At 71.4% G+C, this 94136-nt stretch carries 85 protein-coding genes and 1 riboswitch; of the genes, 58 read left to right on the plus strand and 27 right to left on the minus strand.

Annotated elements, in window-relative coordinates; translation table 11 throughout:
* The first annotated feature begins 168 nt into the window (after positions 1-168).
* Entirely contained in the window at positions 169-393 is a 225-nt protein-coding gene (locus ABT147_RS32140; RefSeq protein WP_502983196.1) for a (2Fe-2S)-binding protein, read from the plus strand.
* Positions 394-412: 19 nt separating this feature from the next.
* Here ABT147_RS32140 and bfr read toward each other — a convergent pair whose 3' ends face one another.
* Complete coding sequence (gene bfr, locus ABT147_RS32145; protein WP_351412710.1) at positions 413-892, minus strand: bacterioferritin; 480 nt, start codon at positions 890-892, stop codon at positions 413-415.
* Between the two features lie 173 nt (positions 893-1065).
* Between bfr and ABT147_RS32150 the strand changes: the two genes are divergently transcribed.
* Entirely contained in the window at positions 1066-1713 is a 648-nt protein-coding gene (locus ABT147_RS32150) for a sulfite oxidase-like oxidoreductase (RefSeq protein ID WP_351412712.1), read from the plus strand.
* A gap of 19 nt (positions 1714-1732) precedes the next feature.
* Here the strand turns inward: ABT147_RS32150 and ABT147_RS32155 are convergent, their stop codons facing one another.
* The 5 genes from ABT147_RS32155 to thiO form a co-directional block, all read right to left on the minus strand.
* Positions 1733-2644: a deoxyribonuclease IV gene (locus tag ABT147_RS32155; RefSeq protein ID WP_351412714.1), complete on the minus strand. Its 912-nt coding sequence runs from the start codon at positions 2642-2644 to the stop codon at positions 1733-1735.
* A gap of 70 nt (positions 2645-2714) precedes the next feature.
* A complete protein-coding gene (pknB, locus tag ABT147_RS32160) occupies positions 2715-4634 on the minus strand; it encodes a Stk1 family PASTA domain-containing Ser/Thr kinase (protein ID WP_351412716.1) in 1920 nt (639 codons plus the stop codon).
* A gap of 243 nt (positions 4635-4877) precedes the next feature.
* Entirely contained in the window at positions 4878-5672 is a 795-nt protein-coding gene (locus ABT147_RS32165) for a thiazole synthase (protein WP_351412718.1), read from the minus strand.
* A 4-nt stretch (positions 5673-5676) separates the two neighbouring features.
* Positions 5677-5895, minus strand: coding sequence for a sulfur carrier protein ThiS (gene thiS / locus ABT147_RS32170; RefSeq protein ID WP_351412720.1), 219 nt, complete (start codon positions 5893-5895; stop codon positions 5677-5679).
* Complete coding sequence (gene thiO / locus ABT147_RS32175; RefSeq protein WP_351412722.1) at positions 5892-7067, minus strand: glycine oxidase ThiO; 1176 nt, start codon at positions 7065-7067, stop codon at positions 5892-5894. Before thiO ends, thiS begins: the two co-directional genes overlap by 4 nt.
* Positions 7065-7176, minus strand: a riboswitch (TPP riboswitch). It overlaps the preceding gene by 3 nt.
* 52 nt (positions 7177-7228) lie before the next feature.
* Between thiO and ABT147_RS32180 the strand changes: the two genes are divergently transcribed.
* From ABT147_RS32180 to ABT147_RS32205, 6 genes are all read left to right on the plus strand, one after another.
* Complete coding sequence (locus tag ABT147_RS32180) at positions 7229-7600, plus strand: avidin-fold protein (protein WP_351412724.1); 372 nt, start codon at positions 7229-7231, stop codon at positions 7598-7600.
* A gap of 32 nt (positions 7601-7632) precedes the next feature.
* Positions 7633-8859, plus strand: coding sequence for an NAD(P)/FAD-dependent oxidoreductase (locus ABT147_RS32185; RefSeq protein ID WP_351412726.1), 1227 nt, complete (start codon positions 7633-7635; stop codon positions 8857-8859).
* 106 nt (positions 8860-8965) lie between these two features.
* Positions 8966-9331, plus strand: coding sequence for an Rv2175c family DNA-binding protein (locus tag ABT147_RS32190; protein ID WP_200308949.1), 366 nt, complete (start codon positions 8966-8968; stop codon positions 9329-9331).
* 166 nt (positions 9332-9497) lie between these two features.
* Positions 9498-10142 (plus strand): thiamine phosphate synthase, encoded by a 645-nt coding sequence (gene thiE / locus ABT147_RS32195; RefSeq protein WP_351412729.1) that lies wholly within the window; start codon positions 9498-9500, stop codon positions 10140-10142.
* A gap of 114 nt (positions 10143-10256) precedes the next feature.
* Positions 10257-11180 carry a methylenetetrahydrofolate reductase [NAD(P)H] gene (metF, locus tag ABT147_RS32200; RefSeq protein WP_351412731.1) on the plus strand — a complete coding sequence of 308 codons (924 nt, stop codon included), beginning with the start codon at positions 10257-10259 and terminating at the stop codon, positions 11178-11180.
* Between the two features lie 56 nt (positions 11181-11236).
* Positions 11237-12223 (plus strand): SCO2102 family sporulation regulator, encoded by a 987-nt coding sequence (locus ABT147_RS32205; RefSeq protein WP_351412734.1) that lies wholly within the window; start codon positions 11237-11239, stop codon positions 12221-12223.
* Positions 12224-12248: 25 nt separating this feature from the next.
* Here the strand turns inward: ABT147_RS32205 and ABT147_RS32210 are convergent, their stop codons facing one another.
* The 4 genes from ABT147_RS32210 to ABT147_RS32225 all read right to left on the minus strand — a co-directional run bounded on the left by ABT147_RS32210 (position 12249) and on the right by ABT147_RS32225 (position 17917).
* Positions 12249-13763, minus strand: a complete 1515-nt coding sequence (locus tag ABT147_RS32210) for a phytoene desaturase family protein (protein WP_351412736.1) — start codon at positions 13761-13763, stop codon at positions 12249-12251.
* A gap of 509 nt (positions 13764-14272) precedes the next feature.
* Positions 14273-14905: a TetR/AcrR family transcriptional regulator gene (locus tag ABT147_RS32215; RefSeq protein WP_351412738.1), complete on the minus strand. Its 633-nt coding sequence runs from the start codon at positions 14903-14905 to the stop codon at positions 14273-14275.
* Between the two features lie 53 nt (positions 14906-14958).
* A complete protein-coding gene (locus tag ABT147_RS32220; protein ID WP_351412740.1) occupies positions 14959-17043 on the minus strand; it encodes a YhgE/Pip family protein in 2085 nt (694 codons plus the stop codon).
* Positions 17015-17917: an ABC transporter ATP-binding protein gene (locus ABT147_RS32225; protein WP_351412742.1), complete on the minus strand. Its 903-nt coding sequence runs from the start codon at positions 17915-17917 to the stop codon at positions 17015-17017. The genes ABT147_RS32220 and ABT147_RS32225 overlap by 29 nt, the downstream gene beginning before the upstream one ends.
* A gap of 193 nt (positions 17918-18110) precedes the next feature.
* Between ABT147_RS32225 and ABT147_RS32230 the strand changes: the two genes are divergently transcribed.
* The 3 genes from ABT147_RS32230 (at position 18111) to ABT147_RS32240 (ending at position 20242) form a co-directional block, all read left to right on the plus strand.
* Entirely contained in the window at positions 18111-18650 is a 540-nt protein-coding gene (locus tag ABT147_RS32230; RefSeq protein WP_351412744.1) for an SAV_6107 family HEPN domain-containing protein, read from the plus strand.
* Positions 18651-18781: 131 nt separating this feature from the next.
* On the plus strand, positions 18782-19552 hold the full coding sequence (locus ABT147_RS32235) for a methyltransferase (protein WP_351412746.1): 771 nt from the start codon (positions 18782-18784) through the stop codon (positions 19550-19552).
* A 288-nt stretch (positions 19553-19840) separates the two neighbouring features.
* Positions 19841-20242 carry an SCO2097 family morphological protein gene (locus tag ABT147_RS32240; protein ID WP_351412748.1) on the plus strand — a complete coding sequence of 134 codons (402 nt, stop codon included), beginning with the start codon at positions 19841-19843 and terminating at the stop codon, positions 20240-20242.
* Between the two features lie 355 nt (positions 20243-20597).
* Here ABT147_RS32240 and ABT147_RS32245 read toward each other — a convergent pair whose 3' ends face one another.
* The 4 genes from ABT147_RS32245 to ABT147_RS32260 all read right to left on the minus strand — a co-directional run bounded on the left by ABT147_RS32245 (position 20598) and on the right by ABT147_RS32260 (position 26352).
* Positions 20598-23129 (minus strand): transglutaminase TgpA family protein, encoded by a 2532-nt coding sequence (locus ABT147_RS32245; protein WP_351412751.1) that lies wholly within the window; start codon positions 23127-23129, stop codon positions 20598-20600.
* Entirely contained in the window at positions 23126-24484 is a 1359-nt protein-coding gene (locus ABT147_RS32250; RefSeq protein ID WP_351412753.1) for a DUF58 domain-containing protein, read from the minus strand. Before ABT147_RS32250 ends, ABT147_RS32245 begins: the two co-directional genes overlap by 4 nt.
* Positions 24481-25521: an AAA family ATPase gene (locus tag ABT147_RS32255; RefSeq protein ID WP_351412755.1), complete on the minus strand. Its 1041-nt coding sequence runs from the start codon at positions 25519-25521 to the stop codon at positions 24481-24483. The genes ABT147_RS32250 and ABT147_RS32255 overlap by 4 nt, the downstream gene beginning before the upstream one ends.
* 285 nt (positions 25522-25806) lie before the next feature.
* On the minus strand, positions 25807-26352 hold the full coding sequence (locus ABT147_RS32260) for a beta-class carbonic anhydrase (RefSeq protein WP_351412757.1): 546 nt from the start codon (positions 26350-26352) through the stop codon (positions 25807-25809).
* A gap of 328 nt (positions 26353-26680) precedes the next feature.
* Here ABT147_RS32260 and rsmH point away from each other — a divergent pair, with 328 nt between their 5' ends.
* The 16 genes from rsmH (at position 26681) to ABT147_RS32340 (ending at position 44746) form a co-directional block, all read left to right on the plus strand.
* Positions 26681-27637, plus strand: coding sequence for a 16S rRNA (cytosine(1402)-N(4))-methyltransferase RsmH (gene rsmH / locus ABT147_RS32265; protein ID WP_351412760.1), 957 nt, complete (start codon positions 26681-26683; stop codon positions 27635-27637).
* Positions 27638-27748: 111 nt separating this feature from the next.
* A complete protein-coding gene (ftsL, locus tag ABT147_RS32270) occupies positions 27749-28360 on the plus strand; it encodes a cell division protein FtsL (RefSeq protein WP_351412762.1) in 612 nt (203 codons plus the stop codon).
* The gene (locus ABT147_RS32275) at positions 28357-30333 is read left to right on the plus strand and encodes a peptidoglycan D,D-transpeptidase FtsI family protein (protein WP_502983197.1); all 1977 of its coding nucleotides are present in this window, start codon (positions 28357-28359) and stop codon (positions 30331-30333) included. Before ftsL ends, ABT147_RS32275 begins: the two co-directional genes overlap by 4 nt.
* Positions 30334-30412: 79 nt before the next feature.
* Positions 30413-32080 carry a UDP-N-acetylmuramoyl-L-alanyl-D-glutamate--2,6-diaminopimelate ligase gene (locus ABT147_RS32280; protein WP_351412764.1) on the plus strand — a complete coding sequence of 556 codons (1668 nt, stop codon included), beginning with the start codon at positions 30413-30415 and terminating at the stop codon, positions 32078-32080.
* Between the two features lie 4 nt (positions 32081-32084).
* Positions 32085-33500, plus strand: coding sequence for a UDP-N-acetylmuramoyl-tripeptide--D-alanyl-D-alanine ligase (locus tag ABT147_RS32285; protein ID WP_351412767.1), 1416 nt, complete (start codon positions 32085-32087; stop codon positions 33498-33500).
* A complete protein-coding gene (gene mraY, locus ABT147_RS32290; RefSeq protein ID WP_351412770.1) occupies positions 33497-34570 on the plus strand; it encodes a phospho-N-acetylmuramoyl-pentapeptide-transferase in 1074 nt (357 codons plus the stop codon). The genes ABT147_RS32285 and mraY overlap by 4 nt, the downstream gene beginning before the upstream one ends.
* Entirely contained in the window at positions 34552-35979 is a 1428-nt protein-coding gene (gene murD, locus ABT147_RS32295) for a UDP-N-acetylmuramoyl-L-alanine--D-glutamate ligase (RefSeq protein WP_351412772.1), read from the plus strand. The genes mraY and murD overlap by 19 nt, the downstream gene beginning before the upstream one ends.
* 88 nt (positions 35980-36067) lie before the next feature.
* Positions 36068-37417, plus strand: a complete 1350-nt coding sequence (gene ftsW, locus ABT147_RS32300; protein ID WP_351412774.1) for a putative lipid II flippase FtsW — start codon at positions 36068-36070, stop codon at positions 37415-37417.
* 6 nt (positions 37418-37423) lie between these two features.
* The gene (gene murG / locus ABT147_RS32305) at positions 37424-38521 is read left to right on the plus strand and encodes an undecaprenyldiphospho-muramoylpentapeptide beta-N-acetylglucosaminyltransferase (protein WP_351412777.1); all 1098 of its coding nucleotides are present in this window, start codon (positions 37424-37426) and stop codon (positions 38519-38521) included.
* Between the two features lie 60 nt (positions 38522-38581).
* Positions 38582-39379: a cell division protein FtsQ/DivIB gene (locus ABT147_RS32310; RefSeq protein ID WP_351412779.1), complete on the plus strand. Its 798-nt coding sequence runs from the start codon at positions 38582-38584 to the stop codon at positions 39377-39379.
* A gap of 279 nt (positions 39380-39658) precedes the next feature.
* Complete coding sequence (ftsZ, locus tag ABT147_RS32315) at positions 39659-40849, plus strand: cell division protein FtsZ (RefSeq protein ID WP_351412781.1); 1191 nt, start codon at positions 39659-39661, stop codon at positions 40847-40849.
* Positions 40846-41586 (plus strand): peptidoglycan editing factor PgeF, encoded by a 741-nt coding sequence (gene pgeF, locus ABT147_RS32320; RefSeq protein WP_351412783.1) that lies wholly within the window; start codon positions 40846-40848, stop codon positions 41584-41586. The genes ftsZ and pgeF overlap by 4 nt, the downstream gene beginning before the upstream one ends.
* 5 nt (positions 41587-41591) lie before the next feature.
* Entirely contained in the window at positions 41592-42311 is a 720-nt protein-coding gene (locus tag ABT147_RS32325; RefSeq protein ID WP_351412786.1) for a YggS family pyridoxal phosphate-dependent enzyme, read from the plus strand.
* 125 nt (positions 42312-42436) lie between these two features.
* The gene (locus ABT147_RS32330; protein WP_257546418.1) at positions 42437-43078 is read left to right on the plus strand and encodes a cell division protein SepF; all 642 of its coding nucleotides are present in this window, start codon (positions 42437-42439) and stop codon (positions 43076-43078) included.
* Positions 43079-43137: 59 nt separating this feature from the next.
* Positions 43138-43425, plus strand: a complete 288-nt coding sequence (locus ABT147_RS32335) for a YggT family protein (RefSeq protein WP_257563659.1) — start codon at positions 43138-43140, stop codon at positions 43423-43425.
* A 55-nt stretch (positions 43426-43480) separates the two neighbouring features.
* Positions 43481-44746, plus strand: a complete 1266-nt coding sequence (locus ABT147_RS32340) for a DivIVA domain-containing protein (protein ID WP_351412789.1) — start codon at positions 43481-43483, stop codon at positions 44744-44746.
* Between the two features lie 454 nt (positions 44747-45200).
* Here ABT147_RS32340 and ileS read toward each other — a convergent pair whose 3' ends face one another.
* Positions 45201-48344 carry an isoleucine--tRNA ligase gene (ileS, locus tag ABT147_RS32345; RefSeq protein ID WP_351412791.1) on the minus strand — a complete coding sequence of 1048 codons (3144 nt, stop codon included), beginning with the start codon at positions 48342-48344 and terminating at the stop codon, positions 45201-45203.
* Positions 48345-48994: 650 nt separating this feature from the next.
* Between ileS and ABT147_RS32350 the strand changes: the two genes are divergently transcribed.
* The 5 genes from ABT147_RS32350 to ABT147_RS32370 all read left to right on the plus strand — a co-directional run bounded on the left by ABT147_RS32350 (position 48995) and on the right by ABT147_RS32370 (position 53790).
* Positions 48995-49909 carry a TraR/DksA family transcriptional regulator gene (locus ABT147_RS32350; RefSeq protein ID WP_351412793.1) on the plus strand — a complete coding sequence of 305 codons (915 nt, stop codon included), beginning with the start codon at positions 48995-48997 and terminating at the stop codon, positions 49907-49909.
* Positions 49910-49990: 81 nt separating this feature from the next.
* A complete protein-coding gene (gene lspA / locus ABT147_RS32355) occupies positions 49991-50602 on the plus strand; it encodes a signal peptidase II (protein WP_351412795.1) in 612 nt (203 codons plus the stop codon).
* A gap of 98 nt (positions 50603-50700) precedes the next feature.
* Entirely contained in the window at positions 50701-51645 is a 945-nt protein-coding gene (locus ABT147_RS32360) for an RluA family pseudouridine synthase (RefSeq protein ID WP_351412798.1), read from the plus strand.
* Between the two features lie 8 nt (positions 51646-51653).
* On the plus strand, positions 51654-52130 hold the full coding sequence (locus ABT147_RS32365) for a GNAT family N-acetyltransferase (protein ID WP_351412883.1): 477 nt from the start codon (positions 51654-51656) through the stop codon (positions 52128-52130).
* A gap of 73 nt (positions 52131-52203) precedes the next feature.
* Entirely contained in the window at positions 52204-53790 is a 1587-nt protein-coding gene (locus ABT147_RS32370) for a Na+/H+ antiporter (protein ID WP_351412800.1), read from the plus strand.
* Between the two features lie 295 nt (positions 53791-54085).
* On the opposite strand, the gene ABT147_RS32375 is transcribed toward ABT147_RS32370, so the two are convergent.
* A complete protein-coding gene (locus tag ABT147_RS32375; RefSeq protein WP_351412803.1) occupies positions 54086-55210 on the minus strand; it encodes a mechanosensitive ion channel family protein in 1125 nt (374 codons plus the stop codon).
* Positions 55211-55328: 118 nt separating this feature from the next.
* On the opposite strand from ABT147_RS32375, the gene ABT147_RS32380 reads away from it, so the two are divergent.
* Positions 55329-55898: a dienelactone hydrolase family protein gene (locus ABT147_RS32380; protein WP_351412805.1), complete on the plus strand. Its 570-nt coding sequence runs from the start codon at positions 55329-55331 to the stop codon at positions 55896-55898.
* A gap of 61 nt (positions 55899-55959) precedes the next feature.
* On the opposite strand, the gene ABT147_RS32385 is transcribed toward ABT147_RS32380, so the two are convergent.
* A complete protein-coding gene (locus ABT147_RS32385) occupies positions 55960-57615 on the minus strand; it encodes an alkaline phosphatase D family protein (RefSeq protein ID WP_351412807.1) in 1656 nt (551 codons plus the stop codon).
* Positions 57616-57843: 228 nt separating this feature from the next.
* Positions 57844-61038: a helix-turn-helix transcriptional regulator gene (locus ABT147_RS32390; RefSeq protein ID WP_351412809.1), complete on the minus strand. Its 3195-nt coding sequence runs from the start codon at positions 61036-61038 to the stop codon at positions 57844-57846.
* 273 nt (positions 61039-61311) lie between these two features.
* Between ABT147_RS32390 and ABT147_RS32395 the strand changes: the two genes are divergently transcribed.
* Positions 61312-61962, plus strand: a complete 651-nt coding sequence (locus ABT147_RS32395; protein WP_351412811.1) for a hypothetical protein — start codon at positions 61312-61314, stop codon at positions 61960-61962.
* An 87-nt stretch (positions 61963-62049) separates the two neighbouring features.
* Here the strand turns inward: ABT147_RS32395 and ABT147_RS32400 are convergent, their stop codons facing one another.
* The 3 genes from ABT147_RS32400 to ABT147_RS32410 form a co-directional block, all read right to left on the minus strand.
* Entirely contained in the window at positions 62050-62850 is an 801-nt protein-coding gene (locus tag ABT147_RS32400) for a DsbA family protein (protein ID WP_351412813.1), read from the minus strand.
* An 87-nt stretch (positions 62851-62937) separates the two neighbouring features.
* Positions 62938-63624: a hypothetical protein gene (locus tag ABT147_RS32405; protein WP_351412815.1), complete on the minus strand. Its 687-nt coding sequence runs from the start codon at positions 63622-63624 to the stop codon at positions 62938-62940.
* A 104-nt stretch (positions 63625-63728) separates the two neighbouring features.
* Positions 63729-65054 carry a DUF2252 domain-containing protein gene (locus ABT147_RS32410; RefSeq protein ID WP_351412817.1) on the minus strand — a complete coding sequence of 442 codons (1326 nt, stop codon included), beginning with the start codon at positions 65052-65054 and terminating at the stop codon, positions 63729-63731.
* Positions 65055-65268: 214 nt separating this feature from the next.
* On the opposite strand from ABT147_RS32410, the gene dnaE reads away from it, so the two are divergent.
* On the plus strand, positions 65269-68808 hold the full coding sequence (gene dnaE, locus ABT147_RS32415; protein ID WP_351412819.1) for a DNA polymerase III subunit alpha: 3540 nt from the start codon (positions 65269-65271) through the stop codon (positions 68806-68808).
* Between the two features lie 106 nt (positions 68809-68914).
* On the opposite strand, the gene ABT147_RS32420 is transcribed toward dnaE, so the two are convergent.
* Positions 68915-69079: a hypothetical protein gene (locus ABT147_RS32420; protein WP_086755445.1), complete on the minus strand. Its 165-nt coding sequence runs from the start codon at positions 69077-69079 to the stop codon at positions 68915-68917.
* A gap of 265 nt (positions 69080-69344) precedes the next feature.
* On the opposite strand from ABT147_RS32420, the gene ABT147_RS32425 reads away from it, so the two are divergent.
* From ABT147_RS32425 to ABT147_RS32440, 4 genes are all read left to right on the plus strand, one after another.
* Positions 69345-70559, plus strand: coding sequence for an NYN domain-containing protein (locus ABT147_RS32425; RefSeq protein ID WP_351412822.1), 1215 nt, complete (start codon positions 69345-69347; stop codon positions 70557-70559).
* Positions 70560-70704: 145 nt separating this feature from the next.
* Positions 70705-71730, plus strand: coding sequence for an ABC transporter ATP-binding protein (locus ABT147_RS32430; protein WP_351412824.1), 1026 nt, complete (start codon positions 70705-70707; stop codon positions 71728-71730).
* Positions 71731-71800: 70 nt separating this feature from the next.
* Complete coding sequence (locus tag ABT147_RS32435) at positions 71801-72661, plus strand: ABC transporter permease (RefSeq protein WP_351412827.1); 861 nt, start codon at positions 71801-71803, stop codon at positions 72659-72661.
* A gap of 34 nt (positions 72662-72695) precedes the next feature.
* Complete coding sequence (locus ABT147_RS32440; RefSeq protein WP_351412829.1) at positions 72696-73328, plus strand: DUF2567 domain-containing protein; 633 nt, start codon at positions 72696-72698, stop codon at positions 73326-73328.
* 248 nt (positions 73329-73576) lie between these two features.
* Here ABT147_RS32440 and ybaK read toward each other — a convergent pair whose 3' ends face one another.
* From ybaK to ABT147_RS32460, 4 genes are all read right to left on the minus strand, one after another.
* A complete protein-coding gene (ybaK, locus tag ABT147_RS32445) occupies positions 73577-74083 on the minus strand; it encodes a Cys-tRNA(Pro) deacylase (protein ID WP_351412832.1) in 507 nt (168 codons plus the stop codon).
* 53 nt (positions 74084-74136) lie between these two features.
* Positions 74137-74877, minus strand: a complete 741-nt coding sequence (locus tag ABT147_RS32450; protein ID WP_351412834.1) for an LON peptidase substrate-binding domain-containing protein — start codon at positions 74875-74877, stop codon at positions 74137-74139.
* Between the two features lie 70 nt (positions 74878-74947).
* Positions 74948-75988 carry a hypothetical protein gene (locus tag ABT147_RS32455; RefSeq protein ID WP_351412837.1) on the minus strand — a complete coding sequence of 347 codons (1041 nt, stop codon included), beginning with the start codon at positions 75986-75988 and terminating at the stop codon, positions 74948-74950.
* A 168-nt stretch (positions 75989-76156) separates the two neighbouring features.
* Positions 76157-77740, minus strand: a complete 1584-nt coding sequence (locus ABT147_RS32460; RefSeq protein ID WP_351412839.1) for an oxidoreductase — start codon at positions 77738-77740, stop codon at positions 76157-76159.
* 217 nt (positions 77741-77957) lie between these two features.
* Here ABT147_RS32460 and hisD point away from each other — a divergent pair, with 217 nt between their 5' ends.
* From hisD to hisF, 8 genes are read left to right on the plus strand one after another with little or no spacing between them, the layout of a single operon-like run.
* Complete coding sequence (hisD, locus tag ABT147_RS32465; protein ID WP_351412842.1) at positions 77958-79295, plus strand: histidinol dehydrogenase; 1338 nt, start codon at positions 77958-77960, stop codon at positions 79293-79295.
* Positions 79292-80401 (plus strand): histidinol-phosphate transaminase, encoded by a 1110-nt coding sequence (locus tag ABT147_RS32470; protein WP_351412844.1) that lies wholly within the window; start codon positions 79292-79294, stop codon positions 80399-80401. The genes hisD and ABT147_RS32470 overlap by 4 nt, the downstream gene beginning before the upstream one ends.
* Positions 80398-80991, plus strand: a complete 594-nt coding sequence (hisB, locus tag ABT147_RS32475) for an imidazoleglycerol-phosphate dehydratase HisB (RefSeq protein ID WP_009315304.1) — start codon at positions 80398-80400, stop codon at positions 80989-80991. The genes ABT147_RS32470 and hisB overlap by 4 nt, the downstream gene beginning before the upstream one ends.
* Positions 80988-81152 (plus strand): CG2302 family histidine operon protein, encoded by a 165-nt coding sequence (locus tag ABT147_RS32480; protein WP_351412846.1) that lies wholly within the window; start codon positions 80988-80990, stop codon positions 81150-81152. The genes hisB and ABT147_RS32480 overlap by 4 nt, the downstream gene beginning before the upstream one ends.
* Positions 81149-81793 (plus strand): imidazole glycerol phosphate synthase subunit HisH, encoded by a 645-nt coding sequence (gene hisH / locus ABT147_RS32485; RefSeq protein ID WP_351412848.1) that lies wholly within the window; start codon positions 81149-81151, stop codon positions 81791-81793. Before ABT147_RS32480 ends, hisH begins: the two co-directional genes overlap by 4 nt.
* Before the next feature lie 2 nt (positions 81794-81795).
* Complete coding sequence (priA, locus tag ABT147_RS32490; protein WP_351412851.1) at positions 81796-82521, plus strand: bifunctional 1-(5-phosphoribosyl)-5-((5-phosphoribosylamino)methylideneamino)imidazole-4-carboxamide isomerase/phosphoribosylanthranilate isomerase PriA; 726 nt, start codon at positions 81796-81798, stop codon at positions 82519-82521.
* A complete protein-coding gene (locus ABT147_RS32495; RefSeq protein WP_351412853.1) occupies positions 82518-82910 on the plus strand; it encodes a RidA family protein in 393 nt (130 codons plus the stop codon). Before priA ends, ABT147_RS32495 begins: the two co-directional genes overlap by 4 nt.
* A gap of 42 nt (positions 82911-82952) precedes the next feature.
* Positions 82953-83723, plus strand: a complete 771-nt coding sequence (gene hisF, locus ABT147_RS32500; RefSeq protein WP_351412855.1) for an imidazole glycerol phosphate synthase subunit HisF — start codon at positions 82953-82955, stop codon at positions 83721-83723.
* Between the two features lie 92 nt (positions 83724-83815).
* On the opposite strand, the gene ABT147_RS32505 is transcribed toward hisF, so the two are convergent.
* Entirely contained in the window at positions 83816-84451 is a 636-nt protein-coding gene (locus tag ABT147_RS32505; RefSeq protein WP_351412858.1) for a TIGR03085 family metal-binding protein, read from the minus strand.
* A gap of 137 nt (positions 84452-84588) precedes the next feature.
* On the opposite strand from ABT147_RS32505, the gene hisI reads away from it, so the two are divergent.
* The 11 genes from hisI to lgt all read left to right on the plus strand — a co-directional run bounded on the left by hisI (position 84589) and on the right by lgt (position 93921).
* Positions 84589-85035 (plus strand): phosphoribosyl-AMP cyclohydrolase, encoded by a 447-nt coding sequence (gene hisI / locus ABT147_RS32510; RefSeq protein WP_351412860.1) that lies wholly within the window; start codon positions 84589-84591, stop codon positions 85033-85035.
* Positions 85036-85046: 11 nt separating this feature from the next.
* Positions 85047-86525: an anthranilate synthase component I gene (locus ABT147_RS32515; protein ID WP_351412863.1), complete on the plus strand. Its 1479-nt coding sequence runs from the start codon at positions 85047-85049 to the stop codon at positions 86523-86525.
* 52 nt (positions 86526-86577) lie between these two features.
* A complete protein-coding gene (locus tag ABT147_RS32520; protein WP_351412865.1) occupies positions 86578-87222 on the plus strand; it encodes a TIGR02234 family membrane protein in 645 nt (214 codons plus the stop codon).
* A gap of 178 nt (positions 87223-87400) precedes the next feature.
* Complete coding sequence (locus tag ABT147_RS32525; RefSeq protein ID WP_351412867.1) at positions 87401-87673, plus strand: HGxxPAAW family protein; 273 nt, start codon at positions 87401-87403, stop codon at positions 87671-87673.
* Between the two features lie 77 nt (positions 87674-87750).
* On the plus strand, positions 87751-88245 hold the full coding sequence (locus tag ABT147_RS32530; protein WP_351412869.1) for a DUF2752 domain-containing protein: 495 nt from the start codon (positions 87751-87753) through the stop codon (positions 88243-88245).
* A 189-nt stretch (positions 88246-88434) separates the two neighbouring features.
* Positions 88435-89244 carry an indole-3-glycerol phosphate synthase TrpC gene (gene trpC / locus ABT147_RS32535; RefSeq protein WP_326583490.1) on the plus strand — a complete coding sequence of 270 codons (810 nt, stop codon included), beginning with the start codon at positions 88435-88437 and terminating at the stop codon, positions 89242-89244.
* A gap of 172 nt (positions 89245-89416) precedes the next feature.
* Complete coding sequence (gene trpM / locus ABT147_RS32540) at positions 89417-89611, plus strand: tryptophan biosynthesis modulator TrpM (RefSeq protein ID WP_351412886.1); 195 nt, start codon at positions 89417-89419, stop codon at positions 89609-89611.
* Positions 89612-89761: 150 nt separating this feature from the next.
* A complete protein-coding gene (gene trpB / locus ABT147_RS32545) occupies positions 89762-91051 on the plus strand; it encodes a tryptophan synthase subunit beta (RefSeq protein ID WP_351412871.1) in 1290 nt (429 codons plus the stop codon).
* A complete protein-coding gene (gene trpA / locus ABT147_RS32550; protein ID WP_351412874.1) occupies positions 91048-91866 on the plus strand; it encodes a tryptophan synthase subunit alpha in 819 nt (272 codons plus the stop codon). Before trpB ends, trpA begins: the two co-directional genes overlap by 4 nt.
* A gap of 153 nt (positions 91867-92019) precedes the next feature.
* Positions 92020-92796, plus strand: a complete 777-nt coding sequence (locus tag ABT147_RS32555; RefSeq protein ID WP_351412876.1) for a DsbA family protein — start codon at positions 92020-92022, stop codon at positions 92794-92796.
* 126 nt (positions 92797-92922) lie between these two features.
* Positions 92923-93921, plus strand: coding sequence for a prolipoprotein diacylglyceryl transferase (gene lgt, locus ABT147_RS32560; RefSeq protein WP_351412878.1), 999 nt, complete (start codon positions 92923-92925; stop codon positions 93919-93921).
* The last annotated feature ends 215 nt before the right edge of the window (positions 93922-94136 follow it).

Consider the following 94136-nt stretch of genomic DNA (forward strand, 5'->3'; position numbering starts at 1 on the left):
TTCTTCTTTGTTCTTTTCGTCTTCCCGGGGGGGGGGGGGGGCCCCCCCCACCCCCCCCCCCCCCCCCCCACTCCACTTTTGCGGTTCCCGTGGGCCGGGTAAGGTTAGGTTAGCCTCACCGATCATCGGGATGGCGCCACCTATCGATCCCGGCGGGAGGTGAACCGCGTGTACGTCTGCAGTTGCTTCGGTGTCACCGAGCAGCAGGTCAAGAAGCACGCGGCGGACGGCGCCTGCACTCCTCGCCAGATCGCGTCGGCGTGCAAGGCGGGCACGGACTGCGGGTCCTGCGTACGCCGGATCCAGGCGATCCTGGGCAGGGGCGCGTGCCCGCGCCGCGATCTGGCCGACCAGGGCGAGTCGGTCTTCACCGAGCTCGAGGAAGCGGCCTGACGCGGCTTCGTGGTGGGGCTCAGCCCTCCGGCTGCTCGATCAGCTGCGCGATGTAGAGCGCCTCGCCGAGCTTCTCCAGCAGTTCCAGCTGGGTGTCGAGGTAGTCGATGTGGTGCTCCTCGTCCGCGAGGATCGACTCGAAGATGTTCGCCGAGGTGACGTCGCCCTTGGCGCGCATCACCTCGATGCCGCGCTTGAGGCGGTCGATGGCCTCGACCTCGATCATCCGGTCGGCCTCGAACATCTCCTTGACCGTCTGGCCCACCCGGACGTGGAACAGCCGCTGGTAGTTCGGCAGCCCGTCCAGGAACAGGATCCGGTCGGTGAGCACCTCCGCGTGCTTCATCTCGTCGAACGACTCGTGACGCGTGTACTTCGCGAGCTTCGTCCAGCCGAAGTTCTCCTGCATCTTCGCGTGCAGGAAGTACTGGTTGATCGCGGTGAGCTCCGCGGTGAGCTGCTCGTTGAGGAATTCGATGACCTCGGGGTCGCCCTGCATCGCAGAAGCTCCTTACCAAGCGGGGAATGAGGAGGTTGCCGCGATGATTGCACCGCTGTAGAAGATCGTCCAGTAAGTGCAAGCTTAGTAAGTAAGTGCAGCCTTAGTTCTAAATGTCCGGGTCGGGTGGACCCTGGTCATGTGCACCACCCGGGGTCTGTCAGGATGGAGTCATGGGTCAGCCGGTGGAACGCGAGTCAGGAGATCGCGCATCTGAGAACGCGGCATCGTCGCAGCTTCCGCCGGGACAGCGACTGCAGCGCGGCTGGCCGGTGACGCACTACGGGCCGGTCCCCAAGTTCCGTCCCGAGCGCTGGGACTTCCGGGTCTTCGGCGCCACCGCCGACGGCGAGAAGCACTCCTGGACCCACGACGAGTTCACGGCCCTGCCGTACGCCTCGGTCGTGGCCGATCTGCACTGCGTGACGAAGTTCAGCATGCTCGGCGCCGAATGGGGCGGCATCCCGGCCCGTACGATCCTGGAGACGGCACCGCCCGCGCCCGAGGTCACCCATGTGATGGTGTGGGCCGAGTACGGCTTCAGCTCCAACCTCCGCCTCACCGACTTCGCCGACGACCGCACGATCTTCGCCACCCACAAGGACGGCGAACTCCTCACCGCCGAGCACGGCTTCCCGCTCCGCCTGGTCGTCCCCCACCTGTACGCCTGGAAGGGCCCCAAATGGGTCCGCGGCATCGAGTACATGACCGCCGACCGGCGCGGTTTCTGGGAGGAACGCGGCTACCACAACATCGGCGACCCGTGGCAGGAGCAGCGGTACTCCTACCAGGAGGAGCCGGGGGACGGGCCCGAACTCTGAGGATCCGCGACCCGCGCGGTCAGCCGTCCCTGAGCTTCTTCAGCCGCTCCACGTCCGCCGCGTGCCCCTCCTTGCCGCCCGGGGTCTCGATGATCAGCGGGACGCCTTCGGTGGCGGGGTGCGTCATCAGGGCACGGAACGGGTCCTCGCCGATGTGGCCGGAGCCGATGTTCTCGTGGCGGTCCTTGTGGGCGCCGACCACGTCCTTGGAGTCGTTGGCGTGGATCAGCTTCAGCCGGCCCTCGCCGACGGTGTCGACCAGCAGGTCGAGGGTCCGGTGCATACCGTCGGGTCCGGTCAGGTCGTGCCCCGCCGCGAAGATGTGGCAGGTGTCCAGACAGACGCCCAGCTTGGGGTGGGCGTCCAGCGCCTCGAAGTAGGGGCCGAAGTCCCAGGTGCGTGAGCACAGGGACGAGCCCTGGCCCGCCGTCGACTCCAGCAGCAGATACGGATCGTCGTCGTGGGTCAACTCGTCCAGCAGCGGCAGCAGATACTCACGCACCTGCTTCAGCGCCACCGAACGGTCCCGCCCGCCGGTCGCGCTCCCCGTGTGCACGACCACCCCCAGCGCGCCGATCTCCCGCCCCCGCCGCAGCGAGTGCCGCATCGACTCCACGGACCGCTCGGCCGTCGCCTCGGTGTGCGACCCGAAGTTGATCAGATACGGCGCGTGCACATAGGCGGGGATCGACTCCTCGGCACACGCCGCCCGAAACTCCTCGTCCTGCCGGGGATTGCCGACCGGGGTCGCCCAGCCGCGCGGATTGGCGACGAAGACCTGAACCGTCTCGGCCTTGAGATCACGGGCGTACGTCAGCCCGACGGAGTTCAGGCCACCGGCGACGGGGACATGCCCGCCGACGGGGTTGCGGGACGGACCGGAGAGACGGGGGGTGGGACCCGGGAGGCCGGGGGACTGCGGAGTGCTCACCGCACCAGGGTGTCATGCGGCCCGAGGTGCCCGGCCGCCGGTTCGAGGCGACGGCCGGGCCGCACTCGCGTCAGCGGATCTCGATCGTGATCTTCGACCCCTTGGGCGCGGTGTCGCCGCCGTCCACCGACTGGCTCCTGACCTCGTCGCCGAAGAGTCCGAGGATGCCCCGGTCCTCCTCGACCTCGAAGCCGGCGGCCTTCAGCTTCCGGGTCGCGTCGTCGACGCTGTCGCCCACGACGTCCGGGACCTCCACCATCACGGGGCCCTTGGAGATCGTCAGGGTCACGGTGTCGCCCTCGCCGACCTGCTTGCCCGGGCGCGGCGACTGCTCGGCCACGAGGCCCTTGTCGAACTCGGAGTTGACCTGCTTCGAGGCGATCTTCACCTTGAGGCCCGCCTCCTCCAGCTCGGCGGTGGCGTCCTCGACCGAGGCGCCGGACAGCTCGGGCACCTCCACCGGGGCGCCCCGGCTGACCACGAGCCGGACGGCCGCGCCCGAGCGGATCTCGGTGCCCGACCCAGGCTCGGTGCTGATCACCTGCCCCCGGGCGACCTCGTCGCTGAACTCCCGCGTCACCAGGCCCGGTTCGAGCCCGGCGTCCTTCAGCTCGGCCCTCGCCCGCTCCAGCCGGGAGCCCGTCAGGTCCGGCACCTTCACGGTCTCCGGGCCCTTGGAGATGGTCACCGTCACGGGGTCGTTGTCCCGGATCCGCCCGCCGGGCGCCGGGTCGGTGCTGATCACCTTGCCGCGCTCGACGGTGTCGCTGTACGCCTCCTTGACCTTGACGCCCAGCCCGGCCCCCTCAAGACGCTTCGTGGCGTTCGCCTCGGTCTGCTGCAGCACCGCCGGGACCTGGGTGAACTGGCCCGAGTTGATGTACCAGACGCCCCCGCCCACCCCGAGGACCAGCAGCACGGCCACGACGGCCGCCCACAGCCCACGCCGGGGAGCGGGGGAGGAGGTACGCGTGCGCCGGGGCGGCGGCGGAGGTGACTCGAACCGGCTCGTGCGGTTGACCGGGTCCGGGCCCGTTGCCACCGAACGCGACACGGACAGCGAGCGCGGGATCACACTCGTCCGGTCGTCCGCGATGTCATGGCCGTCGGTTATCGCCTGCGGCGGCACCGCGTCCAGTTGCTCGGTGCTGAGCGCCGCCCGTGCCTCCAGCGTCTGCGCGAGCAGCGCCACGGCGTCGTACGGCCGCAGCTCCGGATTGCGGGCGGTCGCCGAGGCGACCAGCTCGTCCAGTTCGTACGGCAGCCCCGGCACGGCGGCCGACGGCGGCGGCACGTCGTCGTGCAGCGCGTGGTACAGCACCTGCGCGGGGGAGTCCCCGGCGTGCGGCTTGCCGCCGGTGAGCATCTCGTAGAGCGTCACCCCGCACGCGTACACGTCGACACGGGTGTCGGTCGTGCCGTGCTCCAGCTGTTCGGGGGCGAGGTAGGCGACGGTGCCGAGGACGCTGCCGGTGGTGCTGGTGACCGTGTCCACGGCACGGACGAGCCCGAAGTCGGCGACCTTGACCCGGCCGTCGTCCCCTATCAGCACGTTCTCCGGCTTCATGTCCCGGTGCACGAACCCGGCGCGGTGCGCGGCGCCCAGCGCGGCGAGCACCGGCTCCAGGATGTCCAGCGCGGCCCGGGGCTGCAGCGCCCCGCGCTCGCGCAGCACGTCACGGAGGGTGCAACCGGCGACGTACTCCATCGCGAGATAGACGTACGAGCCGTCGGTGCCCTGGTCGTAGACGCCCACCACGTTCGGGTGGGCCAGCCGGGCCACCGACTTGGCCTCGCGGATGAACCGCTCGACGAACGTCCGGTCCGCGGCCAGTGTCGGATGCATCACCTTGAGCGCGAGCACGCGGTCCAGGCGGGTGTCCACGGCCCTGTAGACCGTGGCCATCCCGCCGACCGCGATCCGCGCCTCGACTCGATACCGGCCGTCGAGCACCTGGCCGACAAGCGGGTCCTGAAGGGTCGTGTCCACGCAGGTGAGTCTACGAGCCGCCACGGACACCCCCACAATTTCCGCGGCACCGGAGACGCACTGCAGCAGACCTGTGACCGTCGCGGACCGGCCGACCAGGGGCGCGGGGAACTGCGCGAACAACCACAACGCACCCGCACCCGCCGACGCACCAGACCCCCCGAGCTCGAACGCGTGGCGGGGGTCGAAGGGGCGCAGCCCCTGGGGAGGGGACGGGTAGGGGCGGCGGGGGCGAAACCCCCCTCAGAACGCCGGCCGCTCCGGATCCAGCCGAGCCAGCCCCTCACCCGGCGAAGACGCCTCCGCGAAGTGCCGCCGGGGAATCCGCCCCGCCCGATACGCCAGCCGCCCCGCCTCCACCGCGTGCCGCATCCCCTCGGCCATCAGCACCGGCTCCTGCGCCCGCGTCACGGCGGAGGCGAGCATGACCCCGGCGCACCCCAGCTCCATCGCCAGCGCCGCATCCGACGCCGTACCGGCACCCGCGTCCAGAATCACCGGCACGCGCGCGTGCTCCACGATCAGCTGGAAGTTGTGCGGGTTGCGGATACCGAGCCCGGACCCGATGGGTGACCCCAGCGGCATGATCGCGGCACAGCCCACGTCCTCCAGCTTCCGCGCGAGCACAGGGTCGTCGTTCGTGTACGGCAGCACGGTGAAGCCGTCGTCGACGAGCGTCTCGGCGGCGTCGAGCAGCTCGATCGGATCGGGCAGCAGCGTGCGCTCGTCGGCGATGACCTCCAGCTTGACCAGGGCCGTACCGAGCGCCTCGCGCGCGAGGCGGGCCGTCAGCACGGCCTCGCCCGCCGTGAAGCAGCCGGCCGTGTTGGGCAGCACCCGGATGCCGAGCCGGTCGAGCACGGACAGGACCGAGCCGTGCACCGACGCGTTCACCCGGCGCATCGCGACCGTCGTCAGCTCGGTGCCGGAGGCCGTCAGCGCGCGCTCCAGGACGTCGAGGCTCGGCGCCCCGCCCGTGCCCATGATCAGCCGGGACGAGTAGGTCGTACCGCCGAGGACGAAGGGGTCGTCTGCCATGGGATCAGCCTCCTTGGACGGCGGTGAGGACCTCGACGCGGTCCCCCTCGGCGAGGGCGGTGGTCGTCCACCGCGCGCGCGGGACGACGGTTTCGTTGAGGGCGGCGGCGACACCGGACGGGGACGCGGTGAGCGTCCGCACGAGCGCGTCGAGGGCCGTCCCGGGGGCGATCTGCCGCCGCTCCCCGTTGACGAGGACGGTCAGTGTCCCGGTGGTGGTCATACGGGCTGCTCCAGGAGTTCGCGGGCCGCGCCGGCGCGGAACCGCAGGGGGGTGAAGTCGCGGGCCTCCTGAGGCAGTTCACCGGTGGTCAGCACATGGGCCAGGACGTCGCCGGTGACCGGGGTGAGGAGCACGCCGTTGCGGTAGTGGCCGGTCGCCAGGAGCAGGCCGTCGAGTGCGGTGGGGCCGAGGAGCGGCGCGTTGTCGGGGGAGGCGGGGCGCAGGCCCGCGCGGGTCTCGGTGAGCGGGAGCTCGGTGATCCCGGGGACCAGTTCATGGGCGTCCCGCAGCAGCTCGTACACCCCGCCCGCGGTCACCGTGGTGTCCCAGCCCTGCTCCTCGCTGGTCGCGCCGACGACGAGTTCGCCGTTCTCGCGCGGCACCAGATAGACGTGGCTGCCGCGCACCACGGCCCGCACGGTACGGCTCAGGAACGGCGCGTACGGCTGCGGCACGGTCAGCCGCAGCACCTGCCCCTTGACCGGGCGCACCGGTGGCAGCACCTCGGCGGGGACCCCGGCGAGCCGCCCGCTGAGGCTGCCCGCGGCGAGGACGACGTGTCCGGCGGACAGCGGGTCGCCGTCGCCGGTGCGGACCCCGGTGGCCCGCTCCCGGACCACCGACAGCTCCTCGGCCCAGGTTCGGTGGAAGACCACCCCGGCGCGCTCGCAGGCCGCGACGAGGGCCGTGGAGAGCCGCCTCGGGTCGATCTGGTGGTCCCCGTCGACCCGCAGTCCGCCGCGTACGCCCGGCGCGAGCATCGGCTCCAGACGGCGGCACTCGCGGCCGTTCAGCCACTCCGAGTCCAGGCCCGACCGGCGCTGCAGGGCGTGCAGTTCGCGCAAGTGGGCGCGGTCGTCGGCGTCGAGCGCCACGGCGAGCGTGCCGGAGCGGCGGTAGCCGAGGTCGAGGCCGGTGGCCTCCGTCAGCTCGGCCGCGAAGTCCGGGTAGCGGCGCGCGGACTCCAGGTTGAGCCCCAGCAGCGTCTGCTCGCCGTAGTGCAGTTCGGTGACGGCGGCGAGCATCCCGGCCGCCACCCGCGCGGCCCCGCCGCCTGGATCGGGATCGACCACGGCCGTGGCGAACCCGCGCTGCGCGGCCCGCCACGCGGTGACCAGACCGATGATTCCGCCCCCCACGACGAGGACGTCTGACGTGTGCGTACGCGACATGGGCGTCCAGCCCCTCCCTTCGCCGGCATGACCCGGATCAGGTTCGTACGGTCGGAGGCCGCCAGCCTCCCTCTCAGCCCGGTGCGTCCGGGCTCCCGCGAGTGCTCTACGGTGGCCCACCCTAGCCCTCGTCGATCGCCTCAGTAAGGGAGCCTCCGCCCATGTCCCGCTCGCTCGACGGTCTCGTCCTCGCTCCCGTCGCGGATCAAGCGCCAGGCCAGGTGGGCACCCGCACCCGGTTCGCGTACCACGAGAAGGACGGCGAGATCTGGGCCGAGTACGCGGGCGGCGACGTCGTGCGCGGCCGTCTCGTGGGCACGCGCGCGGGGGACCGGCTGGACTTCCGGTACGTGCAGCTGAAGACCGACGGGACCACCGCGTCCGGGCACTGCGTGTCCCTGGTGGTCGAGCTGCCCGACGGGCGTGTCCGGCTGGAGGAGACCTGGGAGTGGGAGTCGCGGCCCGGCAGTGGGACGAGCGTGGTCGAGCAGGTCGCCGGGGGTGTGGAACAGTTCACGGAGCACGACCACTGACTGACCTTCAGTCAGGTGTCTATGGTGATCAGGTGAGCGAGCAGACGCAGGCACCGGGACGGACCGGGCGACGGGTCGTCGTCGTGGGCGCGGGCATGGCCGGGGTCCAGACCGCCGTCGCCCTGCGCGAACAGGGCTTCACCGGCGACGTCACCCTGATCGGCGCCGAGCCGCACCAGCCGTACGACCGGCCGCCGCTGTCCAAGGCCGTCCTGCTCGGCACGGCCGAGGGCTCCGCCTTCGACGTCGACTTCGAGGCGCTCGGCATCGAACTCCGCCTCGGCCGCGAGGTGTCGGGCCTGCGCCCCGCCGCGCACGAACTCGACACCGCCGCCGGGCCCGTCCCGTACGACCTGCTCGTCCTCGCGACCGGTGCGGAACCGATCCGGCTGCCGGGCGCCGAGGGCGTGCCCGGGGTGCATCTGCTGCGGACCCTGGACGACGCCCGGCGGCTGCGGCCCGTGCTGGCCCGGCAGCACGACATCGTCGTGGTGGGCGCGGGCTGGATCGGCGCCGAGTTCGCCACCGCCGCGCGCGAGGCGGGCTGCGCGGTGACGGTTGTCGAGGCGGCCGACCGCCCGCTCGCGGGCGCGCTCCCGCCGGAGGTGGCCGCGCCGATGACCGCCTGGTACGCCGACAGCGGCACCACCCTGCGCACCCACGCGCGCGTGGCGCGCGTCGAGCCCGGCACGGTCGTCCTGGACGACGGCACCCGGGTGCCCGCGGGCGCGGTCGTCGTGGGCATCGGCGCCCGCCCGGCGACGGCCTGGCTGAAGGGCTCGGGCATCGAGCTGGGCGCGCACGGCGAGGTGGTGGCCGACGACCACCTGCGCACCTCCGCGCCGGACGTCTACGCGGTCGGCGACTGCGCCTCCTTCCCCTCCGGCAGGTACGGCCGGCGCCTCCTCGTCCACCACTGGGACAACGCCCTCCAGGGCCCCCGCACGGTCGCCGCGAACATCGTCGGCGAGACCCCCGAGCCGTACGACCCGGTCCCGTACTTCTGGTCCGAGCAGTTCGGCCGCTTCGTCCAGTACGCCGGCGACCACGCCCTGGCCGACACCACCCTCTGGCGCGGTGATCCCACCGGCGCCGCCTGGTCGGTGTGCTGGCTCCGCGAGCGCCGGCTCGTCGCCCTGCTGGCGGTGGGCCGCCCCCGTGACCTGGCCCAGGGCCGCCGGCTGATCGAGGCGGGCACCCCGATGGACCCGGAGCCGCTGACCGACCCGTCGCGGCCCCTGAAGGCGGCGACGGCGTAGAGCGGGCGCTCCTTCCGCCGCCCGGGCGCTCTTCGTACCCCTCCGGCGGTCCCGTCGAAGGCGCCTCGGCTACCCACTGTCAGTCGCAGATGGCAGTCTTGGAGACGTGACCGAGATTGACGCAAAGATCGATGCTCTCGTCCCCGCGTGGCTGACGCTCCCCGACATCGCAGAGATGCTGGACGTCGAGGTGACGCGCGTGCGGCAGCTGGTGAAGGAAGGCCAGCTCATCGCCGTACGCCGTGGTGAGAACCGCGCGCTGCACGTCCCCGCCGCCTTCATCGACGAGGACAAGGTGGTCAAGGGCCTGTCCGGCACCCTGACCCTGCTGCGGGACGACGGCTTCACCGACGAAGAGATGCTGGAGTGGCTCTTCACTCCGGACCCGAGCCTGCCCGGCACCCCGGCCCAGGCCCTGAGCGAGAATCGCGGCACGGAGGTGAAGCGCCGCGCCCAGGCGCTCGCCGTCTGACCCGAAAAGCCCGCAACACCTGAAACGCCTGAAACGCCTGAAACACAGAAGGATCTGTCACGCAGCAGTGTGACGCAGCCGCCCGTACGGCGTACGGGAGCCGGGGCCCGAGAGGGCGCCGCCCCGTACGCCGCACCGACACGCACCACCGACGGGGGACCCACGCATGCCCGACGCCGCCGCGCAGCTCGCCGACGCCCGGCTCTACCTCTGCACGGACGCGCGCAGGCGCCAGGGCGACCTGCCGGAGTTCCTGGACGCGGTCCTGAGCGGCGGCGTGGACATCGTGCAGCTCCGCGACAAGGGCATGGAGGCCGCCGAGGAGCTGGAACACCTCCAGGTCTTCGCCGACGCCTGCCGCCGGCACGGCAGGCTGCTCGCGGTCAACGACCGCGCGGACGTCGCCCACGCCATCGGCGCGGACGTGCTCCACCTCGGCCAGGGCGACCTGCCCGTCCCCGCCGCCCGCGCCATCCTCGGCACGGACGTCCTCATCGGCCGCTCCACCCACGCCGAGGACGAGGCCGCCGCCGCGGCCGTCCAGGAGGGCGTGGACTACTTCTGCACGGGCCCCTGCTGGCCCACCCCCACCAAGCCCGGCCGCCACGCCCCCGGCCTGGACCTCGTGCGGTACACCGCCGCCCTCGGCACCGACCGCCCCTGGTTCGCCATCGGCGGCATCGACCTCGGCAACCTCGACGAGGTCGTCGAGGCGGGCGCCCGCCGGGCCGTCGTCGTCCGGGCGATCACGGAGGCCGACGACCCGAACTCCGCCGCGGCGGAGTTCACCAAGCGCCTGCGCTCTCTCTAGGCGGTTCGGGCGCCCGGCTCACGGCTGTCCAAGGCGTGGACAACAGATCGGCGAAACGGACAAAACCCCCGGCTCTGGTTGGGGGACGGCCCCGACCTGACTAACCTGCCGGGTATGGCCCTAGGAACCGCTTCCACCAGGACTGATCACGCACGCACCGTGCGCGACATGCTCGCCACGGGCAGGACCACGTACTCGTTCGAGTTCTGGGCGCCCAAGACGGAGAAGGGCGAGCGGAACCTGTGGAACGCCCTCCGCAGGATCGAGGCGGTCGCCCCCAGCTTCGTCTCCGTGACGTACGGTGCCGGCGGCTCCACCCGGGCCGGCACGGTGAAGGCGACCGAGCAGATCGCCTCCGACACCACCCTCACCCCGGTCGCCCACCTCACCGCGGTCAGCCACTCCATCGCCGAGCTGCGCAACATCATCGGGCAGTACGCGGACGCCGGGATCCGCAACATCCTCGCGGTCCGCGGCGACCCGCCCGGCGACCCCATGGGCGACTGGGTCGCGCACCCGCAGGGCCTGACGTACGCCGCCGAACTCGTCCGGCTCATCAAGGAGTCGGGCGACTTCTGCGTGGGCGTCGCGGCCTTCCCCGAGATGCACCCGCGTTCCCCGGACTGGGACAGCGACGTGGCGCGCTTCGTCGACAAGTGCCGCGCCGGCGCCGACTACGCGATCACGCAGATGTTCTTCCACCCGGACTCGTACCTGCGTCTGAGGGACGCGGTAGCCAAGGCCGGTTGTGAAACCCCTGTCATTCCCGAGGTCATGCCCGTCACCAGCGTGAAGATGCTGGAACGGTTGCCGCGACTCAGCAACGCCGCCATCCCGGACGCCCTGAAAGAGCGGATCGTCACAGCCAAAGACGATCCGGCCGCTGTACGCTCCATTGGCATTGAGTTCGCCACGGAGTTCTGCGCGAGGCTGCTGGACGAAGGAGTCCCCGGACTTCACTTCATCACCCTGAACAACTCCACCGCGACACTGGAAATCTACGAGAACCTGGGCCCGCACCATGCACCACGGGCCTAGACCGGTCGCACTCGCGTACGACACACTGCGTAGCGGCTAGAGGGAGAGGGGCGTACATGGGCTGGACGGTCCTCTACATCGCGTTCGGTGTCGTCGCGTTGTGGCTGCTGGGTGAGGTACTGCTGCAGTACAAGGCGCGGTTGCGCTGGCGGCTGCTGGCCTTCGCCGGTTTCCTCTGTGTCGTCCTCGGTGTACTGATCCCCAACGTGATCGTCATCGCGCTGGGCGCGATCGGGTTCGCGATCGGGCAGACCTATGTGACGCTGTCGTTCCGCCGGGGCTTCGAGGCCGGCTGGGCCGTCCGCCCGCGTTCCGACGAGGGCGAGGGCGGCGGCAAGCTTCCCAAGCTCCCCAAGGCCGGCAAGAAGCGGCGGCGCGGCGAACCGGACCGCCAGGACCCGACCCTGGAGGTCATGGACCTGGAGGCCACGGCCGGCGGAACGTACCGGCAGGGCGACGACCCGCTCGTCGACGACCACGACGACGACGTGTTCGTCCGCCCGCAGTCCACGCCCGCCACGGCCGGGGCGAGCGCCGTCTACTCCCCGGAGCCCCTGCCGGACGACACCAGCACGTACGGCGTCTACCGCGACGACAACGCCTACGCGGGCACCGCAGGCCAGCCCTACGCGACCGCCGACCAAGCCGCGCAGGACGAGGCCTTCGCCTACTACGGCTACGACCAGCAGGGTTACGGCTACGACCCGAACCAGCAGCAGTACGCCGCCTACTCCGACCCGTACATCGGCACGCAGACGTACGATGCCACGGCCTCGTACGACCAGTCCTACGGCGGCCAGCAGGGATACGGGCAGCAGGGCTACAACCAGGACCAGTACGGCGGCGGCTACGGCGGCGAGACCCCGCCCGGTGGTGTCTGGGTCCCGCAGCAGCGCAACACCGACGACTCGTTCGACGCGTTCGGCACCGACCTCCCGGCGGACCAGCAGTACCCGTACCAGGGCAACGGGAACGGCAATGGCAACGGGAACGGCAACGGCAATGGCCAGAGCGGCTACGACGAGCAGCAGTACCGTTTCTGAAGGGCCGTCCGGCCCTCGGTGAGCCTCACCGCGAGCCTCGGAAGTCCGGTCCCTCCACGATCAGTCCGGCCACCAGCGCGCCCGACATCCCCGCGTGCGGGAGGCCGCCGCCGGGGTGGGACCAGCCGCCGACGGTGAACAGGCCCGGTGTGGCGGTGGAGTTGGACGGGTGCAGCCACCGCCCGTCGGCCGCCGCGAGCGCGGGGGCCGGGACCGCGCCGCCCTCCGCACCGGTCTCCCGCGCGATGTCGGCCGGGGTGCGGACCTCGTGCCACAGGAGGCGGTCCCGCAGGTCGGGTACGGCGCGCTCGGCGGCGGTGATCAGCCGCTCGGCCTGTGGATCGAACACCTCCGACTCGGCCCGACTCCAGTCGGGTTCGGCGGGGACCGTGCAGGTGATCGTGACCGCCTCATGGTCGGAGTCCGGGACCAGTCCCGGATCGTCCGGCCGCAGCACCGTCAGCGTGGGCCGCGCGACCACTCCGTGTGACGGACCGAAGAGGAGGTCCAGCTCGCTGTCGCGGTCGTCCGTGTGCACCACCGTCCGGTGCGCCGTGCTCTCAGGCCGGCCCCCGCGCAGCGCCAGCAGCACGGTCAGCCGACTCGTCGACCCCCGCTGGGCCGGTACGTCGCCCTCACGCCGTACGGCCGTCCCCCGCGCCCAGCGGCCCAGCACCTCGGGCGCGACCCCGGCGACCACGAAGTCGGCCTCGGCCACCGAGCCGTCCGCCAGCTCCACCCCGGCCGCCCTGCCGTCCTTCTCGACGATCCCCGTGACCTCGGCGCCGAAGACGAACTCGACCCTGCGGGCCAGGCACCGTTCGTACAGCGCCCGCGCCAACTCCCGTAGGCCGCCCCGGACGTACCAGGTCCCGAAGGCGTGCTCCAGGTACGGCAGGACAGCCGCGCTCGCCGGGACGGTCCTCGGGTCCAGGCCGTACGCGAGGGCGTGACTCTCCAGCAGGGCCGCGAGCCGGGGGTCGCGCAGCTCCCACGCGCCGACCTCGGCGAGGGTGGAGGCCCGGCGGGTGCGCAGAAGCCGCTTGTGGGGCACCGAGGGGTACGGGTCGCGCTCGGCGAGGACCCGCCAGTCGGACCACAGCGGCTCCTCCAGGAGGGGCCGGCGGGTGCGGTCCCAGGCCTCGCGGGCCCGCACCAGGAAGTCGCCCCAGCGGTCGCCGGTGCCCGGGCCGAGCGCGGTGTCCAGCGCCGCCACCACGCCCGCGCGTGAGGCGTTGGGGAGCGGGAGATCCGTGCCGTCCGCGAAGACGTGCCGGGCCGCCGGGTCCACCTGGACCAGGTCCACGCACTTCTCCAGCGGTTCCTTGCCGGTCTTCAGGAACAGATCGCGGTAGACGGCGGGCAGCGGCAGCAGCCCGGGGCCCGTGTCGAACGCGAAGCCGTCGCGCTCGAAGCGGCCCACCGCTCCGCCGTAGGTCGCCGTGCTCTCGTGCACCACCACGCGGTGGCCCGCGACGGCCAGCCGGGCGGCGGCGGCCATGGCGCCCAGGCCGGCGCCGATCACCACAATCCTTGCCATGTCAGCGACCTTAGCGGGCGCCGCTTTCCTTCTTCGGGCGCGGTCGAGCTCGGGGGGTTCGGTCGGTTGGCGGGTGCGGGTTCTTCGTGGCTTGTCGCGCGATTCCCCGCGCCCCTTGGTGGCGGCTGCGCCGCCGACCAGGGGAGTACGAACGCGGGCGCGATCGTCACCAGTCGGCAACAGACGGGGCTGGGGGTGAGTGCGCAGGGCTGAGTACGCGTACCTATGCGCGGAGATGAGTACCCGTACGGATGGGCTCCCACCTGCGGGAACGGGAGAGTGGAGGCACGGGAAGGGGCGCGGCTCCGGTACCGCCGACACGGGGCGGCGGAACGGGTCTCGCGCTCTTACCGCTCCTTCCGTCGACGTGAGTCGGCGGGAGCGAGGCACGGGGGAACACGGGGGAGTACGGGGGAACGGGGAAGCGCCGGTTCGAGGTGGCCCGCGGGGGACGCGGCCAGTTCGGACCGGCGCTTTCGTGTGTGCCCGGCTCGTGGCGCCCGGCCGGGTCAGCGGTTTCCGCTCACCCGGCCCTGGAGCAGCCGGGACAGTGCCGCGTGGACGTCGTCCAGGGAGCGGTCCGGCTGGAAGGCCTTCCAGTCGAGGGCGGCCACCAGGACCATGCCGACCAGGGCCGACGCCGTCAGGCCGACATCGATCTCGTCGCTGAGCTCGCCCCCCTCGACGCTCTCGCGCAGCACGCCCTCGACGACCGCGACCGCCTCCTGCCGGACGACCATCAGGGTGGACTGCCAGGCGCGGTTGGTGCGCCACAGCTCGGCCACGTAGAGCTGGGTGAAGGACGGGTAGCGGTCGATGAAGACGAGCCCGGCCCGGATCATCGCGTCCAGGGAGTCGACCCTGCTGCCGCCCTCCTTCGCGGTCCGTTCGGCGGCCTCGCGGAGGGAAGCGGTGAGGAGTCCCACGCCGTGCCGCAGCAGCTCCTCGAAGAGGACCGACTTGCTCGCGAAGTTGTAGTAGACCGTGCCCTTGGCGACGCCGGCGCGCTCGGCGATCTCGTCCACCGTGGTGGCGGAGAACCCCTGCTCCGCTATGAGCGTGACGGCCGCCTCGTAGAGTTTCTGCCGGGTCGCCTCGCGGCGGCCCCCGCCTGCGCTGCCGGGGGCGTTGCTGCTTTCCATGGCCCTGATTGTCACAGGAACCGTGCCGTGCGCGGGAACCACGCGGTGCGCGGTCACAGACTCAGCTCCGGGTGCAGCCGGTCCAGGGTCCACACCTGCCTGCGGCGGGCGGACAGGGCGGTCAGCGCGAGGGCGCCGACGGTGAAGGCCACCAGCACCGCGCAGGCCTGCCAGACCGGGCCCAGACCGCCGCCCGTGATGAGCCTGCGCAGCGCGTCGACGACATGGCTCATCGGCAGGAACGGGTGGACCGCGTTGAAGAAGTCCGGGCTGGTCTGCACGGGATACGTGCCGCCCGCGGACGTCAACTGGAGCATCAGGAAGGCGAGGACGAGGATCCGGCCCGCCGCCCCGAAGCGCGCGTTGAGCCACTGCACGATCGCCGCGAAGCACGCCGTCACCAGGAACAGGAAGCCCACCGTCCCGGCCGCCCGCGCCATCTCCAGGCCGACCGCCCAGTGCAGTACGGCCATCAGCGCGACCGTCTGCAGTACGCCCAGCGCGGCCACCGGCAGCCAGCCCGCCAGCGCGATCCGCCACGCCGAGGCGCCCGCCGCGAGGGCCCGCCGGTTGAGCGGCTGGATCAGCATGTACGCCACCATCGCGCCCACCCACAGGGACAGCGGGATGAAGTAAGGGGCGAACCCGGTGCCGTAGTTGGGCGCCTTGTGGAGGTCCCTGCTGGCCAACTGCACCGGGTCGGCCATCACTTCGGTGCGCCGGTCGCGGTCCTTCTCGTCGTAGTCCGGGATCCGCTCGGCCCCGTCGTGCAGTCCTCCCGCGAGCTTCCCGGAGCCGTCGGCGAGCTTGTACATGCCGCCCTTGAGGTCCACCGCGCCCGTCTTCAGGTCGCCGACGCCCGTGTCCAGGTCCTCCGCGCCGGTCTTGGCGGTGCCGAGGCCCGTGTGCAGGGTCTTGGCACCCTTGGCGACCTTCGTGGCGCCCTTGTCGAGCGCGTTCACCTTGGCGACGGCGTCGTCGAGGTCCGTGGAGAGGGTGGGCGCCGCCTTCGCGAGGGCGCGGGCCTGCTTCTCCAGGGTCTCCAGGTCCTTGTCGAAGGCCTTCAGATCACCGCCGTAGTTCTTCACCACCGTGTCGACGTCCTCGGCGAGCACGGCCGCCTCCGCCGCCGCGTCCTTCGCCTTCTTCAGGTCCGCGCAGGCCGCGTCGGGCAGTACCGCCTCCTCGCAGCGCCGCTTGTGGACGTCGTCCAGGGTGTCGGAGGCGGCACGGGTGCCGGTCGCGGCGGCCGGTGCCGTCTCCACGAACGCGTCGAGATGCTCCCGGATCGTGGCCGCCGAGTCGGCGACCAGGGTGGCGGTGTCGGCGATCGTGTCGCCGTTGTCCTCGAGGAAGGGCCGCACCTGGTCCGCCGCCGCGCCGACCTTGTCGGCGAGCTTCCCGGTGCCGTCCGCGACCTGCTGGGCGCCGTCCTCCAGGTCGCCCGCGCCCTCGTCCAGGTCCTTCAGCCCGCCGGACAGCTTCCCGCTGCCCTCCTTGGCCGTCCTCAGACCGTCCGCGAGGTCCTTGGAGCCCTGCTCCGCCTTGTCGATACCGCCCTTGAGGTCGTCGGCGCCGTCCGCCGCCTCCTCGGTCTTCCCGTGGATGTCCGAGAACGAGATGAAGATCCGGTCCAGGAACGACCGCGAGGCCTTCGTCGACGCCGCCGTCCGCACCTCGGAGAACACCGTCCGCGAGATCTGCCCGACGATGTAGTTGTTCGCGTCGTTCGTGCGCACCTGGAGGGCGCCCGTCTCCGGCACGTCCCCCGAGCTGGACGCGATCCGCTCGCTGAAGTCCTCCGGCATCGTCAGCGACAGGTAGTACGTGCCGTCCTCGACGCCCGCCCGGGCCTCGGCGGCGCTCACCCGGTGCCACGCGAAGGTGTCGCTCTCCCGCAGCCCCTTCGCGATGTCGTCACCCGCCGTCAGCCTCTCCTTTCCGACCGACGCCCCCTTGTCGTCGTTCACCAACGCCACGGGGATACGGTCCAGACGGCCGTACGGGTCCCAGAAGGACCACAGGTACAGGGCGCCGTACAGCAGCGGCAGCAGCAGGAGCGAGACCAGCGCGGCGCGCGGCAGCTTCCCCCGGCCGAACCGCCTCAGCTCAAGCGCGGCGAGTCTCGGCGAGCGCATCGGCCGTCTCCTTGTCGTCGTCGGGGTTGTTCTCGCTGTCGGGGTTCGTCTCGCCCACGGCTTCCGTGGACTCGCTCACGGTCTCCGGCGGCGCGCTCACGGCTTCCGGCGGCGCGCTCACGGCTTCCGACGGCTCGCTCACGGTCTCCGGCGGCGCGGTCGACACCACGACCGCCCCTTCGGGGGCCTCGCTGCACACCGCCACCACCGTGATCCCGGACTCGGCCAGGGACCTCAACAGGGCCCAGATCTCGGCCCGTTCGGCGTCGGAGAGCTTCAGATCGGTGTCGTCGACGCCGAGCAGCCGGGGCCCGCCGATGAGGGCGAGGGCGACGGACAGCCGCAGGGCCTCCGTCCGGTCCAGGTCGCGCACGGCGGTCCGGGAGCCCTTGGGCAGGGCCTCGCGGTCGAGCCCGGCGGCGGTCAGGGCGGCCTCGATCCGGTCCTTCGTCTCGGCGGCGCGCTCGGCCCGGGGCCGCAGCAGCCCGCGCAGGGAGCCGTCGAACCGCCGCCGCAGCAGCGCCCGTTCACGCAGGTGCTCGCCGACGGTCAGAGCCGGGTCGAGGTCGGTCACGCCGGGGACATGGGCGAGGGCGCTGATCCGGCGCACGGCCGCCATCCGCTTCGGCAGCTCCAGGGAGCCGACCGTGGCCCGGCCCTCGCTCGGCTTCATCCGCCCGGTGAGCGCGAGCAGCAGAGAGGTCCGGCCCGACCCGGACGGCCCCTCCACCGCGACCAGCGAGCCGGCCTCCACGTCGAACCCGACACCCCGGAACGCCCAGCCGCGCGGCCCCTTGAGCCCGAACCCCTCGGCACCGACGGCGACACCGCGGGCCGTCCCCCGCCCCGCGTCCGCCTCCTCTGGCTCTGCCATCCCCCAAGCCCCTTCTTCGTTCCGCGTTGCTCTTCGACACTTTTGAACTGACTGGTCAGTGCAAAAGCTACTGCGAACCTTTGATCGAAGCAAAAGCGCAGGTCAGAACGGATTGTCAGTGGCATACCTCACGATGGGCACATACGGCACCTCGTGTCAGAGCGTGTCGTCCGAAGACGACAGGAGGATCGTCATGGCCACCCACCACGCAGCAGCCGCCAACCGGCGCCGCGCCCCCGGCCCTGCCCCCTCACTGACCGGCCCGGCGAGCGACGTGCACCCCGTGCTGCGCCGGGCGACGGCCCCGCCCGCCGCCCTCGACCTGCTCGCCCAGGCCCGCTCCGGACTCGACGAGGCGTCCGCACACCTGACACCCAACGAGCGGTACGCCACCGCCCACCTGGCCGCCCTGCGCACCGCCGCCGCGGTGCTCGCCGCCCGGGGCCGCCCCGAACTCACCCCGAAGCGCCGGGCCAAGATCCGCAGCGCCTGGGAGGTGCTCCCCGAGATAGCCCCCGAACTCGCCGAGTGGAGCGCGCTGTTCGCCTCCGGTGCCGCCCGCCGCGCGCGTGCCGAGGCGGGCATACAGGGCGCGGCGAGCGCGCGGGACGCCGACGACCTCATCCGCGACGTGGCGATGTTCCTGCGCCTGGTCGAACGGATGCTGGTGCTCCAGCCGGTGCTGCCGCAACCCCGGCAGGACGGCGGTCCGGGCGTCCCGGACGCGGGCTGATGAACCGCCCCGGCGCCGCGCATTAGGGTTGGGTCGTTCGCACCCTCCGCCACGGCCCCCGGGCCCGGCGGAGACGCAAGCCCATCGCTCCGCCGCACATCGGGCGGTGCCGCGCCGAGGAGTCAACTGCCGTGTCGGAACCGATGCGACCCCGCGCCTCCCTCCGTACCGCCGTGGTCTGGGAGGTCCTCCAGGACGCCCTCGACCGCCGGGTGAAGGCCGCGGGACGTGAGTCGCTCGACGTGCTGGACACCGGGGGCGGCAGCGGCAAGTTCGCGGTCCCCGTGGCCCGCCTCGGCCACCGCGTCACCGTCGTCGACCCCAGCCCGAACGCGCTGTTCGCGCTGGAGCGCCGGGCCGCCGAGGCCGGCGTCGCCGACCGTGTGCGGGGCGTCCAGGGCGACGCCCACGGCCTCTTCGACGTCGTCGAGCGCGGCGGGTACGACGCCGTGCTCTGCCACGGCGTCCTGGAGTACGTGGACGACCCCGCCGAGGGCATCGGCAACGCGGTCGCCGCGCTGCGCCCCGAGGGCGTGCTCAGCCTGCTCGCCTCCGGTCTGGGCGGCGCGGTGCTCGCGCGGGCCCTCGCCGGACACTTCAAGGAGGCCCGGCAGGCGCTCGACGACCCGAACGGACGCTGGGGCGAGGGTGATCCGGTTCCCCACCGCTTCACCGCCGAACAGCTCACCGCGCTCGTCGAGGACGCGGGCCTTCAGGTCGCCGCCGTGCACGGGGTCCGGGTCTTCGCCGACCTGGTCCCCGGCGTCCTCGTCGACACCGAGCCCGGCGCCCTGGACGCCCTGCTCAAGCTGGAGGCGGCGGTCGCCGAACTGCCCGCCTTCCACGCCGTGGCCACGCAACTTCATGTGCTGGGTGAGACGCGAGGGGCCGCCGGCGCCTGAGCCGTCTCCCGCGGCGGAGGAGGGTGACCCGCTGATCAGGGGCTCGGCGGCGGATGGAGTACGCCACAGGCCCCCCGATCGGGCGCTCGGAGCCGTATGATCGAGGGAGACCGTTCCGGCATGACGGGCCGTCCGCTGGGGAATTCACACCTCAGCGGGTCGGGGTGCCATGGCGGGTTCCGGTTGGCGAATTGGCGTAGAGGGGCGGGTTTCAAGGGGGCGATTCCCTGCCTATCCTGAAGAGGACCCCCCGGGTCGCTCCGGCGACCGCACGATGAGGAGGACTCCGTGCCGCTCTCAGAGCACGAGCAGCGCATGCTCGAGCAGATGGAGCGAGCGCTGTACGCCGAAGATCCCAAGTTCGCGTCAGCGCTCGAGGGAAGCGGGCTGCGTACGTACACCCGGCGGCGGGTCTACCAGGCGGTCGCGGGCTTTCTGGTGGGTATCGCGCTCCTCATGGCCGGAATGGTCGCACAGCAGATCTGGGTCAGCGTGGTGGGGTTCCTCGTCATGCTGGGCTGCGCCGTGCTCGCCGTCACCGGTTGGCGCAAGGCCCCCAAGCCGGGTGAGCAGCCCACCGGTGCCACAGGCTCCGCCGGTGCGAGTCGTCAGACACGACAGCGCCGCTCCATGATGGACCGAATCGAACAGCGCTGGCAGCGCCGTCGTGACGAGCAGGGCGGCCACTGAGCCCGCCGGACAGCCGATCCGACAGCCATAGCTGAACACGTACGAAGGGTGACCACCCAAGGGGCGGTCACCCTTCAAGCACGCCCGCAAGCGGACCTGGGCCCCGCACCCGCACAAGCACGTCCGTGCGCACGACCCGCGCGCCCTGTATGGGGCCGCGCGCTTGTACGGGGCCGTTCCTGTACGCGTCTGCCCCCCTGCATCCGTTCGCGCCTGAACGGCGTCCATCCCCTGCACGCGTCCGTCCCCCGCACGCGTCTGCCCCTGAGCGCGTCCGTCTCTTGCGCCCATCCGCCCCCTACACGCGTCCGCCCCCGCCGGGCGGACCCGGCGGGGGCGGACGGATGCGGAGCCCCTAGGTGTTCTGACCCCCCGGCGAGGGGCGTCGCCAGGGCAGCCGTGGCGTCGGGATACGGGCCAGCAGCTCGTCCCTGGTGGCCGCCCAGCGGGCGGAGAGGGCCCAGGCCACCCGGATGGTCGAACGCGGCAGCAACAGCGCCCGGAGCTTCGTCCGGCGGCTGGCGTGCGCCTGGAGGCCCACCCCGACCTGCTGCGCGTCCCGGGCGAGGCCCGCCGGGATCTGCGGACGCGGAGCGAACAGCACCTGCTCCACCGCCGCCGCCACCCGGTGCACCGCGTCCGCGGCCGACGGTTCGAGCTCCCCGAGCCGCACGATCCGCGCGGCTGCCTTGCGGGGCGTCTGCGACTCGTCCGGCGGGATCCCGAAGTCCCACGCCGTGTCGGTCACCTCCTGCCAGGCGGCCAGCGCATGGGCCGCCGCGGCCTCCGTACGGCCGTACGCGGCGGGTCTGCCCGGTGGCGGTGACGGTGGCGCCTGGAAGCCCGCCGGGCCCTCGGACATCTCCCGCGCGACAGCGGGCCCGTGGGCCCCCTTCGGCACCGCCCCGTCATGCGCGCCCAGCCGTTTCGACCGGATCCGCAGCCGCCACAGCATCGGCAGCAACGGGATCGCCACCGCCAGGAGCGCCCCCGGAAGGATCAACAGGGTCCAGGGCGAGAAGAACAGCAGACCCCAGAACGAGCCCTCGTCGTCGTCCGCACCCGCCACGGCCGCCGCGGACTCGCTCCCGCAGGCCCCGAGCTTCGCCTCCTGCGGGGTGCAGCTCTCGCTCGCCGACGGCTCGGCCGACGGCGCCGTGGACGCCGACTGCGAGGGCCGGGGCACCTCGGGCAGACCGCCGGTGCCCGTGTCCTCCGGCACCGTGTACGGAGGAGTCGTGCCCCGGTTGGGGGTCGGCTCGAATCGGGTCCAGCCCACACCCTCGAAGTACAGCTCCGGCCAGGCGTGCGCGTCGCGCAGGCCCACCGACATCGTGCCGTTCGTCTGCGGAGTACCGGGGGTGAAGCCCACCGCCACCCGGGCCGGTATGCCCAGCGTGCGGGCCATCGACGCCATCGCGAAGGAGAAGTGGACGCAGAAGCCCTCCTTCTCCTGGAGGAACCGGGCTATCGCCCGCGCGCCCGTGCCGGACCGCACCTCGGTGTCGTACGTGAACTCGCCGCTGAACGCGAACCAGTCCTGGAGCTTCACCGCCCGCTCGTAGTTGTTCGTCGCGCCCTTGGTGACCTCCAGCGCCGTCTGCGCCACCACCGGCGGCAGCGAGGCGGGCACCTTGGTGTACTCCCGCTGGAGGGAAGGCGGCGGCTCCGGGGCCGAGGCCAGCTGCTCCGCCGTGGGCCGCACGATCAGGCTCTCGATCTTGTACTGCGCGCCCCTGGTGTCCTGGTCGTGGTCGCCGACGAGGGTGCGCCCCACGGGCTCGTACCGCCAGTCGCCGCCGATCTCCACGCTGGTCACCGGATACGGCATCGGCAGCCAGTCCTGCTCGTAGTCGTCCGCCGCGACGACCCGGGTCTCGATCGTGGTCCGCTTGACGTCCGGGGCGAGGCCGATCGGGGTGCCGAAGTCGTCCGGCACCTCGGTGATGGAGCGCTCGGTCGGCTTCCAGGAGGTGCCGTCGAAGTCGTCCAGGGAGACGATCCGCAGATACATCTCCTGAATGTTCTCCGTGTTGGTGCGATAGGACAGGACCTGGCGGTCCTCGTCCACGTTCAGGCTGTCGCGCAGTGACACCAGGGGGTTCACCGCGGAGATCGTGCCGCCGCCACCGGAGCCCCCGCCGATGCCGGCGCCCGTGCCGTCCAGCAGCCCGCCGTCGGGGGAGGGCAGCGGCACCAGCAGGGCGATGCCCAGCGCGACCGCGCCGATCCGCCGCCCGGTGCGCACCGGGGCCACGGCGGAGCCCGCGGACTCCGCGCGCGGGCCGTGGGACGCGCCGCCGAAGACCCGGCCCCACTGCGAGAGCCGGTCACGGCTCTCGGCCAGGAGCAGCAGCAGATAGCCGGCGGAGGCCAGCAGGAACCACAGCCACGCGGAGCCGTCGGAGAGCCCCGCGGCGACCGAGTACAGCGCGAGCAGCGGCAGACCGGCCGGGGCCGCGCTGCGGAACGTCACCGCGAGCGCGTCGACCATCAGGCCGATCACCAGGACACCGCCGATGATCATCAGCTGGATGCCGTCGCTCAGGGGCGCCGGGATCGCGTACCGCCCGACGTCCTCGGCGCCGCTCTGCAGCAGTGTCGCGAAGTGCTGGAACGCCTCCGGGCCGGGGACGATCCCGGCCACCGCCTGCTCCCGGGCGAAGACCAGCGTCAGCATCATCAGGGTGACCAGCGCCTGCGCGGCCACGGTCAGCGGCCGGGCCAGCGGGACCCGCCGCGTGAGCGCTCCCACGCCGGTCTGCACACCCAGCATGAGGGCGGCCTGGAAGATCCAGGTCGCCGGGTCGACCAGCGGCAGCAGCGCGCACGACGCCATGACCGTGGCGGCCCAGGCGCACAGTGCCAGCTTCGCCCGCCCGCTCATGACCGTCCCTCCCTGCCGCTCCCGGACAGCACACCGGTGCGCTGCTGGTCCGCCTGGCGCCACATGTCCGTCAGCGCGGCGCCGCGCGGCACGGTCAGCGCCGTCCAGCCCGCCTCGTGCAGCAGCCGCAGCGACTCCTCGCTCGCGCTGCCCGCACCGGGCACCTCGCCCGGTTCGGTCGTCCACGCCTCGCTGTCCAGCAGGAAGGCGACCGCCCCGCCGCTGCGCTGACGCATCTTGCCGATCACCGTCGCCTGCTCCTCGTCGAGGTCGCCGAGGAAGGCGACCAGCAGCCCCTCGTTGCCGCCGCGCAGCACGTCGTACGCGGGCGACAGACCCACGCCGTCCGAGTGGTCGATCACCGCGAGGGTGTCCATCATCAGCCCGGCCGCGTCCGCGGACTCCTGGCTGGCGCCCGCGAACCCGTCGGCGCCCTCGCCGGGCACCGAGTTGCCGGTGTCCGTCAACAGCCGTACCGAGAAGCCTCGTTCGAGCATGTGGACCAGCATGGAGGCGGCGCCGGAGACGGCCCACTCGAAGGCCGAGTCCGGGCCCGCGCCGAGATACGCCTCGGCCCGGGTGTCCAGCAGCACCGTGCAGCGGGCGCGCTGCGGCTGCTCCTCGCGGCGCACCATCAGCTCGCCGTAGCGCGCGGTCGAGCGCCAGTGCACCCGGCGCAGGTCGTCGCCGTGCCGGTACCCGCGCGGGATGATGTCGTCCTCGCCCGCCAGGGCCAGCGAGCGGTGCCTGCCGTCGCCGTACCCCTTCGCCTCCCCGCTCAGCCGCACCGGCGGCAGCGCGTCCACACGCGGGACGACCGTCAGGGTGTCGTACGTGGAGAAGGACCGGGTCAGCTCGCACATGCCGAACGGGTCGGTCAGACGCAGCTGGAGCGGGCCCAGCGGATAGCGGCCCCGCAGATCGGAGCGGACGCGGTACGACACCTCGCGGCGGCCGCCCGCCTCCACCCGGTCCAGCACGAACCTCGGGCGCGGACCGAGCACGTACGGCACCCGGTCCTGGAGCATCAGCAGGCCGGTGGGCAGCCGGGAGACGTTGTCCATCCGCAGATGGACGCGGGCCTCGCTGCCGGCGGGCACGCGCGCGGGGGAGAGGCGGCGGCTGCCCGCGACCCGGTAGCGGGTGCGGTACAGCACGGTCGTGCAGACCAGCGGCAGCACGGCGAGCAGCAGGCCGACGCGCAGCAGATCGCTCTGCCCGAGGACGTACGCGCAGATGGCGGCCGCTATGCCGGCGGCCAGGAAGGAGCGCCCCCGTGTGGTGAGGCCGGAGAGGGCCGTGCGCAGCCCGCCCTTGTCCTGCTCCGGGGCCGGCACCGGCCCGGCGGTGCTCATCCAAGCCTCCGCGGCGGCTGCTGCGGATACGCGGGCGCGGCGTGGACCGAGCCGAAGCCGCTCTGCGCCTGGGGTGCCTGCGGCACGGGCGTGCGCTGGAGGATCTCCTGCACGACCTGCTCCGGCGTACGGCGGTTGAGCTGGGCCTGGGCGGTGGGCAGCAGCCGGTGGGCGAGGATGGCCACGGCGAGCGACTGGATGTCGTCCGGCAGGGCGTACTCCCGGCCGCTCAGGGCGGCGGTGGCCCTCGCGGCGCGCAGCAGATGCAGCGTGGCGCGCGGCGAGGCGCCGAGTCTGAGGTCCGGGTGGCTGCGGGTGGCGCCGACCAGGTCCACCGCGTACCGCCGGACCGTTTCCGCGACGTGCACCGTGCGGACGGCCTCGATCAGCTTCACGATCTCGTGCGCGTGCGCCACCGGCTGCATGTCCTCCAGCGGCGAGGCCCCGCCGTGGACGTCGAGCATCTGCAGCTCGGCCTCCGGGCTGGGGTAGCCGACGGAGACACGGGCCATGAAGCGGTCCCGCTGGGCCTCCGGCAGGGGGTAGGTGCCCTCCATCTCGACCGGGTTCTGCGTCGCCACCACCATGAAGGGGGTCGGCAGCTCGTACGTCGTGCCGTCGATCGTGACCTGGCGCTCCTCCAGGGACTCCAGGAGCGCGGACTGCGTCTTCGGCGAGGCGCGGTTGATCTCGTCGCCGATCACGATCTGAGAGAAGATCGCGCCCGGCTTGAACTCGAACTCCTTGCGCTGCTGATCCCAGATGGACACACCCGTGATGTCCGAGGGCAGCAGGTCCGGCGTGAACTGAATACGTCGCACGGAGCAGTCGATGGACCGCGCCAGTGCCTTGGCCAGCATGGTCTTGCCGACGCCGGGGACATCTTCGATCAGAAGATGCCCTTCGGCGAGCAGCACGGTCAGCGAAAGCCGTACGACCTCAGGCTTGCCCTCGATCACTCCTTCGACCGAACTGCGGACTCGCTCCACAGTGCTGGTCAGATCAGTGAGGCTCGCTCGATCGTCATAGGTCGTCACCCGGCCCTCCTCGGCCCGTTCTTTCTCCGGGCCGTCGCTCTGCGATGCGGACCGGCCCACCCCGAAACACGGACACCACGCGCGAACTGCTCAGCGTGACGTCACACCAGCATTCTTGCTGCCGTTACCAATCCGTGTCACTCGCCTGTGGATAACAGTCCGCGATATGTCAGCTTTGCGGTCTTTTGAAGGCCGAGATGCCAGCAGATTGACAGGAAACCAGGGCTGCGCGGGACCGTCCTCGGGGGGTAGGAGAGCGGTCCCGGTGGCCCGGTTCGACGGCGCTCAGGCCGGATCGATCTCCCGGAGCAGGCCCGTCTTCACATCGAAGACGAAGCCGCGCACATCGTCGGAGTGCAGCAGGAACGGGTTGGTGCGCACCCGCTGCATGGACTGCCGTACGTCCTGGTCCACGTCCCGGAAGGACTCCACCGCCCAGGCCGGACGCTGGCCGACCTCCGCCTCCAACTCGGTGCGGAAGTCCTCGGTGAGCGCCTCCAGGCCGCAGCCGGTGTGGTGGATGAGGACCACGCTGCGGGTGCCGAGCTTGCGCTGGCTGATGGTGAGGGAGCGGATCACGTCGTCGGTGACCACACCGCCCGCGTTGCGGATGGTGTGGCAGTCGCCCAGCTCCAGGCCGAGCGCGTCGTGCAGGTCGAGGCGGGCGTCCATGCAGGCCACGACCGCGACACGGAGGACGGGACGGGCATCCATCCCGGGGTCGGTGAACGCGGCCGCGTACCGCTCGTTCGCCTCGACGAGACGGTCGGTGACGGTGCCGTCGGATATGGCGCCTTCGGGCCCGGTGGGAACTGCTGCGGAGGTCGTCATAACCATGACGGTACTGGTCACGCCCGCTGGGGGCGCTCTGTGAGAGAGGACAAAGAACGTCATTGAGCCTTGTTGTGAGGTAACCCACAGGAGTGGCCGCATCACGGCCGTACGGGTGATTTCTCCGGATCCGCGGCTTCGCCCGGAGGCGGTGCCGCGCCGCGCAGGCCGGTTGATTGACCGCGAGAAGCCGTGGACTAGAGTGACGCGGAGCGGGAGGCGAGGCCCCCCGCTGGACTGAAATCCCCAGGAGATCCGGTGACAGCCCGGCGATCTCCCCGCGTGCGCGGCGCGTACGTGCGGCTCGCGCCGGACCTGAGAGGGCCCCTTGAGCAACAGCCGCCACGTCCCCGTCATGCTCCAGCGATGCCTGGACATGCTGGCCCCGGCCCTCACGGAGCCCGGCGCGGTGGTGGTCGACTGCACCCTCGGCCTCGGCGGCCACAGCGAGGCCCTCCTCACCCGGTTCCCCGAGGCCCGGCTCGTCGCCCTCGACCGCGACAAGGAGGCCCTGCGCCTCTCCGGCGAACGGCTTGCCCCCTACGGCGAGCGCGCCACCCTCGTGCACGCCGTCTACGACGAACTCCCCGACGTCCTCGACCGCCTGGGCCTCCCGCGCGTCCAGGGCATCCTGTTCGACCTCGGCGTCTCCTCCATGCAACTCGACGAGGCCGACCGGGGCTTCGCGTACGCCCAGGACGCCCCCCTCGACATGCGGATGGACCAGACGACCGGCATCAGCGCGGCCGAGGTCCTCAACACCTACGCGCCGGGCGAACTCGTGCGGATCCTCAGGGCGTACGGCGAGGAGAAGCAGGCCAAGCGGATCGTCTCCGCGATCGTGCGCGAGCGCGACAAGGAGCCCTTCACCGACAGCGCCCGCCTCGTCGAACTGATCCGCGACTCCCTGCCGCAGGCGGCCAAGCGCACCGGCGGCAACCCCGCCAAGCGCACCTTCCAGGCGCTGCGCATCGAGGTCAACGGCGAACTCACCGTCCTGGAACGGGCGATTCCCGCCGCCGTGAAGGCCCTCGCGGTCGGCGGCCGGATCGCCGTGCTGTCGTACCACTCCCTCGAAGACCGTCTGGTGAAGCAGGTGCTCGCGGCCGGCGCCGCCACCACCGCGCCCCCCGGACTGCCCGTCGTCCCCGAGCGCTATCAGCCGAGGCTCAAGCTCCTCACCCGTGGTGCCGAACTTCCCACCGAGGAAGAGGTCGCCGAGAACCGGCGCGCCGCCCCCGCGCGTCTGCGCGGGGCGGAACGCGTACGGGAGAACCTCGAATGAGGCGTACGAGGCGGCCGCACACGGTGTGTGAAGGGGACGGTGAGTGAGTCCGACAAGCGAACTCGCGGGGACGGTGAGTGAGTCCGGAAACCGAACTCACAAGGAGGCCTCGTGAGCAGGAAACCCGAACTGAGAGGCCGGGCCGCCCGTCTCGCGCGGCTCCTGCCCACCCGGCCCAAGGGCGCCGCGCGCACCCCGTTCGTCCTCCTCGTCGTCCTGCTCCTGGGCGGCGGCCTCATCGCCCTCCTCGTGCTGAACTCCGCGCTCAGTGAAGGTTCGTTCAAGCTCGACGACCTCCAGGACGACGTGAAGAGCTACACCGACGAGGAACAGGCGCTCCAGCGGGACGTGGACGCCTACTCCGCGCCCGACGCCCTCCAGCGCCGCGCCCGCGAGCTGGGCATGGTCCCCGGCGGCGACCCGGCCTTCCTGGACCCCGACGGCACGGTCAAGGGCGTACCGAGCGCCGCCCAGCAGTCCGTGGCCCGTATGCCGCTCGTCCTCGCGCCCGAGATCCTCGACCCCGGCCCGCCCACGAGCCCGACCCCCACGCCCTCGGCGACTCCGACTCCGACTCCGACTCCGACGCCGTCGGCGCAGAGGCAGACTCCGGCGCCTGCGGCCACCCCCACCCCCACTCCCACCCCCACGCCGACCGCGACCCCCACCCCCATCGGCGCGTCCGTGCACTCCCCCCAGCTCCCGACGACCCCCGGCAGGTGACGGAAGTGGCCGATTCAGGCAGGCAGCCCCCCCGCCGCCGCGTACCGGGACCCGCCCGGCCCGTGCGTCCGGGCGGCCAACAGCGCCGGCCGGGCCCCGGCGCCCGCCCCACCGCGCAGCGCCGCCCCGCCTCGCCCCGGCAGCCGGCCGCGCGCACCATCCGCCTGGGCAGCCCGCGCCCCCGGCTGCGCATGGTGAGTCTCGCGCTGACCCTGGTGATGATCGCCTTCGTCGTGCGGCTGCTCCAGGTGCAGGCCGTCGACGCGAGCGAGTACGCCGCCAAGGCCGACCGCAACCGTTACGTCGGCCGGGTGCTGGCCGCCGAACGCGGCGGGATCACCGACCGCAACGGCGTCGACCTGGCGATCAGCACCGACGCCAACGACATCACGGCCGACCCGACGATGTTCACGCGCGAGCAGTTGAAGGTCGACGACGGGCCCGAGCAGGCCGCCGCGCTCCTCGCCCCGATCCTCGGCGCGGACCAGGAGACGCTCACCAAGAGGCTGAGCACCAAGAACACGCGCTATGTGCTGCTCGCCCGCCGCCAGACCCCCCAGGTCTGGAACCAGATCAGTGATCTGAAGTCCGCGCTCGTCCAGCGGGCCAGGGAGGAGAAGGGCACGGTCAACGTCCTGGCCGGCGTCTTCCAGGAGCCCAGCAGCAAGCGCGTGTACCCCAACGGCGATCTCGCCGCCGGGATACTGGGCTGGGTCAACTCCGAGGGCAAGGGCGGGGGCGGCATCGAGCAGCAGTTGAACAACCGTCTGGCGGGCAAGGACGGCAAGATCCGCTACGCCCAGTCCGGCGGCCGTCTGGTGCCCACCGCGGGCTCCACCGAGACCCCCGCCGTGGCCGGCTCCGACGTCGAGCTGACCATCGACCGCGACATCCAGTGGGCCGCGCAGAACGCCATCACCGAGCAGGTGAAGAAGTCCAAGGCCGACCGCGGCTACGTGATAGTGCAGGACACCCGCACCGGCGAGATCCTCGCGATGGCCAACTCGCCCGGCTTCGACCCCAACGACCTCACGAAGGCGAACCCGGACGCGCTCGGCAACGCGGCCCTCCAGGACGCCTACGAGCCCGGCTCCACCGCCAAGGTCATGTCGATGGCCGCCGTCCTGGAGGAGAACGTCGCCACGCCCGGCACGCACGTCACCGTGCCCAACCGGCTGCACCGCGGCGACCGGCTCTTCAAGGACGACATCGACCACCCGACCTGGTACCTGACGCTCAACGGCGTCCTCGCCAAGTCCAGCAACATCGGCACCATCCTCGCCACCGGCGAACTCGGCAGGAACCAGCAGGAGTCCAACAAGATCCTCTACAACTACCTGCGCAAGTTCGGCATCGGCGACCCCACCGGCCTCGGTTTCCCCGGCGAGACCAAGGGCATCCTCGCCGCGCCCGGCGACTGGTCGACCTCCCAGCAGTACACGATCCCTTTCGGCCAGGGCGTGTCGATAAACGCCATGCAGGCGGCCTCCGTCTACTCGACGATCGCCAACGGCGGCGTACGCGTGGAGCCGACCCTCGTCCGGGGCACCAAGGGTCCGGACGGCCGCTTCACCCCCTCTCCCAAGCCCGGGAAGACGCGGGTCGTGAGCGAGAAGACGGCGAAGACCCTCGCCCGGATGCTGGAGTCCGTGGTGGACGACGAGGAGGGTACGGGCACGAAGGCACGCATCCCCGGCTACCGGGTCGCGGGCAAGACGGGTACGGCCAACCGTGTGGATCCGGCCACCGGCAGATACCGCGGCTACACCTCGTCGTTCGCCGGGTTCGCGCCCGCCGACAAGCCGAGGATCACCGTCTACTGCGCGATCCAGAACGCCACCAAGGGCAACTACTTCGGCGGCCAGATCTGCGGACCCATCTACAAGGAGGTCATGGAGTTCGCCCTGAAGACCCTCCAGGTCCCGCCCACCGGGGCGAAGCCCGCGAATCTGCCCGTCGCCTTCACCCCCTGAGGCCCGCGACCAGGCCACCCGCCTCCCGACGACCTGCCGATCCGCCCGCCGACCAGCGCAACCAGCCAGGAACCGACTCGTGACCATGATCACTCCCGACCCCGGGAACCAAGCACCACGGCCCCGCTCGCACAAACCCTCGCTTCGCTCCGGCGGGGGTGCGCCCGGTACGCTCACCGCCGTGCCACACGCTGATCAGTCCCAAACCACCCAGAAGGGCGTTCCTGTGACATATCCGGGACCGCCCAGGCCGACCCAGGTCTCCGCCACACCCCTCGCGGAGCTCGCCGGCCAGGTGGGTGCCGAGCAGCCGGGGGGCGTCGCGGAGGTCACGGGCATCACCCATGACTCGCGTGCCGTCCGCCCCGGCGATCTGTACGCCGCCCTGCCCGGTGCCCGTCTGCACGGCGCCGACTTCGTGGACCAGGCGGTCGGCCTCGGCGCCGTCGCCGTGCTCACCGACCCGAGCGGCGCCGAGCGTGCCGCCGCCGCCGGACTCCCCGCGCTCGTCGTGGAGAACCCCCGCGCGCGGATGGGCGAACTGGCGGCCACGATCTACGGCCGGCCGGGCCGCGATCTGCTCCAGATCGGCATCACCGGCACCTCCGGCAAGACCACCACCGCGTACCTGGTCGAGGGCGGCCTGAGGACCGTCCGCTCCACCGGCCTCATCGGCACGGTCGAGATGCGCATCGGCGACGAGCGCATCAAGTCCGAGCGGACCACGCCCGAAGCCACCGACCTCCAGGCCCTGTTCGCGGTCATGAGCGAACGCGGTGTCGACTCGGTCGTCATGGAGGTCTCCAGCCACGCGCTGGTCCTCGGCCGAGTCGACGGTTGCGTCTTCGACGTGGCGGTCTTCAACAACCTCAGCCCGGAACACATGGAGTTCCACTCCGGCATGGAGGACTACTTCCAGGCCAAGGCGGGGCTCTTCACACCGGAACGCAGCAGGCTCGGCGTCGTCAATGTCGACGACGAGTACGGTCGCCGGCTCGTCGACGAGGCCACGGTCCCGGTCGTCACGTTCTCGGCCGAGGGGCACCCCGACGCCGACTGGCGCGCCGAGGACGTCCGGGTCGGGCCGATGGACTCGACGTTCACGGCGGTCGGCCCCAAGGGCGAGCGGATCACCGCCAGGTCGCCGCTGCCGGGCACCTTCAACGTCGCCAACACGCTGGCGGCCGTCGTCGCGCTGGCCGTCGCCGGGATCGACCCGCAGACCGCCGCCGACGGTATCGCCGCCGTCCCCGGCGTGCCGGGCCGGCTGGAGCGCGTGGACGCCGGTCAGCCGTATCTCGCGGTCGTCGACTACGCCCACAAGACGGACGCCGTGGAGTCGGTCCTCAAGGCGCTGCGCAAGGTCACCGAGGGCAACCTGCACGTCGTCCTCGGCTGCGGCGGCGACCGGGACACGACCAAGCGCGGGCCGATGGGCGCCGCCATGGCCCGGCTCTCCGACACCGCCGTACTGACCTCCGACAACCCCCGCTCCGAGGACCCCCTCGCGATCCTCGCGACCATGCTCGAAGGCGCGGCGTCCGTGCCGTCGCACGAGCGCGGCGAGGTCCTCCTCTTCGAGGACCGGGCCGCCGCGATCGCCGCGGCGGTGGCCCGCGCGCGGCCGGGCGACACCGTGCTGGTCGCGGGCAAGGGCCATGAGCAGGGCCAGGACATCGCCGGCGTGGTCCGTCCCTTCGACGACCGCCAGGTGCTTCGCGAAGCTATCCAGCAGACCCAGGGATGAACTTGTGATCGCCCTCTCTCTCGCCGAGATCGCAGAAGTCGTCGGCGGGCAGACGCACGACATACCGGATCCGTCGGCGCGGGTCACCGGACCGGTCGTCCGGGACTCCCGCGAGGTGGAGCCCGGCAGCCTCTTCGTCGCCTTCGCGGGCGAGCGCGTGGACGGACACGACTTCGCGGCCGCGGTCGTCGAGGCGGGTGCGGCAGCGGTGCTGGCGTCCCGTCCCGTCGGCGTGCCCGCGATCGTCGTGACCGACGTCCAGGCAGCGCTCGGCGCCCTCGCCCGGCACGTCGTCGAGAAGCTCGGCACGACCCTCGTGGCCCTCACCGGCTCCGCGGGCAAGACCAGCACCAAGGACCTGATCGCCCAGGTGCTCCGGACCAAGGCCCCGACGGTGTTCACGCCCGGCTCCCTCAACAACGAGATCGGGCTGCCCCTCACCGCGCTCAGCGCCACGGAGGAAACCCGTTTCCTGGTCCTGGAGATGGGCGCCCGGGGCATCGGCCACATCAAGTACCTCACCGACCTGACGCCGCCGAAGGTCGGCCTCGTGCTGAACGTCGGCACCGCCCACATCGGCGAGTTCGGCGGCCGCGAGCAGATCGCGCAGGCCAAGGGCGAGCTGGTGGAGGCACTTCCCCCGGCGAGCGAGGGCGGCGCCGCGATCCTCAACGCCGACGACCCCCTGGTCCGGGCCATGGCGTCCCGTACGAAGGCCCGGGTGCTCCTCTTCGGAGAGTCCGGCGAAGCGGACGTACGCGCCGAGAACGTGACGCTCACGGACGCGGGACAGCCCGCGTTCAGGCTTCACACACCCTCCGGTGCAAGCGATGTGACCATGCGCCTGTACGGTGAGCACCACGTGTCGAACGCGCTCGCCGCGGCCGCCGTCGCCCATGAGCTGGGCATGTCCGTAAGTGAGATCGCCACCGCGCTCTCCGAGGCGGGCTCCCTCTCCCGCTGGCGCATGGAGGTCACCGAGCGCCCGGACGGCGTGACGGTCGTCAACGACGCCTACAACGCGAACCCCGAGTCCATGCGAGCGGCCCTGCGCGCGCTCGCGGCCATGGGCAAGGGGCGGCGGACCTGGGCGGTGCTCGGCAAGATGGCCGAGCTCGGGGACGAATCGCTCGCCGAGCACGACGCGGTCGGACGGCTCGCCGTCCGGCTCAATGTCGGCAAGCTCGTCGCGGTCGGGGGCAGGGAAGCGTCCTGGCTGCAACTGGGCGCATATAACGAGGGTTCGTGGGGTGAGGAGTCGGTGCACGTGTCCGACGCACAGGCGGCGGTCGACCTGTTGCGCAGTCAGTTGCGCCCGGGAGACGTCGTACTCGTGAAGGCGTCCCGGTCGGTCGGGCTCGAGAGCGTGGCGCAGGCGCTGCTCGACAGCGGCAACGAGGGTGAGGTTGCCGCCCGATGATGAAGCAGATCCTGTTCGCGGGAGTCATTGGCCTCTTCCTGACCCTGGTCGGCACCCCGCTGCTGATCAAGCTGCTGGCCCGCAAGGGCTACGGCCAGTACATCCGCGACGACGGCCCGCGCACGCACGGCAGCAAGCGCGGTACGCCGACGATGGGCGGTATCGCCTTCATCCTGGCGACGATCGCCGCGTACTTCCTGTCCAAGCTGATCACGGGCTACACGCCGACCTTCTCCGGTCTGCTGGTGCTCGGCCTGATGGGCGGCATGGGCCTCGTCGGCTTCCTCGACGACTACATCAAGATCGTCAAGCGCCGTTCGCTCGGTCTGCGGGCCAAGGCCAAGATGGCAGGCCAGCTGATCGTCGGTATCGGCTTCGCGGTCCTCGCGCTGCAGTTCCCGGACGCCCGCGACCAGACGCCGGCCTCCACCAAGATCTCCTTCGTCGAGGACTTCGGCTGGACCATCGGCCCGGTGCTGTTCGTCATCTGGGCCCTGTTCATGATCCTCGCCATGTCGAACGGCGTGAACCTGACCGACGGTCTGGACGGCCTCGCCACCGGCGCCTCCGTCCTCGTCTTCGGCGCCTACACCTTCATCGGCGTCTGGCAGTTCCAGGAGTCCTGCGCCAACACGGAGACGCTGACCAACCCGGCGGCCTGCTTCGAGGTACGAGATCCGCTCGACCTGGCGATCGTCGCCTCCGCGCTGATGGGCGCCTGTCTCGGCTTCCTGTGGTGGAACACCTCGCCGGCCAAGATCTTCATGGGTGACACCGGCTCGCTGGCCCTCGGCGGCGCGCTCGCCGGTCTCGCGATCTGCTCCCGCACCGAGCTGCTCCTCGCGCTCCTCGGCGGTCTGTTCGTCCTCATCACCATGTCGGTCGTCATCCAGGTCGGCTCGTTCCGCCTCACCGGCAAGCGCGTCTTCCGTATGGCACCCCTCCAGCACCACTTCGAGCTCAAGGGGTGGTCCGAGGTCCTTGTCGTGGTCCGCTTCTGGATCATCCAGGGCATCTGTGTGATCGTCGGACTGGGCCTCTTCTACGCGGGATGGGCGGCCGAGAAGTGACCGACTGGCAGGGCAAGCGCGTCACCGTCGCCGGGCTCGGCGTCTCCGGTATCCCGGCGGCCAAGGTCCTGCACGGCCTCGGCGCGGCCGTCACGGTCGTCAACGACGGCGACGACGACCGCGCCCGGACGCAGGCCGCCGAACTGGAGGCGCTCGGCATCACCGTCCGCCTCGGCGACGGCGCGACCCTGCCGGAGGGCACCGAACTCGTCGTCACCACCCCCGGCTGGAAGCCGGACAAGCCGCTGTTCTCGGCGGCCCGCGCGGCCGGTCTGGAGATCTGGGGCGACGTCGAACTGGCCTGGCGGCTGCGGGGCCCTGACGCGGCCCCCTGGCTGGCCGTCACCGGCACCAACGGCAAGACCACGACCGTCCAGATGCTCGCCTCGATCCTGACGGCGGCGGGCCTGCGCACGGCCGCCGTCGGCAACATCGGGGTCTCGCTGCTGGACGTCGTCCTCGGCGACGAGCAGTACGACGTCCTGGCGGTGGAGCTGTCCAGCTACCAGCTCCACTGGTCGCCCTCCCTGCGCGCCCACTCCGCCGTGGTCCTCAACCTCGCCCCCGACCACCTCGACTGGCACGGCTCCATGGAGGCGTACGCCGCCGACAAGGGCCGCGTCTACGAGGGCAACCGGGTCGCCTGCGTCTACAACGTGGCCGACAAGGCCACCGAGGACCTGGTGCGCGAGGCGGACGTCGAAGAGGGCTGCCGGGCCGTCGGATTCACGCTCGGCACGCCCGGGCCCTCCCAACTCGGCGTCGTCGACGGCATCCTGGTCGACCGCGCCTTCGTCGAGAACCGGCAGAAGAACGCCCAGGAACTCGCCGAGGTCGCGGACGTCGACCCGCCGGCCCCGCACAACATCGCCAACGCCCTCGCGGCGGCGGCCCTCGCCCGCGCCTTCGGGGTGCCCGCCGCGGCCGTACGGGACGGGCTGCGGGCCTTCACCCCGGACGCGCACCGCATCGCGCACGTGGCCGACGTGGACGGCGTCGCGTACATCGACGACTCCAAAGCCACCAACACGCACGCGGCGCAGGCCTCGTTGGCGGCGTACGAGTCGATCGTGTGGATCGCCGGCGGACTCGCCAAGGGCGCGACCTTCGACGAACTCGTCGCCGGTGCGGCCGGGCGGCTGCGGGGCGTCGTACTGATCGGCGCGGATCGCGCGCTGATCCGGGAAGCGCTCGCGCGACACGCCCCCGAAGTGCCGGTCGTCGACCTCGACCGGACCGACACTGGGGCGATGTCCGCCGCCGTCCGCGAGGCGCGGACGCTGGCACGGACGGGCGACACGGTGCTCCTGGCGCCGGCCTGCGCGTCGATGGACATGTTCGTCAACTACAACAAGCGCGGGGACGCGTTCGCGGAGGCTGTGCGCGAACTCTCCCCTGCGGACGGCTGACCCGGCCCGGCTTCGCCTGGCGGCGCCGGGTGAGACTGGGAGGGACGCGTGACACGGATGTGGTCGGTCGGCGGCGAAGGCGCCCCCGATGCCGAGTAGCCGTACGAGCCGCGCGCCCCTCCAGCGCGTCACCCGGCGGCCGCCCGTCTCCCGGCCGCCGCGCGAGAACCCCGTGCGGCGGTTCCTCACCCGGGCCCGGAAGGCCTGGGACCGGCCGCTGACCGCCTACTACCTGATCCTCGGCGGCAGCCTGCTGATCACCGTGCTGGGGCTGGTGATGGTCTACTCGGCCTCTCAGATCACGGCGTTGCAGAAGTCGCTCCCGGGGACCTTCTTCTTCCGCAAGCAGTTCCTCGCGGCGACGATCGGCACCGCGCTGCTGCTCCTGGCCTCGCGGATGCCGGTCAAACTGCACCGCGCGCTGGCCTATCCGATCCTGGCCGGCTGTGTGTTCCTGATGGCCCTGGTTCAAGTGCCGGGGATAGGGCAGTCGATCAACGGCAACCAGAACTGGATCGCCATCGGCGGCTCCTTCCAGATCCAGCCCAGCGAGTTCGGAAAGCTGGCGCTGGTGCTGTGGGGCGCGGATCTGCTGGCCCGTAAGGAGGACAAGCGGCTGCTCACCCAGTGGAAGCACATGCTCGTGCCGCTCGTTCCGGTGGCGTTCATGCTCCTCGGGCTGATCATGATCGGCGGTGACATGGGCACCGCGATCATTCTCACGGCGATCCTGTTCGGCCTGCTGTGGCTGGCCGGGGCGCCGACTCGGCTGTTCACGGGCGTGCTGTCCATCGCCGGGCTCATCGGCTTCATCCTGATCACGACCAGCGACAACCGTATGGCCCGTCTGGCCTGCATCGGAGCCACCGAACCCCGTACGGACGGCGCCGACTGCTGGCAGGCCGTGCATGGCATCTACGCCCTGGCCTCGGGTGGAATCTTCGGCTCCGGGCTCGGCGCCAGTGTGGAAAAATGGGGCCAACTCCCGGAAGCGCACACCGACTTCATCTTCGCCGTCACCGGTGAGGAACTGGGCCTCGCGGGGACGCTGTCGGTGCTCGCCCTCTTCGCGGCTCTAGGCTATGCGGGTATCCGCGTGGCCGGACGCACGGAGGACCCCTTCGTCAGGTATGCCGCGGGAGGCGTGACCACCTGGATCACCGCTCAGGCAGTGATCAACATCGGTGCGGTGCTCGGTCTGCTGCCGATCGCCGGAGTCCCGCTCCCGCTGTTCTCCTACGGGGGTTCCGCCCTGCTGCCGACCATGTTCGCCATCGGGTTGCTGATCGCGTTCGCGCGCGACGAGCCCGCAGCGCGGGCGGCGCTTGCCATGCGGCAACCCCGCTTTGGTAGAAAGCGTGGCGGCGGCCCTTCGGGGCCCGGGAGATGGAACACGATGCGACGGCGTGCCTCGGCACGTTCGTCCGGAGAGCGGTGAATTTCGGTGCATGTCGTACTCGCCGGTGGCGGAACCGCCGGTCACATCGAGCCCGCGCTCGCCCTCGCGGACGCCCTGCGCAGGCAGGACCCGACCGTGGGCATCACGGCCCTGGGCACGGAGCGCGGCCTCGAGACACGCCTCGTCCCCGAGCGCGGCTACGAACTCGCGCTGATCCCCGCCGTACCCCTGCCACGCAAGCCCACCCCCGAGCTGATCACCGTGCCCGGCCGGCTGCGCGGCACGATCAAGGCGACCGAGCAGATCCTGGAGCGCACCAAGGCGGACGCCGTCGTCGGCTTCGGCGGCTATGTCGCCCTGCCCGGCTATCTCGCCGCCAAGCGCCTCGGGGTGCCGATCGTCGTCCACGAGGCCAACGCCCGCCCCGGCCTCGCCAACAAGATCGGCTCCCGGTACGCCGCCCAGGTCGCCGTCTCCACCCCCGACAGCAAGCTCCGCGACGCCCGCTACATCGGCATCCCGCTGCGCCGCGCCATCGCCACCCTGGACCGGGCCGCGGCCCGCCCCGAGGCCCGCGCCCTGTTCGGCCTCGACCCGAACCTGCCGACCCTGCTGGTCTCCGGCGGCTCCCAGGGCGCCCGCCGCCTCAACGAGGTCGTCCAGCAGGTCGCGCCCTACCTCCAGCAGGCCGGGATCCAGATCCTGCACGCGGTCGGGCCGAAGAACGAACTGCCGCAGGTGCACCAGATGCCGGGAATGCCCCCCTACGTCCCGGTACCGTACGTGGACCGGATGGACCTCGCGTACGCCGCGGCCGACATGATGCTCTGCCGCGCGGGCGCGATGACCGTCGCCGAACTCTCCGCCGTCGGGCTCCCGGCCGCCTACGTCCCGCTGCCCATCGGCAACGGCGAACAGCGGCTCAACGCCCAGCCGGTGGTCAAGGCCGGCGGCGGACTGCTGGTCGACGACGCGGAACTGACGCCCCAGTGGGTGCAGCAGAACGTGCTGCCCGTCCTCGCCGACCCGCACCGGCTGTACGAGATGTCCCGCGCGGCCAGCGAGTTCGGCCGCCGGGACGCCGACGACCTGCTCGTCGGGATGGTGTACGAGGCGATCGCCGCCAAGCGTGGACACCGCTAGGGGACGGAACGGCGAGTGAGCCGCCCCGGGGGGCGGACCGAGCCAGGAGAGGGAGTGCGCGTGGCCGGACCGACGACCGCCGAACGCGGCGCGGACGAGGATCTTGACTCCGGCCCGCCGCCGCGCCGGCGGCTCCCCGGCCCCCGGGCACTGATCGCCGCCGCGGTCGCCCTGCTGCTGGTCGGCGGCGCCTCGGTCTGGACCCTGTACGGCTCCTCGTGGCTGCGGGCCGAGCAGGTGTCCGTGTCGGGCACCCGTGTGCTGACCGAGGATCAGGTGCGCGGGGTCGCCGATGTGCCGCTCGGCGATCCACTGGTCTCCGTCGACCTCGACGGGATCGAGTCACGGCTGCTCAGGGAATTGCCCCGGATCGACTCCGTCGAGGTCGTCCGTTCCTGGCCCCATGGAATCGGGCTGAAAGTGAGCGAGCGTACCGCCGTCCTGATTGTCGAAGCGGCCGGAAATGCGGGCAAGTACGTCGAAGTGGACGCGAAGGGTGTGCGTTTTGCCACGGTTTCGCGCGCCCCGGAAGGCGTTCCCCTGCTCGAATTGTCGATGTCCCGGTCGGGTTCCTCCGCCGCCAGTCTGCGGCGATTCGACGAGGACCGGCTCGTACGGGAGGCCGTGCGGGCCGCCGGTGCCATTCCGGCCGCGATCGCGCACGAGACCCTTGTCGTCAAGGTCCGTTCCTATGACTCCATCTCGCTGGAGTTGACCGGAGACCGTACGGTCGCGTGGGGGAGTGCGGAGAAGGGGCGCGCGAAGGCGCGCGCGCTCACCGCCCTGATGAAAGCAGCCCCGGACGCGGGGCACTTCGACGTGAGCGTCCCCACCGCGCCCGCGTCATCAGGGAGTTGACGCCCATCCGTGCAGGCCAGCACCCTGGTTGGGCAGCGCTATGGCTGATCACATAGGGTGAAAAGAAAAACGGGAGGTTCGGCGTGTTCGTTGAACGTGCGCCACTTGTCGACTTAGTGTCCTGTTCGGAAGAGTCCAAGGAACAGTCACACTGGTAACCCTAAACTTCAGCGTTAGGGTTCGGGTCGGCGTTCGGACCGTCCCACTTCGGCATCAGTCGTCGCGTCGCGGGTACCTCGCGAAGCGGCGACACGTAACTCGAGGCGAGAGGCCTTCGACGTGGCAGCACCGCAGAACTACCTCGCAGTCATCAAAGTCATCGGTGTCGGCGGCGGTGGTGTCAATGCCATCAACCGGATGATCGAGGTCGGTCTCAAGGGCGTCGAGTTCATCGCCATCAACACCGACGCGCAAGCTCTGTTGATGAGCGACGCCGACGTCAAGCTCGACGTCGGCCGGGAACTCACCCGCGGACTCGGCGCCGGCGCCAACCCGGCCGTCGGCCGCAAGGCGGCCGAGGATCATCGCGAGGAGATCGAGGAGGTCCTCAAGGGGGCCGACATGGTCTTCGTGACGGCCGGCGAGGGCGGCGGCACCGGCACCGGCGGCGCGCCCGTCGTGGCCAACATCGCCCGCTCACTGGGCGCCCTCACCATCGGCGTGGTCACCCGCCCCTTCACCTTCGAGGGCCGCCGCCGCGCCAACCAGGCCGAGGACGGCATCGCCGAGCTCCGTGAGGAGGTCGACACCCTCATCGTCATCCCGAACGACCGGCTGCTGTCCATCTCGGACCGCCAGGTCTCCGTTCTGGACGCGTTCAAGTCGGCCGACCAGGTCCTGCTCTCCGGTGTCCAGGGCATCACCGACCTCATCACCACCCCCGGTCTGATCAACCTCGACTTCGCCGACGTCAAGTCCGTGATGTCCGAGGCCGGTTCGGCTCTCATGGGCATCGGCTCGGCCCGCGGCGACGACCGTGCGGTGGCCGCCGCCGAGATGGCGATCTCCTCGCCGCTCCTGGAGGCCTCCATCGACGGCGCCCGGGGCGTGCTGCTCTCCATCTCCGGTGGCTCCGATCTCGGCCTGTTCGAGATCAACGAGGCCGCCCAGCTGGTCAGCGAGGCCGCTCACCCCGAGGCCAACATCATCTTCGGCGCGGTCATCGACGACGCGCTCGGCGACGAGGTCCGGGTCACGGTCATCGCGGCCGGCTTCGACGGGGGGCAGCCCCCGGCCAAGCGGGACAACATCCTCGGCTCGGCCGCGGCCAAGCGCGAGGAGCCGGCACCGGTACGGCCGGCCGAGTCCCGCCCGTCCTTCGGCTCGCTCGGCAGCGTCAAGCCGAAGGAGGAGCCGGCGCCCGCCCCGGAGCCGGTGAACGAGGCCCCGGTCGCCCCGCCGGTCCCGCCGTCCCGGTCCTACACGGACAGCGCGGCGGAGGAGCTGGACGTGCCGGACTTCCTCAAGTGATAGGACAGCGCGAGAACGCGAGCGGCGCGCACTTCGCCTTCACCGACAGGTGGGGCGGGGTGAGCGCCGCTCCGTATGAGGAGCTCAATCTCGGCGGGGCGGTCGGGGACGACGCCGACGCCGTGGCGAAGAACCGGGAGCTGGCGGCCAAGTCCCTGGGCCTGGGGCCGGACCGGGTCGTCTGGATGAACCAGGTGCACGGCGCGGACGTGGCCGTGGTCGACGGACCGTGGGGCTCCGGTCCTGGTTCCGGCGACATCCCCTCCGTCGACGCGCTCGTCACCACCCGGCGCGGTCTCGCGCTCGCCGTCCTCACCGCCGACTGCGTGCCCGTCCTGCTGACCGACCCCGTCGCCGGGGTCGCGGCCGCCGCCCACGCGGGCCGGCCCGGCCTGGTCGCCGGGGTCGTCCCCGCCGCCGTACGTGCCATGACCGACCTCGGCGCCGACCCCGCCCGGATCGTCGCCCGCACCGGACCCGCCGTCTGCGGCCGGTGTTACGAAGTGCCCGAAGCGATGCGCGCCGAGGTGGCCACCGTCGAGCCGGCGGCGTACGCCGAGACCAGTTGGGGCACGCCCTCGGTCGATGTGTGCGCCGGAGTGCACGCACAGCTGGAGCGCCTCGGGGTGCACGACCGGGAGCAGTCGCCGGTGTGCACGCTGGAGTCGCGCGACCACTTCTCGTACCGCCGCGACCGCGCCACGGGGCGACTCGCGGGATATGTCTGGCTGGACTGATGGGCATGACGGACCGTAGGGCACAACTCGCCGGAAACCTGGCGAAGGTGGAGGAGCGCATCGCGGCGGCGTGCGCGGCCGCGGGGCGGAAGCGGGACGAGGTGACCCTGATCGTGGTCACCAAGACCTATCCCGCGAGCGATGTGAGGATCCTGTCGGAACTCGGCGTGCGACATGTCGCCGAGAACAAGGACCAGGACGCGGCGCCCAAGGCTGCCGAATGTTCGGATCTGCCCCTTGTGTGGCACTTCGTGGGGCAGTTGCAGACCAACAAGGTCCGTTCCGTGGTGGGTTATGTGGATCTCGTGCAGTCCGTCGATCGTTCCAGGCTTGTCACGACTCTGTCGAAAGAGGCCGTTCGGGCCGGGCGTGAGGTGGGATGTCTCATCCAGGTCGCGCTCGACGCCGATGAGGGCGGCCGGGGGGAGCGGGGGGGTGTCGGGCCGGACGGAATCGAAGAGTTGGCCGACCTCCTGGCCGGTGCGCCGGGACTGCGGGTCGATGGTCTGATGACCGTCGCGCCGCTCACCGGGGAGTACGCCGGACGCCGACGGGCCGCCTTCGAGCGGCTGGTTGATTTGTCGACGGACCTGCGCCGAGCCCATCCGGCTGCCAACATGGTCTCCGCAGGGATGAGTGCGGACCTCGAGGAGGCCGTGGCGGCCGGAGCGACACATGTACGCGTCGGCACTGCGGTACTCGGAGTCCGTCCCAGGCTCGGGTAACGTCGCCAAGAAGTCGGACCACAGCAGAAAATATGGTCATTCCGTCGAGAGGCGGGCGCAACGACCTCGTGGATCGCGGGCACTTGGGAAGTCGTCGATCCACCACAGAGCGGAGGACTCAGAGCATGGCCGGCGCGATGCGCAAGATGGCGGTCTACCTCGGCCTCGTGGAGGACGATGGGTACGACGGCAGGGGCTTCGACCCCGATGACGACTTCGAGCCCGAGCTCGACCCGGAGCCCGAGCGGGACCACCGCCGGCATGAGCCGGTACATCAGGCGCACCAGCCACATCAGTCCCAAAGGGACGAATCGGTACGAGTGGTGCAGCCGCCGGTGCAACGCGAACCGGTGTCGCACGCCACTTCGCTCCCCGCGGAATCGGTGCGACCCGCCCGGATCGCACCCGTGGCGTCCATCACACAAGAACGTTCGAGTCTGGAGAAGAACGCACCGGTGATCATGCCCAAGGTCGTGTCCGAGCGAGAGCCTTACCGGATCACCACGTTGCACCCACGGACCTACAACGAGGCCCGTACCATCGGGGAACACTTCCGTGAGGGCACCCCGGTGATCATGAATCTGACTGAGATGGACGACACAGATGCGAAGCGACTTGTCGACTTTGCGGCCGGTTTGGTGTTTGGTCTTCACGGCAGCATCGAGCGGGTGACGCAGAAGGTGTTCCTGTTGTCGCCTGCTAACGTCGATGTCACGGCGGAGGACAAGGCCCGTATCGCAGAGGGCGGGTTCTTCAACCAGAGCTGAGACGCACCACCGGAACGAACAGCACGGCACAGGAAACAGGGGAGAGGGAAGCGCAGGTCATGAGCGTGGTTCTGGATGTCATCTACATCGCGCTGATGTGCTTCCTCATCGTGTTGATCTTCCGGTTGGTGATGGACTACGTCTTCCAGTTCGCCCGCTCATGGCAACCCGGCAAGGCGATGGTGGTCGTTCTGGAGGCCACCTACACTGTCACTGATCCACCGCTCAAGCTTCTGCGGCGGTTCATTCCGCCGCTGCGTCTCGGGGGCGTGGCGCTCGACCTGTCCTTCTTCGTATTGATGATCATCGTCTACATCCTGATCACGCTTGTGCGGAGCGCGATGTGAGCGATGTGAGAGATGCGGTCTTGCCGAATGCCGACGACTACGTTGAGGTGAAGAGATGCCGTTGACCCCCGAGGACGTGCGGAACAAGCAGTTCACGACCGTCCGCCTCCGAGAAGGCTATGACGAGGACGAGGTCGATGCCTTCCTCGATGAGGTCGAAGCCGAACTGACGCGCCTGCTCCGCGAGAACGAGGACCTGCGCGCCAAACTGGCCGCGGCCACGCGCGCTGCTGCCCAGAACCAGCAGAACATGCGCAAGCCGCCGGAGCCCCAGGACCAGCAGCAGGGCGGCATGCAGCAAGGTGGCATGCAGCAGCAGGGCGGCATGCAGCAGGGCGGTATGCAGCAACAGGGCGGAATGCCTCAGCAGGGTATGCGCGGTCCCGGTGGACCCGTACCCGCTGGGATATCGGGCCCGCCGCAGCAGATGGGGGGCCCCATGGGTGGCCCGCCCCAGCTGCCGAGCGGCGCTCCGCAGCTGCCCGCGGGCCCTGGTGGCCAAGGGCAGCAGGGTCCCGGCCCGATGGGTCAGGGACCGATGGGCCAGGGCCCCATGGGTCAGGGCCAGATGCAGCAGCAGATGGGCCAGGGCCAGATGGGCCAGGGTCCGATGGGCGGCCAGCCTCCCATGCAGCAGATGGGTGGCCCGATGGGCGGCCCCATGGGTGGTCCGATGGGCGGCCCCGGTCAGGGTCCCGGCGGCGACAGCGCCGCGCGTGTGCTCTCGCTGGCCCAGCAGACCGCCGACCAGGCGATCGCCGAGGCACGTTCCGAGGCCAACAAGATCGTCGGTGAGGCCCGTAGCCGCGCCGAGGGTCTGGAGCGGGACGCCCGTGCCAAGGCCGACGCGCTGGAGCGGGACGCGCAGGAGAAGCACCGTGTCGCGATGGGCTCCCTGGAGTCCGCCCGCGCCACGCTGGAGCGCAAGGTCGAGGATCTGCGCGGCTTCGAGCGCGAGTACCGCACGCGTCTGAAGTCGTACCTGGAGTCGCAGCTGCGTCAGCTGGAGACCCAGGCGGACGACTCGCTGGCTCCGCCGCGCACTCCGGCGACCGCGTCGCTGCCGCCGTCCCCGGCGCCCTCCATGGCTCCGGCCGGCGCGAGCGCCCCGTCGTACGGCGGCAACCCGGGCGGCATGGGTGGAGGCATGGGCGGCGGTATGGGCGCCCCTGCTCCGGCCGCGCCTTCCTACGGCGGTCAGCAGCAGATGTCGCCGGCCATGACCCAGCCGATGGCTCCGGTCCGGCCGCAGGGTCCCTCTCCGATGGGGCAGGCTCCCTCGCCGATGCGTGGGTTCCTCATCGACGAGGACGACAACTGACGATTACTGGTACGCCGTAGGCGTCGGCAGCGTTCAAGGGCGGGGCCCCGGATTTTCGTCCGGGGCCCCGCCCTTTTGCTGTGCGCGGTCGGAGTTCCTGGGTGCTTGTTCGGGGATGGGTGCGGATGTGTGGCGTACGCAACGCCGAAGGCCTGGGGCGCCGAATCTTTTCGGTGCCCCAGGCCTTCTGGGTGCCCGGGGGTGGTGCTGGGCTCGGGCGGGGTTTCGCTCACCGGCGCTTTGCCGGGTGCCGCTGCGCCCACCCGTGCCGCCCCAGCGGCACGATTGCCCGCAGTGTGTGGGGGGGCGCCCCTGGAGGGACGCAGCCTCTCCAGGGGCGCGGGGAACTGCGCGACCAGCCACCTACCGCCCGCGGTCCGGGGACGGCCGTCCGCGGCAGACGCTGTCGGCCATGGCGGGCGCTGTCGGCCATGCGTCGCGCGGGCGCCGTCGGTCAGACCTTGCGCAGGCGGAAGGTCAGCGTGAGCCCCTCGTCCGTGAACGGCGTGCCGTACGTGGCGTCGGCCTCGCCGGAGGCGAAGTCCGTGGCCAGGACCTCGTCGGCGATCAGGGCCGAGTGCTCGGTCAGGGCGGCGGTCACCGCCGGGTCGGCCGCGCTCCAGCGGAGGGCGATACGGTCGGCCACGTCCAGGCCGCTGTTCTTGCGGGCCTCCTGGATCAGGCGGATCGCGTCACGGGCCAGGCCCGCCCGGCGCAGCTCCTCCGTGATCTCCAGGTCGAGGGCGACCGTGGCGCCGGAGTCGGAGGCCACCGACCAGCCCTCGCGCGGGGTCTCCGTGATGATGACCTCGTCGGGGGCGAGGGTGATCGTCTCGCCGTCCACCTCGACCGAGGCGGTGCCCTCGCGCAGGGCGAGGGACAGGGCCGCCGCGTCCGCGTTCGCCACGGCCTTGGCCACGTCCTGGACCCGCTTGCCGAACCGCTTGCCCAGGGCGCGGAAGTTGGCCTTGGCGGTGGTGTCCACCAGGGAGCCGCCGACCTCGGAGAGCGAGGCGAGCGAGCTGACGTTCAGCTCCTCCGTGATCTGCGCGTGCAGTTCGGGGTCTAGGGAGTCGAAGCCCGTCGCGGCCACCAGGGCGCGTGAGAGGGGCTGGCGGGTCTTGACGCCCGACTCCGCGCGCGTGGCGCGGCCCAGCTCCACCAGGCGCCGGACGAGGACCATCTGCTTCGACAGCTCGGGGTCGATCGCGGAGAGGTCGGCCTCCGGCCACGAGGCCAGGTGCACCGACTCGGGGGCGCCCGGCGAGACCGGCACGATCAGGTCCTGCCAGACCCGCTCGGTGATGAACGGGGTCAGCGGCGCCATCAGCTTCGTGACCGTCTCGACGACCTCGTGCAGGGTGCGCAGCGCCGCCTTGTCGCCCTGCCAGAAGCGACGACGCGACCGGCGTACGTACCAGTTGGACAGATCGTCGACGAACGCCGAGAGGAGCTTGCCGGCGCGCTGGGTGTCGTAGGCCTCCAGGGCGCCGGTCACCTGGTCGGTGAGGGCGTGGAGTTCGGACAGCAGCCAGCGGTCCAGGACCGGGCGGTCGGCCGGGGCCGGATCCGCCGCGCTGGGCGCCCAGTTGGACGTGCGGGCGTAAAGGGCCTGGAAGGCGACCGTGTTCCAGTAGGTGAGGAGGGTCTTCCGCACCACTTCCTGGATCGTGCCGTGGCCGACCCGGCGGGCCGCCCAGGGGGAGCCGCCGGCCGCCATGAACCAGCGGACCGCGTCGGCGCCGTGCTGGTCCATGAGCGGGATGGGCTGGAGGATGTTGCCGAGGTGCTTGGACATCTTGCGGCCGTCCTCGGCGAGGATGTGGCCGAGGCACACGACGTTCTCGTACGACGACTTGTCGAACACCAGGGTGCCGACGGCCATCAGTGTGTAGAACCAGCCGCGGGTCTGGTCGATGGCCTCGCTGATGAACTGGGCCGGGTAGCGGGACTCGAAGAGTTCCTTGTTCTTGTACGGGTAGCCCCACTGCGCGAACGGCATCGAACCCGAGTCGTACCAGGCGTCGATGACCTCCGGGACGCGGGTGGCCGTCGTACCGCAGCCGTCCTGAGGGCAGGGGAAGGTGACCGCGTCGATGAACGGGCGGTGCGGGTCCAGCTCGGACTGGTCGGTGCCGGAGAGCTGTGTCAGCTCCTCGCGGGAGCCGACGCAGGTGAGGTGGCCCTCCTCGCAGCGCCAGATCGGCAGCGGGGTGCCCCAGTAGCGGCTGCGGGAGAGCGCCCAGTCGATGTTGTTGTTCAGCCAGTCGCCGAAGCGGCCGTGCTTGACGGAGTCGGGGAACCAGTTGGTCTTCTCGTTCTCCTGGAGGAGACGGTCCTTGACGGCGGTGGTGCGGATGTACCAGGACGGCTGCGCGTAGTAGAGGAGCGCGGTGTGGCAGCGCCAGCAGTGCGGGTAGCTGTGCTCGTACGGGATGTGCCGGAAGAGCAGGCCGCGGCTCTGGAGGTCCTCGGTCAGCTTTTCGTCCGCCTTCTTGAAGAAGACGCCGCCGACCAGCGGGACGTCCTCCTCGAACGTGCCGTCGGGGCGGACGGGGTTCACGACGGGCAGGCCGTACGCGCGGCAGACCTTGAGGTCGTCCTCACCGAAGGCGGGGGACTGGTGGACCAGGCCCGTACCGTCCTCGGTGGTGACGTATTCGGCGTTGACGACGAAATGGGCCGTTTCCGGGAACTCCACGAGCTCGAACGGACGTTGATAGGTCCAGCGCTCCATTTCGGCGCCGGTGAAGGTCTGGCCGGTGGTCTCCCAGCCCTCGCCGAGCGCCTTGGCGACGAGCGGCTCGGCGACGACGACCTTCTCCGTGCCGTCCGTGGCGACCACATAGGTGACCTCGGGGTGGGCGGCGACCGCGGTGTTGGACACCAGCGTCCACGGCGTGGTCGTCCACACCAGGAGCGCTGCCTCACCGGCGAGCGGACCGGAGGTGAGCGGGAAACGGACGTACACCGAGGGGTCGACGACCGTCTCGTAGCCCTGCGCCAGCTCGTGGTCCGACAGACCGGTGCCGCAGCGGGGGCACCAGGGGGCGACGCGGTGGTCCTGGACCAGCAGACCCTTGTTGAAGATCTCCTTGAGCGACCACCAGACGGACTCCACGTACTCGGGGTCCATGGTCCGGTAGGCGTCGTCGAGGTCGACCCAGTAGCCCATGCGGGTCGTCAGCTCGGTGAAGGCGTCGGTGTGCCGGGTCACCGAGTCACGGCACCTGGCGTTGAACTCGGCGATGCCGTACGCCTCGATGTCCTTCTTGCCGTTGAAGCCGAGTTCCTTCTCGACCGCCAGCTCCACGGGCAGGCCGTGGCAGTCCCAGCCGGCCTTGCGGGCCACGTGGTAGCCGCGCATCGTGCGGAAGCGGGGGAAGACGTCCTTGAAGACGCGGGCCTCGATGTGGTGGGCGCCCGGCATGCCGTTGGCGGTGGGAGGCCCCTCGTAGAACACCCACTCGGGGCGGCCCTCGGACTGCTCCAGGCTCTTGGTGAAGATCTTCTGCTCGCGCCAGAAGTCGAGCACCGCGTGCTCAAGGGCGGGCAGATCGACCTGGGCGGGCACCTGACGATACGTCGGCTCTGTCATGAGCGAGCTTCCTCCAACGGACTTGCTGCCTTCCGTCGGAGGGACGAGAGCTTCGATCCTTCGTACGCCGTGTGCGGCGCGCTCCCGCGGTACCACCCTCCTTGGCTCTCCTGTGCGCCGTGCGCGCCGGTGAGCCCCCTCATTGGGGTCGCGATACCGGGTCTACTCGCCGTGCCCCATGGAATGCGACAGGGGCTGTGGCTTTCTTCCGGCGGCTCCGGGGTGATCTTCACATCGCGCTCGCCCCCGGGCTTCCACCGTCCCCGGGTCGCTCTGGGCTGCGTACGACGCTACTCGTCCCCATCCACGCTTCTCGCTGCGCCCAGTGTACGGCGCCGCACGGACAGCGGCCGACCGGATTTCCGGGGGCCCTGGGAGGGGTGGGGCGGGGCCTCGGGCGGGCTTGTCGGCCGGGGGTGCGGTGACCTGCGCGGTGACCCGAATGGAGCGGGTCGGGCGTCCGGATCCTGGGACGTCCCGCATGGCGGAATACCCGGCGGGGAGCTGGGCACAACGCTTGCAGGCTCGTCGCGCGACGGTCGTGGGGCGGGTGGAATGGGTGGTTCGCCCCGTTGCCGAGGGACTCAGGTCGATTTATCGTCCCAGCACGATTCGCGTGCAAGATCACAATATGTGAAGGGGCCGCGGCCATGGTGGCGAAGAAGACCGCCGTACAGCAGTCGGCGTCCGGCAGATCCACGGTGGCCTCCGGCGGCGGAGGCGAGGGCGGGAAGACCGCGGCGGTGAAGGCGGCCGGCAAGAAGAGCGTGGCGAAGAAGGCGGTGGCGAAGCGGGCGGTGGCCAAGAAGACGGTCGCCGAGAAGGCGGTGGTCGAGAGGGCGGTCGTCGAGAAGACGCCTGTGAAGAAGAGCGCGGCCAAGAGGGCGAAGGCGGCCGAGAAGACGACGACGACCGGGAAGACGACGACTGCCGGGAAGGCCGCCGCCGGGAAGCGTGCTTCCGTGAAGGGCGCGGTCGGCGGGAGCACGGCGAAGAGTGCGGCGAAGAGCCCCTCTGTGAAGAAGAGCACGGTCAAGAAGGCGGGCGCGGCCGAGGCCGCCGAGACGACGGGAGCCACGACGGTGGTTGCTAAGAACACTCCTGGCACGGCTACGGCGGCGAAGAGGAAGCCCTCCGCCGTCCCCAAGGCACGGCCCGCCGCGGTGGAGCCCGGCGAGCTCGCGGTACGCCCCGGCGAGGACCCCTGGAGCCCGGACGAGGTCGCCGAGGCCCGGACGGAGCTGCAGTCCGAGGCCGTGCGGCTGCGGGCCGAGCTGGAGGCCTCCGAGCGGTCGCTCACGGGCCTGATGCGGGACTCGGGGGACGGCGCGGGCGACGACCAGGCCGACACCGGGGCGAAGAACATCACGCGCGAGCACGAGCTGTCGCTCGCCCACAACGCGCGCGAGATGCTCGACCAGACCGAGCGCGCCCTGGAGCGGCTCGCCTCGGGCACGTACGGGCTCTGCGAGAACTGCGGCAATGCGATCGGAAAGGCACGGATGCAGGCATTCCCCCGGGCCACACTGTGCGTGGAGTGCAAGCAGAAGCAGGAACGGCGCTAGCGATCGTCGCCTGAGCCCCTGGTCCGCGCGGGTCGTGTCGTACCTTTGTCCTCAGTCGGGAACCTAGGTTGAGGGACACACGTGGCAGAGGCGGAGCGCATCATCGGTACGCCGGACATTCCAGACGCGGCGGGGGCCGACCCGGAGCAGTCCGACGGCGAGAACGGTGCCGTGGCGGAGCGGGGCGACGCGGCCGCGCGGCCGCGCGGGAAGCGCCGTATCGCCGTGCTGTTCGGGGTCGCCGCGCTGGCGTACGCGCTCGACCTGGTCAGCAAGATGATCGTGGTCGCGAAGCTGGAGCACCACGAGCCGATCGAGATCATCGGGGACTGGCTGAAGTTCGAGGCGATCCGCAACGCGGGCGCGGCCTTCGGCTTCGGCGAGGCCTTCACGATCATCTTCACGGTCATCGCGACGATCGTGATCGTGGTGATCGCCCGGCTCGCCCGCAAGCTCTACAGCCTGCCCTGGGCGATCGCCCTCGGCCTGCTGCTCGGCGGCGCGCTGGGCAACCTCACCGACCGGATCTTCCGGTCGCCGGGTGTCTTCGAGGGCGCGGTCGTCGACTTCATCGCGCCCAAGGGGTTCGCGGTGTTCAACCTCGCGGATTCGGCCATCGTGTGCGGCGGCATCCTGATCGTGCTGCTGTCGTTCCGGGGGCTCGACCCGGACGGGACCGTTCACAAGGACTGAAGGACTGAAGGACTGAACGGGCTGAGGGCCGAGCGGGCCACCTGGAGTTATCCACAGGCGCGGTCGGGTGCCTCTCGCCCGTCCGGCATACTCGACGGGTGAGCACGATTCCCGAGATCCGAAACCTGCCCGTGCCCGACGGCCTGGAGGGCGAGCGTGTCGACGCCGCCATCTCCCGCATGTTCGGCTTCTCCCGTACCAAGGCCGCCGAGCTCGCGGCCGCGGGGAAGGTCACGGTCGACGGATCGGTGGTCGGCAAGTCGGAGCGGGTGCACGGCGGGGCCTGGCTGGAGGTCGAGATGCCACAGGCGCCCGCGCCGGTGCGGATCGTCGCCGAGCCGGTCGAGGGCATGGAGATCGTGCACGACGACGACGACGTGCTCGTGATCGTCAAGCCGGTCGGCGTGGCCGCGCACCCCAGCCCCGGCTGGTCCGGACCGACCGTCATCGGCGGCCTCGCCGCCGCCGGGTACCGGATCTCGACGTCCGGCGCCGCCGAGCGCCAGGGCATCGTGCACCGGCTCGACGTGGGCACCTCGGGCCTCATGACGGTCGCCAAGTCGGAGTACGCGTACACCTCCCTGAAGCGCCAGTTCAAGGAGCGGACCGTCGACAAGCGGTACCACGCGCTGGTCCAGGGCCACCCCGACCCCACGAGCGGCACCATCGACGCGCCCATCGGACGGCACCCCAACCACGACTACAAGTGGGCCGTCACCGCCGAGGGCAAGCCGTCGGTCACGCACTACGACCTGGTCGAGGCCTTCCGCGCCGCCTCGCTCCTCGACATCAAGCTGGAGACCGGACGCACCCACCAGATCCGCGTCCACATGTCCGCCCACCGGCACCCGTGCGTCGGCGACCTGACGTACGGCGCCGACCCGACGCTCGCCAAGCGGCTCGGCATCACCCGCCAGTGGCTGCACGCCGTGCGGCTCGGCTTCGAGCACCCCGGGGACGGGAGCTGGGTCGAGTTCGAGAGCGACTACCCCGAGGATCTCCAGAAGGCCCTCGACAAGGTGCGCGAGGAGACGTACGCGTGAATCCCGGCGTGAGCCCCGGGCCGGTGTCCTACGAGGTGCGCGTCGCCGACGGCCCCGGCGACCGCGAGGCGTGCTTCGCGGTGCGCAAGGAGGTCTTCGTCGTCGAGCAGCGGGTGCCGGAGGACCTGGAGTACGACGCGTACGACGCCGGGGCCGTGCACGTCCTCGCCGTACGGGGCGACGGGGTGCCCCTCGGCGCCGGACGGCTGCTGTTCGGGGAGGCCGCCGCCGGCAAGACCGGTGGGGCTCCCGGTGTGGGGTCCCTGGGGCGGCTCGCGGTCGTCCGGGAGGCCAGGGGGCTGGGCGTCGGGGTCGCGCTGGTGCGGGCCGTCGAGGAGGCGGCGCGCGAGCGCGGCCTGACCGCGGTGGACCTCGGGGCGCAGACCCATGCGCTGGGTTTCTACGAGCGACTGGGGTATGCGGCCTACGGGCCGGAGTTCCTGGACGCGGGGATACCTCATCGGGCGATGCGGCGGATGCTTTAGCGTTCGGCGGTGCGGGTGGGGCACCCTGGGCATCCGGTCGGTCTTGATCGTCTAGCACCAGCGGAGCGCCCCCATGGATCAGTTGGCCCTGTTCTTCGTCCTGCTGGTCGGGGCCGTGGTCAGTGTTCCGGTGGGGGAGCGGCTGAAGCTGCCGGCGCCGGTGCTGATGACCCTGCTCGGCATCGCGCTCGCCGTGCCGGGGTTCGTGCCCAACGTCGAGATCCCGCCGGACCTCATCCTGCCGCTGCTGTTGCCGCCACTGCTCTACGCGGCGGTGCGGCGGACGTCCTGGCGGCAGTTCACGGCCAATCTGCGGCCGATCCTCCTGCTGGCCGTGGCCCTGGTGTTCGTGACCACCGCCGCGGTGGCCGGTGTGGCGAACGCGATCGTGCCCGGACTCCCGGTCGCGGCGGCCGTGGCGCTCGGCGCGCTCGTCGCGCCGCCCGACCCGGTGGCGGCGACGGCCGTGGCGGGACAGCTAGGGCTGCCACGCCGACTGGTGTCGATCCTGGAGGGCGAGGGCCTCTTCAACGACGTCACGGCCATCGTGCTCTACCACGTGGCCATCGCGGCCGCCGTCAGCGGCACCTTCTCGTGGCCCCGCGCCGCACTCCAGCTCGTGCTGTCGGCCGTCGTCGCCATCGCCGTGGGGGTCGCGCTCGGCTGGGCCGCCAACAAGCTGATGGACTTCCTGGAGGACGCCACCCTCCAGATCGGGCTGACGCTGCTCGTGCCGTACGCGTCGTACGTGATGGCCGAGGAACTGCACGGGTCCGGGGTGCTCGCGGTGCTCACGACCGCGCTGTTCCTCGCGGAGTACGCGCTCGGGGCGGACGACGTGCTGACGCGGCTCGCCGGGCACACCGTCTGGGACGTCGTGGACACGCTGGTCACCGGGGTCGCCTTCGGGCTGATCGGGCTGGAGCTGCACAACGCGATCCGTACGGCGTCCGGGCGGTGGGGCGAGATGCTCGGCTGGGCGGCGGCCGTCGTGGTCGTCGTGGTGCTCGTACGGCTGCTGTGGCTGCTGCCGGCCGCGTGGCTCGCGCGGCGGTGGCACGCGAAACGGGACTACGACGAGGAGATCCCGATGTCGTGGCGCGAGACCGTGGTGATGTGGTGGTCGGGGATGCGGGGGGTGGCGTCCGTGGCGCTGGCGCTCGCGATTCCGCTGGAGACGGAGAGCGGGGCGCCGTTTCCCGACCGGGACGAGATCGTGTTCATCGCGTTCGGGGTGATCATGGCGACGCTGGTGCTGCAGGGGCTCACCCTGCCGTGGCTGGTGCGGCGGTTGGGGGTGCGGGCGGACGAGGGGGCCGAGAAGGAGTTCGAGAAGGTGCTGGCCGTGCGGGCGGCGAAGGCGGCGAAGCGGCGGCTCAAGGAGATCGAGGAGGTGGAGGAGCTGCCGGAGGAGATGTCCGAGCGGTTGTTGCGGCGGGCCTTCGAGATCGGGGTGCGGATCAGTCCTGAGGTGGGGGAGGACGAGCGGCGAGAAGGGCATGAGCAGCGGGTGCGGCGGCTGCGTAAGTTGCGGCGGATCCAGGGGGAGATGTTGAGCGCGGCTCGGCATGAGGTGTTGGCGGCGCGGAGTGAGCCGGGGGCGAATCCCGAGGTGGTGGATCGGGTGCTTCGGCATTTGGATGTGCGTAGTTTGCGGTGAGTTGGTGGGTGCGGGTTGTGGGGGTGGCCGTTGGGGGGTCTCCCACCCGCGCACCGCCCGTTACTCCCTGGTGGAGGAGTGCGGGTTTCCTGTGGGGGGTGCTCGTCGTTGGCGGCTGCGGATCGTGGGTGGCGGCTGCCTGGCGTGGGTGGTATCTGCCTGGCTTGGGTGGGGGGTTGGCGCCTGGTTCTTCGGGGGGGACCGTCGAGGAGGTGTGGCCGGCCCGGCTCGTCGTGAGGGTCTTGACGAGCCGGGCCGGTGCGCCCGTGGATGTTGCTGACACAGGCCGTTGAGGTCAGCCTCTGCCCGTCGCCCTCGGCGGCTCGTGGACGCGGCTTCGGTTGGTGCGGGGGATCGTGCCGTCCCGGTGGGTGTTGGGGTGGGTCGGGGGGAGGACCGCGTCGGTGGTGTTGACGCGGGGGAGGGCGTACGGGTGGGTCTCGGTGAGCCAGTGGATCAGTTGTTCGCGGACGGTGACGCGGACGGTCCACAGGTCGTCCGGGTCCTTGGCGGTGACGAGGGCGCGGACCTCCATGGTGGAGGGGGTCGAGTCGGTGACGGTCAGGTCGAAGTGGCGGCCGTCCCAGGCGGGGCAGCCCCGCAGGACGTCCCGCAGGAACTCGCGCATCGCGGGCAGCGGCGCGGCGTGGTCGACGTGGAGGAAGACCGTGCCGGTCATCTGGGCGCCGCCGCGGGACCAGTTCTCGAAGGGCTTCGAGGTGAAGTACGACACCGGCATCGTGATGCGGCGCTCGTCCCAGGTGCGGACCGTCAGGAAGGTGAGGGTGATCTCGTCGACCGTGCCCCACTCGCCCTCCACCACGACCACGTCACCGAGGCGCACCATGTCGCCGAAGGCGATCTGCAGCCCGGCGAAGAGATTGCTCAGCGTGGACTGCGCGGCGATACCGGCGACGATGCCCAGGAGCCCGGCCGAGGCCAGCAGCGAGGTGCCGGCCGCGCGCATCGCCGGGAAGGTCAGCAGCATCGAGGCCACGGCCACCACACCGACGATCGCCGCGACGACCCGCATGATCAGCGTCACCTGGGTCCGCACCCGGCGTACCCGGGCGGGATCGCGGTGGGCGCGGGCGTAACGGCTGTACGTGGTCTCCACGACCGCCGCCACGATCCGGATCACCAGCCAGGCCGTCGCACCGATCAGTACGAGCGTCAGGGTGCGGCCGACGGCGGTGCGGTGCTGCTCCAGCACTTGCGCCTCGTCGTACGCGGCTCTGAGGAAGGCCGCGCACAGGACCAGCTGGTAGGGGATGCGGCCGCGGCGCAGCAGGCCCCACAGAGGTGTCTCGTGGTGCCGCTGGTCCGCCTTGCGCAGCAGCAGGTCGGTCGTCCAGCCGATGAGCAGCGTGAGGACGACCGAGCCGCCGATGACGATCAATGGGCGGAGTAGATTCTCCATGCCTTCGAACGTAACCGGCCGCACGGGGTCATGAACATGTGACTTCGGACGCCCTCTGGGTATGGGCGCCGGGCCGGTCGCCGAACTCGCTGTCGGACCCGGCTGGCACCATGGCCCCATGAACATCATGCTCTTCCACTCGACCTACGGTCTGCGGCCCGCGGTGCGCGAGGCCGCGGACCGGCTGCGCGCCGCCGGGCACGAGGTGTGGACCCCCGACCTCTTCGGCGGACGGACGTTCGACACGGTCGAGGAGGGCATGGCCTTCAACCAGGAGCTGGGCAGAGAGGAACTGCTCAAGCGGGCCGTCCTGGCCGCCGCGCCCTACTCGGAGCGAGGGCTCGTCTACGCCGGGTTCTCGCTCGGCGCCGCCACCGCGCAGACCCTCGCCCTGGGCGACAAGAACGCGCGCGGGCTGCTGCTTCTGCACGGCACGTCGGACATCGCCGCCTCGGCGTCCGTGGACGACCTGCCCGTCCAGCTGCACATCGCCGAGCCCGACCCCTTCGAGCCGGACGACTGGCTGAGCGCCTGGTATCTGCAGATGCGCAAGGCGGGCGCGGACGTCGAGGTCTACCGGTACGCCGGCGCCGGCCACCTCTACACCGACCCCGAACTGCCCGACTACGACGAGGAGGCCGCCGAGGCCACCTGGCGGGTGGCGCTCGGCTTCCTCGAAACCCTGTGAGACCTGTGGGACCTTTGGGACCTCCTGCGAGATCTGTGAGGTCCGTGAGGCCTTCTCGGGGCTACACGGGGTCGTACGTCCGTTCCACCTTCTGCGTGCCGCTGCGCGTCCGGTAGGAGCGTGCCCAGGACGACGTGGCGTCGGCCTTCGTGCGGTCGGACAGGACGTAGAAGTCCATCTGCGCTCGCGCGGCGGTGATGTCCAGGACGCCGTAGCCGTGCCGGTCGGTGTCGACCCAGTGGACGTGCCGGTTGGCGGCGCGGATCAGCGGGGAGGCGAGCGCGGAGACGGTGCCCTCGGGGACCTTGACGAGGTCGTCGAGGTTGTCGGAGGTGACCGACGTGACCACGAACTCGGTGGCGGCGGAGGCCGACAGCGGATACGTACCGGCGTTGACCGGCACGTCGTTGGCCCAGGCCATGTGGATGTCGCCGGTGAGGAAGACCGTGTTGCGGATCGCGTTCTCCCGCAGGTGGGCCAGGAGTTCGCGGCGGTCGTCGGTGTAGCCGTCCCACTGGTCGGGGTTGAGGGCGAGGCCCTCCTTCGGCAGGCCCAGCAGCTCGGCGAGGGGCTCGAAGAGGTCGGCGGTGAGGTTGCCGAGGGCGAACGGGGCGATCATCACCGAGTTGCCGACGAGCCGCCAGGTCGTGTCGGAGGACTTCAGGCCGGCCTTCAGCCAGTCGAGCTGGGCCCGGCCGGTCAGCGTACGGTCCGGGTCGTCGACCTCGCCGTCGCCGACGCCCACCTGCTGCGAGCGGAAGGACCGCAGGTCGAGCAGCGACAGGTCGACGAGCTTGCCGAAGCGCAGTCGGCGGTAGGTGGTTCCGGTGATCGCCGGGCGCACCGGCATCCACTCGAAGTACGCCTGCTTGGCCGCCGACTGACGGGCCGCCCAGGTGCCCTCCGTGCCCTCGGTGTGGTTCTCGGCGCCGCCCGACCAGGCGTCGTTGGCGATCTCGTGGTCGTCCCAGATGGCGACGCACGGCGCGGCGGCGTGCAGGGCCTGGAGGTCCGGGTCGGTCTTGTAACGGGCGTGCCGGACGCGGTAGTCGGCGAGGGAGACGATCTCGTGGGCCGGCGCGTGCGGCCGTACGACTTTGTCGCGGGTGCCGTACTCGCCGGTGCCGTACTCGTAGATGTAGTCGCCGAGGTGCAGCCACGCGTCCAGGTCGCCGCGCGCGGCGAGATGGCGGTAGGCGGCGAAGTGGCCGCCCTCCCAGTTGGCGCAGGAGACCACGCCGAAGCGCAGGCCGGTGGTGGCCGCGTCGGCGGCCGGGGCGGTGCGGGTGCGGGCGACGGGCGAGTCGGTGGCGCCGGCGGAGAAACGGAACCAGTAGTTCGTCGCGGGCGCGAGGCCGCGTACGTCCGCCTTGACGGTGTGGTCCGAGGCGGCGGTCGCGGTCGTCGAGCCCTTGGCGACGATGTTCGTGAACGCCTTGTCCAAAGCGACGGTCCAGCCGACCTCGACGTCGGGGCCGAGTCCGGAGCCGGGTATGGCGGCGGCCGTGGGTGTCACCCGGGTCCACAACAGGACCCCGTCGGGCAGCGGGTCACCGGAGGCGACGCCGTGCAGGAAGGCGGGGGAATCGGCCGCGTGGGCCGGGATCGCGGCGGCCAGCGGTGCCGCGAGGACGGCCCCGGCCGTGGCCGCCTTGACGACCGTACGGCGGCTCGGGGCGGGAGAGTTGAGGTGGGAGTGGGATCTGCGACTGGTCACGGCGGATGAGATTACTGATCGGTAGGGCCGGGGGTAAGCCGGTAGCTCGAAATCCGCTCAATGTTCAGGCGGGCGTGCGTTGTTCGTCGGCCGGTGAACAGGACGGAGGGGCCGGGAGCGGAGCGGAGGGGGGAGCGGAATGGAGGGGGCGCAGCGGGACGGAGGGGGCGAGAGTCGAGGGCAGGGAGCCGAGGGCCGGGAGCGGAGGGGCTCGGGACGGCCCGGTGGTCATCGCTCGTCGGCGTAGCGCCTGGCCAGGGCGATCAGGGCGGCGCGGTCGGGGCTGCCGGTGCGTTCGCGGAGGCTGGCGAGGTGCTTCTCGACCGTGCGCGGGGAGAGGAAGAGGTGCTCGGCGATCTCCTGGTTGCCGAGCCGGGCGCCGAGCAGCCGCAGGACCTCGTACTCCCGGGCGGTCACCCCCGCGCGCCGCAGTTCCGGCGGGATCGTGTCGTGGCCTTGTCGGCGGCGCGGCACGGGGGCGCCGGCCTCGCGCAGCAGGGCCCGGCACGCGGCCGACACGCGGGTCGTGCCCCGGTCGTGGAAGAACAGCTCGGCGGAGCGCAGCCATTCGACGGGTCGGCCCCAGCCGTCGGCGAGTGCGGCCTGGGCGCCCAGCCGCAGACAGAGATGGGCGGCCAGCGGAATGGCGGCGGTCCCGGCCAGCGCCTCCTCCGCCGTCTTGGCGGCCTCGGCGGCCCGGCCCTCACGGCCCAGCAGGACGGCCCGGGACCAGCCGGCGAAGGGGCGGTCCCAATGGACCTGGGCGAGCCGTTCGGTGCCGGGGCCGTCGAGCTCGTCCCAGTCGGTCGCGCCGCGCAGGGTGCGCAGCAGCAGGTACGGGCCGAGGAAGCCGGTGACGCCACGGGTGCTGGGCAGCGCCCGCATCACACCGTCCGCCTCGGTGAACTCGGCCAGCGCGCGGTCGGGTTCCTCCCGCAGCAGGGAGCAGATGCCCTGGGCCCAGCCCCACACGGAGGTGTCGGCGTAGCCCCAGAGCGCACCGGCGCTCCGCCCGGCGAGCGCGTGCTCCAGGGTGCGCAGGGTCGCGTCGAGCTTCTCCCGCTCCCCGAGCGAGGCGGCGATGATGCCGTCCACGCCGACGCCGATCAACTCCACCTCGCGCAGCCGCAGTCGGCGCGCCGTCGACTGGAGGCGGCGCGCGGACTCGGTGGCCCGGTCCTGCTCGTCGCGCAGGATGTGGGCGAGCGTCAGATGCATGTCGGCCCAGGCCGTCATGAGCACCGCGCCGGTCTCCTCGGCGGCCCCGCGCGCGGCGAGCAACCGGTCGGTGCCGGTGAACCGGACCCGGTCGAGCACCCCCAGTTCCAGCAGGCCACGGATGCGCCACACCGGCAGCGCGTGGGCCTCGGCGGTGGCGACCAGCCGGGCGAACGCCTCCTCCGCCTCGCCGAGATCCCGGGGCCGCAGGCAGTACCCGAGCATGTTCAGCGCCTTGCACGCCACCTCCGGCATCCCCACCTCCTCGGCGGTCGCGACGGCGCCCTCGGCGAGCGCCCGCGCGCTCTCCAGCCGGTCCGGGCGCCGCGAGTTGAGCACCAGATGGGCCGCGACCGCGTCCAGGGCGGCCCGGGACGCCGGGTCGGGCGTGTCGCCGAGCAGGTCCCGCGCCCGTCGTACGGCGGTCAGGCCCTCCTCCCACCGCTGGGCGGTCGCGGCGGCCCGCGCCCGCGTCAGGAACCCGGCCGCGCGGCGGCCGGCCGGCGCGCCCGAGACGGTCAGGACACGGTCCAGCCGGTCCCCGAGTTCGGGTACGCGCGTCACATCGCCGGTGAGGACCAGCGTGCCGAGCAGTTCCTCCAGCAGCCGGGCCACGGCCTCGGGCGGGGCGTCCGGCGTGTCGGCGGTCAGCTCCAGGCCCCGGTCGAGGAGCTCCACCGCCGTCAGCAAGGCACCCCGCGCCACCGCCTGCCGGCCGGCCCGGGTGAGCAGCACGGCCGCGCGCGCGGGCCGGCCACCGGCCACGCACAGCTCCGCCGCGAGGCGGTACAGGTCGTCGTCGACGTCCCCGCCGGGTGGCTGGTGGGGGTCGTGCGGCGGGGCGGGCGTGTCGGGGTCGGCCGTGTTCGCGGTGCTCGGCGCGCTCGGGCGTGTCGGGCCGTTCAGGTCGACGTGTGCCCCCGCGTGGGGCGGCCCTTGAAGGCCCGTCCTCTCACGGCCCGTTCCCTCGCGGTCCGTCCCGTCACGGCCCGTCCCGTCACGGCCCGTCCCCTTCGCCTCTCTCGCCGACTCGATCGCGTCCGCCGCCGACAGGCAGAGGGCCGCGCGTTCGGGTGGGAGCAGCCGTCCGGTGATGGCGTCGGCGGTCAGGGCGTGGCGGAAGGTGTGCCAGCCGGGGTCCGACGGGGTGGCGGCGCCGGAGACGAGGTGGGCGTGGGCCGCGTGGCGGAGCTGGGCGAGGGCGGTGGCGTGGTCCAGGTTCGCGGCGCGGGCGGCGATGTCCACGGGGAAACGCCGCCCGAGCACCGCCGCCGCCTCCAGGAGGGCGATGCCGGGCGGCGGCAGCTGGTCCACGCGCTGGAGGACGGCGGCGGCGACGGTGGCCGGGACACCGGCTTCGAGGGGGCCGGTCACCGTCCAGCGGGAGTCCTCGCCCCGGACGAGACCGCCGCCGTCGACCATGGCCCGCAGCAGTTCCTCCACCACGAAGGGGACGCCCTCGGAGACGGTGTGCAGCCGGTCCAGCACCGCCGCCGGTACGTCCTCCACGGCGTCGTGGCCCAGACATCGGGCGGCCAGCTCGGCGGTGCCGGCCGGCCCGAGGCGGGCGAGGCGGACCGTACGGGCCGCACGACGGGAGGTGGCGGACTCGGCGAGGTCCAGCGCCGGGCCGGACGCGCCGCGCAGGGTGGCCAGCAGGACGGTTCGCTGACCGGAGAGGTTGTCCGTCAGATAGTCGACGATGGCGAGGGTGTCGGCGTCCGCGTCGTGCAGGTCCTCCAGCACCAGGACACAGCCGCCGTCCCGGCCGAGGACGTGCAGCAGCCGGAGCACCGCCTCGGCGTACCCGACGAGCGGTGCGCCGTCCTGCGGGGCCAGCCCGCACAGCCGGGACAGCAGGGGTTCGTAGAGGCCGAGATCCCCGCCCGAGGGCGCCCCGTCGCCCCGTAACCCCGAGAACACGGCCTCCGCCAGCGGGCGCAGCGGTACCGCGCGCCCGGCGGACGCGGCCCGCCCGCGCAGCACCCGTGCCCCGGCGTGCGCGGCGGCGGACGCGGCCTCCTCGACGAGCCGGGACTTGCCGATCCCGGGCTCGCCCAGCACGAACACCGACGAGCCCCGCCCGTCCCGGGCCGCCCGGACGGCAGCCGCCAGAAGGTCCCGTTCCGCTTGCCTGCCGACCAGAGCCGGGGACGACAGCGACGAGAACGACGAGAACGGCGGCACCAAAGAGAACGACGACAACTCCAGGCCCCCTGCGCCCTGTTGGGATGGTCGTGGCAACCCTCGTACGCCCCCGTACGTCACCCCCGCCGGGCACCTCCTCGAATGCGTCTTCGAGGCGCGTACAGGGTAGCCCCCAGTTTCACAGGAGTCGCACAACTACATGGGGGATCTTCCCCGATACGCCGGGGCCCGGTATCCGGCACGCTGCTGTTTCGGCAGGGCAGGGGGGACAGGGCATGGCCCGGGGGACATGCCCTGCCTGCTTCTTTTCTCACGGCAGGGAGGTCGTCAATGCAGCGTGCCCGGGTATGGGGCGTCGCCGGAGTGCTGGGCGTGGTCCTGTGCGGGTGTTCGTCATCCGCCGGAACCACCGGGACCACCGGGAGCGGGAGTGGTGGCGGGTCGTCGTCGGCCGGAGCGGCGGGCAGGGCCGCGGACGAGCCGGAGGTGCCGGTGACCACCCAGGACCTGGAGCGGGTCTGCACGGACGGGCTCGGCTTCGCGGGGCTGCCGGCCTACGACCGTACGAAGAAGACCGTGCACCCGGCGCAGCTCATGAACAGCACCGGCGACGGCTGGACGAGCAGTGTGCCCGTCGACGGCGACTTCCCCAAGGGCTGGTTCCTCGACTACGAGGACAAGCCCGAGCAGGCGGAGCTGGTCGTCTGTGTCGAGCGCACCAAGGCCACCGCGACCGGCAAGGTCTGCGACATGGAGGCCGACGGCAAGCCGCTGAAGATCAAGACGTACAACACCGCGTACCGGGTGCGGGTCGTCGAGGCGCGCACCGGCAAGGAGCAGTACGCGCACAGCGGCAAGGCCGAGTCCGACGAGTGCCCGGCCTACATCTTCACCTCGGACGGCGAGGACGCCGACAAGTACTACAACGAGGTCCGGGCCGAGGACTACCGGGGGCGGGTCAAGCCGTACATCGCGCCGTAGCGCGGCCCCGCGGGACGGACGGGCGGGTGCTCCGGAAAACTGGCCTCCGGGAGCACCCGCCCGTTCCCGCGCGTTCGTGTGCGGGCGCTACTTGGTGACGCCCGCGTCCTTGAGCGCCGTCTCCCACTGCGCGACCGTGGACGGGTTGGTGATCGTCTTGTCGTTGATCTTGATGGTCGGGGTCGACTTCACGCCCTTGGCGTCGGTGAAGGACTGGCTCATCCTCATCGCCCAGGCGTCGTAGGTGCCCTTCTCGACGGCGTCCTGGAACTTCTTGTTGTTCTTCAGCGCGTCGACCGTGTTCGCGACCTTGATCAGATAGCTGTCCTTGGCGAACTCGTCGGTCGACTCCGACGGGTGGTACTTCGTCGAGTACAGCGCGGCCTTGTAGTCGAGGAAGGCCTCGGGGCTGACGTCCAGGGCGGCGCCGAGCGCGCTCAGCGCGTTCTTCGAGCCCTCGCCCGTGAGGTTGCCGTCGAGGAAGGTGCCGATCGTGAAGGAGAGCTTGTAGTCGCCGTCCTCCATGCCCTTGTCGACGGTCTCGCCGACGGTCTGTTCGAAGCTGGCGCAGGCCGGGCAGCGCGGGTCCTCGAACAGGTGGACCACGTTGGCGGACTTGGAGTCGCCGATCAGTACGGTGGTGCCGTCCTTGCCCGAGGTGTTGGCCGGGGCGACCACCGTGGCGTCGGCGGCCGCCTCCCACTTGGTGGGCTTGCCGTTCTGGACGACGGCGTAGCCGATGCCGCCGGCTATCGCCAGGACCGCGACGATCGAGGACGCCACGATCGCCTGCCGCCTGACCTTGGCGCGCTTGGCCTGCCGCTCGCGCTCCAGGCGCAGCCGCTCACGGGCCGCCGACTTCGCCGCACTGCTGTTCCGCTTGCTCATGTGGGTGAACTCCCTGTGGGACGCGCACGCGCGGTGCGCGGTGCGCGGATACGTGTGGTGGGGGACCTGCTCGTGCTCAGGAGGTGGTCACGCGAAGGTGACCGAGCAAGGCGGTCCACGCCGTCCCAGGGAGTGCGCGTACAGAAGGGTGCGGGCGGTGTTCGTACGGTGCGCGGTGCGCGTCGGCCGGTGCTCCGCCCGCAGGGGGCGCACCATGACCGTGGCGACCGCGATCAGCAGCGGCCGGAAGCCGGCGGCGACCGCGGCGTCCAGCAGCCGGGCCAGCGCCCGCTCGCCCCGCCGCAGCCAGGCGGCGGCCAGCAGACCCACCCCGATGTGCGCGGCGAGCAGCAGCCAGACGGCGTCCGGACCGGCGCCCGCCAGCAGGGTCGCCGCCGGCTCGGAGCCGCCGGTGACCCGCGCCAGCGGCGCGCCGACGCTGCCTCCGCCGCACAGCATGTCCAGCCCGAACTGACGCAGCGGACCCGTGACGGGGCCGCCCGCCTCGCCGTAACAGGCGTGCTGGCCCGCGGTGAAGACCGTGTCGGCGGCCAGCTCCAGCGGGATCAGCACACCGGCGATCCGCCCGAAGCCGCGCTCGCGGCCGGCCAGCGCGTAGGCGACGAGGAAGACGGCGCCGGCGATCGCGGCGACGGTGGTGAGCGGGAGCGGGACCCTGGACAGCAGCACGTGCGACGCGGTGCCGAGCGTCACGACGACCGCCGTGAACAGCGCCGCGCGTACGGCTCTGAAGTGGGTCCCGGATATGTCCATGGCGTTGGAGAGTCTCCCATGCACATACGTAAGGGACCGCTAAGAAGCCCCTGTGAGTGGGCGATGCCTCATTTCCCGCCGCTTCACCAGCGTTCCGGAAAGCTCTACAGGCCGGGGATCCGGCCGTTGCGGAACAGGTCCACGAAGATCTGGTGGTCCGCACGCGCGCGTGCCCCGTACGCGTGGGCGAAGTCCACCAGGAGCGGCGCGAAGCCCTCCTCGTCGGCCGCGATCGCCGCGTCGATGGCCCGCTCCGTGGAGAACGGCACCAGGGACTGCCCGGTCAGGTCGTCCGCCGCCGCGTGCATCGTGGCCGTGGCCCGGCCGAGGTCGGCGACGACCGCCGCGATCTCCTCCGGGTCGTCGATGTCGCTCCAGTCCAGGTCCACCGCGTACGGCGACACCTCGGCGACCAGCTGCCCGGCGCCGTCCAGCTCGGTCCAGCCGAGCCACGGGTCCGCGTGCGCCTGCAGCGCCCGCTGGGAGATCACCGTGCGGTGGCCCTCGTGCTCGAAGTAGTCACGGATCCGCTGGTCGGTGATGTGACGGGAGACGGCCGGGGTCTGGGCCTGCTTGATGTAGATCACCACATCGTTCTCCAGGGCGTCGCTCTGCCCCTCCAGCAGGATGTTGTACGACGGCAGGCCGGCCGAGCCGATGCCGATGCCCCGGCGGCCGACGACGTCCTTCACCCGGTACGAGTCCGGGCGGGCCAGCGAGGACTCCGGGAGCGTCTCCAGATAGCCGTCGAAGGCGGCCAGCACCTTGTACCGCGTCGCCGCGTCCAGCTCGATGGAGCCGCCGCCCGGTGCGAAGCGGCGCTCGAAGTCACGGATCTCCGTCATCGAGTCGAGCAGCCCGAAGCGGGTCAGCGAGCGGGCGTCGCGCAGCGCGTCCAGGAGCGGGCCCTGGGCGGTGTCCAGCGTGAACGGAGGCACCTCGTCCAGCTTGGCGCCGGCCGCTATGGCGTGGATCCGCTCGCGGTAGGCGGCCGCGTAGGTCTCCACCAGCTCGGTGATCTGCTCGTCGCTCAGCGCCTTCGCGTACCCGATGAGCGCCACGGAGGCGGCGAAGCGCTTCAGGTCCCAGGTGAAGGGGGCGACATAGGCCTCGTCGAAGTCGTTCACGTTGAAGATCAGACGGCCCGTGGAGTCCATGTACGTGCCGAAGTTCTCCGCGTGCAGATCGCCGTGGATCCACACGCGCGAGGTGCGCTCGTCGAGGTAGGGACCCTCGGCCTTCTCGTCGGCCAGGTCCTTGTAGAACAGGCACGCCGTGCCCCGGTAGAACGCGAAGGCCGAGGCCGCCATCTTCCGGAACTTCACGCGGAAGGCGGCCGGGTCGGCGGCCAGCAGCTGGCCGAAGGCGGTGTCGAAGACGGCGAGGATCTCCTCGCCACGGCGCTCGTCGTCGAGCTGCGGAACCGACATCGCTGGGTGCCTCCTGGTGGATCACGGGTGGGTCGACTTCTGAACGTGCGAGGGCGCGCGCAAGTGCCCGCGACTCCTCTCCGAAAGGTACGGGGGAGACCCCTCGCGGTGTCAGTCCCGAGGCATAGACTTCGACGCTGTCCCCCAGACTGTCCGCAGCCCGTGGGGAAGTCGTTCACGCATGTTTCCCCTGTGTCCCTTGGAGGCCGAAGCCGTGTCAAAGCCGCCGTTCACGCACCTGCACGTCCACACCCAGTACTCGCTGCTGGACGGTGCCGCGCGGCTCAAGGACATGTTCAACGCGTGCAACGAGATGGGCATGACCCATATCGCCATGTCCGACCACGGCAACCTCCACGGGGCGTACGACTTCTTCCACACCGCGAAGAAGGCCGGGGTCACCCCGATCATCGGCATCGAGGCGTACGTCGCCCCCGAGTCCCGGCGCAACAAGCGCAAGATCCAGTGGGGCCAGCCGCACCAGAAGCGGGACGACGTGTCCGGTTCGGGTGGTTACACGCACAAGACGATCTGGGCGGCGAACAAGACGGGCCTGCACAACCTCTTCAAGCTCTCCTCGGACGCGTACGCCGAGGGCTGGCTGCAGAAGTGGCCCCGGATGGACAAGGAGACCATCTCCCAGTGGTCCGAGGGGCTCATCGCCTCCACCGGCTGCCCCTCCGGCGAGCTCCAGACCCGGCTGCGCCTCGGCCAGTTCGACGAGGCGGTGAAGGCGGCCTCCGAGTACCAGGACATCTTCGGCAAGGACCGCTACTTCCTGGAGCTGATGGACCACGGCATCGAGATCGAGCACCGGGTCCGTGAGGACCTGCTCCGGGTCGGCAAGAAGCTCGGCATCCCGCCCCTGGTCACCAACGACTCGCACTACACGTACGCGCACGAGGCGACCGCGCACGACGCGCTGCTGTGCATCCAGACCGGCAAGAACCTCTCCGACCCGGACCGCTTCAAGTTCGACGGCACCGGCTACTACCTGAAGTCCACCGACGAGATGTACGCCGTCGACTCCTCGGACGCCTGGCAGGAGGGCTGCGCCAACACCCTGCTGGTCGCCGAGCAGATCGACACCACCGGCATGTTCGAGGCCAAGAACCTCATGCCGAAGTTCGACATCCCCGACGGCTTCACCGAGGTCACCTGGTTCCAGGAGGAGGTCCGCCGCGGCATGGCCCGCCGCTTCCCCGGCGGCGTCCCCGAGGACCGCCAGAAGCAGGCCGAGTACGAGATGGACGTCATCATCCAGATGGGGTTCCCGGGGTACTTCCTCGTCGTCGCCGACTTCATCATGTGGGCCAAGAAGCAGGGCATCGCCGTCGGCCCCGGCCGTGGCTCCGCCGCCGGTTCGATCGTCGCGTACGCCATGGGCATCACCGACCTCGACCCGATCCCGCACGGTCTGATCTTCGAGCGGTTCCTCAACCCCGAGCGCGTCTCCATGCCCGATGTCGACATCGACTTCGACGAGCGCCGGCGCGTCGAGGTGATCAGGTACGTGACCGAGAAGTACGGCGCCGACAAGGTCGCCATGATCGGCACGTACGGCAAGATCAAGGCGAAGAACGCCATCAAGGACTCCGCGCGCGTGCTGGGCTACCCGTACGCGATGGGCGACCGGCTCACCAAGGCGATGCCCGCCGACGTCCTCGGCAAGGGCATCGACCTCAACGGCATCACCGACCCCTCCCACCCGCGCTACAGCGAGGCGGGCGAGATCCGGTCGATGTACGAGAACGAGCCGGACGTCAAGAAGGTCATCGACACCGCCAAGGGCGTCGAGGGCCTGGTCCGGCAGATGGGTGTGCACGCGGCCGGCGTGATCATGTCCAGCGAGCCCATCGTCGACCACGCCCCGATCTGGGTGCGGCACACCGACGGCGTGACCATCACCCAGTGGGACTACCCGCAGTGCGAGTCGCTCGGCCTGCTGAAGATGGACTTCCTGGGCCTGCGCAACCTCACGATCATGGACGACGCCATCAAGATGGTGAAGGCCAACAAGGGCATCGACCTGGAGATGCTCGCCCTGCCGCTGGACGACCCCAAGACCTTCGAACTGCTCTGCCGCGGTGACACCCTCGGCGTCTTCCAGTTCGACGGCGGCCCCATGCGCTCGCTGCTCCGCCAGATGCAGCCCGACAACTTCGAGGACATCTCCGCCGTCTCGGCCCTCTACCGGCCCGGCCCGATGGGCATGAACTCGCACATCAACTACGCGGAGCGCAAGAACAAGCGCCAGGAGATCACGCCGATCCACAAGGAACTGGAGGAGCCGCTCGAAGAGGTCCTCGCGGTCACCTACGGCCTGATCGTCTACCAGGAGCAGGTGCAGAAGGCCGCCCAGATCATCGCCGGGTACTCGCTCGGCGAGGCCGACATCCTCCGCCGCGTGATGGGCAAGAAGAAGCCCGACGAACTGGCGAAGAACTTCGTCCTCTTCCAGGCGGGCGCCCGGAAGAACGGCTACAGCGACGAAGCCATCCAGGCCCTGTGGGACGTCCTGGTCCCCTTCGCCGGCTACGCCTTCAACAAGGCCCACTCCGCCGCGTACGGACTGGTCTCCTACTGGACCGGCTATCTGAAGGCGAACTACCCGGCCGAGTACATGGCCGCGCTGCTCACCTCCGTCAAGGACGACAAGGACAAGTCGGCGGTCTACCTCAACGAGTGCCGGCGCATGAAGATCAAGGTGCTCCCGCCGAACGTCAACGAGTCCGAGCACAACTTCGCCGCCCAGGGCGACGACGTGATCCTCTTCGGCCTCGAAGCCGTGCGCAACGTCGGTACGAACGTGGTCGAGTCGATCATCCGCAGCCGCAAGGCCAAGGGGAAGTACGCCTCCTTCCCCGACTACCTCGACAAGGTCGAGGCGGTCGCCTGCAACAAGCGCACCACGGAGTCGCTGATCAAGGCGGGCGCCTTCGACACGATGGGGCACACCCGCAAGGGCCTCACCGCGCACTTCGACTCGATGATCGACAACGTGGTCGCGGTCAAGCGCAAGGAGGCCGAAGGGCAGTTCGACCTCTTCGGCGGCATGGGCGAGGAGGAGAGCAGCGAGCCCGGCTTCGGACTCGACGTGGAGTTCACCACCGACGAGTGGGAGAAGACCTATCTCCTCGCCCAGGAGCGGGAGATGCTCGGCCTCTACGTCTCCGACCACCCCCTCTTCGGCCTGGAGCACGTGCTCTCCGACAAGGCCGACGCGGGTATCGCCCAGCTCACCGGCGGTGAGCACGGCGACGGCGCGGTCGTCACCATCGGCGGCATCATCTCGGGCCTGCAGCGCAAGATGACCAAGCAGGGCAACGCCTGGGCCATCGCCACCGTGGAGGACCTCGCCGGTTCCATCGAGTGCATGTTCTTCCCGGCGAGCTACCAGCTCGTGTCGACCCAACTCGTCGAGGACGCGGTCGTGTTCGTCAAGGGCCGCCTCGACAAGCGCGAGGAGGTGCCGCGTCTGGTCGCGATGGAGATGCAGGTCCCCGACCTGTCCAACGCGGGCACCAACGCACCGGTGATCCTCACCATCCCGGCCACCCGCGTCACCCCGCCCATGGTCAGCCGCCTCGGCGAGATCCTCAGCCACCACAAGGGCGACAGCGAGGTCCGGATCCGGCTCCAGGGCCCGACCAAGACGACCGTGCTGCGCCTCGACCGGCACCGGGTGAAGCCGGATCCGGCCCTCTTCGGGGATCTGAAGGTGCTGCTCGGCCCGTCCTGTCTGGCCGGCTGAGCGGGCACTCGGCAGGTCGCCGGGCGTGAACGCGCGAGGGGCGCATCCGGTCTTCCGGATGCGCCCCTCGGGTGTACCCGGGCTGCAACAGCCCGTCCTACGGATGTCAGTTGTGACCGAAGCGCTTCTGCCGGCCCTTGCGGGCCATGTCGCCGGGGGTCACCTGGGTCGCGCGCTGCTCGGCCTGCGACTCCAGCGAGGACTGCTGGGCCTCCTGCTGACCACGCTCGGACTGCGGCTGCTTCCGGTCCTGCTTCTTGTTCTTGGCCATGGGGATCTGCCTCCTGAGGGGGATCTAGGGGCCAGGGCCGCGACCAGATTCACATAACATGATAAGGCGCGCATTTCGGAAAATCACCGTCCGTGACGAGAGTTGTCGGAGCGGGCGCCGCGACGCGTCGGCACGGGTACCGCGTTGGAGGGGGCGTGCGGCGAATACGCCACGCCGAAGATCGAGTTCCGGCCGTTAACCTCCGCGTGGTCGGGCAGACTCGAAGGAAGCCCGAAGCAAACCTCCCGGAAAGAGGGTGGATCGCGTGGACCGCTGCATCGTCCTGGTGGACGCCGGGTATCTGCTCGGCGCGGCCGCCAGCCTCCTCGCCGGGGAACCGTCCCGCTCCCGCATCACCGTCGATCACGCCGCCCTCATCCAGGGGCTGCGCGAGCGCGCCGAGGCCGACACCGAGCGACCACTGCTGCGCATCTACTGGTTCGACGGCGCCCCCGACCGCGTCCCGCAGCCCGAGCACCGCAGGCTGCGGGTGATGCCCCGGGTGACCGTCCGGCTGGGCGCGCTGACCCGCAGCGACGGGCGGTGGGCGCAGAAGGGCGTGGACGCCGCCATGCACGCCGAACTGACCGAGCTGGCCCGCAACCGCGCCTGCTCCGACGTGGTCCTCGTGACCGGCGACGGGGATCTGCTGCCGGGCATGATGGCCGCCAAGGAGCACGGCGTCGCCGTACACCTGTGGGCCGTGCAGGCCGCCGACGGCGACTACAACCAGTCCGAGGACCTGGTCGCCGAGGCCGACGAGCGGCGCGTGCTCGACCGGATCTGGATCACCAAGGCCGTACGCGCCAAGGATGCCGGCGGGGTCTGCGCGCCGCAGCCGGTGCCCCGGCCGGAGATCGCCGCGATCCTGTCGGCGCCGCTGCCCGAGTCGGCCCTCGCGGCCGCCGCCGAGCGGCAGGCCGGGGAGCCCGAGCCGGCCCCCGCGGGGCGCAACGGCACCGATGAGCGGATGCCCGCGGCCAAGGGTGTGCCGACGCCGAAGGATCTCGCCGCCATGCGCGGGCCCGGGGCGCACGCCGTGCAGCATCCGGCGACGGCCACGCTGCGGTGGTCCTCCGACAAGGGGTGGGTGGACCGGCCCGGGGGCGCGGCGGAGCCGCCGGAGGCGGCGGCGATGCCGACGCTGGCGCAGCTGACCAGTGCGGAGCAGCGGTGGGCCGACCGGGAGGAGGACATCACGACCGTCGGGGGTGACCCCTTCGAGGTCGGGCAGGTGTTCGCTCGGCGGTGGATGGCGCGGCTGACGGACCAGTCCCATCTGCAGAAGCTGTCGGGGATGTATCCGCGGGTGCCGCATCGGGTGGACGGGGAGCTGTTGCGGTACGCGGCTCGGTTCGGGCTGCTGGCGCACAAGGACGATCAGATCGATGAGCATGACCGGTATGCGATCAGGGCCGGGTTCTGGCGGGAGATCGATGTGCGGACGGGGGTCGAGCATGCGCCGGCGGGGGAGAGGTAGGGGCGCCTAGTAGCTCGGGGGTGCCTGTTCGTGGGCGGGCGCGCGTTCGTTGTGGCTGGTCGCGCAGTTCCCCGCGCCCCTTTGGGGCTCGGCTGGGGTGACCCCGGGGCAATTCGGCACCCGGGACCCCGTAGGCTCGTTCCTCGTGAGTACGCGTACGGGACAGGCGATCCGGCATGGTCGGGAAGTCGTGTGTGCTGTGCGGGGGCTCACCAAGACGTATCCGGCGACGCGGGGGCGGCGGGGTGTGCCGGGGACTCCCGAGGTGCGGGCCAACGACGCCGTGGCGCTGGAGGTCGGGCGCGGGGAGATCTTCGGGCTGCTCGGGCCCAACGGGGCGGGCAAGACCACTCTCGTACGGCAGCTGACCGGGCTGATGCGGCCCGACGACGGCACCGTCGACATCCTGGGCCACGACATCGTCCGCCATCCCGAGCGGGCCTCCCGGATCCTCGCCTATCTGGGGCAGGAGTCCACCGCCCTGGACGAGCTGACCGTGGCGCTCGCCGCGGAGACCACCGGGCGGCTGCGCGGGCTGGAGGTACGCCGGGCCCGGGCCGAGCGGGACGCCGTGCTGGAGGAGCTGGGGCTGACCGCCCTGGCCGCCCGGCCGCTGAAGAAGCTGTCCGGCGGACAGCGGCGGCTCGCCTGTTTCGCCACCGCGCTCGTCGGGGAGCGGCCCCTGCTCGTGCTCGACGAGCCGACCAGCGGCATGGACCCGGTGGCCCGGCGGGCCGTGTGGGCCGCCGTCGACCGGCGGCGCGCCGAGTCCGGCACCACCGTCCTGCTGGTCACCCACAACGTCATCGAGGCGGAGACCGTCCTCGACCGCGTCGCCGTCCTCGACAAAGGGCGGGTCATCGCCTGCGACAGCCCGGCCGGACTGAAGGAACAGGTCGCGGGCGAGGTGCGCGTCGAGCTGGTGTGGCGGGAGAAGGCCCCGCTGGACGTGCCCGAGGTCGCCGCGCTGCGCCCGCGCGCCGTGGAGTCCGGGCGCCGCTGGACGCTCCGGCTCGCCCCCGAGGAGGCGCGCGCGGTGGTGGCCACGGTCACCGGCGGCGCCGCCTTCGTCGCGCTCGACGACTTCACCCTCGCCACGCCGAGCCTGGAGGACGTCTACCTGGCGCTCGGCGGCAGCGCGGGCAGCGCACAGGGACTGGTCAAGGGGTGAGGGACGCGGGCGTGAGCCGGAGAACAGTCGAAGCGGACGTGAACGGCAAGGCTGCCGCAGCCGTACGAAAATGGGCGACAGCCGAAGCGAAGGGGAGCAACTCGACGTGAGTGTCGTACCCGCCGAGATCCTGCCGGGCAAGGCCCTGGCCGTAGAGGAGCGCGTGGAGCGCCCAGCCGCCGAGCTCGGGCCCCGCGCGCGCCTGTGGCCGTCGCTCTGCGCCGTGTACGTGGCGCAGCTCTCCCGGGCGCGGGTCGCACGGATCCCGCTGCTGTTCGTGGCCACCTTCCAGTCGATCGGGATCATGATCCTGATGCGTGGAGTGGTGGACGGCGGGGCCGAGGCGCACGCCGTGGTCGCCGGTTCGGCGGTGCTCGTCGTCGCGTTCGTCGCCCTGAACCTGCTGGCCCAGTACTTCGGGCAGCTGCGCTCCAGCGGCGGCCTCGACCACTACGCGACCCTGCCCGTGCCGCCCGCGGCCGTGGTGCTGGGCGCGGCCGGCGCGTACGCCTCCTTCACCGTCCCCGGCACCGTGGTGACCGCCGTGTTCGGCTGTGTGCTCTTCGGGCTGCCGCTGACCCACCTCTGGGTGCTCGCCGCGGTGATCCCGCTCGCCGGGGCCGCGCTCGCCGGGCTGGGCGCCGCGCTGGGCCTGCTCGCCCCGCGCCCGGAACTCGCCACGGTCCTCGGACAGCTGGGCATGTCGGCGGCGCTGCTCCTCGGCGTGCTGCCGGCCGACCGGATGCCCGGCTTCATCCAGTTCGCACGGGATCTGCTGCCGTCGACGTACGGCGTGGAGGCCTTCGCGCGGACCTTCGGGCCGAACCCCGACTGGGCGTTCGTGCTCGGCGACCTCGCCGTGTGCGCGGGGGTCGGGGTCGTCTCGCTCGCGGTCGCCACCTGGGCGTACCGGCGGGCCGCCGTCCGGTGACGCGGCGCACAGCCGCGCCTGGCACGATGGCAGGGTGACCGCACCGTTGACTCCCCCTCCGCCGCCGCACAACCAGTCCCCGAACGACCCGTGGGCCCCACCGCCCACCAGCGATGGGGGCGAGGCGCATCTCTGGTACGAGCCGGAGAAGCCGGCCGGGCCCGGGCTGCGGACCGAGCTGATCGAGGCCGCCGTCGTCACCGCGGTCATGGCGCTGCTCGGCGGCGCGCTGCTCGGTCTCCTGTGGTGGTGGCTGGCGCCGCACGTACCGCTCGTCTCCGACGGGTCGGCGGTCTACTTCAAGGACACCGAGGGCGAACAGGCCGTCGGCGTCGACGGAACGTTCACGCTGCTGGCCCTGGGCATCGGCGCGCTCAGCGGGCTCGTCGTCTTCGTGCTGCGCCGGCGTGGTGGGGTGCCCCTCGTCGTGGCGCTCACCGTCGGCGGGCTGCTGGGGGCCGTGCTGGCGTGGCGGTTCGGGGTGTGGCTCGGGCCCGAGACCGATGTCGCTGCGCGGGCGAAGGAAGTGGGGCAGGGGGTGACGTTCTCCGCGCCGCTGAAGCTGGCCGCGAAGGGGGCGTTGCTGGCGTGGCCGTTGGCGGGGTTGCTCGTGCATCTTGGGCTGACCGCGTTGTTCGGGCCGCGGGATCCTGAGCCGGTGGAGTGACGTGAGCGCCTGATAGCTCGGGGGTGCTGGTTCGTCGGCGGGTGCGGCTCCGGTGGGGCTTCTCGCGCAGTTCCCCGCGCCCCTGAAAGATCAGGCCCTGCGGGCCTGAAAGGCGACGGGCTGCGGGTTGGGAAGCGACGGGTCTTCGGCTTGAAAAGCGAGGGGCGCAGCCCCCGCTTTTCAGGCGCGCGGGGAACTGCGCGGCCCGCCCCCACCGGACCCGCACCCGCCAACGAACCGACCCGGCGTCACGCGCGAGCGATGGGCGCCGCCACCGCTTCCGTGAGCTTCAGGAGGTCCTGGGGGGACAACTCGACCTCCAGTCCCCGACGCCCGGCCGAGACACAGATCGTGTCGTGGGCGTCCGCGGAGGCGTCCAGCACCGTGCGGAGCTTCTTGCGCTGGCCGAGGGGGGAGATGCCACCCCGGACATAGCCCGTCGTCCGCTCCGCGAGCGTGGGGTCGGCCATCGCCGCCCGCTTGCCGCCGACCGCCGTCGCCAGCGACTTCAGGTCCAGCGAACCCGCCACCGGCACGACCGCGACCACGAGCGCGCCGTCGACGTCCGCCACCAGCGTCTTGAAGACCCGCTCGGGGGACACCCCCATCGCCTCGGCCGCCTCCTCGCCGTAGGACGGATGCGCGGGATCGTGCTCGTAGGCGTGGACGGTGAACTCCACGCCCGCCGCGCTCAGGGCCACCGTCGCGGGCGTGCCGCCCGCTCCCGACTGCTGCTTCTTCGCCTTCTTCGCCATCAGCCTTCGCTATCGGTCTTCGCCATCGGCCTTCTCGCGTGCGCCGGTCGGGATCAGTTCAGACTCGTCGGCCCGCGCGTCAGTTCCGACGCGGGCAACGACGGCAGACTACGGATGATGGCGGACTCGGCGCGCAGGAGTTTCAGCTCGTCGCGCAGCCGGGACGCGGTGTCGGGGGCCTGGAGGAGCCGCTGCTTGGCGGGGGTGTCGAGCATCATCGCCGCCGCGACCAGGTAGGAGACGACCGCCGGCTCGTCCGGGAGGTCGGCCCCCGTCGACAGTGAGCGCTCCCGGGCGCCCGCGAGCCGCTTCTGGTACTGGCGGAACGCCCGCAGGACGCCCTCGGCGAGCGCGCCCGCCTCGTCGCCCGCGTCCTCCGGCAGCTCCTCCAGATCCGCCACGAGGAACGGCCCCGAGGCGTCCACCGAGAGCAGACGCACCCGGCTGGTACCGGTCGCCAGGACCTCGAACGTGCCGTTGTCGCGCTCCCGGATGGTCGCCGCGTCCGCGATACAGCCCACGGAGTGGAACGCCTTCGTCGGTTCGTCGCCGAAGCCGGCGGTCGGGCCGCGGTCGGGCAGCGCGGTCGGATCCGGCATGCCGGGGGCGCTCGGCGCGACCTCGTGGCCGTCGCGGATGGCGACGACGGCGAAGCGGCGGGGTTGGTCCTCGGGGGTCTTCAGCAACTCGCGCATCATGGCGCGGTAGCGCTCCTCGAAGATGTTCAGAGGAAGCACGAGCCCCGGGTACAACACCGAGTTCAGAGGGAAGAGAGGCAGCCGGACGGTGGTCACGAGGGCAGAGCCTAATGGTCGTCGGGGCACGCGCGTTCTTCCGTATTCGTTTGGTGACCTCCCGCAAGGGCTACCCTCCGGCGCGCGGCGACCTCTCCGGCCGGGCGCGCAGCGGGATCGAGCACGCCACCTCCAGCCGCACGCCGTCCCGCAGCTGGAGGAACTGGCCCAGCGGATCGTCCGAGACATGGTCCCAGGGGAAGGACGTCGCGTACGGGCCGATCATGCGCAGCTGGGCCAGGGCGTCCGGCCAGCGCTCCAGGCGGACCAGGACGTACGTCAGGAGGTTGCGGACCTCGGCCGGCCAGGGGTCGCCGGGGGCGTACTCGGCGGAGAGCGCGATCGCGCCGTCCGCCGCCGCGTCCAGCCGGGCGCGGGGGACGGTGCCGCCGCCCTCGGTGAAGTACGCGAAGGCCGCCCGGACCGGCAGGGCCCGCACGAGGGAGCCGGGGAGCGCGTCCTCGGCGGCCCGCTCGGCGAAGTCGAAGCACTCGCGGTGCGAGCACCGGGAGGTGTGGGGGGTGTCCGCCCACCGGGCACAGCAGGCGGCGGCCAGGTACCTCAGCGCGGAGACATGACAGCCGTAGTGGTGCGGGGAGCGGCGGACCGCCTCCGCCCACAGCCGCTCGAAGCCGGTGTGGCCGAGGCCCGTGCCCCTGGCGTGGTCGAGGGCGATCCGCCAGGGCACCGGATCACGCGGCTCGCCCTCCGTGGCAGCCGCGATCAACGGGCCGGCCTCGCGCAACAGTTCGACCCGGGCGGGGGAGCGCGAGCCGCGCGCCACCGCCAGCTCGGCCTTGAGCAGCAGCATGTCCGGGTCGTGCGGGGCGGTCGACTCCCAGGCCCGCAGCCATGCGTCGCGCGCCTGGGCGAACGCGGCGAGCCGCAGCGCGTACCGGTCGCGGTTCTCCCACTCGGCGGCCTCCCGGGTGGTCGCCAGCAGTTTCGCCGCGGCCGCGTACTCACCGCGGCCGGCCGCCACCAGCACGGGCCCGAGCCGCTCGTCGGGGGCGTCGAGCAGCACCTCGTCGTCGGCGGGCAGCCCCGCGGCGAGCCGGGAGGTGTGGCGTGCCATCCGGGCGGTACGGACGAGCGCGCGCAACAGATCCATGGCGCCCTGCCCCCTTCGCGCCTCGACCGGCGCCGCTCTCGTGGGCCGGGTGCTCACCGTCGTGGTGTCGCGGTTGATGGTTTCGGTACGAAGACGGTGCGACGACGGGTCAGGTTGTGTGCGTCCCGGATCATGTCCGGAACACCGAGCCTTCCTGGGCGGAACCCGTCAGTTCCTGCTGAGGAGGCGGGTGGCGCCCGCCGCCACCGTCGTCGCCAGGATCCAGCCCAGGATGATCACCACGGCGGCCAGCCACTGCCAGCCGCCGCGCAGCTGCCAGTAGCCGACCTGGCCGAGGTCGATGACCGGCAGCAGCAGATCCAGGGCGAACAGGGACGGGCTCCAGTGCGGGTGCTCGCCGCTCTTCATCGGCGGATGGTGGGCGTGCGAGAAGGCGTACGACGTCAGCGCCCACAGCAGCGCCATCCACACCGCCGCCCGGCCCGGCCGGTATCCGTAGGCGACCGTCCAGTCCTGCGCGTAGCCCCAGAGCTTGGCCGCCATCGGCAGGTTCTCCCGCCGGTGGCGCTGCTTGGCGAGGAGCACCTCTCGGGCGCCCTCGTCGTCCCCGCCGGCGCGCAGCACGGTCGCCAGCCGCTCGTACGGCTCCGGGCTGTACTCGGCGGTCGCCGCCGCCACCCACTCCAGCCGTTCGGCCAGCGGGAACTGGCCGCGCGGCACGAGGGTCTCGTACTGGAAGCCGCCCATGTGGAGGTTGCCGGGGCCGGGCCAGCTCTGCGCCTTGTCGATCAGGACGCCGACCCGGGCGCCGGACAGGACGACCTTGCCGCGCTCGGGCTTCTCACCGAGGAAGCGCAGCTCGGGCACCTGGACGCGGCGCAGGGACAGCTCCTGTTCGTCCGTGAAGGTGAACCGGGCCTGCTCCAGGTCGACGGAGTCACCGAACCGCCCGTCGTCCAGCCGGATCCCGCCCTGGCACTCGAACCGCTGGACACGGGTGCCGCGCGCGGGCGTGCTGCCGCTGGTGTGCAGCGGATTGCCGACGCCGGCCGGGGTCAGATAGAGGGTGCGCTCCACGGTCAGCTGGGGCGCGTTCAGGGCGAGCCGACCGTACGGATTGGCGAGCCGGCTGCCGCGCAGGCTGAGCGAGGCGCCGACGGTCGCGCCGCGCAGGCTCAGCTCGCCGTGCGACTCCAGCATCTCGGCCTGCACGTCCTGGGCGACGGTCAGCCCGTCGGCGGAGAGCGAGCGGCCGTGCCGGTCGCGGTAGACGACCGCCTGGTTGAGCAGCAGATCGGTGCCGATGTGCGCGTCCGCCAGCCGCACCCCGTTGTGGAACCGGCAGCGCGGCAGATGCAGATCGCCCTCCGTGTGCAGCCGGGCCGCCTCCAGCCGGGGCACCGAGCAGTCCACCAGCCGAACGGTCGTGAACCGGGCCTCGGGAACCAGGATCTCCTTCTCGAACCGGCAGCCCCGCAGCTCCACGTACGGCACCACCTGGCCGCCCGCGAGCTCCAGGACGCCCTTGATCTGGACGCCGACCATCTTCAGCGCGGACACCCGGCCGGCCAGCGCGGGCGGCCCGTCCAGCAGCAGCCAGGCCACGATCCGGGCCCGTACGGTCCGCTCGGGCCCCCAGGGGTGGCCGCCGTGCGGATCGTCCACGGCGATGTCGCCGTCGCGCAGGTCGTACACGCTGCCGTTGCGGAACGCCTGCCACATGCCCGCCTCGGCGGCGGTCAGATCGTCCGGCAGTTCCCCGTCGTCCCGGAGGCCGGGCCCCTCGCTCACCGCTCTTCCTTCCCCCGTCCTGTGCCACTCGGAGACACTCGCGTGTATCGCGCACCTTTGTACGCTGGTGATGCCCGCTGAGTGACGCTCTGAACGCTAGACGTGAAGGTGATCTTCCGGGTTCCCGGACCGGCTCCCGCGCCGGCCGACGGGCGGTCCGTTCCAGCCAGTGGAACGCGCACACGACCGCCGACCCGGGTCTGAGAGAATTGGCCCCGTGCTGCAACATCTCTCGCTGGCCCGAATCGATCTGCGCGGCGACGCCCTCCCCGAGGGACCCGCCCTGCGCGACCTCCTGCCCCGAGCCGACTTCGACGTCTCGGCCGCCCTGGAGAAGGTGCGTCCGATCTGCGAGGCCGTGCATCATCGGGGCGACGCGGCGCTGATCGACTTCGCCGAGAAGTTCGACGGGGTACGCCTGACCTCCGTACGGGTCCCGGCCGAGGCCCTCGCGCGAGCGCTGGACCAGCTCGACCCGGCCGTCCGCGCGGCCCTGGAGGAGTCGATCCGCCGCGCCCGCATCGTCCACCGCGAGCAGCGCCGCACCACACACACCACCCAGGTCGTCCCCGGCGGCACGGTCACCGAGAAGTGGGTCCCCGTCGAGCGCGTCGGGCTCTACGCCCCCGGCGGCCGGTCGGTGTACCCCTCGTCCGTGATCATGAACGTGGTCCCGGCGCAGGAGGCCGGTGTCCCGTCGATCGCCCTCGCCTCCCCGGCGCAGGCCGAGTTCGACGGGCTCCCGCACCCCACGATCCTCGCCGCCTGCGCGCTGCTCGGCGTCGACGAGGTGTACGCGGCCGGTGGCGCCACCGCCGTCGCGATGTTCGCGTACGGCACCGAGTCCTGCCCGCCCGCGCGCATGGTCACCGGGCCGGGCAACATCTGGGTGGCCGCCGCCAAGCGGTACTTCACCGGGGTCATCGGCATCGACTCCGAGGCGGGCCCGACCGAGATCGCGGTCCTCGCGGACGACACCGCCGACCCGGTGCACGTCGCCGCCGACCTGATCAGCCAGGCCGAGCACGACCCGCTCGCCGCCGCCGTGCTCGTCACCGACTCCGTCGCGCTCGCCGACGCGGTCGACAAGGAGCTTCAGCCCCAGGTCGAGGCCACCAAGCACATCGAGGACCGGATCCGTCCCGCGCTGGCCGGCCGGCAGTCCGCGATCGTCCTGGTCGACGGCGTCGAGGAGGGCCTTCGCGTCGTCAACGCGTACGGCGCCGAGCACCTGGAGATCCAGACGGCGGACGCCTCCGCGGTCGCCGAGCGCGTCGTCAACGCGGGCGCGATCTTCATCGGCCCCTGGGCGCCGGTCTCGCTGGGCGACTACGCGGCGGGCTCCAACCACGTGCTCCCGACCGGCGGCTGCGCCTGCCACTCCTCCGGTCTGTCCGTCCAGTCCTTCCTGCGCGGCATCCACATCGTCGACTACACGAAGGACGCGCTGGCCGAGGTCGCGCACCACGTGGTGACGCTGGCGGAGGCGGAGGACCTGCCCGCGCACGGCGCGGCGATCAAGGCAAGGTTCGGCTGGAAGGTGCCTGGCAAGTGAGCTTCGGAATCGACGATCTCCCCGTCCGCGACGAACTGCGCGGCAAGAGCCCCTACGGCGCGCCCCAGCTCGACGTCCCGGTACGGCTGAACACCAACGAGAACCCGTACCCGCTGCCCGAGCCGCTGGTCGAGCGGATCACCGAACGGGTGCGCGAGGCGGCCCGGCACCTCAACCGCTACCCGGACCGGGACGCGGTGGAGCTGCGCACGCGGCTGGCGGAGTATCTGACCAAGACGTCGGGGTACGCGGTCGACCCGACCAACGTCTGGGCGGCCAACGGCTCCAACGAGGTCATCCAGCAGCTCCTGCAGACCTTCGGCGGCCCCGGCCGCACCGCCATCGGCTTCGAGCCCTCGTACTCCATGCACGGCCTGATCGCGCGCGGCACGGGCACGGGCTGGATCTCCGGCCCCCGCGACGACGACTTCACGATCGACCTCGCCGCCGCCCGGGAGGCCATCGCCGAGCACCGCCCGGACGTCGTCTTCATCACCACCCCCAACAACCCCACGGGCAACGCGGTCTCGGGCGACACCGTCCTCGCGCTGTACGAGGCGGCCCAGGCCGCCAAGCCGTCGATGGTGGTGGTCGACGAGGCGTACATCGAGTTCAGCCACGGCGACTCCCTGCTGCCGCTGCTCGCCGGACGGCCGAACCTCGTGGTCTCCCGGACGATGTCCAAGGCCTTCGGCGCGGCGGGCCTGCGCCTCGGCTACCTCGCCGCGCACCCGGCGGTCGTGGACGCGGTCCAGCTCGTACGGCTGCCGTACCACCTCTCCGCCGTCACCCAGGCGACCGCCCTCGCCGCCCTGGAGCACACCGACACCCTCCTCGGCTATGTCGAACAGCTGAAGGCCGAGCGGGACCGCCTGGTCGAGGAGCTGCGCGCCATCGGCTACGAGGTGACCGAGTCCGACGCGAACTTCGTGCAGTTCGGCAGGTTCGCGGACGCGCACGAGGTCTGGCGGAAGATCCTCGACCGGGGCGTCCTGGTCCGGGACAACGGCGTACCGGGATGGCTGCGGGTGACCGCCGGAACTCCCGCCGAGAACGACGCGTTCCTCGACGCGGTACGTGAACTGAAGAAGGAGCAGAGCGCATGAACCGCGTAGGACGCGTGGAGCGGACCACCAAGGAGACATCGGTCCTCGTCGAGATCAACCTCGACGGCACCGGCAAGACGGAGATCTCCACCGGGGTCGGCTTCTACGACCACATGCTCGACCAGCTCGGCCGCCACGGTCTGTTCGACCTGACCGTGAAGACCGACGGCGACCTGCACATCGACTCCCACCACACCATCGAGGACACCGCCCTCGCGCTGGGCGCCGCCTTCAAGCAGGCCCTCGGCGACAAGGTGGGCATCTACCGCTTCGGCAACTGCACGGTCCCGCTGGACGAGTCCCTCGCCCAGGTCACCGTCGACCTGTCCGGCCGCCCCTACCTCGTGCACACCGAGCCCGAGAAGATGGCGCCGATGATCGGCGAGTACGACACCACGATGACCCGGCACATCCTGGAGTCCTTCGTCGCCCAGGCCCAGATCGCGCTCCACGTGCACGTGCCGTACGGGCGCAACGCCCACCACATCGTCGAATGCCAGTTCAAGGCGCTGGCGCGTGCCCTGCGCTACGCCTCCGAGCGCGACCCGCGCGCGGTCGGCATCCTGCCCTCCACGAAGGGCGCGCTGTGAACGGGCTGTCCACCGTCCTGATCGTCGTCGGTCTCTTCCTGGTCGGCGGGATCATCTCCTTCGCCAAGCAGCAGATGCCGAAGAGCCTCATCATCCTGTTGTCGATCGCCGCCGCGATGTGTCTCGTCGCGGGCGTCCTGAGGCTGGAGGTGTGGAATTGAGCTCCCCTTCGAAACGAGTGGTCGTCTTCGACTACGGCTTCGGGAACGTGAGGTCCGCTGAGCGCGCCCTCGCGCGTACGGGCGCCGAGGTCGAGATAACGCGTGACTTCGACACCGCCATGAACGCCGACGGGCTGCTGGTGCCCGGTGTCGGCGCCTTCGCCGCCTGTATGAAGGGGCTCAAGGAGGCGCGCGGCGACTGGATCATCGACCGCCGGCTCTCCGGCGGCCGTCCGGTGATGGGCATCTGCGTCGGCATGCAGATCCTCTTCGCGCGCGGCATCGAGCACGGCGTGGAGACCGAGGGCCTCGACGAGTGGCCCGGCGCGGTCGAGCCGCTCCAGGCCGAGATCGTGCCCCACATGGGCTGGAACACCGTCGACGCCCCGGCCGACACGACCCTGTTCGCCGGCCTGGACGCCGACGCCCGCTTCTACTTCGTGCACTCCTACGCCGTCCACGACTGGGCCCTGGAGACGCACAACCCCACGCTGACCGCGCCCAAGGTCACCTGGTCGACCCACGGCAAGCCCTTCGTCGCGGCCGTGGAGAACGGCGCCCTGTGGGCCACGCAGTTCCACCCCGAGAAGTCCGGCGACGCCGGAGCGCAGCTGCTGAACAACTGGATCGGAACCCTGTAGCCATGGCAAAGCTCGAACTCCTCCCCGCCGTCGACGTCCGTGACGGCCAGGCCGTCCGGCTCGTCCACGGCGAGTCCGGCACGGAGACGTCCTACGGCTCCCCGCTGGAAGCCGCCCTCGCCTGGCAGCGCGCGGGCGCCGAGTGGCTGCACCTGGTCGACCTGGACGCCGCGTTCGGCACCGGCGACAACCGTGACCTGGTCGCCGAGGTCACGAAGGCCATGGACATCAAGGTCGAGCTGTCCGGCGGCATCCGGGACGACGCCTCCCTGGCGAAGGCCCTGGCCACCGGCTGCACCCGGGTCAACCTCGGCACGGCCGCCCTGGAGACCCCCGAATGGGTCGCCAAGGTCATCGCCGAGCACGGCGACCGGATCGCGGTGGGCCTGGACGTACGCGGTACGACACTGAAGGGCCGCGGCTGGACCCGCGACGGCGGCGACCTCTACGAGACGCTGGAGCGCCTCGACAAGGAGGGCTGCGCCCGTTACGTCGTTACGGACATCGCCAAGGACGGCACCCTCCAGGGCCCCAACCTGGAGCTGCTGAGGAACGTGTGCGCGGCCACCGACCGCCCGGTCGTGGCCTCCGGCGGCGTGTCGTCCCTCGACGACCTGCGGGCCATCGCCGAGCTGGTGCCCCTCGGTGTCGAGGGCTCCATCGTCGGGAAGGCCCTGTACGCCAAGGCGTTCACCCTCGAAGAGGCCCTGGAGGCTGTGTCGTCATGACGTCGGATGCCGTGCGGCGTGTGCAGAGCGGGAGTCCCTGGGAGGAGTCCTTCGGTTTCGCGCGCGCCGTCGCGGCGGGCGACCGGGTCCTGGTGGCGGGCACGACGGCCTTCAAGGGCGATGTGCTGTACGGGGAGGGCGACCCGTACGAACAGGCCAAGGTGGCCTTCGCCGGCGCGGTCGAGGCGCTCGGCGAGTTCGGGCTCGGCGCCGAGTCCGTGATCCGTACACGGATGTACCTGACGCACATGCGGGACGTGGAAGACGTGGGGCGGGCCCACAAGGAGATCTTCGACCCGGTGCGTCCGGCCGCGACCCTGCTGGTCGTGGAGGGTTTCGTCGACCCGCGCATCCTGGTCGAAGTAGAGATCGAAGCATTCCGAGGCTAGGCCCCCTGGGGCCTGGCGCACGCTGTGAGGAGCCGTGGATTCATGACCCTGGCGGTCCGAGTCATCCCCTGCCTGGACGTGGACAACGGCCGGGTCGTCAAGGGCGTCAACTTCCAGAACCTGCGCGACGCGGGCGACCCCGTCGAGATGGCGAAGGTGTACGACGCCGAGGGCGCCGACGAGCTGACGTTCCTGGACATCACCGCCTCGTCGGGCAACCGCGAGACGACGTACGACGTGGTGCGCCGCACCGCCGAGCAGGTCTTCATCCCGCTGACGGTCGGCGGCGGCGTCCGCACGGCCGAGGACGTGGACAAGCTGCTGCGGGCCGGCGCGGACAAGGTCGGCGTCAACACGGCGGCGATCGCCCGCCCCGACCTGATCCGCGAGATCGCCGAGCGCTTCGGCCGCCAGGTGCTGGTCCTGTCGGTGGACGCGCGCCGCACCCCTTCCCGCAGTGGCTCCGAAGGCTCCTTCGAGGTCACCACCCACGGCGGGCGCAAGGGCACCGGCATCGACGCCGTCGAGTGGGCCCACCGCGCAGCCGAGCTGGGCGCCGGCGAGATCCTGCTCAACTCGATGGACGCCGACGGCACCAAGGACGGCTACGACCTGGAGATGATCACCGCCGTCCGCAAGCACGTCACCGTCCCCGTCATCGCCTCCGGCGGCGCCGGCCGGCTGACGGACTTCCCCCCGGCCATCGAGGCGGGCGCCGACGCCGTCCTCGCCGCCTCCGTCTTCCACTTCGGCGACCTGCGCATCGGCGAGGTCAAGGACACCCTGCGGCAGGCGGGACACGCCGTGCGGTGACACACGGGCGCCCTTTGGGCCTTGAGGTAAGCCCCGGCCACCTGGTGGCCGGGGCTTACCTGTCTCACGGCACTCGTGGAGAGCGCCCGGCCTCAGATCCCCAGCTGCTTCGTCTCGTGCAGCTTGGTGATCGCCTCCTTCTCGCCCTCCAGTTCGACATCGGCGACCTGCTGGCGGCCGTAGAGGAACAGGAGCAGCTCGGCGGGCTCGCCGGTGACGGTGACGACGGGGGCGCCGCGGTGGGCCACCGCCGTCTGGCCGTCGGGGCGGCGCAGGACCAGGCCGGTGGGTGCGCCCCGGCCCATGAGGCGGGCGGTGCGCTCCAGACGGGACCAGAGGGCGTCCTGGAAGACATGGTCCAGCTCGCGCGGGGTCCAGTCGGGCCGGGCACGGCGGATGTCCTCGCTGTGGACGTAGAACTCGATCGTGTTCGACGCCTCGTCGATCTGCTTGAGGGAGAAGGGGGAGAAACGCGGCGGGCCGGTGCGGACGAGCTGGATCAGCTCCTCGTAGGGCTTCGCGGCGAACTCCTCCATCACCCGCTCCAGGCGCGACGCGAGCTGCTTGACGATGATGCCCCCGGCGGCATCGGGGCGACGCTCGCGCACCACCACGTGCGCGGCCAGGTCACGGGTCGTCCAGCCCTCGCACAGGGTGGGAGCCTCAGGGCCCGCGGTCTCCAACAGGTCGGCGAAGAGAAGCCGTTCACGCTTGGCATGGGTCGACATGCGGCCAGCCTACGACCGGGCCGACGCTCCGCCCAGCGCAGGGGGACACGGGCACGCGTCACCGTTCGTATGACAAGAGGGTCCGGCCTGTGGACAACGGGCGAGGCCGGTCCGCGCGGCGCGGCACAATGGCACGCATGACCAGCACGCCGTCCTCCAGCAGCCCCCTCGGTCCCGGAGCCCCCGCCGGCCCCGGCACGCCCAGCGCGCTGGACCCCGAGATCGCCGCGCGCCTCAAGCGCGGCGCCGACGGGCTCCTGCCCGCCATCGCCCAGCAGTACGACACCGGTGAGGTGCTCATGCTCGGCTGGATGGACGACGAGGCCCTGCACCGCACCCTCACCACCGGCCGCTGCACGTACTGGTCGCGCAGCCGCCGCGAGTACTGGGTGAAGGGCGACACCTCCGGCCACTTCCAGTGGGTGAAGTCCGTCGCCCTGGACTGCGACGCCGACACCCTCCTTGTCAAGGTCGACCAGATCGGCGCCGCCTGCCACACCGGCGCCCGCACCTGCTTCGACGAGGACGTCCTCAAGGCCGTCGAGGGCGGCGCCGATTCCGACGTACCGTCACTGGATCAGTAAGGTCAGCCGCCATGGACCTCGACACGTTCCGCAAGCTGGCCGGCGACCGCCGTGTCATCCCCGTCAGCCGCAAGCTCCTCGCCGACGGCGACACCCCGGTCGCGCTCTACCGCAAGCTCGCCGCCGAGCGCCCCGGCACCTTCCTGCTGGAGTCCGCGGAGAACGGCCGCTCGTGGTCCCGCTACTCCTTCGTGGGCGTCCGCAGCCACGCCACCCTCACCGCCCGCGACGGGCAGGCCCACTGGCTCGGCACCCCGCCCGTCGGCGTCCCCGTGGACGGCGACCCCCTCGCCGCCCTGCGCGCCACCATCGAGGCGCTGCACACCCCCCACCAGGAGGGCATGCCGCCCTTCACCGGCGGCATGGTCGGCTATCTCGGCTACGACATCGTGCGCCGCCTGGAGAAGATCGGCCCCGGCGAGCGCGACGACCTCAAGCTGCCCGAGCTGACCATGCTCCTGACCAGCGACCTGGCGGTCATGGACCACTGGGAGGGCTCGGTCCTGCTGATCGCCAACGCCATCAACCACAACGACCTGGACACAGGCGTCGACGAGGCCCACGCCGACGCCGTCGCCCGCCTCGACGCCATGCAGGCCGACCTCGCCCGGCCCGTCGCCCAGCCCCCGGCGGCCCTTCCGCCCTCCGAGCTGCCCGAGTACACGGCGCTGTGGGGCGGCCCCGACTTCCAGGAGGCCGTCGACGACATCAAGGAGCGCATCCGGGCCGGCGAGGCGTTCCAGGTCGTCCCCTCCCAGCGCTTCGAAACCCCGTGCACGGCGAGCGCGTTGGACGTCTACCGAGTCCTGAGGGCCACCAACCCGTCCCCGTACATGTACCTGTTCCGCTTCGACGGCTTCGACGTCGTCGGATCCTCCCCCGAGGCCCTGGTCAAGGTCGAGGACGGACAGGCCATGGTCCACCCCATCGCCGGCACCCGGCACCGGGGCGCCACCCCGCAGGAGGACCAGGCCCTCGCCGAGGAACTGCTCGCCGACCCCAAGGAGCGCGCCGAGCACCTGATGCTCGTCGACCTGGGCCGCAACGACCTGGGCCGGGTCTGCGAACCGGGCTCGGTGGAGGTCGTCGACTTCATGTCCGTCGAGCGGTACTCCCACGTGATGCACATCGTCTCCACCGTCACCGGCCGGGTCGCACCGGGCCGTACGGCCTTCGACGTCCTCACCGCCTGCTTCCCCGCCGGCACCCTCTCCGGCGCCCCGAAGCCCCGCGCGATGCAGATCATCGACGAGCTGGAGCCGTCCCGCCGCGGTCTGTACGGCGGCTGCGTCGGCTATCTCGACTTCGCGGGCGACTCCGACACCGCCATCGCCATCCGCACGGCCCTGCTGCGCGACGGCACGGCCTACGTCCAGGCCGGCGCGGGCATCGTCGCCGACTCCGACCCCGTCGCCGAGGACACCGAGTGCCGCAACAAGGCGGCGGCGGTGCTCCGCGCGGTGCACACGGCCAACCGATTGGGGCAGTAGGGCGCTTCTCACGTGAACCCCGGGTGACAACCCACCCGGGGCGCAGGCGATAGTGGGGTACGTGACCGCAGTACCTCACCCCCGTTCCGAACCCGTGGCCCTCCGCTCCGGCCGGCGCAGCCTCGCCGTGGCGCTGCTCAGCGGCGCCCTCGGCGCGGCCGTCGCGCTGCTCGCCAGCCGCCAGCGCTGGTCGGAGGGCACCATCTCGGTGGCCGGCGGCGACTTCCCGCTGACCGCCCAGGGCAGCGACGTCACCGGCGTGCCCGCCGCGCTCGCCGTGGTGGGCCTCGCCGCGCTCGTCGCCGTCTTCGCCGTACGCCGGTCCGGGCGCGTCCTGGTCGCCGCCCTGCTCGCCCTCTCCGGGGCGGGCACGGTCGCCGCCGCGCTGCTCGGCGCGTACGACAGCTCGGCGCTCGACGACAAGGCGGCCGAGGCCTCCGGCGACAACGCGGCGACCGTCGACACGCTCAGCCACACCGGCTGGCCGTACGTCGCGGCCGTCGGCGGCGCGCTCATCCTGCTCGCCGGGCTGCTCGCGCTCCGCTACGGACGGCTGTGGCCCGCGATGTCCGGCCGCTACGAACGCGACGGCACCCCCCGCCCCCGCAGGGCCAAGCCCCTGGACCCCGACCGTCCCGAGGACATGTGGAAGGCCCTGGACCGGGGCGAGGACCCGACGGGACCCGATCCGGCCTAGGCACACCGGCCGTACGAAGCCGGGAACGTGGGACGTACGAAGTCGGGAACGTGAGAGTGGACACCCCCGCTCAAGGCACTCGCATCCGTACGGGACAATGGACGACGAGCGTCCGACTCAGCACAGGCATCGAGCGACACGCATCGAGCACCACGCAATGAACAACGAGGAGCAAGTCATGGCGGGCAGCAGCCACGGTCACACCCCGGCCGCCTGGACCGGCGTCACCATCGCCTTCATCGGTTTCTGCGTCTCGGGCGCCTACATGGTGATGGCCCAGCCGCTGGGATTCTGGGCCGGCATGGTCATCACCGTCCTCGGTGGCGTCGTCGGCATGGTCATGCGGGCCATGGGCCTGGGCCAGCCGAAGGACGCGCACGCCGTGTACGAGACGGCGACGGTCCGCGCGCAGGCCTCGGCGACCCCCGAGCCGGCCGCCGCCAAGAGCTGACTTCCGCTGGAAGGGCGGCTCCGCGTCACCACCGCGGGGCCGCCCTTCGAGCGCGCGTACGGCCCGCGCGGGGCAGAATGCGGTGTGTGAACGCCGAGACCCAGCCGCCAGCGCCCCCACTCGCGTCCGCACCCGTGCCGCCACCTCCGACCGAGCCCCCACCCCCGACCGCGCGACCGTCGCGTGCCGGGCTCTGGGTGCCCGCCGGGGTGCTCGCGGCCGTCGGCGGGGCCTTCGCGTACGTCGCGGCCGTGGATCCCAACGAACCCGGCCACTACCCGGTCTGCCCGCTGTGGCGCTTCACCGGCCTCTACTGCCCCGGCTGCGGCGGTCTGCGCAGCGCGCACGCCTTCGCCCACGGGGACTTCGCGACCGCCCTCACCGACAACGCGCTGGCCGTGGCGGGCTTCCTGGGATTCGCGGTGCTGTGGACCGTTTGGGTGGTCCAGACGGTGCGCGGACGACCCCTGCGGCTCCGGCTCGGACCCGTGCCGATGTGGTCGCTCGGCGCGTTCGCGCTGGTCTTCACGGTTGTCCGGAACTTGCCGTTCGGTGGCTGGCTGCATCCTTGATCAAATGGTGAACGTCCAGGTAGTGGGACCGCCGTCAACCGGATGCGAGGCCTGCGCCCCGCTCCGGATACCATCACAGTGAACTGCCTGAACCCTGAGAACCGCTCGACTGTCAATACATGACGGTCAAACGTTGTCACTGATTTTTGCCGTTTCCACCGTTTCACCGTCTGAAAGGGGGCCGCTCGCGTGAGTGTGCTCGACGAGATCATCGACGGAGTCCGTGCCGACCTCGCGGAGCGGCAGGCGCGCGTCAGCCTCGACGAGCTCAAGGAGCGCGCGGCGAAGGCTCCGGCGGCCAAGGACGGCGTGGCCGCGCTGCGCGGCGACGGCGTCAAGGTGATCTGCGAGGTCAAGCGGTCCAGCCCCTCCAAGGGCGCGCTCGCCGCGATCGCCGACCCGGCCGGTCTGGCCGCCGACTACGAGGCGGGTGGCGCGGCGATCATCTCCGTCCTCACCGAACAGCGCCGCTTCGGCGGCTCGCTCGCCGACCTGGAGGCCGTCCGCGCCCGCGTGGACATCCCCGTCCTGCGCAAGGACTTCATCGTCACCTCGTACCAGCTGTGGGAGGCGCGGGCGTACGGCGCCGATGTCGTCCTGCTGATCGTCGCGGCCCTCGACCAGCCGGCGCTGGAGTCGCTGATCGAGCGCGCCGAGTCCATCGGGCTCACCCCGCTCGTCGAGGTCCACGACGAGGACGAGGTCGAACGCGCGGTCGACGCCGGTGCCCGGGTGATCGGGGTCAACGCCCGCAACCTCAAGACCCTCGAGGTCGACCGCACCACGTTCGAGCGGGTCGCCCCCGAGATCCCCGACTCGATCGTCAAGATCGCCGAGTCCGGCGTCCGGGGCCCGCACGACCTGATCGCCTACGCCAACGCCGGCGCCGACGCGGTCCTCGTGGGCGAGTCCCTCGTCACCGGCAAGGACCCCAAGACCGCCGTCGCCGACCTCGTCGCCGCGGGTGAGCACCCGGCGCTGCGGCACGGGCGGGGCTGACCCGGCCATGACCGACCGCGCCTTCGCCGCCGACCGGCCGGGTCCCGCCCCGGCCGGGGCGTCGGGGTGCGCGGGGGCCGCGGTGCCGGTCGGGGTGCCGGAGTGCGCGGAGGTCGCGGTGCCGGCCGGGGTCGCCCGCATGGGTGATCCGGGGCCGGTAGGCTGTGCCCCGATGTTCTCGATCACCATGACTCCCCGGGACCCCTACGCCCGCCTCGCGCGCGGGTGCCGTCCCCGTGGCTGCCGGGCGCCCGCCCGTCGGGTCCACGGGCGCCGGGTCCGTTATGTCATCGGTGACGAGCCGGGTCAGGTGAACGGCATGCGATGGCCCCGGACACGTGCGCGCCTGTCCCCTGCGGGCAGCTGAGCCGTCCCTCCCTATCTGTGCACTCCGGGTGTGTCGTCCCTGGCGTCGATGGGAGCGGTTCCTGCTGAGCGGTGGGCGGCGCGCGCACAGGTGATCACTATTCGCCACAGTCCGACCAACGACGGGGCTGTGCCCCTGTGAGGTAGCCGCATGTCCAGCGAGTTCTTCATTCCCGACCCCGAGGGTCAGGTTCCCAGCGCCGAGGGGTACTTCGGCGCGTTCGGCGGCAAGTTCATCCCGGAGGCGCTGGTCGCCGCCGTGGACGAGGTCGCCGTGGAGTACGACAAGGCGAAGCACGACCCCGAGTTCGCGCGCGAGCTCGACGATCTGCTCGTGAACTACACCGGGCGCCCCAGTTCGCTCACCGAGGTGCCCCGGTTCGCCGAGCACGCCGGCGGGGCGCGGGTGTTCCTCAAGCGCGAGGACCTGAACCACACCGGGTCCCACAAGATCAACAATGTGCTCGGGCAGGCCCTGCTCACCAAGCGCATGGGCAAGACCCGGGTCATCGCCGAGACGGGAGCGGGCCAGCACGGCGTCGCCACCGCCACGGCCTGCGCCCTCTTCGGGCTCGACTGCACGATCTACATGGGCGAGATCGACACCCAGCGGCAGGCCCTCAACGTGGCCCGGATGCGCATGCTGGGTGCCGAGGTCGTCGCCGTGAAGTCCGGCTCCCGGACCCTCAAGGACGCCATCAACGAGGCGTTCCGGGACTGGGTCGCCAACGTCGACCGTACGCACTACCTCTTCGGTACGGTCGCCGGGCCGCACCCCTTCCCCGCCATGGTCCGCGACTTCCACCGGGTCATCGGGGTCGAGGCACGCCGTCAGATCCTCGAACGCGCCGGGCGCCTCCCCGACGCCGCCGTCGCCTGTGTGGGCGGCGGGTCCAACGCCATCGGGCTCTTCCACGCCTTCATCCCCGACGCCGACGTACGCCTCATCGGCTGCGAACCCGCCGGGCACGGCATCGACACCGGTGAGCACGCGGCGACGCTGACCGCCGGTGAGCCGGGCATCCTGCACGGCTCGCGCTCGTACGTCCTCCAGGACGAGGAAGGCCAGATCACCGAGCCGTACTCGATCTCGGCGGGTCTGGACTACCCGGGCATCGGCCCCGAGCACGCGTACCTCAAGGACAGCGGCCGCGGCGAGTACCGCGCGGTCACCGACGACGCGGCCATGCAGGCACTGCGTCTGCTGTCGCGCACCGAGGGCATCATCCCGGCCATCGAGAGCGCCCACGCGCTCGCCGGCGCCCTGGAGGTCGGCCGGGAACTGGGCAAGGACGGGCTGATCGTCGTCAACCTGTCCGGGCGCGGCGACAAGGACATGGACACGGCCGCGCGCTACTTCGGCCTGTACGAGAGCGGTGCCGACGCCGAGGTCGCCGCCGACGCGGCCGATCTCGCGGAGATCGAGGGGGACGCCAAGTGAGCGGGAACATCCAGCTGTTGAGTGACACCCTCGCCGCCGCGAAGGCGGAGGGGCGGTCCGCGCTCATCGCCTATCTGCCGGCCGGGTTCCCGACCGTCGACGGCGGTATCGCCGCGATCAAGGCGGTCTTCGAGGGCGGCGCCGACGTCGTCGAGGTCGGGCTTCCGCACAGCGACCCGGTCCTGGACGGGCCCGTCATCCAGACCGCCGACGACATCGCCCTGCGCGGCGGCGTCAAGATCGCGGACGTGATGCGGACGGTCCGGGAGGCCTTCGAGGCCACGGGAAAGCCCGTACTCGTCATGACGTACTGGAACCCCATCGACCGCTACGGCGTCGAGCGCTTCACGGCCGAGCTCGCCGAGGCGGGCGGCGCGGGCTGCATCCTGCCCGACCTGCCCGTCCAGGAGTCGGCGCTGTGGAGGGAGCACGCGGACAAGCACGGCCTCGGCACGGTCTTCGTGGTCGCGCCCAGCAGCAAGGACGCCCGCCTCGCCGAGATCACCGCGGCGGGCAGCGGCTTCGTCTACGCCGCCTCGCTGATGGGTGTCACCGGCACCCGGGAGTCGGTGGGCGCGCAGGCCCAGGACCTGGTGGAGCGCACCCGGGCCACCGGTTCCGGCCTGCCGGTCTGCGTCGGCCTCGGCGTCTCCAACGCCGCGCAGGCAGCCGAGGTCGCCGGGTTCGCCGACGGGGTGATCGTCGGGTCCGCGTTCGTGAAGCTGATGCTGGACGCACCGGACGAGGCGGCCGGCCTGGACGCCGTACGGGCACTGGCGGGCGACCTCGCGAAGGGCGTACGCCGGGGCGCGTGATCGGGCGTGTGACCCCGGCGCGCGAAGGGGGCTCGTGACGTTCACCCGGTTGTCGTACGGGATCGCTGGACGTAACGGGCAATACGCTCACTCGAACGGGTGGAAGTGGGACCGGGGAGGCGCGGTGCGCCTTCCCGGTTCGTTCTGCGGGATGTGAGCGAGAAGAACCGTGAGGGAAAGCGCACCGCCCGTGAACGGCTGGCGGAGGAGCGCGAGAAGCAGAAGGCCGCCGAGAAGCGCCGTCGGGTGCTGATCGTGAGCGCCTCGGTGCTGGGCGTGCTGGGGCTGGCCGCCGTGATCGGCGTCGTGGCGGCGAACGCCGGCAAGGACGACGACGCCGACACAGCGGGCCCGGTCGTGGCGCCCTCGGGGGCGAACGGCGAGGACAGCCTCGCGATCCCCGTCGGGGACGCCGGCGCGAAGTCGACCCTCTCGGTGTGGGAGGACTTCCGCTGCCCGGCCTGCAAGTCCTTCGAGGACGCCTACCGGTCGACGATCCACGAGCTGACCGAGGCCGGAAAGCTGAAGGTCGAGTACCACCTCGCCACCCTGATCGACGGGAACATGGGCGGCAGCGGCTCCCGCAAGGCCGCCAACGCCGCCGCGTGCGCACAGAACGAGGGCAAGTTCCCCGCGTACCACGACGTGCTGTACCAGAACCAGCCGCCGGAGACGGAAGACACCTTCGCGAGCGAGGCCAAGCTCTTCGACCTGGCGAAGAAGGTCGAAGGACTGGACACCGCCGCCTTCCGCGCCTGCGTCGAGGACGGCAAGCACAACAGCTGGGTCGCCAAGTCGAACGAAGCGTTCCAGAAGGGCGGCTTCTCCGGCACCCCGAGTGTCTTCCTCAACGGCACCAACATCTACGCGGACCAGTCCATGACCCCCGCCAAGCTGAAGCAGATGGTGGAGGCGAGGGCCGCGGGATGAGCCGCGTGTGACTCCCGGGGCCACGGGGGGCCGTGGGGCGTCAAGGAAGTAGGGGTACGGCGTTATGGACCCGTTGCCGGGCTGCCCGCCGTCGGCCCGGCCCGGCAGGGTAGCGTCGACCCTGCCATGGAACTTGCCTACATTCCCAGCCCGTCGCGCGGGGTGCTGTACCTCGGTCCCGTCCCGCTGCGCGGCTACGCCTTCTGCATCATCATCGGTGTCTTCGTGGCCGTCTGGCTCGGCAACAAACGCTGGGTCGCGCGGGGCGGACAGGCCGGTACGGTCGCCGACATCGCGGTCTGGGCCGTGCCGTTCGGTCTGATCGGCGGGCGCCTCTACCACGTGATCACGGACTACGAGCTGTACTTCAGCGAGGGCCGTGACTGGGTGGACGCCTTCAAGATCTGGGAGGGCGGGCTCGGCATCTGGGGCGCGATCGCCCTCGGCGCGGTGGGCGCGTGGATCGGGTGCCGCCGACGTGGCATCCCGCTGCCCGCGTACGCCGACGCCGTCGCCCCCGGCATCGCCCTCGCGCAGGCGATCGGGCGGTGGGGCAACTGGTTCAACCAGGAGCTGTACGGCAAGCGGACGGATCTGCCGTGGGCCGTGGAGATCACGTCCTCCACGGACGGGCGGCTGCCGGGCACGTACCACCCGACCTTCCTCTACGAGTCGCTGTGGTGCGTCGGCGTCGCCGTCCTCGTCATCTGGGCCGACCGCCGCTTCAAGCTCGGGCACGGGCGGGCGTTCGCGCTGTACGTCGCCTCGTACTGCGCGGGGCGGTTCTGGATCGAGTACATGCGGGTCGACGAGGCCCACCACATCCTCGGGCTGCGCCTCAACAACTGGACCGCGCTGTTCGTCTTCATCCTCGCCGTGATCTACATCGTCCTGTCGGCCCGGAAGCGGCCGGGGCGGGAAGAGGTTGTCGAGCCGGGTGTCTCCGACGGGGACGGGGGCGACAACGCTGCCGCGGTGGACCTGGACAAGGACAACGACGGGAACTCGAAGTCGGCTGAGCCCTCGGGCGAGGCCGACGCGAAGGAAGAGAAGGATGCGGATGCCGCCTCCGACTCCGTGGTCGAGAAGAAGGCGGAGAAGGCCGAGACCGCCGAGAAGAGCTGACGTAGCGCTTCGGTTGCGGTGATCCGCCGCTCCGCGACGGATGTTCCCCACCCACCCACCCGCCCCTTCAGGGCGGGTGGGTTTTTGGGTTTCGGGGTGGAGGGGGAGACAGGCGGGGCGGGGGATTGAGGTCGTGGGGCGGGTGCGGGTGGGTGGGGGCTTCTCGCGCAGTTCCCCGCGCCCCACAAGGCAACGGCCCCTGCAGGCCCTAGAAA

Origin of the sequence: Streptomyces sp. NPDC001868 (assembly GCF_040297125.1) — a bacterium.
In the GTDB taxonomy this organism is placed as follows: Bacteria; Actinomycetota; Actinomycetes; order Streptomycetales; family Streptomycetaceae; genus Streptomyces.

Excerpts from the sequence above, each read along its gene's own strand:
- bfr (WP_351412710.1), bottom strand. The coding sequence starts at position 892 with ATGCAGGGCGACCCCGAGGTCATCGAATTCCTCAACGAGCAGCTCACC.
- ABT147_RS32150 (WP_351412712.1), top strand. The coding sequence starts at position 1,066 with ATGGGTCAGCCGGTGGAACGCGAGTCAGGAGATCGCGCATCTGAGAAC.
- ABT147_RS32165 (WP_351412718.1), bottom strand. The coding sequence starts at position 5,672 with ATGGCAGACGACCCCTTCGTCCTCGGCGGTACGACCTACTCGTCCCGG.
- thiS (WP_351412720.1), bottom strand. The coding sequence starts at position 5,895 with ATGACCACCACCGGGACACTGACCGTCCTCGTCAACGGGGAGCGGCGG.
- thiO (WP_351412722.1), bottom strand. The coding sequence starts at position 7,067 with ATGTCGCGTACGCACACGTCAGACGTCCTCGTCGTGGGGGGCGGAATC.
- ABT147_RS32180 (WP_351412724.1), top strand. The coding sequence starts at position 7,229 with ATGTCCCGCTCGCTCGACGGTCTCGTCCTCGCTCCCGTCGCGGATCAA.
- thiE (WP_351412729.1), top strand. The coding sequence starts at position 9,498 with ATGCCCGACGCCGCCGCGCAGCTCGCCGACGCCCGGCTCTACCTCTGC.
- metF (WP_351412731.1), top strand. The coding sequence starts at position 10,257 with ATGGCCCTAGGAACCGCTTCCACCAGGACTGATCACGCACGCACCGTG.
- ABT147_RS32205 (WP_351412734.1), top strand. The coding sequence starts at position 11,237 with ATGGGCTGGACGGTCCTCTACATCGCGTTCGGTGTCGTCGCGTTGTGG.
- ABT147_RS32210 (WP_351412736.1), bottom strand. The coding sequence starts at position 13,763 with ATGGCAAGGATTGTGGTGATCGGCGCCGGCCTGGGCGCCATGGCCGCC.
- ABT147_RS32215 (WP_351412738.1), bottom strand. The coding sequence starts at position 14,905 with ATGGAAAGCAGCAACGCCCCCGGCAGCGCAGGCGGGGGCCGCCGCGAG.
- ABT147_RS32220 (WP_351412740.1), bottom strand. The coding sequence starts at position 17,043 with ATGCGCTCGCCGAGACTCGCCGCGCTTGAGCTGAGGCGGTTCGGCCGG.
- ABT147_RS32225 (WP_351412742.1), bottom strand. The coding sequence starts at position 17,917 with ATGGCAGAGCCAGAGGAGGCGGACGCGGGGCGGGGGACGGCCCGCGGT.
- ABT147_RS32230 (WP_351412744.1), top strand. The coding sequence starts at position 18,111 with ATGGCCACCCACCACGCAGCAGCCGCCAACCGGCGCCGCGCCCCCGGC.
- ABT147_RS32245 (WP_351412751.1), bottom strand. The coding sequence starts at position 23,129 with ATGAGCGGGCGGGCGAAGCTGGCACTGTGCGCCTGGGCCGCCACGGTC.
- ABT147_RS32250 (WP_351412753.1), bottom strand. The coding sequence starts at position 24,484 with ATGAGCACCGCCGGGCCGGTGCCGGCCCCGGAGCAGGACAAGGGCGGG.
- ABT147_RS32260 (WP_351412757.1), bottom strand. The coding sequence starts at position 26,352 with ATGACGACCTCCGCAGCAGTTCCCACCGGGCCCGAAGGCGCCATATCC.
- mraY (WP_351412770.1), top strand. The coding sequence starts at position 33,497 with ATGATGAAGCAGATCCTGTTCGCGGGAGTCATTGGCCTCTTCCTGACC.
- murD (WP_351412772.1), top strand. The coding sequence starts at position 34,552 with ATGGGCGGCCGAGAAGTGACCGACTGGCAGGGCAAGCGCGTCACCGTC.
- ftsW (WP_351412774.1), top strand. The coding sequence starts at position 36,068 with ATGCCGAGTAGCCGTACGAGCCGCGCGCCCCTCCAGCGCGTCACCCGG.
- ABT147_RS32325 (WP_351412786.1), top strand. The coding sequence starts at position 41,592 with ATGACGGACCGTAGGGCACAACTCGCCGGAAACCTGGCGAAGGTGGAG.
- ABT147_RS32330 (WP_257546418.1), top strand. The coding sequence starts at position 42,437 with ATGGCCGGCGCGATGCGCAAGATGGCGGTCTACCTCGGCCTCGTGGAG.
- ABT147_RS32335 (WP_257563659.1), top strand. The coding sequence starts at position 43,138 with ATGAGCGTGGTTCTGGATGTCATCTACATCGCGCTGATGTGCTTCCTC.
- ABT147_RS32340 (WP_351412789.1), top strand. The coding sequence starts at position 43,481 with ATGCCGTTGACCCCCGAGGACGTGCGGAACAAGCAGTTCACGACCGTC.
- ileS (WP_351412791.1), bottom strand. The coding sequence starts at position 48,344 with ATGACAGAGCCGACGTATCGTCAGGTGCCCGCCCAGGTCGATCTGCCC.
- ABT147_RS32350 (WP_351412793.1), top strand. The coding sequence starts at position 48,995 with ATGGTGGCGAAGAAGACCGCCGTACAGCAGTCGGCGTCCGGCAGATCC.
- ABT147_RS32370 (WP_351412800.1), top strand. The coding sequence starts at position 52,204 with ATGGATCAGTTGGCCCTGTTCTTCGTCCTGCTGGTCGGGGCCGTGGTC.
- ABT147_RS32375 (WP_351412803.1), bottom strand. The coding sequence starts at position 55,210 with ATGGAGAATCTACTCCGCCCATTGATCGTCATCGGCGGCTCGGTCGTC.
- ABT147_RS32380 (WP_351412805.1), top strand. The coding sequence starts at position 55,329 with ATGAACATCATGCTCTTCCACTCGACCTACGGTCTGCGGCCCGCGGTG.
- ABT147_RS32395 (WP_351412811.1), top strand. The coding sequence starts at position 61,312 with ATGCAGCGTGCCCGGGTATGGGGCGTCGCCGGAGTGCTGGGCGTGGTC.
- ABT147_RS32400 (WP_351412813.1), bottom strand. The coding sequence starts at position 62,850 with ATGAGCAAGCGGAACAGCAGTGCGGCGAAGTCGGCGGCCCGTGAGCGG.
- ABT147_RS32405 (WP_351412815.1), bottom strand. The coding sequence starts at position 63,624 with ATGGACATATCCGGGACCCACTTCAGAGCCGTACGCGCGGCGCTGTTC.
- ABT147_RS32410 (WP_351412817.1), bottom strand. The coding sequence starts at position 65,054 with ATGTCGGTTCCGCAGCTCGACGACGAGCGCCGTGGCGAGGAGATCCTC.
- ABT147_RS32420 (WP_086755445.1), bottom strand. The coding sequence starts at position 69,079 with ATGGCCAAGAACAAGAAGCAGGACCGGAAGCAGCCGCAGTCCGAGCGT.
- ABT147_RS32435 (WP_351412827.1), top strand. The coding sequence starts at position 71,801 with ATGGGCGACAGCCGAAGCGAAGGGGAGCAACTCGACGTGAGTGTCGTA.
- ybaK (WP_351412832.1), bottom strand. The coding sequence starts at position 74,083 with ATGGCGAAGAAGGCGAAGAAGCAGCAGTCGGGAGCGGGCGGCACGCCC.
- ABT147_RS32455 (WP_351412837.1), bottom strand. The coding sequence starts at position 75,988 with ATGGATCTGTTGCGCGCGCTCGTCCGTACCGCCCGGATGGCACGCCAC.
- hisB (WP_009315304.1), top strand. The coding sequence starts at position 80,398 with ATGAACCGCGTAGGACGCGTGGAGCGGACCACCAAGGAGACATCGGTC.
- priA (WP_351412851.1), top strand. The coding sequence starts at position 81,796 with ATGGCAAAGCTCGAACTCCTCCCCGCCGTCGACGTCCGTGACGGCCAG.
- ABT147_RS32495 (WP_351412853.1), top strand. The coding sequence starts at position 82,518 with ATGACGTCGGATGCCGTGCGGCGTGTGCAGAGCGGGAGTCCCTGGGAG.
- hisF (WP_351412855.1), top strand. The coding sequence starts at position 82,953 with ATGACCCTGGCGGTCCGAGTCATCCCCTGCCTGGACGTGGACAACGGC.
- ABT147_RS32505 (WP_351412858.1), bottom strand. The coding sequence starts at position 84,451 with ATGTCGACCCATGCCAAGCGTGAACGGCTTCTCTTCGCCGACCTGTTG.
- hisI (WP_351412860.1), top strand. The coding sequence starts at position 84,589 with ATGACCAGCACGCCGTCCTCCAGCAGCCCCCTCGGTCCCGGAGCCCCC.
- ABT147_RS32515 (WP_351412863.1), top strand. The coding sequence starts at position 85,047 with ATGGACCTCGACACGTTCCGCAAGCTGGCCGGCGACCGCCGTGTCATC.
- ABT147_RS32525 (WP_351412867.1), top strand. The coding sequence starts at position 87,401 with ATGGCGGGCAGCAGCCACGGTCACACCCCGGCCGCCTGGACCGGCGTC.
- ABT147_RS32530 (WP_351412869.1), top strand. The coding sequence starts at position 87,751 with ATGCGGTGTGTGAACGCCGAGACCCAGCCGCCAGCGCCCCCACTCGCG.
- trpM (WP_351412886.1), top strand. The coding sequence starts at position 89,417 with ATGTTCTCGATCACCATGACTCCCCGGGACCCCTACGCCCGCCTCGCG.
- trpB (WP_351412871.1), top strand. The coding sequence starts at position 89,762 with ATGTCCAGCGAGTTCTTCATTCCCGACCCCGAGGGTCAGGTTCCCAGC.
- lgt (WP_351412878.1), top strand. The coding sequence starts at position 92,923 with ATGGAACTTGCCTACATTCCCAGCCCGTCGCGCGGGGTGCTGTACCTC.